Consider the following 111,261-nt stretch of genomic DNA (forward strand, 5'->3'; position numbering starts at 1 on the left):
AAAATAGAAAGGCGGCCGGCAAATGCCGACCGCCATGAATATCTGCAAGCTGCTGTCGATTAGGCGGCGAGCGCCAGCTCGGCTGCGCGGGCCTGAGCAGCACCGATTGCCTTCTCGACTGCTTCCGGACCGAAAGCAATGCCTTCGATATAGACGGTCTCGACTTCAGTAATGCCGATGAAAGCGAGAACCGACTTCAGGTAGGGAACGGCGTGGTTCAGCGGAGCGGCCGGGCCTTCGGAATAAACGCCGCCGGATGCCAGCACGATATAGGCCTTCTTGCCGGTCGCCAGACCCTTCGGGCCGGTTTCCGTGTAGGTGAAGGTGCGGCCGGCGCGGGCGATGTTGTCGATCCAGGTCTTCAGCGAGGAATAGATGTTGAAGTTGATGAGGCCGGTGCCGATGACCAGCGTGTCGGCGGCAAGCAATTCGTCGACCAACGCGTCGGAAACTTTGACGGCCTCGGCCTGTTCAGCCGTGCGGGCTTCGGCTGGCGTGCGGATGGCGCCGGTGAAAAGCTCATCGATATGCGGCAGGGGAGCGGACGACAGATCGCGGTGAACGATCGTCTTGCCCGGGTTCTGGGCCTTGATCTTGTCGGCAAGCTCGGTCGCGATCTTGGTGGAGAGGGAATCGGACCGCGGGCTGGATGTCAGAAGCAGAATGGAGGACATGTTAGTGTTCCTTGTCAATGGGTTGCGATAGCCGGGTGGGAAGTTCGGCCATGTTTCGCGTCCATAGATAAGTCTTCAGTGCTATCGAGAAAAACTGTGATAATATGGATTGGAATGATCGATAAAATGGATAGCCCATGCTTCCCAATCCAACGCTTGACCAATTGCAGGTTTTTCTGACCGTTGCCGAATCCGGCAGTTTCTCCGCGGCTTCGCGCGTGCTCAATCGCGCGCAGTCGGTGATCAGCTATACGATCGCCAATCTCGAGGCGCAGCTTGAAATGCCGCTGTTCGAGCGCTCTGGCTCACGCCAGCCGAAGCTGACCGATGCGGGCAGGGTGATGCTCGAGGATGCGCGCCGCATTCTCTCCGATCTCCAGGTGATGCGCGCCAGGGTCAAGGGCCTGAAGACCGGGCTCGAGGCGGAGGTCGCCGTCGCCATCAGCGTCATGGTGCCGACCAATGCCACGGTCGACGTCCTGAGAGAGTTCCGTGATCGCTTCCCGTCCGTCTCGCTGCGGCTTGATGCCGGCGAGCTCGGCACGATGATGGAGCTGGTCGCCAGCGGCAAATCGACGATCGGAATCGGCGGCGCGGTCATAAAGCAGGACGATTCCATGGTGATCGAGCGCCTCGGCCACTCCTTCATGATGCCGGTCGCCTCACCTGGCCATCCACTTGCTCAGATCAGACGGCCGCTGACCCTCGCCGACGTGCGAGAAGAGGTGCAACTGGTCGTCACCGATGCTTCGAACCTCACCAAGGGCCGGGATTTCAATGTCCTGTCCTACAAGATCTGGCACCTCAGCGATATCGCGACCAAGCATCAGCTAATCCGCGGCGGCCTCGGCTGGGGCGGGCTGCCGGCGTCGCTGATCTATGAAGACCTGCAAAAGGGCCGGCTCGTGCATCTCGACCTCGACGCCTATGAGCAGGGCGAATATCCGATCTATGCAGTTCGCAAGCTCTCCAATCCCCCGGGTCCTGCGGCGGCCTGGATGATTGAGGCCTTCCGCGACCGCCTGTCGCAATGCCCGGACCGGGTGGATTTCAAGGCTGCCATAGACGTGTTCCGTCCTGACGAAAACCAGCTGGCGGCGGAATGAAAATGGGCGCCCTCTGAGGCGCCCATTTTCATGTGTGGAATGGTGTAACCGATTAAAGAACCAGCCGGAAATTATTGAACCCGTCCGTACTTTCGCCGGCGTCCTCGATCTTCACGCTCTTTACCTCGGCAAGGAAGTCCTTAGCCTTGGGTGAGCTTGGGAATAGGACGGTGGTGCCCGGGAGTGGCTTGAAGGTCCAGTTGCCGTCGGCGGTCGGGTTGATCGTGCCCTGTTCGTGGACATAGCGGACGATGACGTCGCGGTTGGTGTCCGGGGCCTTGTAGATGACCTTGTCGGCTCCGATTTCCGGGAAATTGCCGCCGCCGCCGGCGCGGTAGTTGTTGCTGACTACCACGAATTTCTGGGCGGGATCGATCGGCTTGCCATCAAATTGCAGGTTCTGGATGCGGTTTGCATCGGCGTTGAGGAGCTTGCCGTCATCGCTGAAGCGGCGCGGCTGCGACACGTCGATCTGATAGGTGACGCCGTCGATGACGTCGAAGTTGTAGGACGGAAAGCTGTCGTTGAGCAGAGCGACATCCTTGGCGCCCGATTGCACCTGGTTGAACATCGCCGCCGACATTTCCAGCCAGTTCTTCACCTGCGCGCCGTTGATGACGACCGCCTGCACCGTATTCGGATAGAGATAGAGATCGGCAACGTTCTTGATGGCGATATTGCCGGCAGGAACGTCTGTGTAGTAGTCGACGCCGTTGCGGCCGCCGCACTTGAAGGGAGCCGCCGCCGAAAGCACCGGCAGGTCCTTGTACTGCGTCTCCTTCAGCATTTGCTTGATGTACCAGACCTGTGCCTGGCTGACGATCTGCACAGACGGATCGTCGGCAACGAGCGCAAAATAGGAGTAGAGCGGCGCCGAAGTCTTGCCGACCGGCGTGCGGACATAAGCGAGCGTCGCTTCATGCTCGGCCTTGGCTGCTTCCACCACTTCCTTCTTGTCGGCGACGTCGGCGATGACCTTCTTCTTGTCGTCGCGATGGTAGATCGGCCGGGCCTCGGAGGTGAAGTCGACGATCTTCCAGCTGTTGCCGTCCTTTTCGAGAAGCAGGTCGATCAGGCCGAGGTGTGAGCCCCAAAAGCCGGCCATGACGGCGGGCTTGCCGTGTAGCGTGCCCTTGACCGGATCGGCGTCCTTGATGCCGTCCCAGGTCTTCGGACCGGGGAAGACGAGATGCTGGTGGCCGGTGAAGACGGCGTCGATGCCGGGGACGGCGGCGACGTAGAGCGAGGCGTTTTCCATCTTGTCGGACGGGGCGCTGCCATCGATGCCGGAATGCGAGAGAGCGATGACGATGTCGGCACCTTCGGCCTTCATGACAGGCACCCAGGCCTTGGCAGCTTCGACGATATCGCGCGTCTGCGCCTTGCCCTCAAGGTTCTTGATGTCCCAAAGCATGATCTGCGGCGGCACGAAGCCGATGAAGCCGATCTTGACCGGGCTTTCGTTGCCGGCGCCGTCCTTGATCTTCTTTTCAATGATCCGGTAGGGCTTGAAGAACAGATCGTCCTTTGTCGGGTCGGAAGCGAGTTGGCCCTTGGTCAGGTTGGCGCAGACGAAGGGGAAGTTCGCGCCGGCCAGCACCTTGAACATGAAGTCGAGGCCGTAGTTGAATTCGTGGTTGCCGAGCGTGCCGACTTCGTAGCCGAGTGTGTTCATCGCCTTGATGACCGGATGGACGTCGCCGTCCTTCATGCCGTGCTGATAGGCCATGTAATCACCCATCGGATTGCCCTGCAGCACGTCGCCATTGTCGATCAGCAGCGAATTGGTGGCTTCCGCGCGAATGTTGTCGATGATCGTCGCGGTGCGCGTCAGGCCCATCGTGTCATTCGGCTTGTCGGCATAGTAGTCGTAAGGGAAGACGTTGACGTGAATATCCGTCGTTTCCATGAGACGCAGATGCGCCTGATTGCCGGCTGCGCGAGCAGCAAAGGGATGCAGCACGATCAGCGCCGCAGTGGCGCTGAGGCCTTGCAGCAGGGTACGGCGCGACATACTGGGCAAATCCAGAATGGAAGACATGGATGACTCCTTCTACGATGGGGCTATGGTCCCTCGATCATCTCTCGGGCGAGGGAGATTAGGACGATTTTCGAAGGTGTGCACCAGGAATGTGACAGGCTTATTGTGACCGCGCTTCAGAGAGCGTCCGCATGCGGTCAGCGTTTCAGAACCGGCTTTATGTCCTTGTGGAAAAAGCGGAAATAGGAAGCGACCTTTGCCGACGCGTTGGACGAGCGATCGAACTCGATGCCGATGCGGCCATTATGGGCCCAGCGCACGAAACCGTCCAGCAAACCGATATCGTCGCATTCGACGCGAACCTTGCTGCCTGCGGCCGCATAGAGCGGCGACTGCAGATCGAGAGCGATTCCTCTGGCGGAAATGTTGACGACTCGTCCTGCAGCAAGCTTGGTGAAATATCGGACTTGACCCGTCAGCCGGGCATAATGGCGCGGCGAACCTCGCGACTTGATCTTCAGGTTGCCTTGAACGAGAGATTTGGAAAAGGGCTGCATGGTGTTATTCCGGTTCGCATATCTTTTTCAGTCTTTGCATAGCATGCAAGCATTGAAAGATTCTGAGGGTAACCGCTAAAATTGTAGCCGAGCGTCCCGAATCGGTACCACGCGATCAGGGGATTGCCTTGGAGGCTCCCGAAAGGCCTGGCAGATTTTCCGATGTTGGTCAGCCTGCGCGCGACCGGCGATTTGGATACAGCTATTGGAGAGGGAAGGATATTGCGCATCGTTTCCTTGAATGCATGGGGCGGCCGGCTGCATGAGCCGTTGATGCCCTACCTCGTCGATATCGATGCGGATGTGTTGTGCCTGCAGGAAGTGGTTCGGACACTCGATGCCGAATCCGAATGGCTTGTTTATCGCGACCACGGCGTCGAGCTCCTGCAGCGGGCCAATCTCTTCGAGGAGCTGAAGGCCGCTTTGCCGGCCCATGATGCGTTCTTCTCGCCCGTTGCGCGCGGCGATCTCTTCGACGGCGATCGGCGGCTGCAGTCCGAATTCGGGCTGGCGACCTTTGTGCGCAGGACCTATCCGATCATCGGCCAAGCCGTGGGTTTCATCCATGGCGAATTCTCGGCCGATGGGTGGGGACCGCATCCGCGGTCGCGCAACGCGCATTGCATTCGTCTCTTCGACTACGAGCACGGCTACCCGATCACGATCGCCCAGATGCATGGCCTGCGAGACATCGAAGGCAAGGGCGATAAGCCAGCGCGCCGCCATCAGGCGGACGCACTGGTCGAGCTTATCCGCCAGGTCCGGCAGGATGGCGAGCGACTGGTCGTCTGCGGCGATTTCAACGTGCTGCCGGGCAGCGTTACATTCGAAATCCTCGGCAGCCTGGGGCTTGTCGATCTCGTCACCTCGCGGGGACATGGCGACACCCGCACCTCCCACTATCGCAAGGAGCCGCGCTTTGCCGACTACATGCTGGTAACGCCGGATATCGAGGTGATCAATTTCGACCCCGTGGCCGAACCTGAAGTTTCCGATCACCGCGCATTGCTGCTGGACCTGCGCTGACTGGGATCAGAGACCGACATTCGGCCGGTCGATGATTTCGCGCAGGGCAAAGCTGGAATTGATCTTAACGACATGCGGCAGCGCAGAGAGCCAATCGCGATGGATGCGCTCATAGTCCTCGAGGTCCCGCGCGGCGACGCGCAATATGTAGTCGTATTCGCCCGACATGAGATAGCAGGCGAGCACATTCGGACAGCGCTTCACCGCCGTTTCGAATTCCGAAAGCGTCTTGGCGAACTGGCCGGATAGCGAGATGTGCACGATGGCGATCATCTTATAGTCCAGCGCCTTGTGCGACAGGTGCGCGTGATAGCCGTCGATGACGCCGTTCTTTTCGAGAATATCGAGCCTGCGCGAGCAGGCTGATGGCGAAAGGCCGACCTTTTCGGCCAGTTCCGCATTGGTGATCCGCGCGTTCTGCTGCAGCATCCGCAGAATCGAATGATCGATGGCGTCGAGGTCAGACATTCGAAGATCTTTCGAAAAAACTCTTATCCGCGCAATAAATCACGAAAAATGACCGTAACGCAAATCGTCTTTGCAAGGACATTTCAGGGCGGAGGTGGTCTGATTTCCCTTGGAGAAATTGCATACGCAAAAGCATTCGAGGAGGAATGAAATGCGCGTTGGTTGCCCGAAGGAAATCAAGAACCACGAATATCGCGTCGGCCTGACGCCGGCATCCGTTCGTGAATATGTCGCCCACGGCCACGAGGTCTGGGTCGAGACGAAGGCCGGTGCCGGCATCGGCGCCGATGACCATGCCTATGCCGCCGCCGGCGCCAAGATCGCTGCAAGCGCCAAGGATATTTTCGAGAAGTGCGACATGATCGTCAAGGTCAAGGAGCCGCAGCCCTCCGAATGGGCGCAGCTTCGCGACGGCCAGCTTCTCTACACATATCTGCATCTGGCACCCGATCCTGAGCAGACCAAGGGCCTGCTCGCCTCCGGCGTAACCGCCATCGCCTATGAGACCGTCACCGATGAGCGCGGCGGCCTGCCGTTGCTGGCGCCGATGTCCGAGGTCGCCGGCCGTCTATCGATCCAGGCGGGCGCGACGGCGTTGCAGAAGGCCAATGGCGGTCTCGGCATCCTGCTCGGGGGCGTGCCGGGTGTGCTGCCGGCCAAGGTCGCCATCATCGGCGGCGGTGTGGTCGGTCTGCATGCCGCCAAGATGGCGGCCGGTCTCGGCGCCGATGTCAGCATCCTCGATCGTTCCCTGCCACGGCTGCGCCAGCTGGACGATATCTTCAACGGTCGCGTCCACACGCGCTATTCCAGCATCCAGGCGCTGGAAGAGGAGGTCTTCACCGCCGATCTCGTGATCGGCGCCGTCTTGATCCCCGGTGCCGCCGCGCCGAAGCTCGTCACGCGTGAGATGCTGTCGGGCATGAAGAGCAGCTCCGTCATCGTCGATGTCGCCATCGATCAGGGCGGCTGCTTCGAAACCTCGCATGCCACAACCCATTCGGACCCGACCTACGTGGTCGAAGGCGTTGTGCATTACTGTGTCGCCAACATGCCGGGCGCGGTTCCGGTCACCTCGGCGCATGCCTTGAACAACGCCACCATCTATCACGGCCTCGCATTGGCTGATCGCGGTCTGCGCGCCATCGCCGAAGACAAGCACCTCCGCAATGGCCTCAACGTGCACAAGGGCCGCATTACCAACAAGCCGGTGGCCGAAGCGCTTGGCTATGAAGCCGTCGCGCCCGAAAGCATCCTGAACGTGGCGTAAAGCCCATCGCGCTCACGTCAGATGGAGGCGCCGGCATCAGCATATGCCGGCGCTTCTTTCTACTGCGCCGCGCGCCCTTTTGGCGCGCAAAGGACGCAGTAGCATTTAAATAGCGCATAACCGCTGGGTTATACGCGGTCTATCCGGCACTGATAGCAATTGTTGCGCGCCGAGCGGACATGGACATAGGCGATGTCCGCGCGCTCGAGCAGCGACGTGGCATAGGCGGGAATATCGCCGATTGGCGTCACGGCACCTGTTCCGTAGACGATGCGGTTGTTCTTGCCGTAGCCGCGCACGATGAAATCCCGGCTGGTTGCCAGCACCGGCGGCAGGACTTCTTCCGCCTCGTAGCGTTTGCAGGGCGTCTTGTGCAGGAAGATCGGGCCGGTCTCCGCATAGGGTTGCAATTCAGGGAAGGGCCGATAGGCGAAGACGAAAAGCTCCTCGCCGGCATCGATATTGCGCAGGCAATGGCGGCAGGGATGGCCGGGGCCGTCGGAGATCATGGTCTCCGGCTGGTGACCATAGGCGTCCGTACCTCCGTTCCAGAGCATTTCGGCGTCGGATGTCGGCATGGCGGAAAAGGCGATGGTGGACATGGAAATCTCCTTGTGGGGTTTACCATGTGATGCCTTAGGCCATCGCGCGAAGCCACCCGATTCCTGCCGCTAGTTGTTCTTGGCGAACTCCAGCAGTTCTTTATCGCTCAACGGCCTGACAATGCCTTGGCCGGTGGAAATCGGCGAAAAGCCGAACATCTGGTAGAGCTGAAGCGCTCGCGGATGATCGAGATCGTTTGTGGTCGTTATGATCCGTTGCGGGTTCAGCGTCCATATGGCGTACAGCGACTGGAGCAGGAACCATTTGCCGATGCCGAGGCCGAGCGCATGCTCCATGAGGCCGAAATGGCTGAGTTCGATGGTTTCCTCGTCCTGGCGGAAATATTCGAAGAAGCCGGCCGGAGCGCCGTTGACATAAAGCACGCTGATATCGTTGCGCTGATCGTGAAGGATCGCCGTCAGCTCCTCGTCAGACATGCGCAGCCGGTCGACCCAATGCCAGCGAGCCCCGACCTGACGGTAGAGATAGCGATAGAAGGGCAGCGGAATGCCCGGCGCACGCATTATAGCCGTCTGAATATTGACCGGCATCGCCAGGCTCGTCTTGGGCGGCGCGGTCATTTCCAGACGGGTGATGTGGACTTTGATCGACGAAGGCGTTTTCACGGATGCCATGCTCAATCTTGACCGGTAGCGATCGGTGTGTCCGCGCGGCTGCCCCACTCAGACCATGAGCCATCGTAGAGCTTGTTGCCGCTGTGGCCGAGCGATTCGAGCGCCAATGTGATGATGGCGGCGGTAATGCCGGAGCCGCAGGTGGTCACGACGGGCTTGTCGAGATCGATGCCGGCCTTTTCTATGGTCTCACGCAGCTCGGGCAGCGACTTGAACTTGCCGTTGGTGGCGAAGACGCCCGATGGCAGGCTCTTGGCGCCCGGCATGTGGCCGGAGCGCATGCCTTCGCGCGGTTCCGGTTCCACAGCAGCAAAGCGGCCGGCGCTGCGGGCATCGGCGATCTGCAGGGAACGGCTGTCGACGATATCTCGCATCTCGTCGAGCGCAACGACGCGGCTGCCATTGAAATTCGGCTTGAAGGTTGCGGGTTCGAATGTCGGAAGTGCCGTTTCCAGCGGCCGACCTTCGGCCTTCCAGCCGTCGAGCCCTCCATCGAGCACGAAGACGTTCGGCGCGCCCATGACGATGTGGAACAGCCACCAGACGCGCGGCGAGGCAAACAGGCCGGGGCCGTCATAGACGACGATGCGATCGGTCTCGCTGATGCCGAGCTTGCCGACCTCTGCCGCAAAGAGCTCGGGCGAGGGCACCATATGCGGCAGGTTGGTCGAGTGATCGGCGATCTTGTCCTGATCGAAGCGGATCGCGCCCGGAATATGGCCGCCGGCATATTCGGCATCGGCATTGCGCTTCTGCGCCGGCAGATAGAAGGAGGCGTCGAGGATGCGCAGGTCCTTGGCACCCAGCTCGCTCTGCAGCCAGTCCGCGGATACGACGAAACGGCTTTTGTCCGCTGCCATGATGATCTCTCCCTGCTATGGTTTCTTGATCTCGGTGTCGGGATATCGACGCTTGCCGGCGTCAGTTTTCGTCGGTCGGGGCGCCGAAACGGATGCGGAAACGGCGGTTTTCCTTGCCCTTCTTCTCGATCTTGGCGATGTGAATCGCTCCGACCTCCTGCGTCTCCGACACATGTGTGCCGCCACAGGGCTGGCTGTCAACGGCGGAGTCATCTCCGATGCAGACAAGGCTGACGCGGCCGAGGCCGATCGGCGGGCGCACATTCTTGGATTTGACGATACCCGGATTGGCGGCCAGCTCCTCGTCGGTGATCCACCGGAGGAAAACGGGATGGTTTTCGTTGACCAGCGCCATCATCCTGGCGGTCACCTCGTCCTTGTCGATCGTCTCGCTCATGTCGAAATCGACCCGACTTTCATCCTCGCCGACCGCAGCACCCGTAATCGGATAGGGGCAGACGACCGAGAGCAAGTGACAGGCCGTATGCATGCGCATCAGCTTGTAGCGACGCGGCCAGTCGACGTGCAACACCAGCTTTTCGCCGAGGATGGGCTGCGCCTCGCCCTCGAGCGGCACATGAATGATGATGTCCTTGATCGGCCCGTGCCTGGTCTGGCCGAGCATGATCTTGGAGCCATCGGCGCGCTCGAAGAAACCGGTATCGCCCGGCTGGCCGCCGGAGGTGGCGTAAAAGCAGGTCTGATCGAGCTCGATGCCCCCATCCTCGTGGATCGCGGTCACGACCGCTTCGGCGGTCGAGAGGTAGAAATCGTCACGGTAGAGGGCATTCACGGCCATGGGATCACGCTACTGTTTCGTATGGGACGGAAATATCCGCCCGTTTTTCAAGATAGGCCGGCAGCGGCAGGCCCTTCGACTTCAGGAAGTCCGGATTGAAGAGCTTGGACTGATAGCGATTGCCGTAATCGCACAGAACAGTCACGATCGTATGTCCTGGGCCTAGATCCCTGGCAAGACGCACGGCGCCGGCAATGTTGATGGCCGTCGAGCCGCCAAGGCACAGGCCTTCGTATTCGACGAGGTCGAAGAGGTAGGGCAGGGCTTCGGCATCGGTGATCTGGTAGGCGAAGTCGGGAGTAAAGCCCTCCAGATTGGCCGTCACGCGGCCCTGACCGATGCCCTCGGTGATCGAGGAGCCGGAGGACTTCAACTCGCCGTTCTTGTAGAACTCATAGAGCGCAGCGCCTTCCGGGTCGGCGATGCCGATCTTGATGTCCTTGTTGAAGGCATGCAGGCCCATGGCGACGCCGGCCAGTGTGCCGCCGGAGCCGACCGAGCAGATGAAGCCATCGACCTTGCCTGACGTGTCGGCCCAGATTTCCTTGGCGGTTGTCTCTATATGCGCCTGCCGGTTGGCGACGTTGTCGAACTGGTTCGCCCAGATCGCGCCGTTCGGCTCCGTCTTCGCCAATTGCTCGGCAAGCCGGCCGGACAGCTTCACATAATTGTTCGGGTTCTTGTAGGGAACCGCTGGGACCTCGACCAGTTCCGCGCCGAGCAGCTTCAGCGCATCCTTCTTTTCCTGGCTCTGGGTCTCCGGAATGACGATCACCGTGCGATAGCCGAGCGCCTTGGCGACCAGCGTGAGGCCGATACCCGTATTACCCGCCGTGCCCTCGACGATGACGCCGCCGGGCCTGAGCAGCCCCTTCTTCTCGGCATCGCGAATGATGTAGAGCGCGGCGCGATCCTTGACCGACTGACCGGGGTTCAGGAACTCGGCCTTGCCGAGAATGGTCGAGCCCGTCGCCTCGGAGGCGCCCTTGAGCTTGATCAGCGGCGTATTGCCAATTGCTTCGAGGACGGAGGGGTGGACGGTCATGGAATCTGCCTTCTGTTCACGACTACTGTAAGAACGGTCTTTTCCCTTCACAAGGCGGCATAGGCAAGAAATTCTGTTCCTCGCTCTTCGTTCGGCCTGCAAAATTCAACTTGGGCGACACTAATCGCCTACGCGTCGCGGCCCTTCACTTGTCCCTGATTGGTGACATAGATTTCCGCATCGAAGGCAACAGACTGGCCGAAAGCGGCCACAATGATACGTTATTTCTAAAATGCTACGGGCGGCCGCGGTTGAGTGTTTGATGTAGGCGGCCGTCAGCCAAGGAGAAGAGCCATGAGCCCGTTCATTGCGCGTCCTGAACACGGAGTCGTCTGGATCACCGGCGCCAGTTCCGGCATGGGCCGAGCGCTGGCACTGAAACTGGCGGGCGAAGGGTATAAAGTGGCCGTAACGGCCCGCAGCCACGACAAGCTTTTGGCATTGCAGGCGGAGGCGAGCGAACTTCCCGGCAGCATCGTCGTGCTCGATGGCGACGTGACCCAGGCCGAAGACATGGAGCACACCGTCGCCGCGATCGAATATCAGCACGGCGCTGTTGCCTTGGCGGTTCTCAATGCCGGCATCTATCTGCCGGCGCGCGGCGAGGACTTGAACCACGAGGTTTTCGACCGCAGTTTTGCCGTCAATCTCCATGGTGTCGTCAACTGTCTCGTTCCGGCGGTGCGGCATATGCGGGCCAGAGGATATGGCCAGATCGCCATCGTCTCTTCCGTTGCGGGTTATGCCGGTCTTCCCGGCTGTGCCGCTTACGGCGCCACCAAGGCTGCCTTGATCAACATGGCGGAAAGCCTGAACTTCGAGCTCGATCGTATGGGCATCCATATCCAGCTTGTGACCCCCGGCTATGTTGAAGCGCCGCTGACGGCGAAGAACAAATTCGCCATGCCGGGCATTCTGTCCGCCAACGAGGCGGCCGATGCGATCGCTGCCGGATTGAAATCCCCGGCTTTCGATATCTGCTTCCCGAAGAGTCTGGTCTACCGGGCAAAGCTGTTGAAGCTGCTGCCCTATAGCCTCTATTTCCGTGTAGTCAGATATTTTCTGGGGAGCGGCGCTAAACGGCGGTCGGTCGACACGCGAGCAACGCCGCATCCGGCGGAATAGCGTCTACTCATCATTCTTCAGCGACGCGAGCGCATCGAGCGCGCGTCGCCGTGCCAGAGCGTGATCGACGATCGGCCGCGGATAGTGTTGGCCAAGCGTCACGCCTGCGCGTCTCAGCACATCGTCAGGCGCTTCAAATGGCCGATGGATATACTTGTTGTCGAGATCGGCCAGTTCCGGCACGAAGGTTCTGATATAGCCGCCATCCGAATCGAATTTTTCACCCTGCAGCACCGGATTGAAGATACGGAAGAAGGGCGACGCATCCGCACCTGAGCCCGCCACCCATTGCCAGTTTGCGGCGTTAGCGGCCGGGTCGGCATCGACAAGCGTGTCGCGGAACCAGGCTTCCCCCTCGCGCCAGTCGATCAGCAGATCCTTGATCAGGAAGGAGGCGACGATCATGCGGACGCGATTGTGCATCCAGCCATGGCGCCAGAGCTGCCGCATGCCGGCATCGACGATCGGATATCCTGTTTGCCCACGTCGCCAACTGTCGAAAAGCTGCGCATCCGAGCGCCATGGAAAGTCGTCATATCGATCGTTCCAATTGGCAGAGTTGAGGTTGGGGAAGTGGAAGAGCTGATGGTAGCAGAATTCCCGCCAGGCGACTTCCTTGCGAAAGCGCACGATATTGTCCGTCGGGATGTTTTTGGGAAGACCTCGCGTAGCGTGCCATATCCGGGCCGGGGAAATCTCGCCGAGCGCCAGGTGCGGCGACAGCATGGATGTTGCCGGCTTGTCGGGAAAATCGCGCTCGACCGCATAGCTGTCGAGCGCGGTCTCGATGAAGTCGCCCAGCTTCCCGCGTGCCGCAGCCTCGCCAGGCACCCACATATCCGGGAAATTCGAGGCCCAGTTCGGCTTGGTGGGCAGCAGCGACCATGAGTCGAGCGCATCCGATAGCGGCCAGTGGCCGGGCGCGCAGAGCTTTGCAGGTGCGTCGATCGGAAAGGGCGGCTCGCCGAACTGCTCCAGCGCCCGCCAGAACGGCGTGTAGGTCTTGTACGGGTTGCCGGTGCCGGTGCGCACGCGTGACGGCTCATGCAGTAGCTGACCGGCAAAGCTGTTTGCCTTCATGCCGGCATCGCGCAAGGTCTTCTTGACGCCCACATCCACCGCCATGCCGGCGGGGTCATACCGTCGGTTCCAGACGATGGCCTCTGCACCCGTCTCCTCAAGAAGCCTTTCAATGACCGACAGCGCATCGCCCGTTCGCAGAACAAGCTTGCTGCCGAGGCCGTGGAGGCTTTTATCTAAGGCGGCGAGGGAATGATGGAGCCACCACCGCTGTGCTGCCCCGAGCGGCCCGCAGCCCTTCGCTTCCGGCTCCCTGATATAGATGGGGACAACGGGTCGGCCCGATGCTGCGGCAGCCTGCAGGGCGTGATTGTCGTCAAGGCGGAGATCCTTGCGGAACCACAGGAGAATGGGATTCGGCTCATCGGTGGAGGATGTCATGGTTCTCGCCGGTCGTCTGTGCCGCATTCTTCATATGCTTCATTGCCTTCGCAGCCATATACGGCGCGGGTGGCGAAATGGTTCCACCAACGCACGTATCGCCATGGAATCGCCAGCGCAACTCTCGTGAGGAAATCGGGATGCCTCTTGTGATATAAGGATCCTTGTCACTGTTCTGTAATGCAAATTCGCTAGCAGTCCAAGCAATTGGCGGCCCAGAATTGACAGGTGGGAAAGAACAACATGGCGGAAATCCGGATCGAACAAGTTCACAAGGCCTACGGACGCAACCAGGTGGTCCACGGCGTCGACCTGAACTTTCGTTCGGGCGAGTTTGTCGTCATTCTTGGCCCTTCCGGCTGCGGCAAGTCCACCCTGCTGCGCATGATTGCCGGCCTTGAGGATATTTCGTCGGGCGAGATCGTCATCGACGGCAAGGTTGTCAATCAGCTCGAGCCGCGCGAGCGCGGGTGCGCCATGGTCTTCCAGAATTATGCGCTCTATCCGCATATGGATGTCGCCGCCAACATGGGCTACGCGCTGAAGGTTGCAGGCGTGCCGCGCGAGGAGCGTGACCGCCGCATCAAGGAAACCGCCAAGATCGTCGGCCTGGAAGACTTCCTCGCCCGCAAGCCGGCCGAGCTTTCCGGCGGCCAGCGTCAGCGCGTCGCCATGGGCCGCGCCATCATCCGCGAGCCGAAGGTCTTCCTTTTCGACGAACCACTCTCCAACCTCGATGCCAAGCTGCGCGTGCAGATGCGCGTCGAGATCCGGCGCCTGCACAAGCGCCTTTCGGCCACGTCGGTTTTCGTGACCCACGATCAGGTCGAGGCCATGACGCTCGCCGACAAGCTGGTGGTCATGTACAAGGGCAATGTCGAACAGGTCGGCACTCCCCTTGAAATCTACAACACGCCGCGCACCCGCTTCGTCGGTTCGTTCATCGGCTCGCCGGCGATGAATTTCCTGGAAGGCACGTTCTCGGCGAACGGCGAACAGTTCATCTTCGATGGCCTGCCGATCGGCATTGATGCCAATATCGGCAAGCGTCATGCAGGCCAGCCGGTTGCTCTCGGCATCCGCCCTGAACAGGCGCGTCTCGTGCCGGCAGGCACACCCGGCGCCATTCCGGCGACGGTCGACTTCGTCGAGGAGCTCGGCGCCGGCCGCGTCATCCATTGCGATATCAACGGATCGAGCTTCGCCATCGCTGTGGCCGATCACACGACCGGGCAGACCGGTCAGTCCGTTGGTCTGGAACTGCCGCAACAGCACACGCACCTCTTCGCCCAAGATACCGGTTTGCGGCTCGACGCCGTTGCTTCCGTCACGCCCTTGAAGGTGATGGCACACTAATTTCAGACATCAATTTTCAGCAAGAGCGCCCGGAAATCATGATCGATTTCCGGGCTTTTTGCTTGAATGAGGAGAAGAGGGGTGGCGGCCTTAGGGTCGAATCTGCCCGGGATCGGCACGGCACATTTCGTCGCCGCTGCGATGCTTGCGTCAACTTCCAGCTCGCAGCCGATACCCTGATGGGTCTAGCCATATTGTCTACGCGCCAGCCCGATCAGCCGGCCACGGCCAAGCTCATGTCTCTGAGAAGAATGTTCTTGTCCGCCACGACTAATCCGCCCCCCACAAAGGAGTGGGTGTGAATTGCCTGCCGCTCAAGGAAGGGCGGCAGGCAATCCGATCACTTCTCGGTGGAGATCAGGCCGCGAACGAACCAGCGCTGCATCAGGACCACGACGAGGAGCGGCGGCAGCATGACGATCAGCGTGCCGGCCATGGCAATGTGCCACTCGGGAAGGCCGCCCACGTTCGGGATGAGCTGCTTGAGTTCGGTGACCGCGGTTGCATGCGCAGGATCGGTGGTGACCAGCAGCGGCCAGAGATACTGGTTCCAGGCCCAGAGGAACATGATGGTGCCGAGTGCTGCCATATTGGTGCGCGACAGCGGCATCAGGATGTCGATGAAGAAGCGCAGCGATCCTGCGCCGTCCATGCGGGCGGCCTCGGTCAGCTCGTCCGGTATGGTCAGGAAGAACTGGCGATAGAGGAAGGTGCCGGTCGCTGTGGCGACCAGCGGCAGAATGAGGCCTGGGAAGGAGTTAAGCAAACCCAGGTTCAGCGCAACCTGAACGCCTGTAACCTTCTCGATGAGCCAGGTGATGCCGGTGATGTCGAGAAGCCCCTGGTAGGGCGACAGGACGTTGGCGGCAACAGCATAGGTCGGCACGATACGGACTTCGAGCGGCAGCATCAGCGTTATGAAGATAAGCCAGAAGATGAAGTGGCGGCCTGGATAGCGGAAATAGACCAGCGAAAAGGCAGTGATCGCCGAAATAAATACCTTTCCCACCGCAACACCGGTGGCGAAGATCAGGCTGTTCAGCAGCTTGGGGCCGAGTTTGGCGGTCGTCCAGGCCGTCTTCATGTTGACCCAGAAATCAGCGCCGGGGATCAGCGACATCGGCACCTTGTTGACATCGGCCAGATTATGGGATGCGGCGATAGCGACGATGACCAAAGGTCCCACTGCCATCAGGAAGCCGATGAGCAGGATCAGATGGGTGAAGAAATTAAGGATGGGTGTGCGCTCGACCATGTCAACCTCAACGATAATGCACGCGCCGCTCGATGAAGCGGAACTGGAAGATGGTAAGCACGATGATCAGCAGCATCAGAACGATGCTCTGCGCCGCCGCACCGGAAAAATCGAGGCCCTTGAAGCCATCGGAATAGATCTTGTAGACCATGAGATTGGTCGAGTTGTGCGGGCCGCCGGATGTCATGATGTCGACGATGCCGAACGAATCCTGGAAGCTCTCGGTGATGTTGATGACCAGCAGGAAGAAGATCGTCGGTGTGATCAACGGAAATTGGATATCCCAGAAGCGTCGAAGCACGCTTGAGCCGTCCATGGCGGCCGCCTCGATCAACGAGCGTGGAATGGCCTGAAAGGCAGCAAGGAAGAAGATGAAGCTATAGCCGATATATTTCCACGAGAAGGCGGCGATGATGCAAGCCATGGCTGCGTTGCCGTCGAGGCCCGGATCCCATATGCCCGGCCACCACTGATTGACCACGGCGATGAGGCCGGCTTCCGGCGCCAGAATGAAGCGGAAGGCCATCGCCGCTGCGGGAGCCGCGATGCCATAGGGCCAGATCAGGACTACGCGGTAGATTTTCGAACCGCGCAGCTGTCGATCGGTCAGGGCTGCGAATATGAGACCGCCGCCCATGGCAATACCGGTGCTGATACCGGCGAAAATGATGCTGATCGTGACCGAGTTCCAGTAATCGGAACTGGCGAGGATGGCTTTGAAATTGTCGAGCCCGACCCAGATGTTGCCGCCGCCCCAGGGCTGCTGCAGCGTCAATGACCAGAAGACCGCTTGACCGGCCGGCCAATAGAAAAAGGTGAAGATGAGGAGCAACTGCGGCACTGCGAACAGGATGCCAACGCTCCATTTGTTGAAAGTTATGCGCTTTTCCATGGTCTCTTCCGGCTTAGGGTCCCGATGCCACTCTCGCTCTCATAACGAACGTCCGCCGGGAGGCCCCGGCGGACGCTGTCTGTTATGAGGTTTGCTGCTTACGGCAGCTGCTTGCCCTTGTAGGTGGCTTCGAAGCGCTCAAGGACGGCGTCACCATTCTTGACCAAGTTGTCGATGCCTTCCTGGACGCCGACCTTATTGGCGAAGATCGCCTGCATCTGGTTGCCGAATTCGGCGCGGATCTGCGTGAAGTTGCCGAGACGGATGCCGCGGGTGATCGGGGTCGGCTCGGAGGCGGTCAGGCTGGCGATCGCGACTTCGCGGCCCTTGTAGGGAGCCTTGCTATAGAAGCCGGAGGACTTCATGAATTCGAAGCCGGAATTCGTGACCGGGATGTAGCCGGTGTTGGTCGACCAGAAGAGAGCGGTCTTGGGGTCGTGGATGAAGTTCAGGAACGCGGCGGCGCCCTTGTATTCATCGGAGGACTTGCCGGAGAGAACCCAGAGCGAAGCACCGCCGACCAGCGAGTTCTTGCGTTCGGTGCCGGCGTAGACCGGAAGCTCGGCGACATCCCAGTTCATGCCTGCCTTCTGCGTCTTGCCGACCGTACCGTGGTCGCCGACCGAGGTCATGATCATCTGGCAATCGCCCGATGCGAAGGCCTGAACCATGTCCTGGCCGAGATCCTTCGACTTGATCTTGATGAGGCCCTGATCGTACCAGCTCTTGAGGTCGGTAACGTACTTGACGAATTTGGTCTTGTTAACAGTCAGACGGGCGTCGAGACCGTCATAGCCGTTATTCTTGGTGGCGATCGGCTGGTTGTGGAGCGCGGAGAACTGCTCCATCAGCTGCCAGCTTTCGTTGCCGGAGATGTTGATCGCCATCGGGCATTCATAGCCGGCACCCTTGAGCGCCTTCATGTCGTCTGCGGCTTCTTCCCAGGTCTTCGGAGCTTCAGTCTTGCCGATCTTGGCAAAAGCGTCCTTGTTCCAATAGAGCAGGGCGGTCGAAGAGTTGAACGGGAAGGAGAGCAGCTCGCCCTTCGACGTTGCGTAATAGCGCGCAATGCCGGGGAAGTAGTCGTTCCAGTCGATCTTGTAGCCATTTTCGGACATCAGCTTGCCGGCAGGGTAATAGGCGCCGGAGAGCATCATCGTTGCGGTGCCGGCGTCATAGACCTGGACGACTGCAGGCTGCTTGCCAGCGCGGAAGGCGGCAATGGTGTTCTGCAAAGTGGCGTCGTAATTGCCCTGGCTGGTGCAGACGACTTCATAGTCCTTCTGCGACTCGTTGAAGTTCTTGCACATCGTCTGAACGACGCGCTCGAGGTCGCCCGACAGGCCGAACCAGAAATCGAACTTGGTCGGAGCAGCAGCAGCAGGCAGGGCCAGCGCTAAGCTCATGACGCCGGCGGCGGCAGCCGAAATGTAGTTTTTAAGTTTCGACATAATCCCTATTTCCTTTTTGAAAGCTCGGAACCGGTGGTCTTGCGCAAGTCCGCGGTAGCGGCGTTATAGACAAGCTGTGTGACAGTTTGTTGAGGGCAAAAATCCCGTATCGACAGCCATTTTCAGTCGATGCGAGGGTTTTCGGGCGGCCGAACTTTGAATGATCAAGTATTTGAGATGGCGCTGATCAAGACGTGTAATCTAGGACGGTTCGTGCGGGGATTGTTGCTTGCCTCGAAAGGGCTGCATCTTCCTTGCTGGCGGCCTGAATGGTGATGCATGATCTCGCCGGACGAATCCATGAAGCAGCGGAGGGGCGCATCGATGGGCATCACCGAAAGGCAGAGGATGGCGGCGGCTGAATGGTATTGCTGCTTCGATCCCGAACTCGATGCGTTACGGTGGCGGGCGCGCGAGGCCGTGCATGAGCATAACACGATGCCGCCAGCGCAGCGCGGCAATCTCGGGCCGGCTTTGGCTGCGCTCTTCGCTCGCGCTGCGGAGAATGTTTTCATCGAAGCGCCGTTTCACTGCTCCTATGGGATGAACATCTCGCTTGGTCGGCGGGTCTATCTCAATGCAGGCTGCACCATTCTCGACAGTGGCAGCGTGCGCATCGGCGAAGGCAGCATGCTGGGGCCGGGCGTTCATATATATTGTGCGGAACACCACAGGGACCCGGAGAAGCGGCGCGCCGGCATGGAGATTGCGCGACCGGTTACGATCGGCAGGGATGTGTGGATCGGGGGCGGAGCCATTATTCTAGGTGGCGCGACGATCGGCGACGGGGCGATCGTGGGGGCCGGCTCGGTCGTGACAAGAGATGTCGCAGCGGGTGCTACCGTGGTCGGCAATCCCGCCCGGCCTGTCGGCGGGAGCTAGAAAGAGGATCAGTTCGCCGGGCGGCGGCGTTTTGTCCACCACACCGCAAAACGCCGGCGCCAGCGACGGACGACCGGCATATCATGTGACAGCACGATGAAGCCAAGCGGCAGCATCCAGAAGCCGAGCACCGGCATGAAGCCAAGCAGTCCGCCGAAGATGAGGGCAATGCCGACGCCGACGCGCGCAAGCCGCGATCGGGGCAGGGGAATTCTCACAGAGCCGAAAACAAGCTCGCGAGTTGAGGGATCAATGCCGAAACGGCGGGTTTTCCGGCCATTTCGATCGGCATTTGTTGTCGTTTCGCTTTGATCAGTCATCCACAGGAAATGGTGAGGCGGCGAAATAATGCAAGAGAATTCGATTTTTTTGAAAAAACCGCTTGGCAAATCGGGCAAGCGTTTGTATTAGCCCACTCACACCGCGCCAAGCGCATTCCCTGGTAGCTCAGCGGTAGAGCATTCGACTGTTAATCGACAGGTCGCCGGTTCGAATCCGGCCCGGGGAGCCACTCTTTCTGAGAAGAGTTCGTTTTTTCTGTATTATAAAGAATACAGATTTTCTTCCTCGCCACCTCTGAAGTCATCATCGTCGATGATATCCACGCCGCGGTCAAGCCGCCGGCATCCCCTTCCTCGATGGTGGTTATTCTGGAGACGGCGTCGCCTGGGCGCGCCTGCGCGATCAGCAGGGAAGCCACGACGGTCTTTTCGGTTGCGCAGCCCGGCTATTTGCGCTTGGGTCGGGCGAAAAGCTTGACTCTAAGGAACAATAAAAATGATGCGCCAATGGATGGTTTTGGCTTTGTGTGTATCGATCAGCGCCGGACACGCTTTGGCTGATACCGATTCCGTCTCGAATGCGAAAACGCTTTGCCGAGCAGTGGACACGACCATTTCGTTATCGCCGTGCACCTATTCCGAAGAAACGAAAACGGTCACGGTCTCTGTCGCGACGAGAGGTGGGGACGCTCAAGAACTCTGCCGAACCATTGAGAGCTCTCTCATAGAAAAGCAGATATATTTCGGTGCCGATCCCTGGAAGCTGAATCTGAAATCGCCGGCCAGCGGCGACGACACGATCGCATCTTGTGATTTGCCGCAAACTCCCCGTTGAAGGGGACGCCGGCCCGGGGAGTGGTGGGTGAAACGAGAACGGGTGAGATGTCGAAAATCAACGATCTGATAGCGTCGGCAAAGACCGTTTGCGACCGATACGAAAAAGGGCGCATGGAGAGAGAAACAGTCCGAGAATGGGTCCTGCGTCTGGGTGCTTATCCACCGCCGCATGGCGATCGTGTGCGGGAAGCGGCGGAGTGGTTCAGGGCTCACTCTGCAACCGAAGTGCCGGCCGATGTGCGAGATGTCGATCTGGACAGATTAAGAGCAATCTTTTCGCAGTAAGCCGATCGCACTTGATTGTCATCACGGATACTGTAGACACCCAAGAAGAACGCGACTGCCGTTAATTTAGAACGGGGTCGGGCGGCCGATTGACGTCACGTTGCTGCTGCGAGATCACGCAGCCGTTCTTTTTTCCCAAGTCTGAGAGAGTGAACGAGCTGCATCAGCGGAGTGTGCAATTTTATTGCACGCGCCTTCGGGCGCCGATTTTTTCGGCCCTAGTCTGGATGGAATGTCTGTGAATGCAAACTCTCGCAGAGCCTCGTGGGTCGAGTGTGTGTTCAGCGCAATCTCGGCCTGATCGTCCTCGTTTGCACGATTCTTTATGCTATTCCACGCACCGCAATTCTTGGCGTAATCCTGACGACGGCTTCCGGGCGGTGCTATCTGCGTCCATTTTCGTCTCGGAGAGGCAGGTCTCCGCCACAACTTATCAGTTTGCTTTTGGGCATCTTGGCCTGGGAAGGTCTTTGTCTTCGCGACGAGCGGCTTCGAAGCCTCCTGCCCATCCGTTCCCCAATCGGCTGAGAATAGAAAATCCGCTTTGCCAGGGCTTTTTTGTACTGCAACAACAGAGTCTTGCATTCCTGCCGATGAAAGGGTTGCCGGTGCGATACAATGGCGGTTTTCGAGCCGCTATCGGCAAATTTCATGCAGATGTGTGTGGTATTTTGACGAAATTTGGTTCAAGGTATGGTTGCTCTCGCGAATGTGAGAAAATGTTCATGTGTCGTTAATCTGAACCAGCGCATGAACATAAGGGCGCGATCCGCGCAGCATAGTCCCCCAATGCTTTAGAGGTTCAACATGAAAAACCTGATTCTTGCTTCTGCACTTGCACTGGCATCGGTCGTTGCCGTCAGCGCACCGTCCGAGGCGGCTCCGATGCATCATCGTCACCATCACCATTGCTATATGAAGAAGGTGAAGCACAGAGTTCATGGCCACTGGGTCATTCGCAAGGAACGCGTCTGCCGTTAATCGGTAGAAGCTTCGAACTGGCGCAAAATCCCCTCTGATTGCAAGTCGGCCGCTACCGATATCCTCGGCAGCGGCCGTTTCGTTTCTGGAACTCTATGAAGAGGGACCTGCGGGACTTTCGTCCCGATGCATTAAGGACGAATTTCGAATATTACGCCGCTTTGATGCCGGCGATGATAGCGGCGGTCGTCGCGCCAGCCACTGTCCCCGCGCCAGCCACCGTCCCGCTGGCGGCCACGGTCCCATCCGCGATCCTCGTGCCAATGACGGCGATCATGACCGCGCCAGCGGCGGCGATTGTCATATGAATCCGGGTGCCAGCGCGTTCCCTGCTCTTGAACCAGAACAATATCTGAAGCCGTCGCGGGTGAAGCGCGGGGCGGCGCTGCCATCGTCGGCATGGTGACCGACAGCAGCGAGCCTACGGCAAGCGCGGCGGTCAAAGCGATCGAAGCGAGGTTTTTCAAAATGATAACTCCTTTATTCAGTCATATGCCCTTGAGCAGTAAACGCTATCGCCGCGACAAGGTTCCCCCTTCTGGTTGATCGGGGATGGTCGCAACACGTTTTGCTCGCAGGGGCTTGACTTCAGGAGCCGCTGGTCAAGAAAAAAGGGGGCCGGCAGGGAAAGCCGGACCCCTTCCTTCTCTGATCGGAGGTCAAGTCAGATCAGGTTAGAAGTTGCGTTCGAAGCGGAGAATGCCGGAGACGGTATCGTCCTTGGCATAGTCATAATGAACGTAGGTCAATTCCGGCTCGACCAGGAGGTTCTTGACCGGGTTGAACTTGAGGTTCGTGGTTGCTTCGAAGATCTTCGAGTCGGTATAGGCGAGCTGGAGGTTCCACTTCAGCTTTTCGTTGATCGGAACGCCGACGCCGCCCCAAACTGCCCAATCGCCCCAGCCGCACTTCGAGCCATTGACGGTGCCGTTCGGCGCCGTGCAAGCAGAGATGTCCTGGTTCGAGCCGGCATACTGGTTCAGCTTCTTGCCGTCCGTGTTGTAGCCGCCCATCAGGAAGGCCGTGAGGAAGCCGAAGTCGGCATCGATACGAGCCTTGACAGCACCTTCTTCGACGATGGAGTCATAACCGCCGACGACCTTGAAGCCCCACGCGCCAGACTTGAAGCCGAGACCGCCAACGACGTTCGGGGCGTAGTGGTTGGACCTCGACTGTTCCCAAGCACCGTCGTAAGTCGTCGAATCGGAAGCGGAGTTGCTATCTTCGAGCGAGATAACAGCCGAGAAGCCGTTGCCGGCGTCATATTCATAGGTCAACTGGTTGAGTTCGTATGGACCGTCATAGATCACGTCGTCGTTGATGACGTCACCGGCGTAACCCATGTACAGGTTGTACTGGGAGTCCTTCTTACCAACGGTGAAGCCGCCGAGGCTGATGTAGGACCACAGCAGGTTCGTGCTGGTGGAGCCGCCGTCGTTCCAGTCCCAACGGACGATGGTCTCGGTCTTCAGCGGACCGTATTCGGTGTCCGTCGCGGTGTCGACATTCAGCTCTGCACGGGTGTGCCACAGCGTACCCTGCCTGCTGACGCGATTATAGGCGTTGTACCACTCGCCTTCCGTGCGGACCTTGCCGCCGATCTTGAGGCAGGTTTCGGTGCCTGGGATGAAGAAGTAGCCAGCGCCGTAAGCGTCGCAGATGCGAACGTATTCGAGCGGCTCCGGCTCAGCGGCAACGATCGCGTCGGCCGCATGAGCGCCGGATACTGCTGCCAGCGCAGCAGCGGAGCCGAGAAGAAGGCTCTTGATGTTCATAATAACTCCAATCTTTCTTGATTGGGTATGAGATAACCCGTCGAAAAGACGACGTGCCCAACCCCATCCCGTTCATGTTCCCTATCAGTAGCTGCGAAGTAATAAGCTTCACGAACTATTACCTGAACCTGCTTTGCTGATTTGGCAAGATACTAAGGTTTCCGAACTATGTGCGTGCTATTCGAAAAAAAGCTTTGTTGCAAAAATGACGCAATTCGCCGGGTAAGCTGATTATACAGGCCCTTTAGCCGCCTTCGTGGAAGTTGTAGCCAGGGGGAGTGCGGCAAGCGATCAAGCGCCTTTGCGTTGCAGGCATTCGCTTGAATGGTGACGCTTGTGACGCGGGATGGGCTAACGCGGGACGAAATAAGACGATCGATGCAGCGGTCACCGGCGCATGGTCTCTCTACCGACGCAGAAGTCCGACACCGCCGCTGGCTCGATATTAAGCCAGGGATCGACGACCCATCGGCAAACCAAACGCATGTAACGTCATGAAATTCGATTTGTATTCCCCACGTGTGCGGTTGGCGATTATCTATTCCCATACCGTCGGCAGATAATGCGGCAGAGATCCGGCATGGTGGACCACACGAAGGCCATGGGCCGGATCTCGCTCCGAAAGTGAAGCAATGGGATTTGTAAATTGGCGACTCGTCGGCATTCTCAGATCACTTGGTCGGCATCGCGCTGAAAACTTTCAGCGGCACTATGAGCCATGGGCTGTTTTCTCCATGGAGCTCTTCGAGCGAGAAATCGAGGCCTTCTACAGGCGCTCGCGATTTACCATCGTGATCTCGGCGCGGCGTGATTACGCTGCACGTCTTGTTTGAATTTCGCGAATCCATTTGGTCGTGATTTGAAAAAAGCCGGAGCGTTCGCCCCGGCTTTGTGTGTTCGTCTCCCTTTCATGGTCGACGTCCAGTTGAATGGCACGTTCCACGAGAAGTTTCGGTCCTGACAGTTTAATTATTCAACGCGCCACCGATAATGGCACCAAGCGCGAAGGCTGCTGCCGGATACCAAAGGCCGTCGCTATGGCGACGGTAGCCGGGTCGACGGTCGCGGTAGCCCCGATATCCGTGATAGTAGCCACGCTCGTCCCGGCCATGGTGCGGCCCCCATCCAGGACGGTCTTGTCCTCTCTGAGGCATATTCCGGTGAACCTCTCCAGACCGATCGCGATGGTGACGCGGCCATTCCTGCGCATTGGCGAGGGGTGCTGCGAGCATTGTGGCAGCCATGGCGACGATGAATATCTTCTTCATTGGTTGTTTCCTTGTTATTCGCAAGGGAACCTTAGTAACTGTGAGGTGAACAGGAAGTGAACTTTAAACCCAAAAATGTAGTCGGGGGGCGATTGCCACGCCCCGTTTCGCTGCGGCGAATGACTCCTGCCAAAATTGCCGCGCCCCAAAAAAATCCAATGATTTCTCAAGTGCTTATGATGGAAAAAGGGGAAGGATGGAGGCCTCGCCCGGAATCGAACCGGGATGCAAGGATTTGCAGTCCTCTGCGTAACCACTCCGCCACGAGGCCATCCGATATATAAAGGCGAGTGATGGCGGGCGTTTAGAACGAATCTTGAATGGGCGCAAGGGCCTCGCTCTGAATATCGCTCTTTTTTCGCTGCGAGTAACAGCTTGCTGGCCGCCTGCAGCGGGTAGGGATGCTCGATGCTTTGCCGTCTACTCTTCCAGGCATGGAAAAGCGAATTTGTAGGAGCGCGCGATTAACGCACTGGCGGGGCGCTCGAGCTGCCATGAATGCTCCGCCATCCACTTGCACGCGATCGCGGTCGCTTTGGCGTTGCTGAGATCGGAGGGGAGGCAAAAGGCGCCGACAAACTGTTGAAGATAATGCTCATAGCGCGATGAGTTCTTCGGCGTTTGCTTGGTGGCCCGAATCGTCAGATTTTTTGTGCGCTGAGCTTCGTCGAGGATTCCCTGGATATAGACGGAGGCAAGCGCCCGATTCTCTTCGCACCATTCGTCAAGCTGTTTGCCGGTGACGAGATGTCCGATAATCGGTGCCGCCGCTTGCGGTGCTTCGTCGCTGAGGGCGGCCTGGGGTGCAAGAAGGATAAGCAAGGCTGCGGTGGAGGGCGAAAGCCTCATTCTGTGACCTACATCATCGAAGAAAGACTGGCGGCCAGGAAAACGACCAGTGGCAGGGAGGTTGCGACGAAAAGAACAAGAGAAATGGACATTCAGCCAGCCTTCTTTTGAAATTTGATCTTAACCCGGATGGCTTCGGGTAGTTGAGCGTGGTCCTGCGGCGTTAAGATTTGCTTAACGGGCGTCCCGCTATGGAGCGCCTTTCTCTCTTGTTCACGACAAGATAGGCGCCGCCGCAAGCCATGCGCTCAATTGCATCCTCCGTCCAGGAAATTCCATCGCCGCAACGGATAAGGGCAATGGAGACGGCTCGATCGGCATTTGAACACCGCGGCTGTTGTTCGTTGGAGACGCATGGCGATGAATCTCCACCCCGGTTGCCACGATGCCTTGAAAGCTTGGCCGCACGCGATTAAGACACGCTTAGCACTGAAGCAAAGCCGGCCTATCTGGGGCGTAAAGGGCGCAAGAGGATATGATGGATTTCGAAGCAGCACGCGTGAAGATGGTCGAGAACCAGATCCGCACGACGGATGTCACCTCCCATTCCGTGTTGAATGCATTTTTCGCGGTGCCGCGCGAAAATTTCGTGCCGGAGAAATCGAAGCTCCTGGCTTATGTAGATTGCGATATCGAGATTGCCCCGGCCGCCGCCGGCAAGGCCGCACGCTTCCTCATGGAAGCCTCGCCGCTGGCAAAGCTCCTGCAGCTCGGCGTCATCACCAAAGAGGACAAGGTCCTCGATGTCGGTTGCGGCACGGGATATGTCTCGGCCATCCTGTCGCTTATTGCGGATAAGGTCGTGGCTCTGGAAGCCGACGAGGATCTTGCGGCTCAGGCCAAGGCCAATCTTGCCGCGCTCGGCTACGACAACGTGACTGTCGTGACCGGCGATCTTGAAAAGGGCCACGCCGGCAGCGCGCCCTTCAATGTCATTTTTGTCGATGGTTCGGTCGAGCAGGTGCCGCAGGCGCTTCTTGATCAACTCGGTGAAGACGGCCGCCTCATCGCGGTATTGGGCTATGGCCATGCCGCACGCGCCACAGTTTTCATGCGTGAACGCGGCGCCTTTTCGGAAAACGTCTTTTTCAACGCGTCGATCAAGCCGCTGCCGGGCTTTGCCAAGGCCAAGGAATTCGTATTCTGATCGTTTGAGCGATCGACGATGCGTTCGCAACAGGCGCCTCCGGGCGCCTGTTTTTTATTGCGCCGACATGTGGCAGAATCGCAAATGCAGTGCGATTCGCAGCGATCGTAACAAAACTGTGCATCACCGGGTTTAGTGCTTTCACGGTGATTTTTTTCCCGAGGACACTCATCTAGGGTGACCCTGATTCGGGTGCTTCTTTCTGCGAGTTTCCGATCGTTGAATATGGGAATACGGGGATGAATATGGCTCAGCCAAATGTAGTGCGTGAACCGTCCATGGAAGAGATTCTGGCTTCGATCCGCAGAATCATCGAAAGCAACGAGCCCGGGGGCGCCAAGCCCATTTCCTCTACGAATTTTACCAACTCCGGCGCCCGCGATGACGATATTCGCCTGACTGTCGATGAGGAGTTCGCCGCGGCGGATCGAGCACTGGCCGCAGAAGCCGAGCCGCGTTTTGTTGCCGCAAATTCGCAGATGCCTGTCGCCGAGCCGCAAAGCGCGGACCGTGGCCTGTCGCTTGCCGATGTCGCAGCACGCGTTCGCGCCGCTTCGGAGCGCAATGCCGCGCTGCTGAGCGCTGGACGCGAGCTGCCGCAACCGCGCGAACTGCCGCCGGCCATGGCTGCGCGTCTTGCCGAAGCTCGTGGCGAGCGCGTTGCGGACTTCCCGCTGCGAAACGCCGTTACCGACTCGGCGCCGTCAGCCATTCTTCCAATGCCCGAAGTTGCGTCGGCCTCCACGATGGAACCGGAACTGGAGGAGCGGAAAGTGCCTGAGGCTCCCGCTGCCCCACAGGTGGCCGCTCCCGTGGAGATGCCGATTTTCGACGCGCCGGAACTGCGCGCATCCGTCGCCGCTGAAACCGAAGATTTCTCTGAGCAGGTGCAACATACGTCGCCGTTGATGTCGGAAACCGCCGGCGCGCAGGTCGCCCGCTCGTTTGACGAGCTCGCTGCCGTTGTTGAAGGTGGCCCGCGTCGCTCCCTCGATGAATTGGCCCAGGAAATGCTGCGGCCCATGCTGCAGGAATGGCTTGACGACAATCTGCCGACGCTGGTTGAGCGTCTCGTGCGCGAAGAGATCGAGCGAGTGGCCCGCGGCCCGCGCCGCTGACAGCCTGGGCTTCGGCTAGACGATCCGCCGCTCCGGCCTCCGGGGCGGCTTTTTTATTGACTTGCTCACAGCCATCCTATTTACAACCCGCATCATCCAGTCCTCTAGATCCGGTCCCAAAATGCTCGACAAAACATATGATTCCGCCACCGTCGAACCGAAGATCGCCCAAAAATGGGATGAGGCCGACGCATTTCGCGCCGGTGCGAACGCCAAGCCAGGCGCGGAAACCTTCACGATCGTCATCCCGCCGCCGAACGTTACCGGCTCACTGCACATGGGTCATGCGTTGAATAACACGCTGCAGGACATCATGGTGCGGTTCGAGCGTATGCGCGGCAAGGACGTGCTGTGGCAGCCCGGCATGGACCACGCCGGCATCGCCACGCAGATGGTCGTCGAGCGCCGCCTGGCCGAGAGACAGCAGCCGGATCGTCACAAGATCGGTCGCGAGGCGTTCATCGAAAAGGTCTGGGAATGGAAGGAAGAGTCCGGCGGCTTGATCTTCAACCAGTTGAAGCGTCTTGGCGCCTCCTGCGACTGGTCGCGCGAACGCTTCACCATGGACGAGGGCTTGTCGAAGGCCGTTCTCGAAGTCTTCGTCACGCTTTACAAGGAAGGTCTGATCTATCGCGACAAGCGGCTGGTCAACTGGGACCCGAAGATGCTGACCGCGATTTCGGACATCGAGGTCGAACAGCATGAGATCAACGGCAATCTCTGGCATCTGCGCTATCCGCTGGAGGAGGGCGTCACCTACCAGCATCCGATTGCTTTCGACGAGAACGGCAAGCCGACGGAATGGGAAACGCGCGACTATCTCGTCGTTGCCACCACCCGACCCGAAACCATGCTCGGCGATACCGGCGTTGCCGTCAACCCGGACGACGAGCGCTACAAGGCGATCGTCGGCAAGCATGTCATTCTGCCGATCGTCGGCCGCCGCATCCCGATCGTCGCCGACGAATATCCGGACCCCACGGCGGGAACGGGCGCGGTCAAGATGACGCCGGCGCATGATTTCAACGACTTCGACGTCGGCAAGCGCCGGGGTCTGCGTGTCGTCAACATTCTGACGCCGGAAGCGACCATCACCATCAAGGACAACGAAGACTTCCTCGAGGGCCTGGATCATCCCGCCGCGCTGCATGGCGCCTGGGATGAGCTGGAAGGCAAGGACCGTTTCGAGGCGCGCAAGATCATTGTCCGCATCTTCGAGGAGGCTGGCCTGCTCGACAAGGTCGAGCCGCACAAGCACACGGTTCCGCATGGCGACCGCGGCGGCGTGCCGATCGAACCGCGCTTGACCGAGCAGTGGTATGTCGACGCCAAGACCCTCGCCGAACCGGCAATCGCTTCCGTCCGCGAAGGCCGTACCAAGCTTGTTCCGAAGAGCTGGGACAAGACCTATTACGACTGGATGGAGAATATTCAGCCATGGTGCGTTTCGCGCCAGCTCTGGTGGGGTCATCAGATCCCGGCCTGGTACGGACCGGATGGACAGGTCTTCGTCGAAAAGACTGAGGAAGAGGCGCTGCAGGCGGCAATCCAGCATTACCTGTCCCATGAAGGGCCGATGAAGGCCTATGTCGAGGACCTGCTGGAAAACTTCAAGCCGGGCGAAATCCTGACGCGTGACGAAGACGTTCTCGACACATGGTTCTCGTCGGCGCTTTGGCCTTTCTCGACGCTCGGCTGGCCGGATGAGACGCCGGAACTGGCGCGTTACTATCCCACCAATGTGCTCGTCACCGGTTTCGACATCATCTTTTTCTGGGTCGCCCGCATGATGATGATGGGTCTTCATTTCATGAAGGACGAGAATGGTGAGCCCGTCGAGCCGTTCAGCACCGTCTATGTGCACGCCCTGGTGCGCGACAAGAACGGGCAGAAGATGTCGAAGTCCAAGGGCAACGTAATTGATCCGCTCGAACTGATCGACCAGTACGGCGCAGATTCGCTGCGTTTCACGCTGGCGATCATGGCGGCGCAGGGCCGCGACGTGAAGCTCGATCCGGCCCGCATTGCCGGCTACCGCAATTTCGGCACCAAGCTGTGGAATGCCACGCGCTTTGCCGAGATGAACGGTGCCAAGAGCGATCCGCATTTCGTGCCGGAAGCGGCCGAGCTCACCATCAATCGCTGGATCCTGACCGAGCTTGCGCGCACGGAGCTAGACGTGACCGAGGCGCTGGAATCCTATCGCTTCAACGATGCCGCGAGCGTGCTCTATCGCTTCATCTGGAATCAGTTCTGCGACTGGTATCTCGAACTGTTGAAGCCGATCTTCGGTGGTAACGACGACAACGCCAAGGCCGAGGCGCAGTCCTGCGCGGCCTATGTTCTCGAAGAGACCTACAAGCTGCTGCATCCCTTCATGCCCTTCATGACCGAAGAACTCTGGGCGCATACGGCAGGCGAGGGGCAGGAGCGTGACGGCCTGATCTGCCATGCCGACTGGCCGGCTCCCTCCTATGCGGACGATGTCGCGGCCGACGAGATCAACTGGCTGATCGATCTTGTTTCCGGCCTGCGCTCCGTACGTTCGGAAATGAATGTGCCGCCGGCGGCCACCGCGCCATTGGTCGTCGTCGGCTCCAACGGCTTGACGCGCGAGCGCCTGTTCCGTCACGACGCCGCCATCAAGCGACTGGCGCGCGTCGAGGCGATTTCGCTCGCCGATACCGCGCCGAAGGGGGCTGCCCAGATCATTGTCGGCGAGGCGACGGTCTGCCTGCCGCTCGGCAACCTTATCGACCTTTCCGCAGAAAAAGGCCGTCTCGAAAAGGCGATTGCCAAGAACGAGCAGGAGATCGCTCGTATCGTCGGCAAGCTCTCGAACGAGAAGTTCGTCGCCAACGCGAACCCGGACATCGTCGCCGCCGAGCGTGAACGTCTCGGCGAGCTCGAAGGGCAGCTTGCCAGTCTGAAGGTGGCGCTTGCCCGGGTCAGCGAAGCCGCCTGAAAACCAAGGCTTTTATCCAACAAAAGGGCACGCCGACGAAAGTCGCGTGCCCTTTTGTTTGTCCGTCGATTCGACTTGGATTGACTGGAGAAAATATGTCTTTGGCCCGCCACCAGTTTCGCACAGGTGAAATGGTTTACCCTCAAATATGGTGGGTATTGTCGAAAAGCGGAACTGTTGTCAGATTGTAACAGATTTGTTGCCGTGAAGAATGAGAATCTACGTGGGGATGAAAATGATATTTCAGAAGCAAAAATTGCCTAAAATTGTAGATATTCTGGCATGGAGTTCGTTTTCTTACGTAAATCAATTGTTACCTAAAGTCGTTGTCGCTCCCAAAGGCCGCATTGCCAATTCAAACGATCGTCGCAACAATCGAATGAATGAATGCATAGGTGGGGGAGACACAATGGCATTTTCTGTTGCGTTGAGGGGGGCATTTGCGCTCATCATCGGTTCATCATTCGCAAGCGCCGCTTTTGCGGGCGGTCTTGATCGTTCCGGCTATGATATCGATCTGCTGTTCGACAAGGGACGGTATGTTTTCGAGTCCGGCGTTACCTACGTCATGCCCGACCGTAAACTGAAGAATGCGAAGGATACCGATCCGAGCGATGGCAACCTCAACGGTCGTAGTCACTCGACCGATGCCTCGGAAAATTATGCGATGCCCTATGTCGCTTTCAAGATCGGCATCACCGACGACCTCGATTGCATGGCTGATTACTCTCAGCCGTTCGGTGGGCATCTTAACGAAGGCCTGAACTGGGCCGGTGCCAACAATGAGAGCGAGGTCAAGGTCAGCACGAACAATTATGCGGCCACCTGCTCGTACAAGTTCGATGCGGGTCCGGGCGACTTGCGTCTGATCGGCGGTGGCTTCTATCAGGAAGTCAGTGGCTTCAAGTCCCGTCTTGTCTCGGTCATTCCGGCTCCGCTTTCCTCCGTCTACGATGGTGTCGGTTCGCTTGATGTGGACGGTCACGGCTGGGGCTGGCGCGCCGGTCTCGCCTATGAAATACCGGAATATGCCTTCCGCACGAGTCTCGTCTATAACAGCCGGGTCAAGTACGACAACCTCAAGGGCAGTGTCGATCTGACGGAACTGCCGCCGATCCGCCCGTTCTTTGGCAAGCTCACGTCCGTCTTCGGATCGGCCGATGCTCCCGACTCGCTGGAATGGAAGGTGCAAAGCGGCATAGCGCCGGACTGGCTCGCTTTCGGCTCGGTGAAGTGGACGAATTGGAGCATTCTGCAAAGCATCGCTCTTTGCCCGACATCGACGCGCGGCACGTCGTGCAAGGTCGGTGGTGCCACGGAGCTCACCTCGCTTGATCTGCTGTACCGCGACGGCTGGACCATTAGTGGCGGCATCGGGCACAAGTTCAATGACAAGTGGAGCGGCGCCGTCAGCCTGGGCTGGGATCGCGGCACGAGTGACGGCTACGGCATGAATTCGGATACCTGGACGCTTGGTGCGGGTGTTGCCTACAAACCGACGGAGCATGTCCAGTTCAACTTCGGCGGTGCGCTCGGCTTGATGACATCAGGCAAATCCGGGCCGGTCACACGCGGCGGCATAGTCTACGGCAACGATGCCAGCTATAGCTTCGGCAATGATTTGGTCGCGGCTCTCCAGACGTCGATGAAGGTGAGCTTCTAACGATAAGCCTTTGGATTAAAGACTATATTTTATTTAAGTGATCTGTACGCCGCGAGCCTTCCTGGTCTCGCGGCGTTTCATTGTGAAGCCGTGGGGAAACACGCTCGAAAATGATCTACCTGGGCACGTTATGGTTAATGAAGCCTCAAGGCCGGTCAAATTTTTGTGACGAATTAGCAACAGTCTATTTCAAGAGATTACGGCCACGTGATCAGATTACAATTTGTCCATTTCCCGCCACAAATGGGGAGCAGCGATTACGTGGGCACAGGGGTAAGCCTTGTAGAGGGTGCGTAAGCGGTTGATGGGTGAACTTCCACTTTGGCATGAACAACAATCCGGGATCGGGGCGGCGGCGCTTCCGAAGCAGCCGGGAATTCGTTGTCTGCCAGGGAATGCCGCACACCGAACGATGTTTACCATCATCCGCGGGAAGATGAGTGGGAACGCCGTTCCGGCCGCCGGATACGATAATGACCGCCGAAATGCTGGTTTGGACATAATTGCAGGCTATGGTCGCAAATGTGGCAAACGGCATCGTTTTAATGCCGCAGGAATCTTCCTCGCGGGGGATTTTGCAGTCTCGTGCATGGTCAGGGAAAACATTCGCAGATCTGACGATGTATATGGAATCGCCGTGGCAGATGCGGATGGAGCGAAAGAAATCGACTGTTATGTTTAAGTCTGAGTTCATATCAGCGAGAGTCATGATGCTCAGCCTGTCCCTTGCCGCTTCCGTGGCGCTGGCGGGCCAAGCCCGGGCATTCGATATCAATGCCGGGGTCACTAAGGAATCGGGGCCGTTCGATCTCTTCAAATTCGGCTTCAGGGCCTATAAGAACGGTCAGAAGGAAGAGGCGGTCGAAGCCTACAAATATGCCGCTGAAAAGGGGCATACCGGTTCGCGTTGGGCTCTCGCCAACATGTATGCCGATGGCGACGGTGTCGCGCAGAACGATTTCGAAGCCTTCAAGATTTATAGCGAGATTGCCCAGCAGGGCGTCGAGCCGGGCTCTGAAGATACAGGCTTCTTCATCAACGCGCTGCTCGCCCTTGCCAGCTACTACAAGACCGGCATTGCCAACAGCCCGGTCAAGATCGATCTCAATCAGGCGCGCCAGCTCTATTTCCAGGTCGCATCGACTTTCGGTGTTCCCGAGGCACAGTTCCAGCTGGCTCAGATGCTGTTGTCCGGAGAGGGCGGGGCCACCAACGTGCAGCAGGCGAAGAAGTGGCTGAACCAGGCGCGCAAGAGCGGCCATCCGGGTGCCATGGCCGTTTTTGGCAATCTCCTGTTCCAGGAAGGTCAATCCGTCCGCGGCCTGGCGTTCTTGACCGCGGCGCTCGACAAGTGCAAACCGCAGGATTGCAGCTGGATGGAAGACATGCAGGAGCAGGCTTTCTCGCTGGCTAATGAGAATGACCGCCGTGTCGCAGTCTCCATGGCGCACCAGCTGGATGTCGCCGGTTCCGATTGATCCGGCGCCTTAAGACGACACTCAGCTGATTGGTTTGAAATCGAAGCTTAGCTGCTGAAATCGAGATGCGCGATGACCGGGACGTGGTCAGAGGGTTTTTCCCAAGCGCGCACGTGTTTCTCGATCGCGGTCGCCGCAAGGCGATCGGCCGCTTCCGGCGACAGCATCAGATGGTCGATCCGGATGCCGTTGTTCTTCGGCCAGGCACCGGCCTGGTAATCCCAGAATGAATAGAGTTTGACCGCATCGGTGGTGGCGCGGACTGCGTCGGTGAAGCCGAGATGTTCGAGCTGGCGGAAAGCCCGGCGGGTCTGGGGCAGGAACAGCGCATCGTTTTCCCATACCTTCGGGTCGAAGCAATCATGCGGCTCCGGGATAACATTGTAGTCGCCGGCAAGAATGATCGGTTCTTCCAGCGCCAGGCGATCCCCAGCGAATTTTCGCAGACGTTCCATCCAAGCGAGTTTGTAGGGATATTTTTCCGTATCGATCGGGTTGCCGTTCGGCAAATATAGGCAGCAGACACGCAATGCGCCGTGTCCTTCGATGGAAAACACCGCTTCCATGAAGCGGGCTTGCTCATCGCCATCGTCACCGGGCAGGCCGCGCGTCACTTCGTCAGGCTTGACCTTGGAGAGAATCGCAACGCCGTTGAAACCCTTTTGCCCGTGCGTCTCGACATGATAGCCGAGCGCCTCGATCTCCAGGCGCGGAAAACCTTCGTCGACCGTCTTGATCTCCTGCAGGCAGGCGATGTCCGGGCTCGAATCCTTCAGCCATTGGCACAGGTTCTCGATACGCGCTTTGACGCCGTTGATGTTCCAGGTGGCGATTTTCATGGGCGGCTCGTTCCTTTGCTTCGCCTTGTTGTATCCGCAGCAAGTGGACTTGACTACCGCCCATGTGAAAGCCGGCCGGGAGCAAAGGCCTCCGGCCGGCGATCAAGCTGTGGAAAAAGCTGACGTGTCAGATCGAAAAACTGGTGCCGCAGCCACAGCTTGCGACAGCATTCGGATTCTTGATCTGAAAGGATTGCCCGAGCAGATTGTCGACGAAATCGATCTCGGAACCGGCCATGTAGACCAGCGATAACTGGTCGATCAGCACGGTGGCATCACCCTTTTCGACAATGATATCATCGTCTTCGGGGCCTTCGGCAAGATCGAATTTATAGGAAAAGCCGGAACAGCCGCCGCCTTCGACGGCGACGCGAAGCGCCCGTTTGCCAGCCTCTGCGCCGACGATATCAGCGATTCGCTTTGCCGCGGCGTCCGATAGGGTTACGTTTGTCTCAGTCATGCATTCCTCCTGCCGGGGTCAAGATCCGGAGAGAACCATTACGCCGTCGAACTTTCAAACGGCTGATATCCATAGCCTTTATCATGAAAGTCAGGCCGGTGACAGCTATGGTTTCGTGGTTGAGCCACACACCATTTTGCTGTTTTCTTGTCTATAGGTATGAAGGCTGCAAAGCGACGTCAATGGGCTGGGCTGCTCCATGTTTGGAGGAATACCATTGGCCGACTGAAATGAAACGCCCTTCGCGCGTTTGAGCGCGCAGGGTACTAATGCCGGAATGGATAGGTAATGACGATCGACAGGCATGCATTGGGTTTCGGTTATGGAGAAAAGGCCGCCTACGCGACGGACCCTTGGGCATCGCGAGGCCGGCTCTATGAAGAGGGGGCGAGCCCGACGCGCTCCGAATTCCAGCGTGACCGCGACAGGATCGTCCACACGACGGCCTTCCGGCGACTGAAGCACAAGACGCAGGTGTTCATTGCTCAGGACGGCGATCACTACCGCACGCGCCTGACGCATACGATCGAAGTTGCGCAGGTTGCTCGCGCCCTGGCGCGCGCGCTGAAGCTGGATGAGGATCTGGCCGAAGGCGTGGCGCTGGTTCACGATTTCGGCCACACGCCCTTCGGGCACACCGGCGAAGACGCGCTGCACGAGATGCTGCTGCCCTATGGCGGCTTCGACCACAATGCGCAATCCCTGCGCATCGTGACGAAGCTCGAGCGGCGTTATGCCGAATTCGACGGGCTCAATCTTACCTGGGAGACGCTCGAAGGCCTGGTCAAACACAACGGTCCGCTGATGACGCCCGACGGCAAGGGCACCCATGGCCCGGTGCCGCAGCCCATCCTGGACTATTGCGAAATCCATGATCTCGAAATTGCCACCTATGCCAGTCTGGAGGCGCAGGTTGCGGCGATCGCCGACGACATCGCTTACAACACGCATGATATCGATGACGGCCTTCGTTCCGGCTATCTGACCTTCGACATGCTGGAGGAGGTGCCGTTTCTCTCCGGGCTCATGGCGGAGGTGAGGGCGCGCTATCCGCATCTGGAGCCGAGCCGGTTCACGCATGAGATCATGCGCCGGCAGATCACCCGCATGGTCGAGGATGTGATTGCGGTATCACAGCAAGCGCTCGCCGAGATCAAGCCTGACAGCGTTGCCGATATCCGCGGCGCCGGCCGCATCATCTCGACTTTCTCGCCCGAGATGGCCGAAACCGATAAGCAGATCAAGCAGATGCTGTTCAAGCGCATTTATCGCCACCCGGATATCATGCGTATCCGTGCCGGCGCGGCACAGATCGTTACGGATCTGTTCCGTGCCTATATGGACAATCCCAAGGAGATGCAGAGCCATTATTGGGTCGACCATATCGCCGGCCTCGCCGTCGCCGCCAAGGCTCGACATGTCGGCGACTATCTGGCTGGCATGACCGACACCTATGCCATCAGTGCTCACAAGCGGCTGTTTGACCAGACTCCCGATTTGCGATAGGCAGCGGCGGCGTTGGGCCGACAGCGGCCCGCCCAAGCTATGCGTGGACCATATCATGAACCTTTTCACCGACTTCGAAGCAAGAATTAAGAACGCTCTCGAGCAAATTGATATTGTAAGAGAAAAGCGATCTGAACTCGACTTCGGGCGTATCGGCGTTGAGCCGCCGCGAGACGCCAGCCATGGCGATGTCGCCACCAATGCGGCCATGGTACTGTCCAAGGCGCTCGGCACCAATCCGCGCGCGCTCGCCGAGATTATCGTCGCCAAGCTGAAGGAAGACGCAGACGTCGCCGAGGTTTCGGTCGCCGGTCCTGGCTTCATCAATATCCGCCTCTCGGTCGGCTACTGGCAGCGTCTCTTGTCGACCATGATCTCCGAGGGAGAGCGGTTCGGTCGCTCGACCCTCGGCTTGGGCCAAAAGGTCAACGTCGAGTACGTCTCCGCCAACCCGACGGGCCCGATGCATGTCGGCCATTGCCGTGGTGCCGTGGTTGGCGACGCGCTGGCGAACCTGCTCGGTTTTGCCGGCTATGAGGTCACCAAGGAATATTACATCAATGATGCTGGCTCGCAGATCGACGTGCTGGCTCGGTCCGTGTTCATTCGGTATCGCGAGGCGCTCGGCGAGCCGGTCGGCGAAATCCCGGCCGGCCTTTATCCCGGCGACTATTTGGTTCCGGTCGGCGAAGCGCTCGCCAAGGAATTCGGCACGAAGCTGCGCGGCATGCCGGAAGATCAATGGCTTCCCATCGTCAAGGATCGGGCCATCGACGCGATGATGGCGATGATCCGCCAGGATCTCGAAGCCTTGAACGTTCACCATGACGTCTTCTTCTCCGAGCGCACGCTGCACGCCAATGGCGCGGCCCTGATTCGCACTGCGATCAACGACCTGACCTTCAAGGGCTATGTCTACAAGGGCGCATTGCCGCCGCCGAAGGGACAATTGCCTGAAGATTGGGAAGATCGCGAGCAGACGCTCTTCCGCTCGACGGAAGTGGGCGATGATATCGATCGTCCGCTGATCAAGTCGGACGGTTCCTATACCTATTTTGCCGCCGACGTCGCCTACTTCAAGAATAAGTTCGATCGCGGCTTCAACGAGATGATCTATATTCTCGGCGCCGACCATGGCGGCTACGTCAAGCGGCTCGAAGCTGTGGCGCGTGGGGTATCGGAGGGAAAGGCGAAGCTGACGGTGCTTCTATGCCAGCTGGTCAAGCTGTTCCGCGATGGCGAGCCCGTGAAGATGTCGAAGCGGTCGGGCGATTTCGTCACGCTGCGCGAAGTCGTCGACGAAGTCGGCCGCGATTCGGTGCGGTTCATGATGCTCTATCGGAAGAATTCCGAGCCCTTGGACTTCGACTTTGCAAAGGTCACGGAACAGTCCAAGGACAATCCGGTCTTCTACGTGCAGTATGCGCATGCTCGCTGCATGTCGATCTTCCGGCAGGCCAAGGAAGCCTTCCCCGACCTCGATATTGCATCGCTCGACCTGGCCAAGGCGGTCGCCGGCGTGATCTCCGATCCGGCTGAACTACAGCTGGTCGCCAAGATTGCGGAATTCCCGCGAATCGTTGAAGCTGCGGCACAGTCGCAGGAGCCTCATCGCATCGCCTTTTACCTTTACGATCTAGCAAGTTCCTTCCATGGACACTGGAATAAAGGTAAAGATTTACCTGAATTACGATTTGTTAACGATAAGAACCGAGAATTGAGCATTGCCAGACTTGGGCTGGTGTACGCTGTCGCGTCGGTTTTGAAGTCAGGTCTTGGTATAACTGGGACCGCAGCACCGGACGAAATGCGATAAACGTCACCATTTACCCACATTGCGCTGGCATTTAACTGTAGCGTTTTCGAGTGGAACGGTGATGGCAGAAAAACAGTTGGCGTATCGCGCAAGCGGAAACGACGAGTTCTTTGCGGATGATGATCCGCTCGCAGAACTCGCGCGTATCGTAGGTTTTGAGCCGCGCCCTGCTGCTCAGGCAGCTCCCGCGGCTCAGCGGCAGGAGCCCGCCTTCAATCTCGAGGACGAGCTTCTTCGCGAATTCGAGCGTTACGATACGCCTCGTATGAGTCCGGCAAATGACATTTCTGTTCCGCCGGAGCAGCCGGTGCTTTCCAATCAGGCTCCGGTTTCGCCTCCTGCCGAACCGGTGCGAGCCGAACCCAAGTTCGAAGAGCCGCCGCAGCCTGTGGCCCCGGTCAAGCCTACAATGGGTGCGCGCGATCTGATCGACGAGCTGGAAATGTCGATCGCGCCGGCTTTGCAGGCGGTCATGGCCTCGCCTCCGCCACGACTCGATCCGCCGCCGGCGCCTCCGGTCGTCAAGCCGACGCCGCAGTCCGCTGCCGCGACCGTGCGGTTGCCGCTTGCGAACTTTACGCTTGCATCCCCATCCGTGCCGCGCGAGCAGCCCGCCCCGGTGGCTCCTGTGCTGCCCGAAACAAGCCAGGTCGACACGGCATTCGATTTCGAGCCGGCCAAAACTGCTGCTGCGTATCAAACTTACAAGCCGCAGCCCGTTGTCGCTGATCAGCCGACCCCGGCGGTCGATGTGCCTGCATCGCCCAAGGTGCGGACCGTTGACGCGGCCGCCCTTTCGGCGGAGATCGATGCTCTATTGGCCGACGTGGATCGCTATCCCGTTCCGCCGAGAAGCAATGATCCGGTAGCGAAGGCGGAACCCAGCTTCGGTGATTTCGGTTCTTCGTTCACAGAACACGCCGCTGCGCCGGCGGTTGCCGCGACTGCGCCGCAGCCTGAGGCGCCGCAACCGATCACCTTTGATATCGAGGATCCGTTTGCCGGTCAGGATTTCGAGTTCGATCTCGCGGATATCGAGATGGAACTTGCCGGTCTCGATTTTGCCGAGGCCGATAAATCCGCTCCTGCAAGACAACCGGTTCCGGCTGCGCCGGCAATTGAACCCATCGTCTCACGCGCCACGCCGGTTGCGCCGGCGCCTGTCGCTCCTTTAGCCGCCGCGGTTGCGCCGCAGCCGGTGCAGGCCGCACCGATCCCCGTCGTGCCCGCCGCAAGCATGACTGCTCCGGCGTTCGACGCCGATCAGATGCTGCCCTTCGATCCGACCGAGATTTCCGATACGGAAGAGCGCGTCGAAAACTTCGAGGGATCGCATGTTCCGCATCTGCCGGCGATCGAGCCGGAAGAGCCGGTCGTCGTTCCGCCGGAATATGATTTCGACATCGATTCCGAGATGGCGAGCCTCCTGGGCACGCCGGCCAAGGAAGCAGCATCGGAGCCGTTCAAGCCCGCCGCTGGTGCCGCGTTCGGCGGCGCTGCCGCCGCAGCATCTTGGTCGAAGAGCACGGCGGCCCAGCCCGCTGCGGCCGTTGCCAAACAGCCGATCGAGGAATTCGATGAATTCGAGCGTGCGCTGGAGGAGGATTTCCGCCGCAGCTATCGCGAAGCCGCCACTCCGGTCGAGAATGTTGCCCGGATGACGCTGAACCCGGCGGCGGCCAACCGTCGTCCGGCGCGTCCGGTGCGCAACCTGGCGACAGCCGCGGCCGTCATCGCCGTTCTCGGTCTTGGCGCTTACGGCGTCTACGGCTGGGTCCGTCACGGATCGCCGATCTCCAACTTCTCCGGCGAGCCGCGCGTGATTACCGCCGATGCCAATCCGGTGAAGGTGGCTCCGGAAAATCCAGGCGGCACCGTTGTCCCCAATCAGGACAAGGCCGTTTATGACCGCGTCGCCGGCGACGGCACCGCAGCGCCGAAGCAGAAGGAGCTGGTCTCCTCCAACGAGCAGCCGGTCGATGTGGTGCAGAAGACCCTCATTCCGGAATCCGTATCTCCGGATGACGATAGTGGCGATCAGGTGACGTCGACCCCCGTCGGTGAAACCCAAGATCCGCGCCTGCTTCCAAATCAGGACGGCGGCAACGCGAATGTCGCGGCCAATGATGACGGTCAGGTGCCGGCGGTATCGCCGCGCAAGGTCCGGACGATGATCGTCAAGCCTGACGGTTCTCTGGTTGCTCGTGACGAGCCTGCCGTCGACACCACGACAACAGCTGCGGCAAAGCCGGCAGCAAACAACCAGGTTGCATCGGCCGATCTTCGTCCGGCCACCACGAATACGCCGCCGACCTCCGCCAATACGCCGCCGGCCGCCGCCGATGGCGACGCTGCCAGCGCCGAAAGCACGCCGATCCGTGTCGTCAAGACGACCCCGCTTCCGACCGCTCGTCCAGAACCGGCCAAGGCAACCGCTACCGCTGCCGCCGCACCTGCGCCCGCCGCCGTTGCGCCTCGCCAGACGCAGCCCAAGCCTCAGCCGCAGCAGGTCGCTTCGGCAAGCCCGGCGCCAACTCGCCAGGCCGCTCCGGCTGCCGCGACCGTCGGCGCTGGTGGTTATGGTGTGCAGATTGCTTCCCTGCCGTCCGAGGCCGATGCGCAGAAGTCGCAGGCGAACCTGAAGGTGAAGTTCGCCAGTGTCATCGGCAACCATCCGCTGGAAATCCGCAAGGCCGATATCGCCGGCAAGGGCACCTACTATCGCGTCCGCGTCGTCGCCGGTTCCAAGGACGAGGCCGCAGCCATCTGCGAGCGCTACCGCACCGCTGGCGGCACCTGCCTGATTTCGAAATAAGGGATCTGGCTTCAGTCTCTCGGCAAAGCGGCGGGTTCATCCCGCCGTTTTCGTTTGCGCCGTTCGGTTTTTGTGAATGCCGGCTTGACGCCGCTCGCGTTTCGCGGCGCCAGTCTCTATGATTCGAGCATGACCGAATCGAAATCCATGATCCTTGGCTGCAGCGGCCATGCCATCACGCCCGAAGAGCGCTCCTTCTATCAGGGAGAACAGCCATGGGGCTTCATCCTGTTTGGACGCAATATCTCCGAGCCGGCCCAGATCGCCGATCTGGTTGCGTCCCTGCGTGACAGTGTCGGGCGTGACGCGCCGGTTTTCATCGACCAGGAGGGGGGCAGGGTGCAGCGCATCCGCCCGCCGATCCTGCCGCATTATCCTTCCGGCCAGGCCCTAGGCGATATCTATCGTCAGGATCGTGAGCGCGGCCTGCGGGCAGCCTGGCTGATGTCCAGGCTGCATGCCTTCGATCTTTTGAAGTTCGGTATTAATGTCGATTGTCTGCCCGTGCTTGATGTCCCGGTCGAGGGTTCCAGCAATGTCATCGGCAATCGCGCCTATGGCGGCGATCCCGTAACGGTGATGGAGATGGGGCGTGCGGCGGCCGAAGGTCTCAAGGCCGGCGGCGTCCTGCCCGTGATGAAGCACATGCCCGGCCATGGCCGTGGCTTTGCCGATTCGCATCACGAATTGCCCGTCGTCTCTGTTCCGCGCGCTGAGCTCGAGGCGCATGATTTCATGCCTTTCGTCGCACTAAAGGACGAATTGATGGCGATGACGTGCCATGTCGTCTTCACCGATATCGATCCGACGAACCCAGCGACGACGTCGCGCAAGGTAATCGAGGAGATCATCCGTGGCCATATCGGCTTTGAGGGCCTGTTGTTGTCGGACGACACTTCGATGAATGCACTGAAGGGTACGATCGGCGAGCGCGCTGCAAATATTGTTGCGGGCGGATGCGATATCGTGCTGCATTGCAATGGCGTTATGGACGAGATGCAGCAGGTCGTGCGCAACGTTCCGCCACTGACCGGCGCGGCGCTGGCGCGGACCAAGGCGGTGGAAGCCGCTTTCGGTCAAGATGATGGCGCCGACGAGACGTCGATTCGCGCCGAATTCGACGCTATGTTTGCAGTGGCCTAGACCGAACTCCGAGGATCTGACGGGTGAACAAGGTGAGCGGCACGGAGAAGTTTCAGCAGACGGCAATGCCGATGGACAAGCTGTGGCAGGAAAGCGACGCGCAACGCGGCTCGCATGATCCGGCCCTCGTCATCGATATCGCCGGCTTTGAAGGACCGCTGGATCTGCTGCTGCATCTGGCCCGCACCCAGAAGGTCGATCTGTCGCGCATCTCCGTGCTGGCGCTTGCCGAGCAATATCTTCTGTTCATCGACAGCGCCCGGCGCATTCGCATAGAGCTTGCAGCCGACTATCTGGTCATGGCCGCGTGGCTTGCCTATCTCAAATCCAAGTTGCTCATTCCGCAACAGAGCAAGGAAGACGGACCGACGGGTGAGGAGATGGCGGCGACGCTCGCCTTCCGCCTGAAGCGCCTTGAAGCGATGCGCGATGCGGCGACGGATCTCGTCAATCGCAATCGCCTCGGTCGCGATATATTTGCCCGCGGAGCGCCGGAGCACATCCCGGATCGGCGCCAATCGGCCTTTGATGCCAGTCTCTACGATCTTCTGAGTGCCTATGCCGGACTACGCCAGCGACAGGCTGTCACCCAGGTGACGATCGAGAAGCGCCGCGTCTGGTCTCTAGCGGATGCTCGCGTGATCCTGGACCGGATGATTGGTGAAATCACCGATTGGACCGCGTTGGAACATTATCTGGTAGGTTACATGACGAGCGCCAGCGAGCGTGCGACGGCCATCGCCAGCGCCTTTGCGGCTTCGCTCGAGCTGGTGCGCGAAGGGCAGCTGGAAATCCGGCAGGAGGGCGCATTTCAGCCGCTCTACATGCGGCGCGGGCCGAAGCACGCCTCACTTGAAGCCGCGGAATAGGGCAGGGAGCGAGCGTGACCGATCCTGACGAAGACCAGCCGCGGATGGAATACGAGACAGCGGCGCCCGAGGTAGATGAGCGCCGTCTGGGCGACGCCGAGCGCGTTGCCGAAGCGCTGGTCTTCGCTTCGGCTCAGCCGGTTTCCGAGGCGTTCATTGCCGAGCGTGTCGCGCCTGGCGTCGATGTTCCCGCCCTGATGCAGAAGCTCAAGTCCGATTACGCCATGCGTGGCGTCAATCTCATTCAGATTGAAGGAGCCTGGGCCTTCCGGACGGCAGCCGATCTCTCTTTCATGATCCGGCGCGATGAGAACGAAGTGCGGAAACTGTCCCGCGCCGCCCTCGAAGTACTGGCCATCATCGCCTATCATCAGCCGGTGACGCGCGCCGAAATCGAGGATATCAGGGGCGTGCAGACCTCCAGGGGCACGCTCGATGTCCTGATGGAAGCCGGCTGGGTTCGTTTCCGCGGCCGTCGCCGTACGCCGGGCCGACCGGTGACTCTGGGCACGACGCGCGACTTCCTCGATCACTTCGGCCTGGAAGAGCTGCGCGATTTGCCGGGTCTCGAAGAGCTGAAGGGAGCGGGCTTGTTGTCCGGACGCATCCCCGCCAATTTCAATATCCCGTCGCCATTGATGAGCGACGAGCTCACCGAAGACGAGGATCCCATCACGCAGATGGACCTGGAAGAGCTCGGTCTTCTGCCGCCGAGCGGCGCAAACTCCGGCGATTGAGCCAGAAGCAATGGCATTTCAACGGGCGATCGCGGCAAGGCCGGCTTTTTTTCGAAACTGATGGCGCGTCTCTCTTTTGCCATTAGCCGGTGCGAATATGAAAATCATTCTCTCGGGTTGGAGACGTTCGGTCGCCGCAACGGCGTTCGGCATATCGATATGCGTGGATGCAGTACATTTTGGTGTTTGAAAAACATCCGCAAACGTCTTACATCGAGAAGACGCAAAAATTGGGAGTTATCGCAATGGGTTCTCTAAGCATATGGCACTGGCTCATCGTCCTGGCCATCGCGCTGTTGTTGTTCGGCCGTGGAAAGATCCCGGAGCTGATGGGTGACGTCGCAAAGGGTATCAAGAGCTTCAAAAAAGGCATGAACGACGACGAGGATACTTCGGCGCAGCCGACCCCGGCGGCGACGACGACGTCCCGCACGGTCGAGCACAAGGCTGACGAAACGAAGTAATCAAGTCGGGCGGGCGCGGGCTGAAAGGCTTGCCGTTGGCCCAGGAGCCTTTGCATGTTCGATATAGGCTGGTCGGAGCTCGTGATTATTGCCATCGTGGCACTTGTGGTCATTGGCCCGAAGGAGCTGCCGGCAACATTGCGGACAATCGGCAAGATGACCGCGCGCGCCCGAAAAGTGGCGGGAGACTTCCGTGCACAGTTCGATGAGGCGATGCGCGAGGCAGAGTTGGACGATGTGCGCCAGACGATCTCGGATGCCCAGAAGCTCAATCCCGTCAATTCGTTGCGGGAAGCCATGAACCCGTTGCGGCAGATGGGCAACGAGATAAAAGCCGATCTGCAGCGTTCGACGACGATGGACAAACCCGCGACCGCAACGTCTGTTACGGACGAACCGGTGCCCGGTGTCGCGGCTGGATTGCCGGAAGCGCTTTCGACGATCCCAGCGTCGAACGAGCCGGCGCCCGTGGTTGCTCCCCCTCCACAATCGGTTGCCGCTGCAAGCGAAACAACCGCCAAGCCGAAGGCTGCGCGCAAACCGCGGGCCAAGGCGGATGATGTCGCTGCCGCCGCCGTGCAGACCTCCGTCGTTGCGGAAAAGCCGAAACGTGCGCCACGCAAGGTGGCGGTAGCCGCTGCTGCTGAGGAAACGCCCGCCACTGCCCCCAGGAAGCGCGCTACAGCCAGTAAGACAACGCCGAAGAAGAAGGACCAGGCATGACGGGTGATATCGACGATAAGCCGCAGCCGCTTATCGAACACCTCATGGAACTGCGTTCGCGGCTGATCTGGTCGCTGGTGGCGTTCTTCATTGCCTTCATCGGCTGCTTCGCCGTGGCGAAACACCTCTTCAACTATCTGGTCTACCCCTATAAATGGGCTGTCGTCTGGGCCGGTCTCGATCTTAGCAAGGCCGAGCTGATCTATACGGCGCCGCAGGAATTCTTCTTCACCCAGGTGAAGGTCGCCATGTTCGGCGCGCTGGTCATCGCTTTCCCGATCATCGCCGCGCAGATCTACAAGTTCGTGGCGCCCGGCCTTTACAAGAACGAGCGCTCTGCCTTCCTTCCGTTCCTGATCGCGTCGCCCGTTCTATTTCTGATGGGTGCGGCGCTCGTCTATTTCTTCTTCTGCCCCATGGTCATGTGGTTCTTCCTGAAGATGCAGCAGGCGCCAGCCGACGGTCAGATCGGCATTGCGCTGCTGCCGAAGGTCTCGGAATATCTGAGCCTGATCATGACGCTGGTCTTCTCCTTCGGCCTTGTCTTCCAGTTGCCTGTCATCACCACGCTGCTGGCGCGCGTCGGACTGTTGACATCGGAGTGGCTGGCGCAAAAGCGCAAGTTTGCGATCGTCTTCGCGTTCATCATAGCCGCCGTGCTGACGCCGCCGGATCCGATGTCCCAGATCGGCCTTGCAGTGCCGACGATCCTTCTCTACGAGATTTCCATCTACGCGGCGCGACTCGTGGAACGCCAGCGTGCACGGCAGACGCTTGAGGAGAATGACGAGACGTCCGATGTCACCAAGACGGATAATGTCTGAGCGACGGGCGAGGATCGTTCTCCCCTGAGGGTTTGCCGGATCGATCTCCGACCGATATTTCGGTTGGAGCCGCAGTCATGTGTAACGATCTGGAACGACGATGCTTGATATCAAATGGATTCGTGAGAACGCCGAGGCTCTGGATGCAGCGCTTGCCAAGCGCGGCGCGGAGCCTCTGTCGCAAGGCCTCATTGCGCTCGACGAGAAGCGCCGCTCCGTCATTCAATCAGTCCAGGATATGCAGTCCCGGCGCAACGCCGCCTCGAAGGAGATCGGCGCGGCCATGGCGCAGAAGAACGCCGAGCTTGCCGAGAAGCTGAAGGCCGAGGTCGCCGACATCAAGACTTCGCTTCCGGCTGCGGAGGAGGAGGAGCGCACGCTGACGGCCGAGCTCAACGACGCCCTGTCGCGCATTCCGAATATCCCGCTTGAGGATGTGCCTGTCGGCAAGGACGAGCATGACAATGTCGTCAAGCATTCCTGGGGCGCCAGGCCGACCTGGAACCACATGCCGAAGGAGCATTTCGAGATCGGCGAAGAGCTCGGCTATATGGATTTCGAGCGCGCGACCAAGCTTTCTGGTTCGCGCTTCACCGTGTTGACGTCGCAGCTTGCGCGCCTCGAGCGTGCGCTTGGCCAGTTCATGCTTGATCTCCATACGAGCGAGCACGGCTACACTGAAGTCAGCTCGCCGCTGATGGTGCGCGACGAGGCCATGTTCGGCACCGGCCAATTGCCGAAATTCGCCGAGGACCTGTTCAGGACCACGGACGGCCGCTGGCTGATCCCGACTGCCGAAGTGACGCTCACCAATCTGGTCTCCGGCGAAATTCTGGATCAGGAAAAGCTGCCGCTGCGCTTCACGGCGCTGACGCCGTCCTTCCGTTCGGAAGCCGGTTCCGCCGGCCGCGATACGCGCGGCATGCTGCGTCAGCACCAGTTCTGGAAGTGCGAGCTGGTGTCGATCACCGATGCCGAAAGCTCGATTGCCGAGCACGAGCGCATGACGGCTTGCGCCGAAGAAGTGCTGAAACGCCTCGGCCTGCACTATCGCGTCATGACGCTATCGACGGGCGACATGGGCTTCGGCGCGCGCAAGACCTACGACCTGGAAGTCTGGCTGCCGGGACAGGATACCTATCGCGAGATCTCGTCATGCTCGGTCTGCGGCGATTTCCAGGCCCGGCGCATGAATGCACGCTACCGTGGCAAGGATGACAAGGGCACGAAGTTCGTTCACACGCTGAACGGCTCCGGCACCGCCGTCGGCCGCTGCCTGATCGCCGTCCTCGAGAATTATCTGAACGCCGATGGTTCCGTCACTGTACCGGACGCACTGCTGCCATATATGGGTGGTGTGACAAGGATCGAGAAAGCAGCATAAATCAGGCGGTGGGGCGATGCGCATACTTCTGACCAATGATGACGGTATTCACGCCGAAGGCTTGGCTGTGTTGGAGCGTATCGCCCGTGCCCTGTCGGACGATGTCTGGATCGTCGCACCCGAGACCGATCAGAGTGGCCTTGCTCATTCGCTGAGCCTTTCCGAGCCCTTGCGGATGCGCAAGGTCTCCGACAAGCACTATGCGCTGCGGGGAACGCCGACGGATTGCATTATCATGGGCATCCGGCAGGTGCTGGACATCAAGCCGGATCTGGTGCTTTCGGGCGTCAATTCCGGCTCGAATGTCGCAGACGACGTCACCTATTCCGGAACGATCGCCGGGGCGATCGAGGGGACGCTGCAGGGTGTGCGTTCTTTCGCCCTCAGCCAAGCCTATGTCCATCAGAACGGCGGGCGCGTCGTGCCTTGGGAAGTAGCCGAGGCGCATGCTCCGGCCTTGCTTGGCAAGCTCATCGATATCGATTTGCCCGACGGTACTTTCCTGAACCTGAATTTCCCGAATTGCCGCCCCGACGAGGTCGCAGGGACGGAAGTGACGGCGCAGGGCAATCTCGCCTTCAACATACAAGTGGAGGAGCGTGCGGATGGCCGCGGCTTCCCATATTATTGGCTGAGATTCGGCGAACGCAGCGGCGTGTTCCGTCCGGGTACCGATATTCAGGCGTTGAAACAAAATCGTATTTCGGTAACTCCTTTGAAACTCGATTTGACGGATTATTCGGCGCAGGACCGCGTGGCGCGGGCGCTCGGTATGGAGTAGCGGATTGACACCTCGTTTGGTCGAGAAGGAAGGCTTTGCAGCCGTTGTTCTGCGGCTGCGGGCAGAAGGCATATTGGATATCGATCTGATGACGGCGGTCGAGCAGACGCCGCGCCTGCCTTTCGTGCCGCCGCAATTTGTCGATGATGCCTATTCCAGCCGGACGATCCCGATCGAATGCGGGGCCTTCATGGAAGGCATGGATCTTGTCGTCCGGATTCTTCACGGCCTCAAGATCAAGCCGGGCCACCGCGTTCTCGAGATCGGAACTGGCAGCGGCTTCACCGCCGCCGTCATGGGGCGGATTGTGGAGCGGGTCCTCACGGTCGATCGTTACAAGACGCTGACGACGGCGGCGCAGCAGCGCATGGATGCGCTCGGGCTCCGCAACGTCATCATTCGGCAGGCCGACGGCAGCGCCGGGCTGCAGGGCGAGGGCACCTTCGACCGAATCCTGGTGACCGCCGCGTTCACGGCCATGCCGCGCTTCTATGCCGAGCAGCTGGTGTCGGGCGGATCCATGATCGCGCCGCTGATCGTGTCCGATGGTCTCTGCCGCCTGGTACGCCTGACCAAGACCGGCAGCCGCTTTGAGCGCGAAGAACTCTTCGACGTTCCCTATCAGCCCATCGTGCCGATGCTCGCCTCCTATCTTTGAGGCCCAATTTTGATCGATGAGGATGGAGAGCGGGCCGCCGGCCCGCTGTTTCATTTTCTATGGTTAGCAATTCCTCAAAAAAACACATGCCGCACCAGTGCTTTAACCGCATGGTAAGATTAACGCGCTTTAATCGACCCATAATCGGTTGCGTCTTAAGTGGGTTGAGTCATGGGTTTCAGTCTTTCTTCAAACTTCGGTAAATCGGCAGGGAAAGTCCTGGTGGCCATCCTCCTGGCGAGTACTGCAACGGCTTGTAGTTCAGACACGACCCGCTTCAGCGGGCTCTTCTCCAAGAACACGGATAATGTGACGACGGGTTCCATCAACCGTCGCAGCCTGAATGGTCCGAATGGCGATCCGGTGCCGCGAGCCGATGTCGCGCAGGCCGGCGGCTATGGCCAGCAGGATTATTCGCAGTCGAGCGCACCGGCAACGCAACCCTACCCGAATTCGCCGGCTCGCTATAACCCATCCTATTCCAGTGCTCGTGTGTCCACGGCGCCCGTCGCGATCCAGCGTTCCGATCTGGCGCCTCCCGGTGCGTCTGCCGACATGACTCGCCCGCATGCGGCACCCAGAGCAGAAAACGAAGCGCTCACCCAGCCGTTCCCGTCGTCGCGCAGGAATGATGGCTCGCGCGCCAGGCCGGCTCTTGCTCCGGACACATTGTCGACAGGCACGATCAAGACCGCTTCGGCCCCTCAGCCGTCCTCGGGTTGGACCACCGTCAATGCTCCGAGCGTGACGTTGCATCCGGGCGAGAATATCGCGCTGCTGTCCCGCCGTTATGGTGTTCCGGAGAAGGAAATCCTGCGCGCCAATGGCTTGCGCAACGGCGCCGGCGCTCAGCCCGGCCAGCAGATCATTATACCGACCATGAACGGTGCAGGCGCTGCCAGCCCGGCCAAGATGGCATCGGAGGCGACCGATCTTTCCAAGGGCGGCAAAATGCCGGGCCCGGCCAAGGCGCCGCAACAGGAAGTCCTTGCGCTGCCGTCCAACGGCCAGATGCGCGGCAAGTCTCAGGCAGGCCTTGCCGATCCCAACAAGCTCGCTGCCGGCAACGGCAAGGGACCGACGCCGAAGGGCACCTATGTTGTCAAGCCAGGTGATTCGCTGGCCAGGATTGCCAAGGAAAGCGGCGTAACCGTCGCCGAGCTCAAGCGGGCAAATGGCATGCAGGCCGGCGATGGCGTTCGCATAGGCCAGACTTTGACGCTGCCGCATGGAGCGCTTGCGGCCGACCCCGTCAAGACCGCTTCGATCGAGCCGCAGAAGGTTTCCGCCAAGCCGGTTGCAGAGCCGAAGCAGGCGGCAGCGGAGCCGGTGGCAAAGCAGGCGCCGAAGGCCGTCGCCCACGCGGATACGGCACCCGATGCCGCTGCCGCCAAGCCGCAGGTGGTCGCCTCCGCTTCTCCGAGCCAGGCTGTCAACGACGCCGCAAAGTCCGATGCACAGGCCGACGCGCCGGAAGCAACCGGCATCGGCAAGTATCGCTGGCCGGTTCGCGGCGCGGTCATTGCCGGCTACGGCGCCAACGTCAACGGCAGCCGTAACGACGGTATCGATATCTCCGTTCCTGAGGGAACGCCGATCAAGGCGGCCGAGAACGGCGTTGTCATCTATGCAGGCAATGGCCTGAAGGAGCTCGGCAACACGGTTCTGATCCGTCACGACGATGGCACGGTGACTGTCTATGGTCACGCCGACGCGCTCAGCGTCACACGCGGGCAGAAGGTTCAGCGCGGCCAGACGCTCGCAACGTCGGGCATGAGCGGCAACGTCACCCAGCCGCAAATGCACTTCGAAGTCCGCAAGAATTCGGCTCCGGTCAACCCAATGACGTTCCTTGAATAGGTAGTGCGTCTCAAGGAGTCTGCAAAAAGCCCGGCTATCACCGGGCTTTTTGTCGTTCGGGGGCCTTAATGTCTCGGATCAGTCCCGTTCCAGCATGATGCGCAATCGTCCAGCCAGATCCTGGATATATTGCCAGGCGACGCGGCCGGACCGCGCACCACGCGTCGTCGCCCATTCCAAAGCCTCGTGGTGCATCTGGGTGCGATCCAGCTTGAGCTTGAAGTGATCGGCATAGGCGTCGATCATCTGCAGATAATCTTCCTGGCTGCACTTGTGGAAGCCGAGCCAGAGACCGAAGCGATCGGAAAGCGAAACCTTTTCCTCCACGGCTTCGGACGGATTGATCGCCGTCGACTGCTCATTCTCCATCATGTGACGCGGCAGCAGATGTCGGCGGTTGGATGTGGCGTAGAACAGCACGTTGTCGGGCCGTCCTTCGACACCGCCGTCAAGTGCGGCCTTCAGCGACTTGTATGCGGTATCGTCGTGATCGAAGGACAGGTCGTCGCAGAAGAGGATGATGCGATGCGGCGTCGCCTTCAGAATGTCGAGCAGCACCGGCAGCGAGGAAATATCCTCGCGGTGCACTTCGATCAGTTTCAGCGAGATGCCGGTGGCGCGGCGCACATCCTCGTGCACCGCCTTGACGAGAGAGGACTTGCCCATGCCGCGCGCGCCCCAGAGCAGGACGTTGTTGGCGGCAAAGCCGTCCGCGAAGCGCAATGTGTTCTCGTGAAGAATATCGCGCACGTGATCGACGCCGCGAATGAGGCTAAGCGCCACGCGGTTCGGCCGCGCAACGGGTTGCAGATGGAGCCGGGCAGGGGTCCAGACGAAACAGTCGGCCGCATTCCAGTCGTTGATTGCCGGAGCCGGCCCGGCCAGACGTTCGAGCGCGTCGGCAAGGCGGCGGACTTCCGCAAGGATCAGGGCGTTTTGGTCTTCACTCACCGTTTTCCTCCTGAATATTGTTCAAGAAAGTCGTAAAATGCGCGCGCTGTATTGCCGCGTATCATGCTCCTTCCGGGGCTGAAAGGCTAAGAGGCCGGGAAAACGGTACGGTTCATGGCTGTTTGTGTTGCAATCGCCATGCGCCTAACTATATTCCGGCCACCTGACGCGGGCACCGTCCCCGCAAGGAGTTCAAGGGAGTTTTTGATGTTTATCACCAACGCATATGCGCAAAGCGCGACAGATTCGGTCGCGGGCGCCTTCGGCGGTTCCGGCTTTGAAATGATCATCCTGTTTGTGCCGCTGATGGTCGTTTGGTATTTCCTCCTTATTCGTCCGCAGCGTGCGCAGGCAAAGAAGCGCGACGAAATCCTGAAGAACATTCGCCGCGGCGATCAGATCGTCACCAGCGGCATTGTCGGCAAGGTCACCAAGGTCATCGACGACAAGGAACTCGAAGTCGAGATTGCCGAAGGCGTGCGCATCCGCGTCGTCCGTAGCGCCATTTCGGAAGTTCGCGTCAAGGGTGAGCCCGTCAAGGCCGACGCGGCGTAAGCTTCTCGTGTGCAGGCAGCTCGGCTGGCTGGTGCGCGTCCTCGAAAATCGGGATCGACTTTCTTGAAGGACTGTGCACAAATTCAAGGTGTTACTGCGCCCTTCGCAATCCCTATGGAAAGCGGGGCGCAGTAGGGAAGCCCAAACTCGAGAGAGCGATGCTGCACGTCTCCTGGTGGAAGACCACCCTGATCTGGTTCGCCGTCCTCGCGAGCGTTCTTCTTGCTGCGCCGAACCTGCTCGGTGAGCGTGCGCTTTCCTCTCTTCCGGCCTGGCTGGCGCATAGAAAGATCGAGCTCGGGCTCGATCTTCGCGGCGGTTCCCATCTCCTGCTGAAAATCGAGCGGGACGATGTCGAAAAGGACCGCCTGGAAACGATCGTCGGAGACATTGCCACCCGGCTCCGCACGATGAACATCGCTTATTCCGGCCTCGCCGGAACCGGCCGCAAGATCGAGCTCCGCATCAACGATCCCGCGCAGGTTCAGCCTGCGGTCAATGCATTGAAGCCGCTCACCTCGGGTTCGGACAAGCCGGCTGTTGCGCTTTCCCAGGGCGACAACGGCGCGATGACGCTTAATATCACCGATGCCGATATCAATAATCATGTGTCTTCCGCGGTAGCGCGGGCGCTCAGGATCATTCGCAGCCGTATCGCGCAGCTCGGCGTGGGCGAACCCCTGATCCGCAGACAGGGTGCCGATCGTATTCTCGTGCAGGTGCCTGATCTTGCCGATCCGCAACGGTTGAAGAACCTTCTGAGTCAGCCTGCCAAGCTCAGTTTCCGTCTTATCGATCAATCGATGTCGGTTCAGGACGCCATGAACGGTCGCCCGCCCGCCGGGTCGGACGTGCTGTTTTCCGAAGACGATCCGCCGGTTGGCTATCTCGTGCAAAGGCAGCCTTTGCTGTCCAACGTCGACTTCGCCGACGCCTTGGCCGCCGTCAACGGCCAGAGCAATGACGGTAAGATCTCGGTCAAGCTGACGCAGGAAGCGACCAGCCGCTTCGCGCAATCGACCGCAAGTAATCTCGGCAAAATTGTCGTCGTCGTGTTCGACGATCAGGTCATCTCCGCTGCCACCTTGAAGACGGTGATCGCCACCGGGGAAATCGACATCCCCGGGGATTTCACCGCTCAGGGCGCGCGGGACCTGGCGGTCATGCTCAAGAGCGGGCCACTGCCGGCAACAATGACGCCGGTCGAGGAGCGGACCATCCAGCCCGGCCTCGGCGGTGAGATGACGCGCTACAGCGTCCTTGCCTGCATCGCGGCGGCAATTTTCGTCGCCGTGCTCATGATCGGCTTCTATCGTATCCTCGGTATCGTGGCGACGATCGCGCTTGTCATCAACATCATCATGGTGGTGGCGATCATGGGATTGTTCGGCATCACGCTGACATTGCCGGGCGTTGCCGCCATCGTGCTCACCATTGGTATCGGATTGGATGCGGTGGTGCTGATCTATGAGCGGGTTCGCGAGGAGGAAAAGAATACGCATCTTCTCGTCGATGCGCTGCGCCATGGCTTCAACAGGGCTGCCGCCACCGTGGCCGACGCCAACCTGACCGTGCTCATCGTCGCGGCCATTCTTTTCTATGCGAGCAGCGGCGCCGTACGCGGCTTTGCCGCGACCCTGATTGTCGGCGTTTTCACCACCTTCTTCACCTCCTGCTTCGTGACGCGTTCGCTCATCACCATGTGGATATCGCGCCGCAAGCCGCGCACCTTGCTGGTCGGCGTGCGAAGCGGCATTTTCGATAATGCCAATATCCGTTTCATGGGCATTCGCCGCTACACCTTCACGGTATCGGCGGCTTTGTCGGTGGTCACGCTTCTTGCCTTTGCGACGGTCGGCATGCATCTCGGCGTCGATTTTGCCGGCGGCTCGATCATCGAGGTTCGCGCCAAGCAGGGTGTCGCGGATCTGGCGAATATTCAATCGCGCCTGCAGGACGCGATTCCAGGCGACGTGCGGGTCGAACGGCTCGACGATCGGCTGAGCGCGCTGATCCGCGTGCATGCCCAGGAAGGCGGCGAGAATGCCGAGCAATCGGCCGTGACCCTCGTGCGCGAGGAGTTGAACAAGGATTACGATTTCTCCCGCGTCGAGGTGGTCGGCCCCGCCGTCTCCGGGGAGATCACGACGACCGCTTCGCTTGCCGTACTGGCGGCGCTGATTGCCATTCTCGTCTATATATGGCTGCGCTTCGAGTGGCAGTTTGCAGTCGGCGCGATCATCGCGACCTTGCATGACGTCATCCTGACGCTCGGCCTGTTCGTCCTCACCGGCATGGAATTCAACATGACGGGGATCGCCGCCATTCTGACCATTGTCGGCTATTCATTGAACGATACCGTGGTCGTCTACGACCGCATGCGCGAGAATCTCAGGCGCTATCCGCAAATGCCTTTGCCGATCCTGATCGATGCCTCCATCAATCAGACATTATCGCGGACCATTCTGACATCGGCGACGACGCTTGTGGCGCTGTTGGCCCTTTATATATTCGGCGGGGAGGTGATCCGTGCCTTCACCTTCGTGCTGCTTTTCGGCGTCGCAGTCGGAACTTTCTCGTCGATTTATATTGCGGCGCCCGTGCTGATCCTGTTCAAGCTGCGTCCGGACAAGTTCCAGACCGGCAGCCAAAGCAATGGGCCTGCGGCCGGCGACATCCAGTCAGGCAAACCAGCGGTGTGATACATTGGCAAAAGGTATAGAAATCCGTAGCGCGCATTTTCCGGGGCGCGCGCCGATCGACGCTTACGGCAACGGCGGTTTCCGCTTTGCCGACATGTCGCATCGCGGCTCGCTGCTCTGCCTGCCCTCGGGCATCTATGGCTGGGACATGATGCTGGGGGACGCGTTGACGCCGGACCGTTTCCAGAAGGTGCTCGACGAGGCAGCACAGATCGAAGTCCTGCTTGTCGGCACCGGCATGGAATTGCGGCCATTGCCGGCTGATCTGAAAGCAGCCCTGCGCGCCAGACAGATTTCTTCCGACCCGATGAGCACCGGGGCGGCGGTTCGCACCTTCAATATCATGCTGTCCGAGTCGCGTGCGGTGGCCGCGGCGCTGATCGCCGTTTGACCTCCGGATCGTGAGCATGACGACATCAGCTGCGCCTCGTGGCAATCGGGATATCTGCCTCGCGACGCTTCGCGATACCGACCGCGATCGCTACCTTGCCTGCCTGTTGGCACCGGAGGAGAAACGTCCAGCACTTGCCGCGCTCTATGCCTTCAATGCCGAGCTGGCACGCGTGCGCGATCTCGTGCACGAGCCGCTGCCCGGCGAAGTGCGCATGCAGTATTGGCGCGATCTTCTCGAAGGGCAGGCCCACGGATCGAGCGAAGCCAATCCGATCGCCTCAGAGCTTTTGATTGCGATCGAGCAGCACCGGCTACCGCGTCAGACGCTGATCGACATGATCGATGCGCGCATCTTCGATCTCTATGACGATCCGATGGAGACGCGCGTCACTTTGGAAGGCTATGCCGGCGAGACCGCCTCGGCCCTCATTCAGCTTGCAAGCCTGGTTCTGTCGCCGGAGGAGGCTAGACGTTCGGCTGATGCGGCCGGTCATGCGGGCGTCGCGCAGGCGATTGCCGGCCTGCTGTTGCTGATGCCGCTGCACCGCCATCGCGGTCAGCTTTACCTGCCGCTCGAAATCCTGACCGCGACGGGCCTTGATCGCAGCACCTTCCTCGCAGGCGAGGACAAGGCGCGTATTTCGGCCGCGATCGAAGCATTTGCCGGCCTTGGTCGCGAGCATCTGGCCAAGGCGAGGGCGGCGGGCACCATACCGCCGGCGGTGTTTCCGGCCTTTCTGCCGGCAACCCTCGCGGAGCCGGTCTTGAAGAAGGCGCAGAGGCTCGGATCCGGCCTGTTTGATCGCTCCCTGCTGCTGCCGCAATGGCGCCGGCAGATGCGCATGGCGCTGGCATCAATCACAAAGCAAATCTAAAATACGTCAAGCTCGCGCAAGTCTCGGCGTGTATGGAGATGGTCGAGCACTTGATTTGCATATCAGGGGGAGTTGCCGTGGGTATTGTCGTCTGGTGCATACTGTTTGCGATCGTCGTCTTTTTCGCCTTCTTCGCCACGCGCATGGCATCGCAGAACAAGGAAGACGGCCTGCACGACACCGGCCTTGCCATCCTCGAATTCGGTCGTGCCTTTCCGACCGAAGCCATCCGACAATTGCAGATCACAGCGAATGGTCAGGCGGTGTTCGTCCGCCTGCATGACGATAAGGCCGGCTTCATGCGCAGCCTGCACAATCATTTCAGCGTCCACCTGATCGAGCCCGGTCGCGCGCACGCCAAGGATTCGGGCACCGGCCGCGGACTGACGATCGATTTCCTCGATGCTCCCCATCATAACGGGACATTCGAGTTCGCAACGCCAGCGGAAGCGGCGGAAGTCTCTCTGTGGCTGCTTGGCAACTATGTTGTCAACGACGACACTAAACCAATACATTTGATGCCGCCGGCGAAGGCCTGAGACATCTCAGGCACTTTCGGCGAGCATCTGCGTCTGCACGCCCAGCCATTCCGCGCAATCGGCAAGCGCGCGTTTGGCGATGAGCTGGCGCTTCATGATGGTCTTGTCCTTGCCGCGAAAGCGCTTGATGCCCTCCGGCTTGACGATCGAACCCGGCTCCAGTTCCGGGAAGAGCCCGAAATTGATGTTCATCGGCTGGAACGACCGCTTGCCCGGCTCTTCGTCGGATACGATGTGCCCGCCCGTGATGTGGCTGAGCAGCGAGCCGAGAGCCGTCGTAGCCGGTGGCAGGGACGGTGCTTCCCCCTTGCGTTCCGCGGCGGCGAAACGGCCGGCGAGCAACCCGATGCTGGCGCTTTCGACATAGCCTTCGCAGCCGGTAATCTGGCCGGCGAAGCGCAGGCCCGGCCGCGACTTCAGCGTCAGTGAGCGGTCGAGCAGGGTCGGAGAATTGATATAGGTATTGCGGTGCAGGCCGCCGAGCCTTGCAAATTCGGCATTCTCCAGGCCCGGAATCAGGCGGAAGATCTCCGCCTGTGCGCCGTATTTCAGCTTCGTCTGGAAGCCGACCATATTGTAGAGCGTGCCGAGCGCATTGTCCTGGCGCAGCTGCACCACCGCATAGGCTTTGACGGTTGGGTTATGGGCGTTGGTCAGGCCCATCGGCTTCATCGGCCCGTGACGCAGCGTCTCACGCCCGCGTTCAGCCATGACCTCGATCGGCAGGCAGCCGTCGAAATAGGGGGTGCCTTCCCACTCCTTGAAGCCGACGGCGTCGCCGGCGATCAGTGCATCGAGGAAGGCATTATATTGGGCTTGATCCATCGGGCAGTTGATGTAATCCTTGCCCGTGCCGCCCGGTCCAACTTTGTCGTAGCGCGACTGATACCAGCAGATATCCATATCGATGCTGTCGCGATAGACGATCGGGGCGATGGCGTCGAAAAAGGCGAGAGCATCCGCGCCCGTCTCGGCCTGGATGGCGCTGGCAAGCCCCGGCGCTGTCAGCGGGCCGGTGGCGATGATCGCCTGATCCCATTCCTTCGGCGGCAAGCCTTGGATTTCCTCGCGAACGACCGTGATCAAGGGATGGCTTTGGACTGCCTGTGTGACTGCTGCCGAAAATCCGTCGCGGTCCACCGCCAGCGCGCCGCCGGCCGGAACCTGATGCTTGTCGGCGCAGGCCATGATCAACGAACCGGCCAGACGCATTTCCGCATGGATGACACCGACAGCATTGCTGGTCGCGTCGTCGGAGCGGAAGGAGTTGGAACAGACGAGTTCGGCCAGATCATCGGTCTTGTGCGCTTCGGTGCCGCGCACGCCACGCATCTCGTGCAGGATGACGGGCACGCCGGCATTGGCGATCTGCCATGCGGCTTCCGAGCCGGCGAGGCCGCCGCCGATAACGTGGATAGGGGAGTGGGAATTGGTCTGTGTCATGCGCGCGTCATTATCACGGGGCGGGCGGCGATCCAATTGCTTTGCGCAAATGCCGAGATCAAAAACAGTGCGGGAATCAAAAACGGCGCCGAAGGCGCCGTCTTGAAGCAGTCTACTCAGTCCGTATCGATTAACGGAAGGAGCGGGAAGCGATATCGCGGATCTCGTAGCGGCTGACGCCGATGTCCGACAGGGTCTGGCTGGAAAGGTTGCCGAGTTCGTTCAGAGTGCGGCGGTAGCTAATCCAGTTCTTGGCAATGCGAAGCGGGTTCATGATCTTGTCCTCAGTGTCTTTGTTGCGAGCGGTACGATTACCGCCTCAGCGCTTGCACTCTATATAGGCGCGAAGACGTGCTTTGTGCAGTGCAAATTAAAGGCGTCTGCCATGCATTTGTGCAGTGTGACGCCCAAAAAGCCATCAATGCCTAAATTTTATATGCTGTGCACAGGGCGAATAGCTTCAGGAGGACGGGCCGATGCTGCGTTGCGAAGCGGGCACAAAAAGAACGCCCGTCGCGGTGGTCCGCAACGGGCGTTGAGAAGGCTCTCGCTGTTGGGCGAAGCCTATCCGGCGACTAGCGGCCGGTGGCTTCGCGAGCAACGCGGTGAATGTCTGCGCGGTCGATGCCGAGGTCGTGCAGTTCACGCGAGCTCATGCGGCCGAGTTCGGTAACGGTCTGACGATACTTGCGCCAGTTGTTGAAAGAGCGGGTCAGGTTCATTTTAAGTCCCTTTCGAGGATTTGAAGATCTCGCGGCTCCGCAATCGGTTCCGTCCTTGATCTGATGCTTCTCAATATATGCTGCACCGCAAGAACTAAAAGAGCGAATGCTTCATGCCACCTATGCGGTTTGCGCAAGTCTTGCAGGCGATTTACCTGGAGGTATGGCTGCTTTATGTGCATATCGCGGCAAAGTGGAGAATGGCTGGGAAGTCGGATTTCGAATAAAGCCGAGGTTTCCGAGAGGAATTCTTCCGGCTGCCCGCGTTTCCGCCAGCCCTGCGCGTTTGGAGGTGGTCAGGAGGGACCTTGCGGGATAGCGAAAAGCGATCTTCATGCCGGCGATTGCCGTGTTTCCGGCGCGCAGCTATTCGGTGGCCGATAGCTCCTCAAGGGCCGCGAACGCCGCTTTAGCGGTAGCTAAACGGTTGAATTGGGAAGAAAAAATAACGCCCACCGCGGGAGGAGGTGCGGTGGGCGTCATTTGTGATGATTGACGACTGGGAGGAGGAGTGTCGTCAATCTATCGGAGCGCACTGGGAGGAGGAGTGTGCGGCTCCGAATTCCGTGTCAGGATCTAAACCCTCAGGCTGTTCCGATTTGCATCGGCCCGGCGCGCCATCGCCGTGTTTGTTGCTTTACAAATAGTATGATTTTTCGATTTTGTGCAGCGCAATAATTTCATGGGAGGTATGTATTCGACGCATGCCTCTCATGGGTATCAAGATACCGCGCCACATCATACTAAAGGATCGCTTAATGCTGTATTAACGAGGGACATATTCGAGTGGAGAGTGCCAATCGCAAATGCGTGCGGGCCGGCATCGATTGCATGCCGATTTGTGCTAACTCTTCATTATACGGGAGTCGCAGGGGGCAGGGATGTACAGAGGCAGGCTGGAGCGGGATCTGAAGATCTGGGTCGACAAAGGTCTTGTCGATACGGCGGCGGCAGAGGCTGTGCTGCGCGAATATGACGGCCGTCAGACGAGTTTCAGCGCGGGGCGGGTGCTGACCATCATAGCAGCCGTGCTTCTTGGCTTGGCCATACTGCTTTTCGTTTCTGCGAATTGGGAAGCGATTCCGAGGATCGTACGTCTCGCGGCGCTCGTGGCAATGATATGGGGCTTCTATCTCGGCGCCGCCTATCTGTTGGCCCTGAAGCGTTCGATACTGGCCTCGGGGTTGCTGATCCTCGGTACGCTGAGTTTCGGCGGCGCCATGGCGCTCGTCGGCCAGATGTACAATATGTCCGGCGATGAACTGACGATGATGATCGTCTGGTTCGCCGCGGCCTGCATCGTGGCGGCGTTGTTTCGATCCAGCGCGCAGGTCGCGCTTGCCGGCTTCCTCGCCTGGGCTTTTTGCGGCGTCTATCTATGGGACAATTTCGATCAATGGCACGGCGTCATGCCATGGGTGCCGCCTCTGATGGCCGCTGTTCTGATTGCGCTCGTCAGGTATGTTGATGCGCCGAGCGCGCGGCACTTCGCCTATCTCGTGCTTGTTGGGTGGTTGACCTGGCTTTTTGGCCTGCATGAGAGCCTGAATGCGGCAATCCTTTTCGCTGCCCTCGGAATGGCGGCCTTTCTTGTCGTCAGTATCCCGGCCTCGCCGCTCATGCCTCTCGTGCGAACGGCAGGGGCAGCGCCGGCCTTCTATGCCTTTCTTGTCGCCGCGATCGGCTTCTTTTTGATCCATGCAGAAATCAGCAACGGATCCTTCGACGATAATGTCTGGGTGGAAGACAAGCTTCCGCTCATCATTGTGGCTGCCGCGACGCTGGCGAGCTCGGTGATCGCGATCGCCCTTGGCGGCCGGGATAGCGGCCGGGATAATGGCGCGGTGCGCTATCTCGCCTATTTCGTCTTCGCCTGCGAGATTCTCTATCTCGCCAGCGAGACGATCGGCTCGATCATCGGTACGGCGGGCTTCTTTCTAGTTGCCGGCTTGCTGGCGGCATTTGCCGCCTGGCTGGTCATCCGGCTGGAGCGACGATTTTCCGATCATGGCGGGCAGGGGACGCGGGCATGACTTATCTGGCTGACAAGAGCGCTGCTATAAGTAACCCTCGTCGCTTGTGGATCGCCGCTATCATCGTTGCAGCCCTGCAGACGGCCGTTCTGGGTTATATGGTCGGCGAGCGGGCCTGGGGACTGCGAAGCGGCGTCGAGGTTATCCTGAAGACGGCGCCGGTCGATCCGCGCGATCTTCTGCGTGGCGACTACGTCACGTTGAACTACGATATTTCGCGGGTTCCCGTCTCGACGCTGGTCGGTGGGCCGCCGAAGGAAAGCCTGAACAATCAGGTCCTGTCCGTCCGCCTGAAGAAGCAGGATGACGGCTATTGGGGCATTGTCGAATCGTCTTTCGCAACGCTGGACGCCAAGACTGATACGGTCGTGCTGAAAAGCCTGCCCTTCGATTATGTGTCCTATGGCGATTTGGCCGACACGTCTCAGGCGACGATCGCAGTTACATACGGCATCGAGCGCTATTACGTGCCGGAAGGCCAGGGGCACGACATCGAGAATGCGCGCAACGACAGTCGCGTCGCGATCGCGGCCCGCGTCTCGTCCGATGGCGCCGCCCATATCAGAAGCCTGCTTCTCGACGGCAAATCCGTTTACGAAGAGCCGCTTTATTGATGAAGTTTATCTGTGGAAGCCGGATAAGCTTGCGCATGGTCGTGGAACCGTCATTTTTCCTTTGCGTGGTTTGAAACGGGTGATATAGAGACGCCGCGCTCCGGAAGGCCCCATGGGCAGGCATCGCCGTGCGGTTTTGGGAACGCGGGTATGGTGAAATTGGTAGACACGCCAGATTTAGGTTCTGGTGCCGCAAGGCGTGGGAGTTCAAGTCTCTCTACCCGCACCAGGACTGTCTTGTGGACAGGGGGAGGCTGAACAGGTCTGTCTTCCGATATGCCGCAGGACGCGCCATTTTGCCCAGAGCATCCCGCTTTCGGATAGGGAGTGGATAAGGTGCTTTGGCTCGTAACGGGATAGGGCTGCCTTTTGCGCGTTCATTCGAAGGCGCGGCGCTCTTGGCAAAGTGATAGGGAATTGCATCCAAGCCACGCTCGGGATTTTCCGGCGTCGTGCTCACTGAAACGAACGGCTGTCTGGGCACGGCCGCCATGAATGAAGGTAGGACAATGCAGGTTATCGAAACGCTCGCTGAAGGGCTGAAGCGCGAAATCAAGGTGGTCATCCCCGCCAAGGACATGGAAGTTCGCATGAACGAACGCCTGGCCGAGGTCAAGGACAAGGTCCGCATCAACGGCTTCCGTCCGGGCAAGGTGCCGGTCGCGCATCTGAAGAAGGTCTACGGCAAGTCGATCATGGCCGATCTCGTCAACGAGATCGTTCGCGACCAGCCGCCGGCGATCCTGACCGAGCGCGGCGAAAAGTCGGCAACCCAGCCGGAAGTCGCCATGACCGAGGACAAGGACGAAGCCGAGAAGATCCTCGCTGCCGAGGCCGATTTCGAATTCACGCTGTCCTACGAAGTCATCCCGGCAATCGAACTGAAGTCCGTCAAGGGCATCAAGATCACGCGCGAAGTTGCTGAGATCGGCGAAGACGAAGTCACCGAGCAGATCCTCAAGATCGCCGAAAGCGCTCGCAGCTACGAAGCCAAGAAGGGCAAGGCCGCCGATGGCGACCGCGTCACTATCGATTACCTCGGCAAGGTCGACGGCGTAGCCTTCGATGGCGGCAAGGACGAAGACGCACAGCTCGTCCTCGGTTCCAACCGCTTCATCCCGGGCTTCGAAGAGCAGCTCGTCGGCGTCAAGGCTGGCGACGAGAAGACCATCACCGTGACCTTCCCGGCTGACTACCCGGCCAAGAACCTCGCGGGCAAGGAAGCAACCTTCGACATCAACGTCAAGGAAGTGGCCGCTGCCGGCGAAATCGAAATCAACGACGAACTCGCCTCCAAGCTCGGCCTCGAATCGGCCGATCGTCTGAAGGAAATCGTCCGCGGCCAGATCGAAAGCCAGTACGGCTCGGTTACCCGTCAGAAGGTCAAGCGTCAGATCCTCGACCAGCTCGACGAAATGTATCAGTTCGACACCCCGCAGAAGCTGGTCGAAGCCGAATTCGCCAGCATCTGGCGCCAGATCCAGACCGACCTCGCTGAATCGGGCAAGACCTTCGAAGACGAAGACACGACCGAGGAGAAGGCTCGCGAAGAATATCGCAAGCTCGCCGAGCGTCGCGTCCGTCTCGGCCTCGTTCTCTCCGAAATCGGCGAGAAGGCCGGCGTCGAAGTCAGCGAAGACGAGCTGCAGCGTGCACTTTACTCGCAGCTCCAGCAGTTCCCGGGCCAGGAAAAGGAAATCCTGGAATTCTTCCGCAACACGCCCGGCGCCTCCGCCAACCTGCGCGCGCCGATCTTCGAAGAGAAGGTCATCGATCACCTGCTGACCGAAGTCGACGTAACGGACAAGACCGTCTCCAAGGAAGCGCTGCTGGCCGACGACGAAGCCGAAGACAAGCCTGCTGCCAAGAAGGCCGCTCCGAAGAAGAAGGCTGCCGCAAAAGCTGAAGCGACCGAAGCTGCCGCCGAGGGCGAAGAAGCTGCTGCTCCGAAGAAGAAGGCAGCTCCGAAGAAGAAGGCTGCTGAAGACAGCGCCGAATAATCGGATTTTCTTCTGGACTGAAATTGAGCCCTGCCGTTCGCGGCGGGGCTTTTTTGTTACTAAGGGGCGTGGGGGCCATCCTCGCCCTTCGAGGCTCCAGCCTTCGGCTTCCACACCTCAGGGTGGGGATGGAGAGCGCGTCGCGACATAAAGTCAGCTCAACGTGGCAGTCTTGGGCTGAAGGTTAGCCCTCATGGTGAGGTGCGCAGGCTGTAAGGCCGAAGCCCCGAACCACGAGGGCGGGCGGTGAACTATCACAACCCACTCAAATCTCCGATTTGATATCGCCCATGCGATTCTAGGCATCACCCCGCGGCACCGGGTCTCTATCGATTGCGCTGGATATTTCTTAGCGGCGTCACGCACATTGTCTAGAAAAGCGGCGCGATGAGATGACGAAGGATACCTGACTTGATTGAAGTGGTGATGTTTGACCTCGATGAAACCCTCATCGACCGGCGTACGGCGCTAAAGGCGTTCCTGCCGGATCAATTCAAGCGGTTCGGGGATCAACTGCAGGGCGTAACGTTTCAGACTTTCGAGGCAACGTTCTTTGCGTTGGAGAAAGAAGGTCTCGTCGACAAACAAAAACTCTACCCGAGATTGGCGACGATGCTCGGTGTGGGCAGTCGTTGTCGAGATCGTTTGCTTTCCGATTTTCAAACGCGATATCCGCATTTTGCAAGGCTATCAATTGGTGCCATCGAAATGCTCAGTGCGCTACGGGCGCGTGGTTTAAAGACAGCCATCATCAGCAACGGCCACACCGGGGTTCAATCGGCAAAAATTGAGATCACCGGACTCAAAGATGCCGTCGATCTTGTTGTCATTTCGGAGGATGTCGGGCTGCGGAAGCCAGATCCACGAATTTTTCAGCTCGCCGCTGAACGGCTGGGCGCAACTCCGGCGCGCTGCATCTTCGTCGGTGATAACCCGGAGGCAGATGTCCTGGGTGCGGAAACATCCGGAATGACAGGCATATTTTACAGCGCCGGGTGTTCGTGGCCGGACACATTGCCATCCCCGAAATACAGCGTCGAAACTCTCGTCGAAGTCCTACCTCTTATCGAAGCTCTTGCGTGAACTCTGGCATCTGCACCTGACGCCAGCCTATAGCCGCTCAAAGCTCCGACTTGATATCACCCATACGGTTCCAGGCGTCGAGGCCGGCGATCTTGTAGGCTTCGGCAAGCGTTGGATAATTGAAGGTATTTTCGACGAAATATTCCACCGTGCCCTTCAGGTTCAGCACCGCCTGGCCGATATGGACGAGTTCGGTTGCGCCTTCACCGACGATGTGAACGCCGAGCAGCCGGCGCGTCTTCAGCGAGAAGATCATTTTCAGCAGGCCGGTGTCGAGGCCCATGATGTGGCCGCGTGAGGTCTCGCGGAAGCGTGCGATGCCGCATTCGTAGGGAATGTGCCGCTCCTTGACCTCTTCCTCCGTGAGGCCGCAGGTGGAGATTTCCGGCACGGCGTAGATGCCGTAGGGGAAATACTTCGGCGGCTCTTTGGCGATCGCGCCGACGGCGACGCGGGCGGCGATGCGGCCTTGTTCCATGGAGGTGGAGGCAAGGCTCGGGAAGCCGACGACGTCGCCGGCGGCAAAGATATGCGGAACCTTGGTGGCAAAGGTTTCCGGATTGACGCTCAGGCGGCCGCGGGCGTCGGCTTCGAGCCCTGCTGCAGGAAGATTGAGCGTGTCTGTCGCCCCCATGCGACCGGCGGCGAACAGCACCATGTCAGTCATGAGGCGGCGGCCATTGTCGAGCGTCAGTTCCACCTTGCCATTCTGCCGGATGACCTTTTCCGCCTTCTGGCCGAGGAGCAGCTTCATGTTGCGATCCCGAAGCTGGTAGATGAAATCCTCGACGATCTCCTTGTCGATGAAGTCGAGCATGGTGGACTTCGGATCGATCAGCGTCACCTGCGTATCGAGCGCGCTGAAGATGGTCGCATATTCGATGCCGATAACGCCTGCGCCGATGACGACCATCGACCGCGGCAGCTCCGCGATCTCCAGCAGCTCGTCGCTATCGAGAACCGTCTTGTTGTCGAAGGGCATGTAATCGGGACGAAACGGCTTGGTGCCGACCGCCAGCAGGATGCTGGCTGCGGAAACGGTGACGACCTCGCCGTCATCCTTGACGACCTGCATGGTCTGCGGATCGACGAAACTCGCCTTGCCGCGAATGTGCTGCACGCGATTGCGCGCAAACTGATGTTCCAGCACCTCGACCTCATGATCGAGGGTGATCAGCAGGCGGCGGCGCAGGTCCTCCGCGCTGATTTCCTGCTTGACGCGATAGGCGCGCCCATAGAAGCCGCGTTCGCGCCAGCCAGAGAGATTGAGCGCGGTCTCCCGCAATGTCTTGGAAGGAATGGTGCCGGTGTGAACCGAAACGCCGCCGACGCGTTTGCCCTGTTCGATCACCAGCACCTTCTTGCCGAGTTTGGCGGCCTGAATGGCGCCTCTGCGGCCGGCAGGGCCGCTACCCACGACTAGGAGATCGAATTGGTCCATTGGGAAGCCTCGGATGATTGGATTGGGAATCAATGTCGCAACGCAACATGCTGTCCGTCAACCGGTAGCGGCTCAATGTTACAGATTATCTAACAGGAAACGCCGGTCCTCAGGAGGATGCGAGGCCAAGCCAGGGTTCCAGCTTTTGGAACGTCCGGTCCATGGCATAGGCGCGCGTGAAGGGCAGCGGCAAATGCCCGTATATGATCGACATCTGGCCGGCCGCTGTTGCCTCGTTGGTCTTGGCAATGGCCGCGAGGTAAAGTGCCGCCGCAAGCCCGGTGCGGTCTGCGCCGGCCTGACAGTGAATGAGAAGCGGTTTCGGCGCGTCGCGCATGATCTCGACGAGCTGCGCGGCTTGCGCCTGCGTCAGTTCCCGGTTTGAGGACATGCGGAAATCGATATGATTGATATGGAGCTGCGTTGCCTCGGCGACTTCCTGGTCGTACCAATGATGACCGCCGTTGTTGCCGCGCAGGTTGATGATGGTCTTGATGCCGAATTGCTTCTGGAGCTCCGCGATCGTTGCGGCCGACGGCTGGGAGGAGCGATAGAGTTCGCCTGCGATGACCGGATGGAAATTCGTTGTCCAAAGCATATGGGCATAGAAACCGCCTGCGACTGCTCCGAAAGCACCCAAAGCGACGAGCGCGCCGCGACCGACACGGAGAAGGCGTTGGGTAAGCATTGACGGCATCTCCTGCATATGATCTCCGGACAGGCCGAACGCTCAAGCGGATCGGCCAAATCAAAACAACAGCTTCCGACGGCAGATTCGCCGATTTGGATGCGGCGATTCTTCTGCCAGATCATCCTGATGCAGAACTGAAAGCGGAAATCACGGTTGCAAAGACGCAACGGAGCGATTGTGGAGAGGTCCACAATGAGGAACGGTTAAAATATATATTTGAAATTAAAGTGATATGATCTTTATCTAAACTAATACTTCATCGCGTGTGCGACAGTTTTAAATCAAGCGCAATGCTCTGAAGCTGACATGACCGTTCTTGCCGATGATAACATGATCGTGAACAGTGATGCCAAGAGGCTTGGCCGTGTCGATGATCGTCTTGGTCATGTCGATATCGGCGCGGGAAGGCGTCGGATCTCCTGACGGATGGTTGTGGACGAGAATCACCGCCGTGGCGGAAAGTTCCAGCGCACGCTTGACGACTTCGCGCGGATAGACCGGCGTGTGATCGACCGTGCCGAGGCCCTGCACTTCGTCCGCGATCAAGGCATTGCGCTTGTCGAGAAACAGCAGGCGGAACTGTTCCCGCGCCTCGTGCGCCATGGCGGTATGACAATAATCGATCAGCGATTTCCAGGAGGAAAGCACCGGCTTGCCCGTCAGCTCGCTTTTCAGCATGCGCTGCGCAACGCTTGCGACGAGCTTCAGCTCGAGAGCCACAGCGTCGCCGACGCCCTTGACCTCTTTCAGCAGGCTAACCGGCGCGCCGAAGACGCCGCCGAGTGTCCCGAAACGGGTAAGCAGGGCCTTGGCGATCGGTTTGGTGTCGCGCCGCGGGATCAGCCGGAAGAGCAGCAGTTCGAGGATTTCATAGTCGGCCAGCGCCGCATCTCCACCGTCGCGATAGCGGTTTCGCAGCCGCTCGCGGTGGCCATGATAATCGGCTTCGGCGTTAGCTGGGGCTGATTTGGCCGCAGTTGGTGCTGATTTGGCGGCTTGCGTCGGGAAGAACAGCCGCTCGTCGAAAACAGGCGCTTCTTCCAAAGCATCCGCCGCTCCGCCGCCGTCGAGGGGCATGTCGCCATGTCCGGTGAAGGAAGCGGGACGTTTCGCCATGAATTACCCCTGCAGCGGCGGCAGGCCCGGGCGGTCGAGACCACCGGGAGACAGGGTGAATATCTCGCAGCCTGTCGCGGTAACCCCGACGGTATGCTCGTATTGCGCCGACAGCGAGCGGTCGCGGGTGACAGCCGTCCAGCCGTCGCCAAGCACTTTCACGTGCGGCTTGCCGAGATTGATCATCGGCTCGATGGTGAAGATCATGCCCTCGCGCAATTCCGGTCCATCGCTGGCGCGGCCATAATGCAGAATATTGGGCGAGTCATGGAAGAGGCTGCCGACGCCGTGGCCGCAGAAGTCGCGCACGACGGAGCAGCGTTCTGCCTCGGCATAGGTCTGGATCGCTTCGCCGATGGCACCTGTCCGGGAGCCGGGGTGCACGGCGGCGATGCCTCGCATCAGGGATTCGTAGGTGACTTCCAGAAGCCGCTCCGCCGAGCGCTTGATTTCACCGACCGGATACATGCGGCTGGAATCGCCATGCCAGCCGCCCAGCACGTAGGTCACGTCGATATTGACGATATCGCCTTCGCGCAGCGGCTTGTCATTGGGAATGCCGTGGCAGACGACATGGTTGATCGACGTGCAGGAGGATTTCATGTAGCCGCGATAGTTCAGCGTCGCCGGAAAGGCGCCGTGATCCATGCCGAATTCGAACACGAAACGGTCGATGACATCGGTCGGCACGCCGGGCTCGACGATCGCCGCCAGCTCATCGAGGCAACGTGCGGTCAACTGGCATGCCTTGCGCATTCCAGCAAAGGCATCCTGCCCATAGAGGCGAATCGCGCCTGTATTTTTCGCCGGCGCCGTTGCCGCTTCGATGTAATTCACCATGGTTAGCCTTCAGCAGAAATCTTTATACTGGTATCTAATGCAGCTATGCCGGGTTCGTCTATCGGGATCAACCCGGCAGGCGTTATTTCCGTCGCCGAAACCCTGCATTTCAGAGCGTATACTTCGACGCCGCGTCCCAACGCCTGCTCGAAAGCCTTGAGATAGACGGGGTCGAGATCGCCGCAAATCCGGAATCGATGGCAATCAAGCCGCTGGATCACGAACAGCATGACCGCGCGGTAGCCAGCTTGCGCCATGTCACCCAACTCTTCCAGATGCTTGGCGCCGCGCGCCGTTGCCGTATCGGGAAACTCCGCAAGGCCTGGCTGCCGCATGAAATGGACGTTCTTCACCTCGACATAGGTGGTTGTCCTCAAGGGATCGGTCAAGAGCAGATCGATGCGGGAATTGCGGCCGTAATTCTGCTCGCGCCTGACCGTCGTGTAATCGCCGAGATCGGCGATCTGACCGAGGGCGATCGCCTCCGCCGCGATGCGGTTGGGCATAGTGGTATTGACGCCGACCGTCGTGCCATCGGCTTCGATCAGCTCGAATACATGGCGATATTTGCGCTTTGCGCCTTCATGCTCCGAGAGCCAGATGCGCGAATCGGGTGTCGTCAGCCCCAGCATCGAGCCGGTATTCGGGCAGGAGCCGGTGATGAACGTGCCGTCTTCCAGCTCGGCATCGAAAAGGAAGCGTTTGTAGCGTGCGATCAGCCGGGCAGGGACGAGAGGCGGATTGAAGAGCATGAGTGATTGATCGCCTAGGCACGTTCCATGACGAAGCTGCCCGGTGCCTCCTCAAGCGCGTTGAGAGCTTTGCCGCCGGGTTGGCGGGCGGCTGCCATACGATGGTCCTGGGATAGGATCCATGCATGCCAGTGCGTCCACCAGGAACCCGGCGTCTCATTCGCTTCTTTCAGCCACTGCTCGTAATCGCCCTTCACCGTGCCGCCGGTCCAGAACTGGTATTTGTGCTTATCCGGTGGGTTGACGACGCCGGCGATGTGGCCGGACCCTGTGAGGACGAATTCCACCGGTCCGCCAAAGCACTGGCTGCCGACGAAGACGGACTTGGCAGGGGCGATATGATCTTCGCGCGTCGCCAGATTGTAGACCGGGATGCGGACATCCTTCAGCGACAATGTCTTGCCGTCGAGCACCATCTTGCCTTGGCTCAGTGTATTGTTGAGATAGCAATTGCGCAGATAGAACGAGTGGTTGGCGGCCGCCATTCGCGTGGAATCGGCATTCCAGAACAGAAGATCGAAGGGCATGGGTTCCTGGCCCTTCAGGTAGCTGTTGATGAAATAGGGCCAGATGAGCTCGGAGGCGCGAAGCATGTTGAAGGCGGCGGCCATCTTCGAGCCTTCCAGATAGCCGACCGCACTCATCTGCTGTTCGAGCGACGCGATCTGCTCCTCGTCCACGAAAACCTTGAGATCGCCGGCAAAGGTGAAATCGACCTGCGTCGTCAGGAAGGTCGCGGTGCGGATGCGTTTGTTCTTTTCCTTGGCATGGAGGGCAAGCGTCGCGGCCAGCAGCGTGCCGCCGACGCAATAGCCGACGGCATTGACTTCCTGTTCGCCTGTCGCCTTCTCGATCGTATCAAGCGCAAAATCGATACCCTCTCGCGCATAGGAGGTCCAGTCTTTCGCCGCATGGCGCTGATCGGGGTTCACCCAGGAGATGACGAAGACGGTGTGCCCCTGTTCCACACACCATTTTATGAAGGATTTCTGCGGGTTGAGATCGAGAATGTAGAATTTGTTGATCCAGGGCGGGCAGATCAGCAAAGGCCGCTTCAGCACTTTTTCCGTTGCCGGCTCGTATTGGATGACCTGGCAGACGTCGCTTTGCGCGATCACCTTGCCGGGTGTCAGCGCCATGTCCCGGCCAACGGCGAACTTCGTCATATCCGTCTGCCGCAGCCGCAGTTCGCCGTGGCCGAGGCTGATATCCTCGGCGAGCATCTTCATGCCGCGCACCAGGTTCTCGCCGTTGGAGGCGACCGTTTCGCGATAGAGCTGCGGATTGGTCGCGATGAAATTGCTCGGCGAAAAGGCTGCCGTGATCTGCTTCGTATAGAACGTCGCCTTGTGGCGGGTGTGCTCGTCCAATCCTTCGGCCTCGCCGACCAGCTTCTCGGCCCAGCCGGCCGTCAGAAGATAGGTCTGCTTCAGAAAGTCGAAGAAGGGGTTCTTCTGCCAGTCTTCGTCGGCGAAGCGCTTGTCCTTGACCGGCTCTGGCGCGGCGGGCGAATCGCCGCTGAGGCGTTGCAGGGTTTGCGTCCACAGGCCGAAATAGCCCGTCAGCAGATGGGTCTGCGCCTCCAGCGTACGGCGCGGATCGGAAAGCCAATATTCGCCGACCTTGGAAAGCGTCTTGACCATGTCGGTCATCGGATCGGCGACGGTGTCGACCTTCTCGCCGCGCTCGCGCGGCGCAAGCCAGGCGGATGCAGCCTTGCCGAGATTTTCCAGCGCGCGGGCGAAGTTGACGGCCATCGCCTCGGGATCCCTGACAATGTAAGGCTCGACCGACTTCGGGTCGAAGCCCGGAAAGCCGTTGTTTCCTTCACTGTTATCCCGCTTGCTGTCGGTCACGCATCATCCTCCCGGCGGCAGCTGTGTTCTGTTTTCCATTTGTACATCTTGCGGGAAAAGGAATACAAGTCGAATGAAACGCAAGCCTGCTCTTGCTTTGCTGCTGCGACAAATTTAACAGTCGCAACCCAAGGCAAGGAATTGGGCAGGAAGACAATTATGGGCGGCGGCATGGTGGCAAGACTGAACCGGTATTCCGTACTCTGCGGCGCGATGTGCGGCATTTTCGCATTGACCCTCGCAGGCTGCTCGACCCCTGAGGAAAAAGCGGCCTTCGCCAAGCGCAAGCAGCCGCCACAGGCGGTCATCGTCAAATCCGCCAACGGCAGCCCGGTCGATGAAGGCAGCACGCAGCAGCACTACAAGGACGGCTATCCGTCCTTCAACGCGCCGCCGACAGCCGCAAATGTGCAGATCAACGATCAGCAGGCGGGTGATTTGGTCAAGCAGCTGACCGCGCTCGGATCGCAGCGCAAGGCAGGCACGATATCGGAAGCCGAATATCAGAAGCGCGTGGCCGAGATGCGCAAGCTCGCCGCCGAACATGGCCAGGATACGCTGCAGGAAATCAAGCAGCAGGGCGATCAGCCGAGCCAGACGCAGAATTAGCCTTGCGTTTCAGGCGATTTGGACGCAAAGCGTTCGGATGGGCCGAATTTGGATGTGTCTTTATCGGCTAAGTGTGCTTTCTGCGCGCAGCCGCCCAAGATTCACCTTATCCTTCGTGTCAGCATAGTTGCGGTGCCGCGATTCCGGAGTTCGTATCGCGGCTCACCGGGAGATCGACGAACTTCATTGCGGTTGCAAGGGCCGCTGTCCCATGGGGAAAGAAATGGAAGAGTTTCATAAAGTCCGGCGTTTGCCGCCCTACGTTTTCGAACAGGTCAACCGTTTGAAGGCGAGCGCGCGAGCGGGCGGGGCGGACATTATCGATCTCGGCATGGGCAATCCGGACCTTCCGACCCCGAAGGCGATCGTCGACAAGCTGTGCGAAGTGGTGCAGGACCCGCGCACGCATCGCTATTCCTCCTCCAAGGGCATTCCTGGCCTGCGCCGGGCGCAGGCCGCCTATTATGCCCGTCGCTTCGGCGTCAAGCTCAATCCGGATACGCAGGTGGTCGCCACCCTCGGCTCCAAGGAAGGCTTCGCCAACATGGCGCAGGCGATCACGGCGCCGGGCGACGTTATCCTGTGCCCGAACCCGACCTATCCGATCCATGCCTTCGGCTTCCTGATGGCCGGCGGCGTCATCCGCTCGATGTCGGTCGAGCCGGACGACAGCTTCTTTCCGCCGCTGGAGCGGGCCGTGCGCCATTCGATCCCGAAGCCGCTGGCCCTGATTCTCAACTATCCGTCGAACCCGACGGCCTATGTGGCGACGCTGGATTTCTACAAGGAAGTCATCGCCTTCGCCAAGAAGCACGACATCATAGTGCTGTCGGACCTCGCCTATTCGGAAATCTACTTCAACGACGCGCCGCCGCCGTCGGTGCTCGAAGTTCCCGGCGCGATGGACGTGACGGTCGAGTTCACCTCGATGTCGAAGACCTTCTCCATGCCCGGCTGGCGCATGGGTTTCGCCGTCGGCAACGAGCGGCTGATCGCAGCATTGACGCGCGTGAAGTCCTATCTCGACTACGGCGCCTTCACGCCGATCCAGGTCGCGGCGACGCATGCGCTCAACGGCGACGGTTCCGACATCGCCGAAGTGCGCAGCATTTACAAGCGTCGTCGTGACGTTCTGGTCGACAGCTTCGGCAAGGCGGGCTTCGAGATACCGCCGCCGGAAGCGACCATGTTCGCCTGGGCGAAGATCCCGGAAAAATTCCGTCATCTCGGCTCGCTGGAGTTTTCCAAGCTTCTGGTCGAGAAGGCCGACATCGCGGTTGCGCCGGGCATCGGCTTCGGCGAGCAGGGTGACGATTATGTCCGCATCGCTCTCGTCGAAAACGAGCATCGCATCCGCCAGGCAGCGCGCAATCTGAAGCGCTTCCTCTCCACGGCGGATGAGACGATGCACAATGTGATTTCGCTGAACGCCCATCGTTAGTAATGTTACTACACGGCAGCCGTTCCCGCGGCTGCCGTCCCAAGATACTGATCAGGAATTTTCCATGGCAGATGCCCTCAAAATCGGCATTGCGGGCTTGGGTACCGTTGGTGCCTCGCTCGTCCGCATCATCCAGAGCCGCGCCAACGAGCTTGCCGTCACCTGCGGCCGTCCCGTCAAGATCGTTGCCGTCACGGCGCGCGACCGCACGAAGGATCGCGGCATCGACCTGACTGATGTCGAATGGTTCGGCGGTCCGGTCGATCTGGCTCAGAAGGCCGATATCGATGTATTTGTCGAGCTGATCGGTGGTTCCGAGGGCGCCGCCAATGCGGCCGTGCGGGCTGCTCTTGCTCGCGGAGTGCACGTCGTTACCGCCAACAAGGCGCTGCTTGCCTATCACGGCGTCGAACTCGCTGAGATCGCGGAGGAGAAGGGCGTCCTGCTCAACTTCGAAGCGGCCGTCGCCGGTGGTATTCCGGTCATCAAGGCCCTGCGGGAATCCCTGACGGGGAATACGATCTCGCGCGTCTACGGCATCATGAACGGCACCTGCAACTACATTCTGACCCGGATGGAGAAGGAGGGCCTGTCCTTTGCCGATTGCCTCAAGGAAGCCCAGCGTCTCGGCTATGCCGAGGCCGATCCGGCCTTCGACATCGAGGGCAACGACACCGCCCACAAGCTCGCCATCCTGACGACGCTTGCTTTCGGCAACCGCATCGCGGCCGATGACATCTATCTTGAGGGGATCACCAACGTCTCCATCGAGGACATCCGCGCCGCCGCTGATCTCGGCTATCGCATCAAGCTGCTCGGCGTTGCCCAGCGCACTGACAGCGGTATCGAACAGCGCGTGCATCCGACCATGGTGCCGCTCGATTCGGTCATCGCCCAAGTCGATGGCGTCACCAATGCCGTCGCGATCGAATCCGATATTCTGGGTGAATTGCTGATGGTCGGCCCCGGCGCCGGCGGCAACGCCACGGCCTCCTCCGTACTGGGCGACATCGCCGATATCGCCAAGAGCCGGCCGGGCGAACAGCGCGTGCCGGTGCTCGGTCATCCGGCCAAGGCGCTCGAGCCCTATCGCAAGGCGCAGATGCGGAGCCACGAAGGCGGCTATTTCATCCGCCTGACGGTTCTCGACCGCACCGGCGTCTTTGCAAGCGTCGCGACCCGCATGGCGGAGAACCATATTTCGCTCGAATCGATCGTGCAGCGGTCGACGCAGCACCTGTCGCCCTCGGCACACCAGACGATCGTCCTCGTCACCCATGCGACAACAGAGGATTCGGTGCGCAAGGCGGTTGCGGCGATCAAGACCGAAGGCTACCTCGTCGGCGAACCGCAGGTCATCCGTATCGAACGGCCGAAGGAATAGGCTGACCACGGCACCGCGCTTCGAAGGAGCGCTGCCGCTGCAAATTTTGGGAGAGATGGTGGAGCAACCGGTCGATCCAGTTCAACGGGCCTTTCTGGGCGTGGAGCGCTCGGTTTCCGGCAATCGCTGGGTTTCCCGGCTCGACCAGGCCGGTCAGAACAGGGCGCTGGCCATCGCGCAGGTGCACGGCCTGCCGGAGCTGATCGCCCGCGTGCTTGCAGGCCGTGGCGTCGGTATCGACGAGGCCATGGCCTTCCTCGACCCGACGATCCGCAGCCTGATGCCGGATCCTTATCTGCTGACTGATTGCGAGAAGGCGGCTCAGCGCCTCCTGCGCGCGATTAAGGCGGGCGAGACCGTCGCGATCTTCGGTGACTATGATGTCGACGGTGCCGCCTCGTCAGCGCTGCTCTATCGCTTCCTGACCCATTTCGGCGTTTCGGCCAGCATCTACATCCCCGATCGCATCTTCGAAGGCTACGGCCCCAATCCCAACGCCATCAACCAGCTCATCGACAATGGTGCAACTCTGATCGCAACAGTCGATTGCGGCTCCACCAGTTTCGAAGCGCTGGAGGCGGCAAGCGCGCGCAATATCGACGTCGTCGTTATCGATCACCACCAGGTCGCGCATGAATTGCCGCCATGCCATGCGCTGGTCAATCCGAACCGCGAGGATGATCTGTCCGGGCAGGGGCATCTCTGCGCTGCCGGCGTCGTCTTCCTGGTTCTGGTTGCTGCCCTGCGTCAGCTGCGTGAAGCGGGCGATTCCCGGGCACGCTCGGTGGATCTGCTCGCATGGCTGGATATCGTCGCGCTGGCGACTGTCTGCGATGTGGTGCCGCTGAAGGGCCTCAACCGCGCCTACGTCGTCAAGGGCCTGATTGCTGCCCGTCATCAAGGCAATCCCGGGCTTGCCGCTCTGTTTCGCAAGGCAGGGCTCGGCGGCCCGGTGACGCCCTATCATTTCGGCTTTCTGATCGGCCCGCGCATCAATGCCGGCGGCCGCATCGGCGATGCGGCACTCGGCGCGCGCTTGCTGACGCTCGACGATACCGCCGAAGCCGAGACGATCGCCGCCAAGCTTGACGAGCTCAACCGCGAAAGGCAGGCCATGGAGGCCGCCATGCTGCAGGAGGCAGAAGGCGAAGCGCTGGCGGAATATGGCAATGGTGACGGCGCTTCGGTCATCATCACGGCGCGGGAGAATTGGCACCCGGGCATCGTCGGCCTGATCGCGTCGCGCCTGAAGGACAAGTTTCGCCGGCCGGCTTTCGCGATTGCCTTCGATTCGTCGGGCAAGGGCACCGGCTCCGGCCGCTCGATCAACGGCTTCGACATGGGCCGCATGGTCCGCGCCGCCGTCGATGCCGGCCTGCTGGTCAAGGGCGGCGGGCACGCGATGGCGGCCGGCTTGACGGTGGAGCGCAGCAATCTGGGAAAACTGCGCGCCTTCTTCACCGAGAAGGCGGAAAAGCAGGTTGCCGGGCTGGTGGCCAACGAGACGCTGAAGATCGACGGTGCGCTCGGCGCAAGCGGTGCGACCGTGGAACTGATAGACAGGCTCGAAACCGCCGGTCCTTACGGCTCAGGCCATCCGCAGCCCGTCTTTGCCCTGCCGAGCCACCGGTTGCGGGATTCGCGCCTTGTCGGCCAATCGCATATCAAGGTAACGCTGGAAGCGCAGGATGGCGGCCGGGTGGAGGGCATAGCCTTTCGCGCGGCAGAGACGCCTCTGGGTGAATTGCTATTGTCTTCCCGCGGTGCGCAGATCCACGTTGCCGGCACGCTCGGCGCCGATCATTGGCAGGGAAGCCGACGCGTGCAGCTTCGCGTCACGGACGCGGCCAAGGCACCCTGATCATAGACGAGATCGCATGGGCGGGGAACGCCAGCGAAAATAACGGCATAAATTCAAAGATTTCAGGGGAAAGACAGTGGCACGCCCTAGGGGAGTCGAACCCCTCTTTACAGAATGAAAATCTGTCGTCCTAACCGATAGACGAAGGGCGCGTGCTGTGGCGCCCTTATAGTCAGCACCTTTTGTTCCCGCAAGCGGAAAATCGAGAAAAATCCACGACTAGACGCAGATTTTTCGATGCATTTGTGGAAAACGTCGGGACATCGCAATCTGGTACGCCCTAGGGGAGTCGAACCCCTCTTTACAGAATGAGAATCTGTCGTCCTAACCGATAGACGAAGGGCGCAGGCCGTGTGAGCTACATAGGAATAGCGTATTGCGACCGCAAGCGGAAGCTTGATTAACTCATAGATGGCCGGGAGAACAACAGTGGCACGCCCTAGGGGAGTCGAACCCCTCTTTACAGAATGAAAATCTGTCGTCCTAACCGATAGACGAAGGGCGCGTGCTGTTGTGTGGCGCGCTTATAGCGGGGTGATTTCATTCCCGCAAGCGGCAATTTTGCTTTTTTGTGGAAAAAATGACAGATGAGTGAAACCGCCGCCGTGCTCGAATAAGCGAGACTTAACAGGATGTTATCGGAGGTGGCCGAGGTGCCTGGAAACGTCCGCCTTTACTGGCCGCTTCCGTTTTGTATTGGCTGCACCAGCAGTTTGCCGTCCTTACCCTGGTTCTTCGATGCAATGAAGTTCGCCAGCATCGCTGCTTCCTTGCTGTCCAGCTTGCGAACGTTGGAGCCGGGCAAGGGCATGATTTTCGAAGGCGTCGCATCGGCCGTCGGCTTCGTGGGGTTCGTGGAAGTGGATGCGGCGGCATTGCGGATGACGGGCGGCGGCAGAATGGCCTCCGAGGTCCGGTCGGGGGACAAGCCGGGATTGCCGGATTGCGGCGCAACGTCCTGCACAGCGCTCGGCGGCATGCTGTAGACGCTGCGCATCATCGGCGTGATTCCTTGGCCGCCCGCGCCAGGCTGGGTGGTTGCCAAGGTCCCGTCCGGATTGACGGCGATCGGCGGTGGGCTCGAATAGATGCTGCTCCTGTTCGCATTGACGGCGGTCGGTTGCGTGACCAGGCCGGCAATGCTTGCGGACCCATCCGAAGGCGCGGCCGTTGGTGCGGCGGGGTAGAGGGCTTGGTTCTGTTCGGCGATCACCTGCTGCCGCGTGCCGCTGACGCTGTGGACCAGCGGGTCACGATAGGCGACATCGCCCTTCTGCCGTCGCGCTTCAGCCTTGTTGTTCAAGCTGGCCGCGAGCTGTTCGGCTGTTGTCTGCTGCGGAGCAGCCTCCGATGTCTCTTTCGGCTTCGTTCCGGTGGTCGCGCAGCCGGCGATCATCACAAATGACATGACGACCGCAATAGTGCTTGCTAGCTTCTTCCTGCCGTATAAAATCTGTTGATCGCACAAAGGATGTTCCCCGCAAAAAAGGTTTGCATCGGAACGGCCTCCTGCGAGGGACGATGATATCGCGTGCGCCGACTGGGAACGATGACGGCGCGATATCCGATGCATGATGCTTCGAGTCGTCCAAGCATGCCGAGGATGGGCATGGGCGGCAAGCGCGAAACGGATGGCTCCGCGCGTGCCGTAAGCCTCGCGAAAGCTTGCGCCTTACCAGGAGCCGGTGTTGGGCAACGAAGCCCAGGGCTCGGACGAGGGAAGATTGGCGCCCTTCTGCAGGATCTCGATGGATATGCCGTCCGGAGAACGCACGAACGCCATGTGACCGTCACGCGGCGGTCGGTTGATCGTGATGCCATTGTCCATGAGCTTCTGGCAGGTCGCGTAGATATCGTCGACCTCATAGGCAAGGTGGCCGAAGTTGCGTCCTCCGGTGTATTCCTCCGGATCCCAGTTGTAGGTCAGTTCCAGGCTGGGGGCGCCGTTGCTCCGGGATGATTCGGCATCCTCGCCGGCTGCAAGGAATACGAGTGTGTAGCGCCCCTTCTCGTTCTCATAACGGCGGGTTTCGGTGAGGCCGAACAGGGTGCTATAAAAATGCAACGAGGCGTCCAGATCGGTCACGCGGACCATTGTGTGGAGATAACGCATTCTATTTCCTCTCTTAATGTTGGGCTGGGCCGATCTTGGATCGCGACACCAGCTTCGCGCAAGTCTTTGCGGGATAATCTAAGGGTGGGAATAAAGAAAACTAGGACTTGCGCTTTTCCGTTACCAAGATGTTAATCTTGATATCAGGGAATCAGTTAACCGTAACAGTGTGACGCGTAATCGAGGGCTGGCTAGGATGGGTGACAGAATTTCATCGAAGGGAGTTGACGACTTCGAGGAGATGTCGGGCGATGCCGTCGAGCTCATCGAGATCTCGGGCGTCGTCAAGTGGTTCGATGTCGCCAAGGGGTTCGGTTTTATAGTGCCTGACAATGGCATGCAGGATGTGCTGCTGCACGTGACGTGCCTGCGGCGGGACGGTTATCAGACGATTCTCGAAGGAACACGCATCGTCGCGTTGATCCAGCGCAGGGAGCGGGGCTATCAGGCCTTCAAGATCCTCTCCATGGATCAATCGACTGCCGTGCATCCCTCGCAGATGCCGCCGGTGCGCACGCATGTGCAGGTAACGGCGACCAGTGGCCTGGAACGCGCCTTGGTCAAGTGGTTCAACCGCACTAAGGGCTTCGGCTTCCTGACGCGCGGCGAGGGCACCGAGGATATCTTCGTGCACATGGAGACGCTGCGTCGGTTCGGCCTGGCGGAGCTGCGGCCAGGGCAGGTGGTGCTTGTCCGCTTCGGACCCGGCGAGAAGGGTCTGATGGCGGCGGAAATTCACCCGGACGCACCGAGCCCGGCAACGCGGCCGCACTAATATGACCGGAGATTTGTTTCTCAGAGTTTTGAAAAGCGCCGTCGTGGCGCTTTTTCTCGTTGGAGCTGCCGCTCCTTCCTCCTCCGCAGCGCAGACGACAAGCCAGCAGTCGATGGCATTCGATTCGGAGCCGCTGACGATCACATCGGCTGGTGGCAAGACGCATAAGCTCACCGTGGAACTGGCCCTGACGCCGCCGCAGCTGGAATTCGGACTCATGTATCGTGACAGGATGCCCGCCGATCACGGCATGCTGTTCGATTTCGGCACGTCGCGGCCCGTCATGATGTGGATGAAGAACACCAAGCTGGCGCTGGACATGCTTTTCCTGGACAAGACCGGCGTCGTTACCCACATTCAGGAGGACGCCGTGCCTTATTCCGAGGCGATCATCGATTCCAATGGGCCGGTTGCCTACGTCATCGAGCTGAATGGTGGAATTGTCAAAAAGCTCGGCCTTGCCGTCGGCGACAAGGCGACGAGTGCCACCATTTCGGCAAAACTGAACAAATAGGTTTTCACCAGGAAGAACTGCCCGGCACGATTTTAGCTGTTGCAGCGTGCAGACGAACCGTGTATCTCCGCACTCGTTCCGCTGGACGAGTGTCAGGCGGTGCAACGTGATCCCTGCGGAAACGCAATATTCCAAGGGATCATGCTTGAGGTACGGAGTGTAGCGCAGTCTGGTAGCGCATCTGGTTTGGGACCAGAGGGTCGGGAGTTCGAATCTCTCCACTCCGACCACTTTAAAATCCCCATCTATATCGATGAATTCGCGCTGATACCGGCCGCCTTTTCGCTTGAAAACAAAGGGATTCGCGGCTAAGCAAAGGTCGTGTTCGCTAGATCTTTAAAGATCGAGCCAAGGCAAGAGAAGCAAAGAAGCGGGTTGCTCCCGCTTTATTCGGAGGCGCTGCAGCAATGCCTGCCAAGATTTATCGTCCCGCAAAGACCGCCATGCAGTCCGGCAAGGCCAAGACCAATGTTTGGGTTCTCGAATTCGATCAGGAGATCCCGCGCAAGATCGATCCGATCATGGGTTACACGTCTTCGGCCGACACGCGCCAGCAGCTCAAGCTGACCTTCGATACGCAGGAGTTGGCCGAGGCCTATGCCCAGCGCGAAGGCATAGAATACCGCGTCATCGCCCCCAAGGATCCCACGCGCCAGACAGTTTCCTATTCCGATAATTTCCGTTATTCGCGCATCCAGCCCTGGACACACTGAAACAGGCGCTTATTGAAACCGCTGCCCATTGAGTTTGACGGCGGTTTCAGGCATGTGTTGGCGGCCGCGAACAACTTGCGGCTCGGCTTAAGGCCCCTTAGCTCAGCTGGATAGAGCACCTGCCTTCTAAGCAGGTGGTCGCAGGTTCGAATCCTGCAGGGGTCGCCAATCCTTTCCGATTTTTTTCAGGACGCCTTTCACGCTGCGCTACCCTCATTTCGTCGCCGCCAGCCACCCGCCGGCATCTCTCGGCCTCGTCGCGTCGACTGCCATCTGGAAGAGGTCGTAGCCGGTCATTACTCCGGCCAGTTTGATGACGACGATGGCCGCGCTCAATAGCGCGAGCCCACCGACGATTTTGTCGCTTTTCTTCACGGCCCGCTTCCCCTGACGCCTCGTGAATGCCGCGTGTTTCGCGGTGGTAGGCAGTATATCGCGTTCTGCGTGAAGCGCTACTCGGCTTGTTCAAGTCGCCAGTCGCCCGGCGGCGATCAGCAGAAGGCCGCCGGCGATGCCTTCGCTCCATCTTCGACCGCGATCGGTGAAGCTTCCCTGGGAGCCAACGGCCGCAATGGCGAAGCTGAGGAGCGCATAGAAGACCCCGCACAGCCCGATGAAGATTGCGGATAGGAGGCTCGCCTGCAGGGCGATGCTCCCATCGTGCTTTATGAACTGCGGCAGGATGGCGAAATAGATCATCATGCCCTTGGGATTGAGAATAGCTGTCAGGAGGCCGCGCCGAAACGAGTTCGTTGCCGCAGCCGACGGCTGCGCGGCTTTCCCGTCTTTGAGCGAGGATGCGATCAGTCGAGACGCAAGGTAAGCCAGATATGCGATGCCGAGCCAACGCAGGAGCATGAACAGGGCGGGTGAGGTGGCGATGATGGCGGCCACGCCGAGGGCTGCAAGCGTCGAATGGACGACATAGCCGATGCAGATGCCGGCCGTCGAGCGCAGTCCGGCCACGGCGCCGCCGGACATGGCCTGCGATGCCACGAACAGCATGTCCGGCCCCGGTGTGCAGATGAGGGGCAGGACAGTGCCCGCGAAGAGAAGAAGCTCGATGTTTTCCATGAATGGCAGCCTAAAGGCCTGGCGAGGCAATCGGCTTGCGAAGATGTCAATTCTGATCGATTAATTGGCATTAAAATCCATGATTGCGTTCTTGTTGATAGAGGATGCCAATGCGGCTGGACGAGATCGATAAGCGTATTTTGCGCGCTCTGCAGCGCGACGGGCGAATTCAGAATGTGGAACTGGCGAGGGAGGTGGGGTTGTCTCCATCGCCCTGTCTACGGCGGGTGAAGCTTCTCGAGGATGCCGGCATGATCGACCGCTATGTGGCCGTCCTCAATCCGGCCAAGGTCGGGCTGCCGCTATCCATGTTTGCCCGCGTCTGGCTGACGGCCCAGGATGCAGAAACGATCGATCGCTTCATAGCGGCAATGAAGAAGCTGCCTGAGGTGATGGAGTGCTACATCATGCTTGGCGAAAGCGATGCGCTGTTGCGCGTCGCCGTATCCGATCTCGACGACTACAGACAGTTCCAGTCCACGCATCTGACGAAGGTCAACGGCATCCAGAACGTCAAGACCGATGTGCCGAGCCAGATCGTCAAGCAGACCTACGCCTTGCCCTTGCGCTGATCGCTTTGGCTCCGCTGGTGCGGAGTATCGACGAAAAACCCGCCGGCTACATCGCAGCCGGCGGGTTCCTTATTGTCCTATAATTTGCGCGAACTCAGTGCAGGATCTGGCTGAGGAAGAGCTTGGTGCGCTCATGCTGCGGATTGTCGAAGAATTCCTTCGGCGAATTCTGCTCGACGATCTGACCCTGGTCCATGAAGATGACGCGGTTGGCGACCTGGCGGGCAAAGCCCATTTCATGGGTGACGCACAGCATGGTCATGCCTTCCTCGGCAAGACCCACCATGGTGTCGAGCACTTCCTTGATCATTTCCGGATCGAGCGCCGAGGTCGGCTCGTCGAACAGCATGATCTTCGGGTTCATGCAGAGCGAACGGGCAATCGCCACGCGCTGCTGCTGGCCGCCCGAAAGCTGGCCGGGATATTTCTTCGCCTGCTCCGGGATCTTGACGCGGGTGAGAAAGTGCATGGCGATTTCTTCCGCCTGCTTCTTCGGCATCTTGCGCACCCAGATCGGCGCCAGCGTGCAGTTCTCCAGGATCGTCAGGTGCGGGAAGAGATTGAAGTGCTGGAACACCATGCCGACTTCGCGGCGGACTTCATCAATCTTCTTCAGATCGTTGGTGAGTTCCACGCCGTCAACGACGATGCTGCCCTTCTGGTGTTCTTCGAGGCGGTTGATGCAGCGAATCATCGTCGATTTGCCGGAGCCGGACGGACCGGCGATGACGATGCGCTCGCCGCGCATGACCTTGAGGTTGATGTCGCGCAGCACGTGGAAATCGCCGTACCACTTGTTCATGTTGATCATTTCAACCGCGACTTCCGTCTCGGAAATGGTCAGTTTTTTCGGTTGGGCGTCAGCCATATTATCTTCCCTCAGTTCTTATCGTTTGTGGCCAGTGTCGAGGTGGCGTTCCATGAAACCTGAATAGCGCGACATGCCGAAGCAGAAAAGCCAGAACATGAAGCCGGCGAAGACCAGGCCTGTCATCGGGATGACCGGGCTTGCCCAGTTCGCATCGGAGAAGTTCTGACGGACGATGCCGAGCAGGTCGAACATATTGATGATCGAGATCAGCGAGGTGTCCTTGAACATGCCGATGAAGGTGTTGACGATGCCGGGGATGACCAGCTTGATCGCCTGTGGCAGAACGATCAGCCGCATCTTCTGCCAATAGCCAAGGCCAAGCGAATCGGCACCTTCGAACTGGCCTTTCGGAACTGCCTGCAGGCCGCCGCGGATGACTTCGGCCATGTAAGCCGAGGTGAAGATCGAGACGCCGATCACGGCGCGCAGCAGCTTATCGATCGTCCAGCCCTGCGGCAGGAAGAGCGGCAGCATGACACTGGCCATGAACAGCACCGTGATTAGCGGAATGCCACGAATGACCTCGATGAAGAGGACGCACAGCATGCGGATGATGGGCATTTGGGAGCGGCGCCCCAGCGCGAGTACGATGCCGAACGGAACGGATACCGCGATCGCAACGAAAGAGACGATTAGCGTCACCATCAGGCCGCCCCATCTCGTGGTTTCCACGACATCGAGGCCGAACCCGCCGTAAAGCAGGATAAACGATGCGATCGGGAGCACGATGAACGCCAGGAGGACATTCAGCCCTTTTCTCGGAACCGATGGTATCAGCAATGGTGTAATGGTGAGGACGCTTAGAATGGCGACGAGTATTGGCCGCCAGCGTTCTTCCGGCGGATAGAGGCCGAACATGAAGATGCTGAATTTCGCGCGGACGAAAGCCCAGCATGCGCCGCTCCAGCCATCGGGCTGCATGCCACCCTGTACCGTCGTTGCACAGAAGGTGCGGTCGGAGCCGGTCCAGACGGCCTGGACGAACAGCCAGTTGATGATATGCGGTATTGCCCAGACCAGGAAGGCGATGGCGAGGATCGTCAACACCACGTCTTTCGGTGTTGCCAGCAGGTTCTTTTTGATCCAATGCCCGACGCCCTTTTCGTTCGCCGGAGCCTGCTGCGGCGGAAGGAGGGTCTTGCTGACAAAGCTATGGTTTGTATCCAGCATCTTATCTCTCCACCAAAGCCATCTTGGCGTTGAACCAGTTCATGAACAGCGAGGTGACGATGCTCAGTGTGAGGTAGACGATCATCCAGATGATGACGACCTCGATTGCACGGCCCGACTGATTGAGAATGACGCCGCCGACGGCAACGAGATCGGCATAGCCGATGGCGATCGCAAGCGACGAGTTCTTCGTCAGGTTCAGATATTGGCTGGTCAATGGTGGAATGATGATGCGCAGCGCCTGCGGAATGACGACAAGCCTGGTGATGGCGGAAGAACGCAAACCGAGTGCGGCGGCTGCTTCCGATTGTCCTTTCGCCACGCCACGAATGCCACCGCGCACGATTTCGGCAATAAAGGAGGCAGTGTAGAAGGACAGCGCAAGGAATAGGGAAATGAATTCCGGTCCGACAACCAAGCCGCCCGTCAGATTGAACTTTCCGGCAACGGGGTAATCGAAGGAGAGTGGTCTGCCGGAGGCGAGGAAGGCCAGAAGCGGTAAGCCGACGATCAGGGCGATCGACACCCAGATGGTGTGGAACTGCTGGCCGGTGGCTGCCTGGCGTCTGTGCGCCCAGCGCGCCAGGAAGAAGACGGCGACGATGGCGATGACGATAGCCGCGCCGACCCCCCACATTCCAGCGCCGAAGATTGGGCTCGGAAAGGCCAGGCCGCGATTGCTGAGATAGCTGGAGAACGGCAGGTGTAGGGCATCGCGGGCCTGAGGCAGCAATACCAGAACGCCGCTATACCAGAAGAAGATGACCAGCAACGGTGGGATGTTGCGGAAAAGCTCGACATAGGCCTGGCAAAGCTTGGCAATCAGCCAGTTCTTCGAAAGCCGTCCGATGCCGATGAGGAAACCGATGATCGTCGCGGCGATGATGCCGCATATCGAAATGAGGATCGTATTGAGCAGGCCGACAATCAGCGCTTGGGTGTTAGTGGAATCGCTCGAAAAGGGAAGCAGTGCTTGCCCGAGATTGAAACCGGCGCGTCCGGTGAGGAAGCTAAAGCCGAAGGACTGGTTCGATGCACGCAGATTATCGATGATGTTCTGGACGATGAACCAGGCCGCCGCTACCAGAATGATAAGGGTAAGGACCTGGTAGAACAGGCCTCGCACTTTGGGGTTGTATATCGCAGATGCGAAGGAGCGTTCGCCCTCGGGCGAATTCGTGGTTATTGCCATGCAGAGCTTTTCCCCGGTGTGCCCGTTCGGGCTTGTTATGTTAGATGAGGAAGGCGGATCCCGCCTTCCTCGAATAATCAGGTCGCTGGCTTAGCGAACCGGCGGTGCGTACTGGATGCCGCCCTTGTTCCACAGAGCATTGAGGCCGCGAGCGATCTTCAGCGGGCTGCCCGCACCGATGTTCCGGTCGAAGACTTCGCCGTAATTGCCGACGCCCTTGATGATATTGTAGGCCCAGTCATTGGTCAGGCCCATATCGGTGCCGATCGTCGTACCCTTTTCAACGCCCAGGAAGCGCTGAATGTCCGGGTTCGGCGAGTTCTTCATTTCGTCGACGTTCTTCTGGGTGATGCCGAATTCTTCGGCATTGATCAGAGCATAGGCGGACCAGCTGACGATATCGAACCACTGATCGTCACCCTGGCGTACGGCCGGGCCGAGCGGCTCCTTGGAGATGATCTCAGGCAGAACGACGTTGTCATCGGGGTTCTTCAGCGTCAGACGCAGCGAATAGAGGCCGGACTGGTCTGTGGTGTAGACGTCGCAACGACCGGAATCGTAGGCCGCGTTGACTTCTTCGAGCTTGTCGAAGACCACCGGATTGTACTGAAGATTATTCGACTTGAAGTAGTCGGCTAGGTTGAGTTCCGTCGTGGTTCCCGACTGCACGCAGACGGCGGCGCCGGAGAGTTCCAGAGCCGACTTCACGTTCAGTTCCTTGCGGACCATGAAGCCCTGACCGTCATAGTAGGTGACTGGGCGGAAGTTGAGGCCAAGCGCCGTATCGCGGTTGAGGGTCCATGTCGTGTTACGCGACAGCAGATCGATTTCGCCAGACTGGAGAGCGGTGAAACGGTCCTTGGAGCTGAGGGCAGTGTACTTGACCTTGGTCACGTCTCCGAAGACAGCCGCGGCGACAGCCTTGCACATGTCGACGTCAAAACCGGAATAGTTGCCAGAGGCGTCGGGCTGTGAGAAGCCAAGAAGGGCAGTATTTACGCCGCATTGTACGAAGCCCTTAGCCTTCACATCGCTCAGCGTCGAAGCCGAAGCACCGGACACGGTGTAAGCCAATGCCGCTGCTCCGAGGAATGCGGACAGAGCAATCTTTTTCATCTTTCCCTACCTTTGTGTATTGTTTTATAGTTAAAATGTATCGCTCCCGAAGCAGGTTCCCGGAGAACCACGTTCCCTCACTCTCCCGGTGCGAGTGGTCCTATCACAGTCGTAAATGGATTTGCGGTCAAGACATTGGCCCAATTATTGCGGATTTATTCGGCATTTTCGCCCGGGGCGTTCGAAAAATGAGCGTTTGGCGTGAAAATAAGCGGCATTTTGCCAAAAAACTACGCGAAAACGGAGGTTAATTCGCTATTTTCGTTATTTTAGCCTTCTAGTAATAAGAGGACTGAGACGGATCAGGGTTGACCCCACTGGACTTGCTCGCCACAAATCGAGGTTCCTACAGCGCCAAGGGCATATCCGGACATGAAAGACAAAGACACATTGCTGCAGAACGCCGGCATCAATACGCGTTTATCCCACATCGGCAATTCGCCCTCCGATTTCCACGGATTCGTCAATCCGCCCGTGGTTCATGCGTCCACAGTGCTGTTTCCGAATGCACGGACCATGGAAACGCACGACCAGAAATATACCTACGGCACGCGCGGCACGCCGACGACGGATGCGCTTTGCGAGGCGATCGACGCGCTGGAGGGATCGGCGGGAACGGTCATCGTGCCGTCCGGGCTTGCGGCTGTCACCATACCTTTTCTTGCGTTTTTATCCGCCGGTGACCATGCGCTGGTCGTCGATTCGGTCTACGGGCCGACGCGCCACTTCTGCGATACGATGCTGAAGCGGCTCGGTGTCGAGGTTGAATACTACGATCCGCTCATCGGCGCCGGCATCGAGCAGATGATCAGGCCGAACACCAAATTGGTGCATACAGAGGCGCCGGGTTCCAATACCTTCGAAATGCAGGATATATCAGCGATTTCGACGGCTGCTCACAGGCACGGCTGCGTCGTCACGATGGACAATACCTGGGCAACACCGCTCTATTTCAAGCCGCTTGATCACGGCGTTGACATCTCGATCCATGCGGTGACCAAGTATCCGGCCGGCCACTCCGATATTCTGATGGGGACCGTTTCCGCCAATGCGGCGCATTGGAAGCGCTTGCTGGACGCCCATGGTCAACTCGGCATCTGCGGCGCACCGGATGATGCTTACCAGGTGTTGAAGGGCTTGCGCACTATGGGTGTGCGGCTGGAGCGCCATCAGCAGAGCGCGCTTGCCATCGCCCAATGGCTGGAGGGACGGGAGGAGGTTGCGCGCGTACTGCATCCCGCGCTGCCGAGCTTCCCAGGCCATGCGATTTGGAAGCGCGACTTCAAGGGATCGAGCGGCATTTTCTCCTTCGTGCTGGCTGTCGACAGCCCTCAGAAATTCAAGGCCAAGGCGCATGCCTTCCTCGATGCGCTCCGGATTTTCGGTCTCGGCTATTCCTGGGGCGGCTTCGAAAGCCTCGCTTTGCACGTCAACCTCAACGACCGCCGCCTCGCCAAGGCGCCGACGGAGGGGCCGGTATTGCGCCTGCAGATCGGCCTGGAAGACGTGGCCGATATCAAGGCGGATATCGAAAAGGGGTTTGCGGCAGCCAAGGAGGCTTGATCAGCCGATGGCGCGATAGCCGTAGATCCAGTCCATGTCCGCCGCAAGACTTTGCGGCGGGCGCAGGGACAGAACGAGGTCGCGCGCCATCCGTATCGGCCCGCGGGCATGGTAGGCGAACTGATTGAAGGCGGCGCGCTGGCGCAGGCGGGCGATGCGCGGCGCACGATGCTTCTCATAAAGATCGAGTGCTTCAGAGACAGAGCGCGTTGCGAGCATGCCTGCCAATTCGAACGCATCCTCGATTGCCATGGCCGCGCCTTGGGCGGCGAATGGCATCATCGCATGAGCCGCATCGCCGATCAGGATCGTGTCGCTGCCATTGTGCCATCGGCCGACGCCCATTTCGTAAAGCGGCCAGAAGCTTGCCTGCTCCTGCGTTTCCAACATCCGCAGAATTGCGCTGTTCCAGCCGGAGAAGCCGCGCAGCATATTGTCTCTTTGGGCCTTGCTGCCGATAGCGCTCCAATCGTGGCTCGCGCTGCTGCCGGAAACGATGGCGACGATATTGAAGGCGGCAGTTTCACGGATCGGATAGCAGACGAGGTGGCTGGAGGGACCGAGAAACGCCGTGACGCTTGTCTTGTTCAGGATGGCCGGTGCGGAAGCCTCCGGAAGAGTGAAACGCCACGCGATGTTGCTGGAAAAGAGCGGCGAGGGGGCGCCGGGCACCAAGGCGCGTGCCTTTGACCAGACGCCGTCCGCGCCGATGACGAGATCCATGTCCCGGCCGGCGATCCCATCCAATCCCCGTCTGTCTTTGATATCGACGTGTCGGCCGAGATGCAGCGTGCAAAGCGCGTTGGCTGTCACCGCATCGAGAAGTGCTTTCTGCAGGGTCGCGCGATGCGCCGTGCCGTAGGGGGATCCCCATCGCTGCCTGGCGAAATCGCCGCATGGAACGGATGCGACCGGCCGCAGCGAATAGCCGGAAACCAGCCGCACGTCCTGCGGTTCGAGCCAGATGGGCAGAAGCGCGTCGAGCACGCCCAGCGCATTGAGAATGCGGGAGGCGTTTGGGGAAATCTGCAGGCCGGCGCCAACTTCGGTCAACACGTCCGCCTGTTCGAAAATCTCCGAGCGGATGCCATGCCTTGCCAGCGCCAGCGCCGCCGTCAACCCGGCTATTCCGGCGCCGATGATGGCAGCTGTTTTGATCGGCATTCGGCTATGTCCGATCGCGATCCAGGAGGGTCACGCGGCCTTGAAGTGGAAGACGCAGCCGGGCGGGTTGGTCTGGTCCGCCTTCAGCGACGGATTGTAGCGGTAGAGCGTCGAGCAGTAGGAGCAGACCTTCTCGCTATCGTCGCCCAGGTCGATGAAGATATGCGGATGGTCGTAGGGAACCGAGGCGCCGGTGCACATGAATTCCTTCACGCCGATTTCGATAACGCGGTGTCCGCCATCGTTCTGGAAATGGGGAATATTGTGGCCGGCCATGATGATCTCCAAATGCGTCTTGCCTTGAGCGGCATGAATGTTGCGCCAGACTTGGTAGCCCCTCTTTATAATCCTTCTCATCGATTGTGTAGTGCGAAAGTCCGGCTCGGCGCAGAGATTTTCGCGAAAGCGGGGTTCACCTGATATCGCCGATAAAATATGGTCCGGCGCCAATAAGCCCTGTTTGCGAAGATACAGCCATGAATTTGAATGTTCCTCCGATTTCCTATTTTGTCAGCGACGGATTGAAGCTCGCCTATTTCGACGAGGGCAATCCGAATGGTCAGCCGGTTTTGCTGATTCACGGATTTGCCTCGACCGCGGTTGCCAATTGGGTCAATCCGGGCTGGCTCAAGGTGCTTGATGAGGCGGGTTACCGCGTGATCGCCATCGACAATCGCGGTCACGGCATGAGCGACAAGCCCTATGATGCCGATGTCTATCATCCCTGGATCATGGCCGAAGACGCCGTCGCTCTGCTTGATCACCTCGGCATCCCCGAGGCGCATGTCATGGGCTATTCGATGGGCGCGCGCGTTTCGACCTTCATGGCGATCACGCATCCTGACCGTGTTCGTTCGCTGGTGCTCGGCGGCCTCGGCATCGGCATGGTCGAAGGAGTCGGCGATTGGGATCCGATCGCGGACGCCCTGCTGGCGCCATCGCTGGACGATGTCATGCATCTGCGCGGCCGCATGTTCCGCGTTTTTGCCGAGCAGACCAGGAGCGACCGGCAGGCGCTTGCCGCCTGCATCCAGGGGTCGCGCGATCTGGCCGCAAAGGAGGATGTGGCGAGGATCGAGGCGCCGACCCTGATTGCCGTCGGCACCAAGGACGATATTGCCGGCTCGGCGCAGGAGCTTGCTGATCTGATGCCGCATGCCGAAGTCGTCGACATCCCCAACCGCGATCATATGCTCGCCGTCGGCGACAAGGTCTTTAAGACGGCGGTTCTTGAATTCTATAAGCGGCTGGAGAACTGACGGGCTGGATCGGTCAAGTCACCTGCCGGTGAAATGCGGTTTCCGTCGCGCGGCAAAGGCGGCCCGCCCTTCGGCATAGTCGGCGCTGTCGAAAGTCTCGGCGCCGATCACTTCAGCTTCGCGCAGCAGATCGCCATCCTGTTCGATGACGGCGCGGATTGCGAGTTTCGAGGAATGCAGCGCGATCGGCGCATTGGCGGCGATCGCATGGGCGAGGGCGGAAACCTCAGCCTCGAACACGTCGGCTTCCATCTCTTCCAGCAGAAATCCGGCCGCAGCCATCTTCTCGCTCGACATGGGAGCGCCCGTAAAAAGCGCGACCTTGGCCATCTGCGGCCCAAGCGCATTGACGATGTCCTGCACGGCGTCAGAGGGATAGGCGATGCCGAGGCGGACGGCGGGTATGGAGAAGCGCGCACCTTGCTCCGCGATCCTTAGATCGCAGGCAGCGGCGAGCCCGAAGCCGCCGCCGTAACAGACGCCGCGGATCGCCGCGATCGTCGGCACGCGGCAATGACGAATGGCCGTGAAGGCCTGACTGTTCAAAGCCTCGTAGGCGACGGCCGTTTCGGCGTCTTTACGCACGCTATCGAATTCGCGGATGTCGGCGCCTGCGGAAAAATCCGCGCCGGCGCCGCGAAGAATGATCACATGAGCGTGCGCCTCGTCGGTCAAAATGCGCACGGCCTGAGGAAGTGCCCGCCACATGGCGGCCGTCACGGCATTCTTGCTGCCGGGGTTGTTGATGGCGATCGTGCCTATGGCATCGCTGCTGGTTGCACGAAGCAGACCGCCGGCAAAATCATGCTCGAAATTCATGCGCGTCCGACCCATTTGTCTTGTGTGGCATTTATTCTATATAATGCACCACTGGCAGCAAATCGGGAGACCGCCAATGGTCGCAGTAACGGACATTCGCCCTCTGGAGGGCCTAGGCGCGGTTAAGGTCGTGGATCCCATCTGGGATAGCATGCGCGAGGAGGCTCGCTCGGCCGCTGACCGGGACCCGCTTCTGGCCGCCTTCCTATATTCGACGATCATCAATCACCGTTCGCTGGAGGAATGCGTCATCTATCGCATTTGCGAGCGCCTCGACCATCCGGATATGCAGGCCGTTCTCCTGCGGCAGACTTTCGAGGAAATGCTGAGCGATTGGTCGGAATGGGGATCGATTCTGCGTGTCGATATTCAGGCCGTCTACGATCGCGATCCCGCCTGTCTCCGTTTCCTCGAGCCGGTTCTCTATTTCAAGGGTTTTCATGCCTTGCAGACCCATCGTCTCGCGCACTGGCTGTACAATCGCGGCCGCCGTGATTTTGCGCTTTATCTGCAAAGCCGATCCTCGAGCGTCTTCCAGACCGACATCAACCCGGCTGCGCGGATCGGCAAGGGTATCTTCCTCGATCACGCGACCGGCCTGGTCGTGGGCGAAACGGCCGTTATCGGCGACAACGTATCGATCCTGCATGGCGTCACCCTCGGTGGCACCGGCAAGGAAGGCAGCGACCGCCATCCGAAAATCGCCCATGGCGTATTGATCGGCGCCGGAGCGAAGATCCTCGGCAATATCCAGATCGGCCATTGCTCGCGTATCGCCGCCGGCTCGGTCGTTCTGAAGGAAGTGCCGCCGAAGACGACGGTCGCCGGCGTTCCAGCCAAGGTTGTCGGCGAGGCAGGCTGCTCGGAGCCATCCCGCTCCATGGATCAGCTGCTGGCCGAACGCATGGTTGTCGACCAGATCATGGGCGCCGGAATCTAGGCAAAGTCCAACCTAAACTTCGGGATTTAGCGCCATTGCTGAAGGTATTTGGCGCGGTTCCGGTCTTTACACCGCCGCTTTTCCCATGCAAGAAGCGGCCAAACAGAGATCCTCACGGAGATGCATTGTGAAGCCTGACGAAATCAAGAAACTCGACGCCTACTTCAAGCGCATGTTCAATCCGCAGATGGTGGTGAAGGCCCGGCCGCGCAAGAATGATTCGGCAGAAGTCTATCTCGGCGAAGAGTTCCTGGGTGTTGTCTATATCGATGATGAAGACGGCGACCGTTCCTACAATTTCTCGATGGCTATCCTGGACGTCGATCTCTAAGTCGCTGTAAGTGTCCAATATTCCAGTCCGATTTCGGAGCCGCATTTCATCGAAATGCGGCTCTTTTCTTGGATGCCGACTGAAAATGATCCGATTCGTCGTTCTGAACGGGTGGTTGAACCTTCCATCCACCCAGATAGGATTTTCCGTCAAATCGCAATATTTCTGCCAAAGCCTGTAGTTGCACAGACATTGATATATATTAGAAAAAACAAACGGATGCGTCTGCGCTCTCGTCGATGACATTGTGCCGTCATCGGAAATGCAATCTCCGGGTGATATTGCGATGCACAAGACTACTTGACTAATTGTGCATCGCATTTAAGTCTTGTCTGTGTAAACCGGCCGTCGGCCGGCCAACAAGGGACGGAGAAACATGTTCAATTTCGATGAAGCGAACAAAAAGGGCAAGGAAGCCATGGACACGGCGCTGAAGAGCTACTCCGATGTCAGCAAGGGTTTCCAGGCTATTGCCGCCGAAACTGCTGAATATTCGAAGAAGTCGTTCCAGGATGGTGTTACGCACTTTGAAACGCTCGCCGGCGTCAAGAGCTTCGAAGCTGCTTTCGAACTCCAGAGCAGCTACGTGAAGTCGGCCTACGAAAATTTCGTCGCCGAAGCCACCAAGCTCGGCGAAATGTATGCAGATCTCGCCAAGAACGCTTACAAGCCTTACGAAGCGCCTGTCGCTGCAGCGACGAAGGCTGCTAGCAAGGCGGCAGCGACTGCCACCGCCGCTTAAGAACTCGCCCAAGGCGACAATTCCGGAAGGACCGACTGCGCGATGCGCAGTCGGTCCTTTGCGTTTCCGATAGTCGTGCCTGGTTCGACAATAGCTGCAACTTTTTTGGCCGCAGCCCGCTTTGTCAGCGAATTGTGATTGCAGTGTCCCGCAAGGGGCTTAAAATCACGCCGATATGAACTAAGTTATAGGTTCGGATATTCGGCCCGACCGAGTCAATAAACCAACCCAGTTGCCAAGTCGGAATGCGATAGCTTCTGCCGGATGATTTGAGGAAAGAACGAAATGATCGCTGAGCCGATCCGGATGCAAAACAATGGCGAAAGGAACGGGGACAACGGAAATCGCGGGACCTCGGTGATTACACGCACCAAGCCCAAAACCAAGAAGCCCAATCTATACCGCGTGCTGCTTCTGAATGACGACTATACGCCCATGGATTTTGTGATCCACATCCTGGAGCGTTTCTTTCAAAAGGATCTTGAGAGTGCCACTCGCATCATGCTTCACGTCCACAACCATGGCGTGGGTGAATGCGGGATATATACATATGAAGTAGCCGAAACGAAGGTGAGCCAGGTGATGGATTTTGCCCGGCAGCACCAGCATCCGCTGCAATGTGTTATGGAAAAGAAGTGAGGATCTGAACGTGCCAACATTTTCGCCTAGTCTTGAGAAGGCGCTGCACCAGGCACTGACTTACGCGAACGAGCGGCATCACGAGTATGCCACGCTGGAACATCTGCTTTTGGCGCTGGTAGACGACGCCGACGCCGCAGCTGTCATGGGCGCGTGCAATGTTGATCTCGACGCGCTCCGTAAGACTCTGACTGAATACGTCGATAATGAACTTTCAAACCTGATTACGGGCTATGATGAGGACTCGAAGCCGACCTCCGGCTTCCAGCGTGTCATCCAGCGCGCCGTGATCCATGTACAATCGTCCGGTCGCGAGGAAGTGACGGGCGCCAACGTTCTCGTCGCGATTTTTGCGGAACGGGAAAGCCATGCTGCATTCTTCCTGCAGGAGCAGGAAATGACCCGCTACGACGCGGTCAACTATATATCTCACGGTATCGGCAAGCGTCCGGGTTCCTCCCAAACCCGCACGCCGCGCGGCGCCGAGGAAAGCGAATCCGAGAGCAAGCCGACCGCCCGCGGTGAGCAGGAGGAAGGCAACGGCAAGAAGCAGCAGGATGCGCTGAAGGCCTATTGCGTCAACCTCAACGAGAAGGCCAAGAACGGCAAGATCGATCCGCTGATCGGCCGTCATTCCGAGGTCAATCGCACGATCCAGGTGCTTTGCCGCCGGTCGAAGAACAACCCGCTTTATGTTGGCGACCCCGGGGTTGGCAAGACGGCGATTGCCGAAGGTCTTGCCAAGCGCATCGTCGAAGGCAAGGTTCCAGAAGCGCTTGCCGACGCCACGATCTTTTCGCTCGATATGGGCACGCTGCTTGCCGGCACCCGCTATCGCGGCGATTTCGAAGAGCGCCTGAAGCAGGTCGTCAAGGAGCTCGAGGAATATCCGGGCGCCGTGCTGTTCATCGATGAGATCCACACCGTCATCGGCGCTGGCGCCACTTCCGGCGGTGCGATGGATGCCTCGAACCTGCTGAAGCCGGCTCTCTCCTCGGGTGCGATCCGTTGCATCGGTTCGACCACCTACAAGGAATACCGTCAGTTCTTTGAGAAGGACCGGGCACTCGTCCGCCGTTTCCAGAAGATAGACGTCAACGAGCCGAGCATCGAGGATGCCATCGAAATCATGAAGGGCCTGAAGCCCTATTTCGAAGAGTATCATCACCTGCGCTATTCGAACGACGCCATCAAGTCGGCTGTCGAGCTGTCGGCTCGCTACATTTCCGACCGCAAGCTGCCGGACAAGGCGATCGACGTCATCGACGAAACGGGTGCTGCGCAAATGCTGCTGCCGCCGTCCAAGCGTCGCAAGCTGATCACCGAGAAGGAGATCGAGGTCACGATCGCCACCATGGCCCGTATTCCCCCAAAGACGGTGTCCAAGGATGACGAGATGGTTCTCGCCAATCTCGAGCAGGAGCTGCGTTCGGTCGTCTATGGCCAGGACACGGCGATCGAGGCTCTGTCGACGGCGATCAAGCTGGCTCGTGCGGGCCTGCGCGAACCGAACAAGCCGATCGGCTGCTACATCTTCTCCGGCCCCACAGGCGTCGGCAAGACGGAAGTCGCCAAGCAGCTTGCTTCGTCGCTCGGCGTCGAACTGCTGCGCTTCGACATGTCGGAATATATGGAGCGTCACACGGTTTCCCGCCTGCTCGGCGCACCTCCCGGCTATGTCGGCTTCGATCAGGGCGGCCTGCTGACCGACGGTGTCGACCAGCATCCGCACAGCGTTGTCCTGCTCGACGAAATCGAGAAGGCGCATCCGGATATCTTCAATATCCTGCTGCAGGTCATGGACCATGGCGCGCTGACCGACCACAACGGCAAGAAGATCGACTTCCGCAACGTCATCCTGATCATGACGACCAATGCGGGCGCATCGGAAATGGCCAAGGCCGCGATCGGCTTCGGCTCGGCCAAGCGTACGGGCGAGGATGAAGAGGCTCTGAACCGCCTGTTCACCCCGGAATTCCGCAACCGTCTGGATGCGACCATTCCGTTCGCGCCGCTGCCGACCGTTGTCATCCACAAGGTCGTGCAGAAGTTCATCATGCAGCTGGAGGCTCAGCTTTCCGAACGGAATGTTACCTTCGATCTGCACGAAGACGCGATCGCCTGGCTGTCCGAAAAGGGCTACGACGAAAAGATGGGCGCCCGTCCGCTGGCGCGCGTCATCCAGGAAAATATCAAGAAGCCGCTGGCGAACGAAATCCTCTTCGGCAAGCTGAAGAAGGGTGGCGTCGTCACCGTCACGGTCGGCACGAAGGAAGACGGCACCACCGGCATCGTGCTCGAAGCAACCGCTGATACGGCACCGATCCGGCCGAAGCCGGAAGCCGAGGTCGGCGATGCGCCGCTCGAGGTGGAGCAGGATGACGGTGACACCACCGTCAAGGCCAGAAGCCGCGTGGGCAAGGCCGGTGCAGCCGCGGATGCCCGCCGTTCGGCCAAGGCCGCGGCGGCCAGCGAAAACGACGAGCCGGAAGGCAAGTCGCCGCGCAAGGGCGGCACGGTGCCGAAGGTTCCGCGCAAGTAACTGCCGATTGGCTGCTTGAGAAAAATGAAAAGGCTGCATTGGAAACAATGCAGCCTTTTCATATGCTTATTTTGATATAATAATTAAGTGCTACAGGTTCGTATTGTCGATTTCGAGGAAGGACTCGACTTCGGGCCCCCAGCGATCGCGCACGAAAGCGACGTGGTCGGGGTCGATGTTATAGGCGTCGTAGCCTGATCGACTATCGAACTCCGTTGAGAACCCGAAAGTAAAATCATTCTTTGGACTGGTCTGCCGAAGCTGCTTGAAGTTTCGGACGCTCAATATCTCTTTGAGAACGAGGGCGTCTTTGAGGAAACTGGTCTCCTCAACCGAACCGGCTTTATGTTTCAGGCGAAAGGCGACAGATGGCGAATCATGTGTCTCCAGGTCAAGCCAGGGCTTCGATGATCTTCTTGGCATTATCAGCCAGCACCGCACCGTCTTCCATCTTGCCCGAATGCGGTTTCAGCGCCACGCCTTCGTGACGCGGAATGACGTGGAAATGGAGATGGAACACGGTCTGCCCTGCGGCAGGCTCGTTGAACTGGGCGATGTAGACACCGTCGGCATCGAAGGCTTCCTGGACGGCGATGGCGACCTTCTGGACGATGGTGATCGCGTGCTGAAGTGCGGCAGGATCGGCATCGAAGATGTTGCGGGACGGAGATTTCGGCAGAACCAGCGTATGGCCCGGCGATTGCGGCATGACATCCATGAAGGCGACCGTGTGCTCGTCCTCGTAGACACGATAGGAAGGGATCTCGCCTTTCAGGATCTTCGCGAAGATATTGTTGGTGTCGTAGGCCGAGCTGGTCATCCGGGATCTCCTCGTCTTCCGTTTATGATTGTCCAGAACGGCTAGATATCTTGCCGTTCGCCTTTGCGGAAGGGGCTGTGTTCGGTAAGGACTTCGCTCATTTCCTCCACCTGCTCCCGCTCGTGCTGCAGATAGTCGGCAACGGCGCGTCGCAAGCCCTGGTGGCCGATATAATGCGCCGAATGCGTGATGACAGGAAGATAGCCGCGCGCGAGCTTGTGCTCGCCCTGCGCGCCGGCCTCCACGCGCTTCAACCCCTTGCTGAGCGCGAAATCGATCGCCTGATGATAGCAGACCTCGAAATGCAGGAAGGGATGATCCTCGATGCAGCCCCAATGACGGCCGTAGAGCGTTTCTCCGCCGATGAAGTTGATGGCGCCGGCGATATAGCGTCCCTCGCGTTTCGCCATGACGAGCAGGACATCCTCAGGCATGCGCTCGCCGATCAGCGAATAGAATTTTCGCGTCAGGTAGGGGCGGCCCCATTTGCGGCTGCCCGTATCCATGTAGAAGGCGAAGAACTGATCCCATATGCCTTCTGTGAGATCGCTGCCGGTCAGCCAATCGATGCTGATGCCGTGCTCGAGTGCCGCGCGGCGCTCCTTCTTCAGTGCCTTGCGCTTGCGCGACGCGAGGGTTTCCAGGAAGGCATCGTGGTCGGCATAGCCCTCGTTGATGAAATGGAACTGTTGGTCGGTCCGATGCAGATAGCCATCTGTTTCGAAGACCGAGACCTCGTCTTTAGGCAGGAAGGTGATGTGCGCGGAGGAAACGCCGAGCTGGCGTGTCACCTCCTTCAGGCTCTCGGCGAGCGCCGGCTGGATCGCCTTCCGGTCCTGGCCTTCGGCGACGAGCAGCCGCGGCCCTGTGGCCGGCGTGAAGGGCACGGAGCATTGCAGCTTGGGATAATAGCGGCCGCCGGCACGCTCGAAGGCGTCGGCCCAGCCATGATCGAAGACATATTCGCCCTGGCTGTGGCTCTTCAGATAGCCCGCGACGGCGCCGATCAAGTCGCCGCCATCGGTTTCGAGCAGCAAATGGTTGCCAAGCCATCCCGTCTTGTCGCTTGCTGAGCCCGACTCCTCAAGCGAGGACAGAAAGGCATGCGAGACAAACGGGTTATATGGCAGCAGCTTGCTTGCCTTGGACGCTCCGGCGAGCTTGGACCAGCTTTCCGGGGCGATGTTCTTGAAGGATCGTTCGACTCGAATGGATAATTCGTCTGTCATCAAATTCTTGCGCTTGGAAGGAAGGATGGGGCTCTCAACCGCTGCGCCACGCGTCCAATCGGATATGCAAAGGACGCAGCGGAATTTCAAGTTTGCGCATAAGTCCCTCCTTCAATCGATCCCGATTTATGAGGCTATGCGCGGGTCAAAACCTTCGAAGGTCATCTGGTCAGCATTGGCAAATGTATGTTTGCGGGCCGCTTCGTCGCGCACGGTCCAGGTTATGACCGGAATGCCGCGCTGGCGCTGCGCCGTGATGAAGGGGTTCGGCAGATGGCCGTAGAAGTACGAGATGAAGTCTAGCCCAAGCTGCATGGCTTCGTCATGCTTAAAAAACGCCTCGGGCTCATTTCCGTCGGCCGTGAGACCGATCGGGTAGGGTGCTTCCAGCGCCTTGAGGTCCTTGAGCAGCCAATGGTCGAAGCTCATCAGGGCCACATGTCCCTTGTAGCCTTCCAGCACTTCGAGCACGGCTTCCGCAAAGCCCTCGTCGTCGCCTTCGCGGCCCTTCAGCTCCAGCACCAGCGGTACCTTGCCGTCGCAAAGCCGCAGCAGCTGCTTCAATGTCGGGATCTTGTCCTTGGTGCCGCCGACCGAAAGCAGGCCGAGTTCGGCTGATGTGCGATCGCGCAGCTGAGCGGGCAGATTGCAGACGCGCTGCAGATCGTCGTCGTGGAAGACGACCGGGACGGCGTCCGAGGCATAATGCAGGTCGCATTCGATGGCAAAACCTGCCTCGATGGCCCGGGCAAACGCAGAGAGCGTATTCTCCCAGACCTCCTTGTTCATGTCATGATAGCCCCGATGGGCGACGGGACGTTCGGTCAACCAGGCATGCTTGCTCATCAGGCGATTTCCAGAATGGCATCGATTTCAACGGCGGCATTGAATGGCAGGGCTGCCATGCCGACGGCGGCGCGGGCGTGCTTGCCGGCGTCTCCCAACACGTTTGCCAGAAGATTGGAGGCGCCGTTGATCACAAGGTGTTGTTCGACGAAATCAGGCGTCGAGGCGACGAAGCCGTTCAGCTTGATGAGGCGCTTGATGCGGCCGAGATCGCCGCCGAGCGCTGCCTTTGCCTGCGCAAGAATATTGATGGCGCAGAGTTCGGCGGCGCGCTGGCCGCCGGCAACGTCGACATCCCTGCCGAGATGGCCTGTCACGCCGACCTTGCCGTTTTCCATCGGCAGTTGCCCGGACAGATAGAGAAGATTGCCGCTGACGACATAGGGAACGTAATTCGCGGCCGGTGCGGCGGCCTGCGGCAGAACGATGCCAAGTTCCTTCAGACGACCCTCTATAGCGTCGGACATTTTCATCTCCCGTTTTGTTGTAAAAACTTCAAAAATCCGGCATCAAGACTAAATTCCGTCAATTAGGACCGGCAGCCTCGTTTAAGCCGAAAGCGTTCTTATAACATCGCGTGCGAGTCCAACAGGAGATAATGAATGATCCGCTCGAGTCTTGCTGCAGCTGTCGTTTCGGGTCTGGGCGTTCTATCTCTGGGAAATCCGGCAGCCCATGCGGCCGTTCCGAGTGGCCTCATTGCACATCGCGCCGTCTATGATCTCGAACTGAAGGACGCTTCCGATCGTTCCGGCATCGCCGGCATGTTCGGTCGCATGGTCTATGAATTCGAAGGCTCCGATTGCACAGGGTTCACCACCAATTTCCGCTTCGTCACGCAGATCGACACGGGCGATTCCACACGGGTCAGCGACCAGCAGACGACGACGTTCGAGGATCTGGCCAAGCGGGTGTTCCGCTTCGAAACCAAGTCCTATACCGACAGCCAGCTCGACAAGGACGTGCGCGGCGCCGCGACCGACGACCAGAAGGGCATCAAGGTCGATCTGACTCAGCCGCACAGCAAGCAGATCGAACTCATCCAGAGCCGTTTCCCGACCGAGCATATGCTTGACATCATCCGCAACGCCAAACTCGGCAAGAATTTCTTCGAGGCCCAGGTCTTCGACGGTTCCGACGACGGCGACAAGCCATTGATCGCGACCACCGTCGTCGGCAAGCAGGAGACGCCCGCCACGGATGATCCCGACGCCGACAAGGCCGGCGCCTTTGCCAAGACCGCCTTCTGGCCGGTGTCCGTCGCCTATTTCAACGAGAAGTCCACGGGCGACGCCATACCGGTCTACCGCATGTCGTTCAAGCTTTACGAGAACGGCATAACGCGCGATCTCACCATGGATTACGGCGACTTCGTCCTCACCGGCAAGCTCACCAAGCTCGAGGTTCTCGATACGAAGGCCTGCCAATAGCTCTCGCCGGGCCGCGGCGCAAAGGGCAAAATTTTCGTCATAAAACTGTGATCCAAGTTTCACTATTGTGTGAAACGATCGGCGCGCTTGGGTGAGTCTGACTTTTGCCCGTGCCGATCTGGAATTGTATTGGCGCGCGCGGGGGGATTGATCGTCTTGGGGCGGTCGACAATGTTTTGCGGTCGGCTCTGTGTTTTATGTACGAGAAAGCACAATCTATGAGCAATACCGATATCTCCGCCGGTTCCAACGAGACTCTGCCTGTGGTCGCCGCTGATCCGGGTGAGATCGCCCGCATCGGCGATAGCATCGACATCACCGACCGCGCAGGGATTTCCGTCTACGGCGACCGCGCCCAGCAGTCGGTCTCCGATTATTCCGACCGGATTCTCCGGGAGGTCCGCAATCGGGATCTCGGCGAGGTGGGCAGGCTGCTGACCGAAATCATCATCAAGTCGAAGAAGCTCGATCCGGCTTCCTTGAAGGACGAAAGCTTCCTGTCGCGCGTGTTTTCCTCATTCAGGGCCAGGGTGCAGCGCTTCAAGGAAGAGTTCGAGGATGTGGCGGGCCAGATCGACCGCATCGGGCTCGAGCTTGATCGTCACAAGGATATCCTGCGCCGGGACATCGCCCTTCTCGATGATCTGCACGAAGAGACGAAGCAGTCCATCCTGCAGCTCGATACCTATGTGCAGGCCGGCAAGAATTTCGTTGAGCGCTTTCGCGCCACCGAACTTCCGCGGCTGAAGGGTACGGCCGATGCGGCCTCCACCGGTCCGGGCGGGGGCATGCTGGAGGCGCAGGTCTATCAGGACAGCCTGCAAGCTCTCGATCGTCTCGAGAAGCGGGTTTTCTATCTGCAGCAGGCGCGCCAGCTCGGCATTCAGCAATTGCCGCAGATCCGCATCGTGCAGTCCGGCGACGAAACGCTGATCGAGAACCTGCAGGCAAGCTCGGCGCTGACGGTGCCGGCCTGGAAGCAGAAGATGGTCATCCTGCTCGGCCTGAGCCAGCAGAAATCGGCGCTTGAATTGCAAAAGACGGTGACGGACGCCACCAACGACATGATCCGCGAGGCATCGAAGATGATGAAGGATCAGGCGATTGCCATCGAGCAGCAATCGCAGCGCGGCATCGTCGATATCGATACGCTCGCCGCCGCCAATCGCGACCTGATCGACACAATCAGCGGCGTGCTGAAGGTGCAGGAAGATGGTCGCGCCAAGCGGGCCGAGGCCGAGCAGCGGATGCAGAAAATGACCATAGAGCTCAAGAAGGCGATGATCGAGGCGCGGTGAACTGCATGAAGATCCGCACATTCGTTACCGGCCTGACGCTCGCCGCAGTTCTTGCGCTGAGCGGCTGCAATGTCGGCGGTGATGGCCCGAAGTTCTCGATCGTTTCCGGCTCGGAAAACACCGTCATTCAGCCGATCGTCGAAGAGTTCTGCAAGGAAAAGAAAGCGACTTGCAGCTTCACCTATGAAGGCACGCTGGATATCGGGCTCGCTCTCCAGAGCGAACAAGGCGTCGAACAGGATGCTGTCTGGCCGGCATCGAGCGTTTGGGTCGATATGTTCGACGTCAAGCGCCGGGTGAAGTCGCTGACGTCGGTGGCGCAGATGCCGGTCATTTTCGGCGTGCGCAAATCCAAGGCCGAGGCGCTCGGCTGGATCGGCAAGCCTGTCTACATGAAGGACATATTGGCGGCGGTGAAGAACGGCTCGCTGAAGTTCTTGATGACATCCGCGACGCAATCCAACTCGGGCGCCAGCGCCTATCTCGCAATGCTGTCGAGCGCGCTCGGCAACAAACCCGTCATCGAGCCGGGCGATCTCGACAAGCCGGATGTCCAGGGTGCTGTCCGGTCCCTGCTTGCCGGCGTTGAGCGCTCTTCTGGTTCCTCTGGCTGGCTCGCGGATCTCTATACGGACCAGGCTGCAAAGGGCGTGCTTTACGACGCCATGTGGAATTACGAAGCCGTGCTGAAGGAGACCAATGACAAGCTGGCCGGCATGGGCAAGGAGCCGCTTTATGCCATCTATCCGGCCGATGGCGTCGTGGTTGCCGATTCGCCGATCGGTTTCGTCGATCATGGGCGCGGGCAGGAGGTTGAGGCCTTCTTCAACCAACTCCTTGACTACTTGCGTTCTGCACCGGTGCAGAAGCGCATCGCCGATACCGGCCGCCGCATTCCGCTCGCGGATGTCACCGCCAAGCCGGACCCGTCTTGGAATTTCGATCCGACGCGTCTCGTGACGGCAATTCGCATGCCCGAGCCCGCGGTGATCCGCCAGGCGCTCGATCTCTATCAAGTGGCATTGCGTAAGCCGTCGCTGACCGCCCTCTGCCTCGATTTTTCGGGTTCGATGGAAGGTAAGGGCGAGAACCAGCTGCAGGCGGCCATGCAGTTCCTGTTCAATCCGGATGAGACCGGCAAGGTATTGGCGCAGTGGACGCCGGCGGACCGCATCATGGTCATCCCCTTCGACGCCGATGTGCGCACGACCTTCGAGGCGACGGGAAATCCGGCGCAGCAGAAGAGCTTGGTCGATAAGGTCTCGCTGCAGCATGCCGGCGGCGGTACGGATATGTACGCCTGCGCGGGCAGGGCGCTTGACTGGATGAAGAGTACGCGGGACCTGTCCTCCTATCTGCCGGCGATCGTCATCATGACCGACGGCAAGTCCGACGATGCCAACGGCGATTTCATGAGCCGGTGGAGATCGGTCAACCCGCATGTGCCTGTCTTCGGCATCACCTTTGGCGATGCGGACAAGCGGCAATTGGATGCCTTGGCGCAGGAGACCTCGGCGCGGGTGTTCGATGGCCGCGGCGATCTCGTCAGCGCATTCCGGGCAGTGCGCGGCTATAACTAGGACGATAATGCGCAATTGGTTCGGCAATGACTGGAATTGGATCGTGGCGGGGCTTGTCGCCGCGATTGTCGTTCCTGTGCTGAGCTTTTATGCCGGCATGCCGATATGGATCGCGGCCGTCATCGGCCTGCTCGTCTTCGTGGGTCTTATCTTTGTGCTGGCACCACGCGGCCTCTTCGAAGGGCTGGACGCGAAGGCCATCGGCAGGGGCCGGCTCGAATTCGCCCGCGATCTGCTGAATTCGGCGACACCCGCCGCGCGAAGGCTGGAGGCTTCTGCGACCCAGATCGCCAGCAAGGAGACGGCAAAGCGGGTGCGGCATCTGGCGGAGATCGCCGCCGACGTCTTCGCCAAGGTCGAGGCCAATCCGGAGAGTGCCGGCACGGTGAGGCGGTTCCTCAGCTACTATCTGCCGCGAGCCGCCGAGGTGGCGGAGGGTTTTGCCGTGATCGAGGCGAAGCGCCAGCCGGATGCGACGCGCCTTCAGGAGGTCGATCTGGTTCTGACCAAGCTCGAAGATGCCTTCGTCCACTATTCGGACAGCCTGGTCGACGACAGGCTCGATACGCTTGATACGGAGCTGCGCCTGATACAGGCCTCGCTCAAAGAGGATATAGGACGCTGATGGCCATTTCCCGCCGCGCTTTTGGAGTAGGGCTTCTTGCTGCCGGGGTCGCAGGCACCGGTGGCTATTTCGCCGTCAAGGACAGGCCGGAGCTTCAGGGGTTGCTTGGCAACCGCACGAAGCTTTTCGGCTTCATCGGCGGCGAGAAGGAAGCATTTCTAGCCGACAGCGATGTGATCGGCGCCCTCCACAGCCATGGGCTGGAGATCAACAGTCGCGTCGCTGGCTCCGTCGAGATGGTGCGGGAGCAGGCGCTCCTCTCGCAGAACCCCGCGTTCCTCTGGCCTTCTTCCTCGATCATGGTCGATATAGCCCGGCAGAGCGGCATCAAGATCCGCAACGATCGCGTCATCCTCAACACACCCGTCGTCGTTTATTCCTGGCAGCCTGTCGTCGATGGATTGACCAAGGCCGGGCTTGTCACCACGACATCGGAAGGACAGCATCAGCTCGATCTGAAGGCGCTGCTGGATGCCGTCCTTGCCGGAACAACCTGGTCGAAGCTCGGCGTCAACGCGCTCTATGGACAGTCCCGGATCGTTTCCACGGATCCCAATCGTTCCAATTCAGGCTTCATGTTTTCCGGCCTCGCGCTCAGCCTCCTGAGCGGCAACGTGGCCAGCGCCGACAATCTCGCGCAATTCGGCGACAAGACGCAGTCCATCTTCCGCAATATGGGTTTCAAGTCGTCGTCATCAGGCAAGCTTTTCGAACAGTATCTCGCCGGCGGCATCGGCGGCGAACCGATGATCGTCGGCTACGAGAATCAGTTGGTGGAATGGATCATCGCCGATCCGCAGCGGTGGCACCGGGTCCAGGCCAGCAATGGCGCAAAGCCCGTGGTGCTCTATCCGCATCCGACCGTCTATTCCGCCCATCCGCTCATCGCCATAGACGAACAGGTCGACCGCATGATCGAGGCGTTGATCAGCCCGCGATTGCAGGAGCTTGCCTGGGCCAAGCATGGTTTCCGCGGGCCGCTCGGAACGGCGACCGGAGATGCCGACAGCGCCATTGCCGGCTTGCTTCCGGCGGAGATCGACGCCGTCCTGCCGATGCCGGACGCCAATGTCATGCTGGCATTGCTCGATAAACTGGCGGCTTGAGGGCAGGGCGCGCAGCTATTTTTCGTCCCAAGCCTTGCATTCCCGGCAAATCGAATGTATGGCCAGCCGCATTCCACACGTAAGGCATGGGATTGTCCGGGAGAAATCCGGATCGTTCCGCCCGGTGGCATTCTCGAAGAGAGTGCTGTTCGCCTTGCGGAGGTTCAACCGGAAAAGGAGTCAAAGGCATGGCATTGCCTGATTTTTCTATGCGCCAGCTTCTGGAAGCTGGTGTTCACTTCGGCCACCAGACACATCGCTGGAACCCGAAGATGAAGCCGTACATTTTCGGCGATCGTAACAACATCCACATCATCGACCTCGCTCAGACGGTTCCGATGCTGAGCCGCGCCCTGCAGGTCGTCAGCGACACCGTTGCCCGTGGCGGCCGCGTTCTGTTCGTCGGCACCAAGCGTCAGGCGTCCGAACTGATCGCCGACAGCGCCAAGCGTTCGGCCCAGTACTACGTCAACGCCCGCTGGCTCGGCGGCATGATGACCAACTGGAAGACGATCTCCAACTCGATTCAGCGTCTGCGCAAGCTCGACGAAATCCTCTCCGGCGACGCCCAGGGCTTCACCAAGAAGGAGCGTCTGAACCTCGAGCGCGAGCGCGAAAAGCTTGACAAGGCCCTCGGTGGTATCAAGGACATGGGCGGCACGCCGGACCTGATGTTCATCATCGACACCAACAAGGAAAAGATCGCGATCGACGAAGCCAAGCGCCTCGGCATCCCGGTCGTCGCCATTATCGACTCGAACTGCGATCCGGACCTGATCGACTATCCGATCCCGGGCAACGACGACGCTTCGCGCGCCATCGCTCTTTACTGCGACCTGATCTCGCGCGCTGCCATCGACGGCATCGCTCGCCAGCAGAGCGCATCGGGCCGTGACCTCGGTGCTTCCGAGGAAACTCCGGTCGAGCCGACCCTGGCGGACGGCGCCGAAGCCTGATCGCGCCTCGAGGCGGGCAGGAGACTGTCCGCCCAAGCGCATTGACATCCGGGATAGGGCCGTTTGCGACTTCAAGAAGTTCGAGCGGCCTTATCGCGTTTTGGGTAACGCTTTGCCTGGGCGGTAAATCCAGGCATGTTCCAATCAAGAATTCCAGAGTGTGACGCGGCTTCATAACGCTGTCATACTTACGGGTACATTTCGTCCCTCAAATCGGTGCCGCCTCGGTTCAAAGCCGCTTGCCGCACCGTATGAACCGACAAAGAGGAAGCTTATGACCGAGATTACGGCTGCACTGGTGAAGGAACTGCGCGAAAAGTCTGGCGCAGGCATGATGGACTGCAAGAAGGCGCTGATCGAAACCAACGGCGATATCGAAGCCGCGATTGACTGGCTGCGCGCCAAGGGCATCTCCAAGGCCGACAAGAAGTCCGGCCGTACCGCCGCTGAAGGCTTGATCGCCATTGCCGGCGCCGGTCACAAGGCCGTTGTCGTCGAGCTCAATTCTGAAACCGACTTCGTTGCCCGTAACGATGCCTTCCAGGAACTCGCTCGCGGCATCGCCGAAGTTGCACTGTCCACCGACGGCACGGTCGAAGCCATTTCGGCTGCGACCTATCCCGCATCCGGCAAGCCGGTCGCCGACACCATCAAGGACGCAATCGCAACCATCGGCGAGAACATGACGCTTCGTCGTGCGGCCAAGCTGGAAGTCGAGCACGGCGTCGTGGCGACCTACATCCACAACGCTGCCGGCGACGGTATCGGCAAGCTCGGCGTTCTGGTCGCCCTGAAGTCGGTCGGTGACAAGGCCGTTCTGACGTCGATCGGCCGCCAGGTTGCCATGCACATTGCTGCCACCAACCCGCTGGCTATCCGCGCCGAAGAAGTCGATGCCGCAGTCGCCGAGCGCGAACGCAACGTCTTCATCGAGCAGTCCCGCGAATCCGGCAAGCCGGAAGCCATCATCGAAAAGATGGTGGAAGGCCGCATGCGCAAGTTCTTCGAGGAAGTCGCTCTTCTCTCGCAGGCCTTCGTCATCAACCCGGACCTGACGGTCGCTGCTGCCATCAAGGAAGCTGAAAAGACCGCTGGCGCCGCGATCGAAGTCGTCGGCATGGCCCGTCTGCTCCTCGGCGAAGGCGTCGAGAAGGAAGAAACCGACTTCGCTGCCGAAGTTGCGGCTGTCGCCAAGGGCTGATTGGCAAAAAGAAGCCATCTCCCGGATTGGTGAAACCATATCAGGGAAAACCTCAGGGCATCGCGTGACAACGCGGTGCCCTTCGTGTATCCGGCTTTCACAATCATCCCCCGCGATCACTTCAAGGAGCCACGATGTCTCAGCCGATCTACAAGCGCGTACTGCTCAAGGCCTCCGGCGAAGCCCTCATGGGTAGCCAGGGGTTCGGTATCGATGTTACCGTCTCCGACCGGATTGCATCCGATATCGCCGAAGCGCGCGCAATGGGCGTCGAAGTCGGCGTGGTCGTCGGCGGCGGCAATATATTCCGCGGTGTCGCCGTGGCCTCCAAGGGCGGCGATCGCGTGACCGGCGACCATATGGGCATGCTCGGAACCGTCATCAATGCGCTGGCGCTGGCAACCTCGCTGCGCAAGCTCGACATCGAGACCGTCGTGCTCTCGGCCATTTCCATGCCGGAGATCTGCGAGAGTTTCTCGCAGCGCGCCACGCTCTATCATCTCTCGCTGGGCCGTGTGGTGATCTTTGCTGGTGGCACCGGAAATCCGTTCTTCACCACTGATTCCGCAGCCGCATTGCGCGCCGCCGAAATGGGCGCGCAGGCCATCTTCAAGGGCACGCAGGTCGACGGCATCTATTCCGCCGATCCGAAGAAGTTTCCGGATGCCGAGCGTTTCGATCATCTGACCCACAGCCAGGTGCTGGAAAAGGGGTTGGCGGTCATGGACGTAGCCGCCGTGGCGCTTGCGCGGGAAAATTCAATTCCGATCATCGTTTTCTCTATCCACGAGAAGGGCGGCTTCGCGGAAATCTTGACCGGCGGCGGCCGCAAGACCATCGTATCAGACAACTGACGTTCCTGTGGCGCCGGGCATGCCCGGCGTCGCCTTATTACAGGGGAGTATAGACATGAGTGAAGGCACTGACCTCAAGGAATTGAAGCGCCGCATGGACGGCGCCATCGCGGCATTCAAGAGCGATATCGCCTCGCTGCGCACCGGCCGCGCATCCGCTAACATTCTGGATCCGGTTACGATCGAAGCCTATGGTTCGCGCATGCCGCTGAACCAGGTGTCCAACATCACCGTGCCGGAAGCGCGCATGTTGACCGTATCGGTATGGGACAAGGCGATGGTCGGTGCCGTCGAGCGCGCGATCCGCGAATCCAATCTCGGCCTCAATCCCATCATCGACGGCCAGAATCTGCGCATCCCGCTGCCGGAGCTCAACGAGGAGCGCCGCCGCTCGCTGGTCAAGGTCGCGCACGAATACGCCGAGAAGGCCAAGGTCGCGATTCGCCATGTTCGCCGTGACGGCATGGATGGCCTCAAAAAGGCCGAAAAGGATGGTGTAATCGGTCAGGATGAGAGCCGCTCCCTCTCCGAGCGTGTGCAGAAGATGACGGATGAGACGATTTCGGATGTCGACCGCTTGCTAGCCGACAAAGAAAAGGAAATCATGCAGGTCTAATCGTACGCTGGGGTGTCGTGCTTTCGATTTGGAAACATTGAAAGCGGTGACGGCGCCCTAGATTACGAGATCAGAGCATTCTTCCCGCCGAACGAAACCGGACCCATATGTCAGATCCTACGTTTTCTGCCGTACCCGAACACGTTGCCATCATCATGGACGGCAATGGGCGCTGGGCCAACGCGCGTGGCCTGCCGCGCACCATGGGCCACCGCAAGGGCGTGGAGGCAGTTCGGGAAACTGTTCGAGCGGCTGGTGATATCGGCGTGAAGTATCTCACGCTTTTCGCCTTTTCCTCCGAGAACTGGCGTCGCCCCGAGACCGAGGTGAGCGACCTGCTGGGGCTCCTCAAGGCGTTCATCCGGCGGGATCTTGCCGAGCTTCATCGTCAGAATGTGCGGATCCGCGTCATTGGCGACCGCAGCAATCTGCGCGGCGACATTCTGCCGTTGCTGATCGAGGCTGAGGAGACCACCCGGGACAATACGGCCCTGACGCTGGTCATCGCCTTCAACTACGGCTCTCGCGACGAGATTGCCCGCGCCGTCGTCAGCCTGGCGAAGGATGTCGAAGCCGGGCGGCTGCGTCCGCAGGATATCAGCCCGGAGCTTTTGGACGCCCGCCTGGATACCGCGGGAATTCCCGATCCAGACCTCATTATCCGCACGAGCGGCGAGGAGCGGCTATCGAACTTCCTTTTGTGGCAGGCCGCCTATTCGGAATTCATGTTCATGCCGGAATACTGGCCCGATTTCAGCCGTGACCTGTTCTTCGCCGCGCTGGAGAAATATGCCGCGCGCGACCGGCGCTTTGGCGGCCTCTCCGGCAAGCAGGCGGCGGCCGTGGGGTCCTGATGAGCCGTGAACTCAGGCTGCGCGTCATCTCCGGCATCGTCCTTGCCGTCATTGTTCTTGCGGCTACCTGGTATGGCGGCCTGAGTTTTCGCCTTCTGGCGGCGGCAATCGGCCTGCTCGTCTATTATGAATGGTCGACGATAGCTGACTTGCATGGACGCGATCCCCAGGGAAATGCGCTCGGCTGGCTCGGTCTTGTGCTGATTGCCGGCGCAACGCTGATGAGCGAATCGGTCTATTCCATCGAGGTTCTGGTTGCCTTTGTCGCGGCGACGACGATTATGGTTGCCGTTCGGCGGACGACCTGGTGGCTGCCGGGCGGCATATTCTATTCCGGATTGACAGCGATCGCCCTTGCCGAAATTCGCGACGATGATCTGCGCGGCTTCGTGTTGATGCTGTTCGTCTTCGCGACGGTATGGGCTACCGATATATTTGCCTATTTCGTCGGCCGGGCGATCGGCGGTCCGAAGCTTGCGCCCCGCATATCGCCGGGCAAGACCTGGTCGGGCGCAATCGGCGGTGCCGTTGCCGCCATCATTGCGGGAACCGCTGTTGTCTGGAGCTTCTTTTCCGCCGATGATTTGAGGATCCCGGTGCTTGCGCTGGTGCTGTCGGTTTGCAGCCAGATCGGCGACTTGTTTGAGTCTTTCATCAAGCGCCGTTTCGGTGTGAAGGATTCCAGCCATCTGATTCCAGGCCATGGCGGCGTCATGGATCGAGTCGATGGACTAATTTTTGCTTGTTTTGCAGCGTTTTTGTTGGCTATCGTAATATCGCTGACAATGAGCGGCGAGACCTTGTCATTGGGCGGCGTTCTGCTCGGGGTCTGAAATTAACGCGAACAGGATCGTTGCATGGGTG

110 protein-coding genes, 8 tRNA genes and 1 pseudogene (2 of these 119 cut by a window edge) are annotated in these 111,261 nt (G+C 59.5%); 69 read left to right on the forward strand and 50 right to left on the reverse strand.

Going from position 1 to position 111,261, the window contains the following annotated elements; genetic code table 11:
* On the forward strand, positions 1 to 7 hold the final stretch of the coding sequence (locus tag GA0061101_RS12425; RefSeq protein WP_092573656.1) for a TetR/AcrR family transcriptional regulator. 581 nt of this gene lie to the left of the window's left edge; only the last 7 of its 588 coding nucleotides appear in the window; its start codon lies off the left edge, out of view; the stop codon is at positions 5 to 7.
* Between the two features lie 52 nt (positions 8 to 59).
* On the opposite strand, the gene GA0061101_RS12430 is transcribed toward GA0061101_RS12425, so the two are convergent.
* Positions 60 to 674, reverse strand: coding sequence for an FMN-dependent NADH-azoreductase (locus GA0061101_RS12430; RefSeq protein ID WP_037199907.1), 615 nt, complete (start codon positions 672 to 674; stop codon positions 60 to 62).
* A gap of 137 nt (positions 675 to 811) precedes the next feature.
* On the opposite strand from GA0061101_RS12430, the gene GA0061101_RS12435 reads away from it, so the two are divergent.
* Positions 812 to 1,780: a LysR family transcriptional regulator gene (locus GA0061101_RS12435; protein ID WP_092573657.1), complete on the forward strand. Its 969-nt coding sequence runs from the start codon at positions 812 to 814 to the stop codon at positions 1,778 to 1,780.
* Positions 1,781 to 1,832: 52 nt separating this feature from the next.
* Here GA0061101_RS12435 and GA0061101_RS12440 read toward each other — a convergent pair whose 3' ends face one another.
* Both GA0061101_RS12440 and GA0061101_RS12445 read right to left on the reverse strand, forming a co-directional pair.
* A complete protein-coding gene (locus GA0061101_RS12440; RefSeq protein WP_092573658.1) occupies positions 1,833 to 3,821 on the reverse strand; it encodes a bifunctional 2',3'-cyclic-nucleotide 2'-phosphodiesterase/3'-nucleotidase in 1,989 nt (662 codons plus the stop codon).
* Between the two features lie 137 nt (positions 3,822 to 3,958).
* Complete coding sequence (locus GA0061101_RS12445; protein WP_037199900.1) at positions 3,959 to 4,318, reverse strand: PilZ domain-containing protein; 360 nt, start codon at positions 4,316 to 4,318, stop codon at positions 3,959 to 3,961.
* A gap of 222 nt (positions 4,319 to 4,540) precedes the next feature.
* Between GA0061101_RS12445 and GA0061101_RS12450 the strand changes: the two genes are divergently transcribed.
* Positions 4,541 to 5,344, forward strand: coding sequence for an endonuclease/exonuclease/phosphatase family protein (locus GA0061101_RS12450; RefSeq protein WP_092573852.1), 804 nt, complete (start codon positions 4,541 to 4,543; stop codon positions 5,342 to 5,344).
* 6 nt (positions 5,345 to 5,350) lie between these two features.
* Here GA0061101_RS12450 and GA0061101_RS12455 read toward each other — a convergent pair whose 3' ends face one another.
* Positions 5,351 to 5,812, reverse strand: coding sequence for an Lrp/AsnC family transcriptional regulator (locus tag GA0061101_RS12455; protein WP_037199897.1), 462 nt, complete (start codon positions 5,810 to 5,812; stop codon positions 5,351 to 5,353).
* 151 nt (positions 5,813 to 5,963) lie between these two features.
* Here GA0061101_RS12455 and ald point away from each other — a divergent pair, with 151 nt between their 5' ends.
* Positions 5,964 to 7,082 (forward strand): alanine dehydrogenase, encoded by a 1,119-nt coding sequence (gene ald / locus GA0061101_RS12460; RefSeq protein ID WP_092573659.1) that lies wholly within the window; start codon positions 5,964 to 5,966, stop codon positions 7,080 to 7,082.
* Positions 7,083 to 7,210: 128 nt separating this feature from the next.
* Here ald and GA0061101_RS12465 read toward each other — a convergent pair whose 3' ends face one another.
* The 5 genes from GA0061101_RS12465 to GA0061101_RS12485 form a co-directional block, all read right to left on the reverse strand.
* Positions 7,211 to 7,684 carry a DUF1203 domain-containing protein gene (locus tag GA0061101_RS12465; RefSeq protein ID WP_092573660.1) on the reverse strand — a complete coding sequence of 158 codons (474 nt, stop codon included), beginning with the start codon at positions 7,682 to 7,684 and terminating at the stop codon, positions 7,211 to 7,213.
* A 69-nt stretch (positions 7,685 to 7,753) separates the two neighbouring features.
* Positions 7,754 to 8,320, reverse strand: a complete 567-nt coding sequence (locus tag GA0061101_RS12470) for a GNAT family N-acetyltransferase (RefSeq protein WP_037199892.1) — start codon at positions 8,318 to 8,320, stop codon at positions 7,754 to 7,756.
* A gap of 2 nt (positions 8,321 to 8,322) precedes the next feature.
* Positions 8,323 to 9,180, reverse strand: coding sequence for a 3-mercaptopyruvate sulfurtransferase (gene sseA, locus GA0061101_RS12475; protein WP_037199890.1), 858 nt, complete (start codon positions 9,178 to 9,180; stop codon positions 8,323 to 8,325).
* A 61-nt stretch (positions 9,181 to 9,241) separates the two neighbouring features.
* Complete coding sequence (locus GA0061101_RS12480; protein WP_092573661.1) at positions 9,242 to 9,979, reverse strand: alanyl-tRNA editing protein; 738 nt, start codon at positions 9,977 to 9,979, stop codon at positions 9,242 to 9,244.
* A gap of 4 nt (positions 9,980 to 9,983) precedes the next feature.
* Positions 9,984 to 11,024: a cysteine synthase A gene (locus tag GA0061101_RS12485; RefSeq protein ID WP_047638013.1), complete on the reverse strand. Its 1,041-nt coding sequence runs from the start codon at positions 11,022 to 11,024 to the stop codon at positions 9,984 to 9,986.
* A gap of 294 nt (positions 11,025 to 11,318) precedes the next feature.
* On the opposite strand from GA0061101_RS12485, the gene GA0061101_RS12490 reads away from it, so the two are divergent.
* Positions 11,319 to 12,149, forward strand: a complete 831-nt coding sequence (locus tag GA0061101_RS12490) for an SDR family NAD(P)-dependent oxidoreductase (RefSeq protein WP_047557854.1) — start codon at positions 11,319 to 11,321, stop codon at positions 12,147 to 12,149.
* Between the two features lie 3 nt (positions 12,150 to 12,152).
* Here the strand turns inward: GA0061101_RS12490 and GA0061101_RS12495 are convergent, their stop codons facing one another.
* Positions 12,153 to 13,610: a cryptochrome/photolyase family protein gene (locus GA0061101_RS12495; RefSeq protein WP_092573662.1), complete on the reverse strand. Its 1,458-nt coding sequence runs from the start codon at positions 13,608 to 13,610 to the stop codon at positions 12,153 to 12,155.
* A gap of 243 nt (positions 13,611 to 13,853) precedes the next feature.
* On the opposite strand from GA0061101_RS12495, the gene GA0061101_RS12500 reads away from it, so the two are divergent.
* Positions 13,854 to 14,966 (forward strand): sn-glycerol-3-phosphate import ATP-binding protein UgpC, encoded by a 1,113-nt coding sequence (locus GA0061101_RS12500; protein WP_092573663.1) that lies wholly within the window; start codon positions 13,854 to 13,856, stop codon positions 14,964 to 14,966.
* A 340-nt stretch (positions 14,967 to 15,306) separates the two neighbouring features.
* Here the strand turns inward: GA0061101_RS12500 and GA0061101_RS12510 are convergent, their stop codons facing one another.
* The 3 genes from GA0061101_RS12510 to GA0061101_RS12520 form a co-directional block, all read right to left on the reverse strand.
* Positions 15,307 to 16,221 carry an ABC transporter permease subunit gene (locus GA0061101_RS12510; protein ID WP_092573665.1) on the reverse strand — a complete coding sequence of 305 codons (915 nt, stop codon included), beginning with the start codon at positions 16,219 to 16,221 and terminating at the stop codon, positions 15,307 to 15,309.
* Positions 16,222 to 16,228: 7 nt separating this feature from the next.
* Complete coding sequence (locus GA0061101_RS12515; RefSeq protein WP_092573666.1) at positions 16,229 to 17,113, reverse strand: ABC transporter permease subunit; 885 nt, start codon at positions 17,111 to 17,113, stop codon at positions 16,229 to 16,231.
* A gap of 98 nt (positions 17,114 to 17,211) precedes the next feature.
* Positions 17,212 to 18,564: an extracellular solute-binding protein gene (locus GA0061101_RS12520; RefSeq protein ID WP_092573667.1), complete on the reverse strand. Its 1,353-nt coding sequence runs from the start codon at positions 18,562 to 18,564 to the stop codon at positions 17,212 to 17,214.
* Between the two features lie 324 nt (positions 18,565 to 18,888).
* On the opposite strand from GA0061101_RS12520, the gene GA0061101_RS12525 reads away from it, so the two are divergent.
* Entirely contained in the window at positions 18,889 to 19,446 is a 558-nt protein-coding gene (locus GA0061101_RS12525) for a sugar O-acetyltransferase (RefSeq protein ID WP_092573853.1), read from the forward strand.
* A gap of 8 nt (positions 19,447 to 19,454) precedes the next feature.
* Here GA0061101_RS12525 and GA0061101_RS12530 read toward each other — a convergent pair whose 3' ends face one another.
* A complete protein-coding gene (locus tag GA0061101_RS12530; protein ID WP_037199979.1) occupies positions 19,455 to 19,766 on the reverse strand; it encodes a membrane protein in 312 nt (103 codons plus the stop codon).
* 116 nt (positions 19,767 to 19,882) lie between these two features.
* Between GA0061101_RS12530 and GA0061101_RS12535 the strand changes: the two genes are divergently transcribed.
* From GA0061101_RS12535 to GA0061101_RS39350, 4 genes are all read left to right on the forward strand, one after another.
* A tRNA-Asn gene (locus GA0061101_RS12535) sits at positions 19,883 to 19,957 on the forward strand.
* Between the two features lie 266 nt (positions 19,958 to 20,223).
* Entirely contained in the window at positions 20,224 to 20,562 is a 339-nt protein-coding gene (locus GA0061101_RS12540; protein ID WP_092573668.1) for a hypothetical protein, read from the forward strand.
* 47 nt (positions 20,563 to 20,609) lie between these two features.
* Positions 20,610 to 20,849: a hypothetical protein gene (locus GA0061101_RS40885; RefSeq protein ID WP_037201750.1), complete on the forward strand. Its 240-nt coding sequence runs from the start codon at positions 20,610 to 20,612 to the stop codon at positions 20,847 to 20,849.
* Positions 20,850 to 21,656: 807 nt separating this feature from the next.
* A complete protein-coding gene (locus GA0061101_RS39350; RefSeq protein WP_167669543.1) occupies positions 21,657 to 21,830 on the forward strand; it encodes a hypothetical protein in 174 nt (57 codons plus the stop codon).
* Between the two features lie 151 nt (positions 21,831 to 21,981).
* Here GA0061101_RS39350 and GA0061101_RS39355 read toward each other — a convergent pair whose 3' ends face one another.
* The 5 genes from GA0061101_RS39355 to GA0061101_RS12580 form a co-directional block, all read right to left on the reverse strand.
* Positions 21,982 to 22,134, reverse strand: a complete 153-nt coding sequence (locus GA0061101_RS39355) for a hypothetical protein (protein WP_167669544.1) — start codon at positions 22,132 to 22,134, stop codon at positions 21,982 to 21,984.
* A 370-nt stretch (positions 22,135 to 22,504) separates the two neighbouring features.
* The gene (locus GA0061101_RS12560; RefSeq protein WP_037201757.1) at positions 22,505 to 23,605 is read right to left on the reverse strand and encodes a porin; all 1,101 of its coding nucleotides are present in this window, start codon (positions 23,603 to 23,605) and stop codon (positions 22,505 to 22,507) included.
* A 965-nt stretch (positions 23,606 to 24,570) separates the two neighbouring features.
* Positions 24,571 to 24,873 carry a hypothetical protein gene (locus tag GA0061101_RS39835; RefSeq protein WP_092573671.1) on the reverse strand — a complete coding sequence of 101 codons (303 nt, stop codon included), beginning with the start codon at positions 24,871 to 24,873 and terminating at the stop codon, positions 24,571 to 24,573.
* Positions 24,874 to 25,070: 197 nt separating this feature from the next.
* Positions 25,071 to 25,144, reverse strand: a tRNA-Cys gene (locus GA0061101_RS12575).
* Between the two features lie 149 nt (positions 25,145 to 25,293).
* A complete protein-coding gene (locus tag GA0061101_RS12580) occupies positions 25,294 to 25,722 on the reverse strand; it encodes a Rap1a/Tai family immunity protein (RefSeq protein ID WP_037201764.1) in 429 nt (142 codons plus the stop codon).
* 475 nt (positions 25,723 to 26,197) lie between these two features.
* Between GA0061101_RS12580 and GA0061101_RS12585 the strand changes: the two genes are divergently transcribed.
* From GA0061101_RS12585 to exoR, 6 genes are all read left to right on the forward strand, one after another.
* Complete coding sequence (locus GA0061101_RS12585) at positions 26,198 to 26,869, forward strand: protein-L-isoaspartate O-methyltransferase family protein (protein WP_173410756.1); 672 nt, start codon at positions 26,198 to 26,200, stop codon at positions 26,867 to 26,869.
* A 245-nt stretch (positions 26,870 to 27,114) separates the two neighbouring features.
* Positions 27,115 to 27,987, forward strand: a complete 873-nt coding sequence (locus GA0061101_RS12590; RefSeq protein WP_037202800.1) for a PopZ family protein — start codon at positions 27,115 to 27,117, stop codon at positions 27,985 to 27,987.
* A gap of 121 nt (positions 27,988 to 28,108) precedes the next feature.
* Positions 28,109 to 30,952, forward strand: a complete 2,844-nt coding sequence (locus GA0061101_RS12595) for a valine--tRNA ligase (RefSeq protein WP_037201768.1) — start codon at positions 28,109 to 28,111, stop codon at positions 30,950 to 30,952.
* Between the two features lie 409 nt (positions 30,953 to 31,361).
* Positions 31,362 to 32,615, forward strand: coding sequence for an OmpP1/FadL family transporter (locus GA0061101_RS12600; protein WP_047638021.1), 1,254 nt, complete (start codon positions 31,362 to 31,364; stop codon positions 32,613 to 32,615).
* A gap of 304 nt (positions 32,616 to 32,919) precedes the next feature.
* Positions 32,920 to 33,297, forward strand: a complete 378-nt coding sequence (locus GA0061101_RS38610) for a hypothetical protein (RefSeq protein ID WP_131512068.1) — start codon at positions 32,920 to 32,922, stop codon at positions 33,295 to 33,297.
* Positions 33,290 to 34,093 carry an exopolysaccharide production regulator ExoR gene (exoR, locus tag GA0061101_RS12605; RefSeq protein ID WP_037202801.1) on the forward strand — a complete coding sequence of 268 codons (804 nt, stop codon included), beginning with the start codon at positions 33,290 to 33,292 and terminating at the stop codon, positions 34,091 to 34,093. The genes GA0061101_RS38610 and exoR overlap by 8 nt, the downstream gene beginning before the upstream one ends.
* A gap of 47 nt (positions 34,094 to 34,140) precedes the next feature.
* On the opposite strand, the gene xth is transcribed toward exoR, so the two are convergent.
* On the reverse strand, positions 34,141 to 34,932 hold the full coding sequence (gene xth / locus GA0061101_RS12610; RefSeq protein ID WP_037201772.1) for an exodeoxyribonuclease III: 792 nt from the start codon (positions 34,930 to 34,932) through the stop codon (positions 34,141 to 34,143).
* A 127-nt stretch (positions 34,933 to 35,059) separates the two neighbouring features.
* Complete coding sequence (erpA, locus tag GA0061101_RS12615) at positions 35,060 to 35,392, reverse strand: iron-sulfur cluster insertion protein ErpA (protein WP_034505246.1); 333 nt, start codon at positions 35,390 to 35,392, stop codon at positions 35,060 to 35,062.
* A 288-nt stretch (positions 35,393 to 35,680) separates the two neighbouring features.
* Here erpA and GA0061101_RS12620 point away from each other — a divergent pair, with 288 nt between their 5' ends.
* From GA0061101_RS12620 to GA0061101_RS12680, 13 genes are all read left to right on the forward strand, one after another.
* On the forward strand, positions 35,681 to 36,898 hold the full coding sequence (locus GA0061101_RS12620; RefSeq protein ID WP_037201776.1) for a deoxyguanosinetriphosphate triphosphohydrolase: 1,218 nt from the start codon (positions 35,681 to 35,683) through the stop codon (positions 36,896 to 36,898).
* 55 nt (positions 36,899 to 36,953) lie between these two features.
* Positions 36,954 to 38,714 (forward strand): arginine--tRNA ligase, encoded by a 1,761-nt coding sequence (gene argS / locus GA0061101_RS12625; protein ID WP_037201778.1) that lies wholly within the window; start codon positions 36,954 to 36,956, stop codon positions 38,712 to 38,714.
* 61 nt (positions 38,715 to 38,775) lie between these two features.
* Positions 38,776 to 41,529 (forward strand): SPOR domain-containing protein, encoded by a 2,754-nt coding sequence (locus GA0061101_RS12630; protein ID WP_092573672.1) that lies wholly within the window; start codon positions 38,776 to 38,778, stop codon positions 41,527 to 41,529.
* A gap of 129 nt (positions 41,530 to 41,658) precedes the next feature.
* Positions 41,659 to 42,672, forward strand: a complete 1,014-nt coding sequence (gene nagZ, locus GA0061101_RS12635; protein ID WP_037202802.1) for a beta-N-acetylhexosaminidase — start codon at positions 41,659 to 41,661, stop codon at positions 42,670 to 42,672.
* A 23-nt stretch (positions 42,673 to 42,695) separates the two neighbouring features.
* The gene (locus GA0061101_RS12640; RefSeq protein WP_037201782.1) at positions 42,696 to 43,541 is read left to right on the forward strand and encodes a segregation and condensation protein A; all 846 of its coding nucleotides are present in this window, start codon (positions 42,696 to 42,698) and stop codon (positions 43,539 to 43,541) included.
* A 44-nt stretch (positions 43,542 to 43,585) separates the two neighbouring features.
* On the forward strand, positions 43,586 to 44,278 hold the full coding sequence (scpB, locus tag GA0061101_RS12645) for an SMC-Scp complex subunit ScpB (protein WP_037201783.1): 693 nt from the start codon (positions 43,586 to 43,588) through the stop codon (positions 44,276 to 44,278).
* 245 nt (positions 44,279 to 44,523) lie between these two features.
* A complete protein-coding gene (locus tag GA0061101_RS12650) occupies positions 44,524 to 44,742 on the forward strand; it encodes a twin-arginine translocase TatA/TatE family subunit (RefSeq protein WP_037202803.1) in 219 nt (72 codons plus the stop codon).
* A 54-nt stretch (positions 44,743 to 44,796) separates the two neighbouring features.
* Positions 44,797 to 45,465, forward strand: coding sequence for a Sec-independent protein translocase protein TatB (tatB, locus tag GA0061101_RS12655; protein ID WP_047638024.1), 669 nt, complete (start codon positions 44,797 to 44,799; stop codon positions 45,463 to 45,465).
* Positions 45,462 to 46,289 (forward strand): twin-arginine translocase subunit TatC, encoded by an 828-nt coding sequence (gene tatC, locus GA0061101_RS12660; protein ID WP_037201788.1) that lies wholly within the window; start codon positions 45,462 to 45,464, stop codon positions 46,287 to 46,289. Before tatB ends, tatC begins: the two co-directional genes overlap by 4 nt.
* Before the next feature lie 100 nt (positions 46,290 to 46,389).
* Positions 46,390 to 47,673 carry a serine--tRNA ligase gene (gene serS, locus GA0061101_RS12665; RefSeq protein ID WP_092573673.1) on the forward strand — a complete coding sequence of 428 codons (1,284 nt, stop codon included), beginning with the start codon at positions 46,390 to 46,392 and terminating at the stop codon, positions 47,671 to 47,673.
* Positions 47,674 to 47,689: 16 nt separating this feature from the next.
* On the forward strand, positions 47,690 to 48,454 hold the full coding sequence (surE, locus tag GA0061101_RS12670; protein WP_092573674.1) for a 5'/3'-nucleotidase SurE: 765 nt from the start codon (positions 47,690 to 47,692) through the stop codon (positions 48,452 to 48,454).
* 4 nt (positions 48,455 to 48,458) lie between these two features.
* Entirely contained in the window at positions 48,459 to 49,112 is a 654-nt protein-coding gene (locus tag GA0061101_RS12675; RefSeq protein WP_037201794.1) for a protein-L-isoaspartate(D-aspartate) O-methyltransferase, read from the forward strand.
* A gap of 171 nt (positions 49,113 to 49,283) precedes the next feature.
* Positions 49,284 to 50,972, forward strand: a complete 1,689-nt coding sequence (locus GA0061101_RS12680; protein WP_092573675.1) for a LysM peptidoglycan-binding domain-containing M23 family metallopeptidase — start codon at positions 49,284 to 49,286, stop codon at positions 50,970 to 50,972.
* Between the two features lie 78 nt (positions 50,973 to 51,050).
* Here GA0061101_RS12680 and GA0061101_RS12685 read toward each other — a convergent pair whose 3' ends face one another.
* Positions 51,051 to 51,923 (reverse strand): ATP-binding protein, encoded by an 873-nt coding sequence (locus tag GA0061101_RS12685; protein WP_092573676.1) that lies wholly within the window; start codon positions 51,921 to 51,923, stop codon positions 51,051 to 51,053.
* Between the two features lie 207 nt (positions 51,924 to 52,130).
* On the opposite strand from GA0061101_RS12685, the gene yajC reads away from it, so the two are divergent.
* From yajC to GA0061101_RS12710, 5 genes are all read left to right on the forward strand, one after another.
* On the forward strand, positions 52,131 to 52,478 hold the full coding sequence (gene yajC, locus GA0061101_RS12690; RefSeq protein ID WP_037201801.1) for a preprotein translocase subunit YajC: 348 nt from the start codon (positions 52,131 to 52,133) through the stop codon (positions 52,476 to 52,478).
* 158 nt (positions 52,479 to 52,636) lie between these two features.
* Complete coding sequence (gene secDF / locus GA0061101_RS12695; RefSeq protein ID WP_092573677.1) at positions 52,637 to 55,180, forward strand: protein translocase subunit SecDF; 2,544 nt, start codon at positions 52,637 to 52,639, stop codon at positions 55,178 to 55,180.
* Positions 55,181 to 55,184: 4 nt separating this feature from the next.
* Entirely contained in the window at positions 55,185 to 55,571 is a 387-nt protein-coding gene (locus GA0061101_RS12700; protein ID WP_037201806.1) for an Mth938-like domain-containing protein, read from the forward strand.
* A 16-nt stretch (positions 55,572 to 55,587) separates the two neighbouring features.
* Complete coding sequence (locus tag GA0061101_RS12705) at positions 55,588 to 56,448, forward strand: phytoene/squalene synthase family protein (protein WP_047557818.1); 861 nt, start codon at positions 55,588 to 55,590, stop codon at positions 56,446 to 56,448.
* A 77-nt stretch (positions 56,449 to 56,525) separates the two neighbouring features.
* Positions 56,526 to 56,987, forward strand: coding sequence for a hypothetical protein (locus tag GA0061101_RS12710; protein WP_092573678.1), 462 nt, complete (start codon positions 56,526 to 56,528; stop codon positions 56,985 to 56,987).
* Between the two features lie 6 nt (positions 56,988 to 56,993).
* Here GA0061101_RS12710 and trmFO read toward each other — a convergent pair whose 3' ends face one another.
* The 3 genes from trmFO to GA0061101_RS12725 form a co-directional block, all read right to left on the reverse strand.
* Positions 56,994 to 58,430 carry a methylenetetrahydrofolate--tRNA-(uracil(54)-C(5))-methyltransferase (FADH(2)-oxidizing) TrmFO gene (trmFO, locus tag GA0061101_RS12715; RefSeq protein ID WP_047557812.1) on the reverse strand — a complete coding sequence of 479 codons (1,437 nt, stop codon included), beginning with the start codon at positions 58,428 to 58,430 and terminating at the stop codon, positions 56,994 to 56,996.
* A 130-nt stretch (positions 58,431 to 58,560) separates the two neighbouring features.
* Positions 58,561 to 58,704 carry a DUF1127 domain-containing protein gene (locus tag GA0061101_RS41045; protein WP_080739470.1) on the reverse strand — a complete coding sequence of 48 codons (144 nt, stop codon included), beginning with the start codon at positions 58,702 to 58,704 and terminating at the stop codon, positions 58,561 to 58,563.
* A gap of 301 nt (positions 58,705 to 59,005) precedes the next feature.
* Positions 59,006 to 59,152: a DUF1127 domain-containing protein gene (locus GA0061101_RS12725; RefSeq protein ID WP_080739469.1), complete on the reverse strand. Its 147-nt coding sequence runs from the start codon at positions 59,150 to 59,152 to the stop codon at positions 59,006 to 59,008.
* A gap of 881 nt (positions 59,153 to 60,033) precedes the next feature.
* Between GA0061101_RS12725 and GA0061101_RS12730 the strand changes: the two genes are divergently transcribed.
* The 5 genes from GA0061101_RS12730 to GA0061101_RS12750 all read left to right on the forward strand — a co-directional run bounded on the left by GA0061101_RS12730 (position 60,034) and on the right by GA0061101_RS12750 (position 64,882).
* Complete coding sequence (locus tag GA0061101_RS12730; RefSeq protein ID WP_092573679.1) at positions 60,034 to 61,185, forward strand: DUF2157 domain-containing protein; 1,152 nt, start codon at positions 60,034 to 60,036, stop codon at positions 61,183 to 61,185.
* Entirely contained in the window at positions 61,182 to 61,799 is a 618-nt protein-coding gene (locus GA0061101_RS12735; protein WP_092573680.1) for a GDYXXLXY domain-containing protein, read from the forward strand. Before GA0061101_RS12730 ends, GA0061101_RS12735 begins: the two co-directional genes overlap by 4 nt.
* Before the next feature lie 144 nt (positions 61,800 to 61,943).
* Positions 61,944 to 62,028, forward strand: a tRNA-Leu gene (locus tag GA0061101_RS12740).
* 280 nt (positions 62,029 to 62,308) lie between these two features.
* Positions 62,309 to 63,799 (forward strand): trigger factor, encoded by a 1,491-nt coding sequence (gene tig, locus GA0061101_RS12745; RefSeq protein WP_037201821.1) that lies wholly within the window; start codon positions 62,309 to 62,311, stop codon positions 63,797 to 63,799.
* Between the two features lie 420 nt (positions 63,800 to 64,219).
* Positions 64,220 to 64,882, forward strand: a complete 663-nt coding sequence (locus GA0061101_RS12750; RefSeq protein WP_245297479.1) for an HAD family hydrolase — start codon at positions 64,220 to 64,222, stop codon at positions 64,880 to 64,882.
* A 37-nt stretch (positions 64,883 to 64,919) separates the two neighbouring features.
* Here GA0061101_RS12750 and sthA read toward each other — a convergent pair whose 3' ends face one another.
* The 6 genes from sthA to phaC form a co-directional block, all read right to left on the reverse strand.
* Positions 64,920 to 66,323 (reverse strand): Si-specific NAD(P)(+) transhydrogenase, encoded by a 1,404-nt coding sequence (gene sthA / locus GA0061101_RS12755; protein WP_037201823.1) that lies wholly within the window; start codon positions 66,321 to 66,323, stop codon positions 64,920 to 64,922.
* Between the two features lie 109 nt (positions 66,324 to 66,432).
* Positions 66,433 to 67,011: a tyrosine-protein phosphatase gene (locus GA0061101_RS12760; protein ID WP_245297472.1), complete on the reverse strand. Its 579-nt coding sequence runs from the start codon at positions 67,009 to 67,011 to the stop codon at positions 66,433 to 66,435.
* Between the two features lie 279 nt (positions 67,012 to 67,290).
* Positions 67,291 to 68,091, reverse strand: coding sequence for a RadC family protein (radC, locus tag GA0061101_RS12765; protein WP_425349996.1), 801 nt, complete (start codon positions 68,089 to 68,091; stop codon positions 67,291 to 67,293).
* A 42-nt stretch (positions 68,092 to 68,133) separates the two neighbouring features.
* Positions 68,134 to 68,970, reverse strand: a complete 837-nt coding sequence (map, locus tag GA0061101_RS12770; RefSeq protein ID WP_092573683.1) for a type I methionyl aminopeptidase — start codon at positions 68,968 to 68,970, stop codon at positions 68,134 to 68,136.
* 2 nt (positions 68,971 to 68,972) lie between these two features.
* The gene (gene sfsA, locus GA0061101_RS12775; protein ID WP_092573684.1) at positions 68,973 to 69,722 is read right to left on the reverse strand and encodes a DNA/RNA nuclease SfsA; all 750 of its coding nucleotides are present in this window, start codon (positions 69,720 to 69,722) and stop codon (positions 68,973 to 68,975) included.
* Positions 69,723 to 69,736: 14 nt separating this feature from the next.
* Positions 69,737 to 71,578 carry a class I poly(R)-hydroxyalkanoic acid synthase gene (gene phaC / locus GA0061101_RS12780; RefSeq protein WP_092573685.1) on the reverse strand — a complete coding sequence of 614 codons (1,842 nt, stop codon included), beginning with the start codon at positions 71,576 to 71,578 and terminating at the stop codon, positions 69,737 to 69,739.
* A gap of 159 nt (positions 71,579 to 71,737) precedes the next feature.
* Here phaC and GA0061101_RS12785 point away from each other — a divergent pair, with 159 nt between their 5' ends.
* The 4 genes from GA0061101_RS12785 to recJ all read left to right on the forward strand — a co-directional run bounded on the left by GA0061101_RS12785 (position 71,738) and on the right by recJ (position 76,873).
* The gene (locus GA0061101_RS12785; RefSeq protein ID WP_037201838.1) at positions 71,738 to 72,187 is read left to right on the forward strand and encodes a hypothetical protein; all 450 of its coding nucleotides are present in this window, start codon (positions 71,738 to 71,740) and stop codon (positions 72,185 to 72,187) included.
* Between the two features lie 223 nt (positions 72,188 to 72,410).
* Positions 72,411 to 73,628, forward strand: coding sequence for an LL-diaminopimelate aminotransferase (locus GA0061101_RS12790; protein WP_034505203.1), 1,218 nt, complete (start codon positions 72,411 to 72,413; stop codon positions 73,626 to 73,628).
* 64 nt (positions 73,629 to 73,692) lie between these two features.
* Positions 73,693 to 75,012, forward strand: coding sequence for a homoserine dehydrogenase (locus tag GA0061101_RS12795; protein WP_037201840.1), 1,320 nt, complete (start codon positions 73,693 to 73,695; stop codon positions 75,010 to 75,012).
* Positions 75,013 to 75,067: 55 nt separating this feature from the next.
* Positions 75,068 to 76,873 (forward strand): single-stranded-DNA-specific exonuclease RecJ, encoded by a 1,806-nt coding sequence (recJ, locus tag GA0061101_RS12800; RefSeq protein ID WP_425349995.1) that lies wholly within the window; start codon positions 75,068 to 75,070, stop codon positions 76,871 to 76,873.
* Positions 76,874 to 76,950: 77 nt separating this feature from the next.
* Here the strand turns inward: recJ and GA0061101_RS12805 are convergent.
* The 5 genes from GA0061101_RS12805 to GA0061101_RS12825 all read right to left on the reverse strand — a co-directional run bounded on the left by GA0061101_RS12805 (position 76,951) and on the right by GA0061101_RS12825 (position 78,986).
* Positions 76,951 to 77,025, reverse strand: a tRNA-Glu gene (locus tag GA0061101_RS12805).
* Positions 77,026 to 77,144: 119 nt separating this feature from the next.
* A tRNA-Glu gene (locus tag GA0061101_RS12810) sits at positions 77,145 to 77,219 on the reverse strand.
* 84 nt (positions 77,220 to 77,303) lie between these two features.
* Positions 77,304 to 77,378: transfer RNA gene (locus GA0061101_RS12815), tRNA-Glu, on the reverse strand.
* 168 nt (positions 77,379 to 77,546) lie between these two features.
* Complete coding sequence (locus tag GA0061101_RS12820) at positions 77,547 to 78,281, reverse strand: hypothetical protein (RefSeq protein WP_245297473.1); 735 nt, start codon at positions 78,279 to 78,281, stop codon at positions 77,547 to 77,549.
* Between the two features lie 264 nt (positions 78,282 to 78,545).
* Positions 78,546 to 78,986 (reverse strand): VOC family protein, encoded by a 441-nt coding sequence (locus GA0061101_RS12825; RefSeq protein WP_047638040.1) that lies wholly within the window; start codon positions 78,984 to 78,986, stop codon positions 78,546 to 78,548.
* A 196-nt stretch (positions 78,987 to 79,182) separates the two neighbouring features.
* On the opposite strand from GA0061101_RS12825, the gene GA0061101_RS12830 reads away from it, so the two are divergent.
* From GA0061101_RS12830 to GA0061101_RS12850, 5 genes are all read left to right on the forward strand, one after another.
* Positions 79,183 to 79,761 (forward strand): cold-shock protein, encoded by a 579-nt coding sequence (locus tag GA0061101_RS12830; RefSeq protein WP_037201851.1) that lies wholly within the window; start codon positions 79,183 to 79,185, stop codon positions 79,759 to 79,761.
* A 1-nt stretch (position 79,762) separates the two neighbouring features.
* Positions 79,763 to 80,275, forward strand: coding sequence for a DUF192 domain-containing protein (locus GA0061101_RS12835; RefSeq protein ID WP_047557768.1), 513 nt, complete (start codon positions 79,763 to 79,765; stop codon positions 80,273 to 80,275).
* Positions 80,276 to 80,428: 153 nt separating this feature from the next.
* Positions 80,429 to 80,505, forward strand: a tRNA-Pro gene (locus GA0061101_RS12840).
* A gap of 177 nt (positions 80,506 to 80,682) precedes the next feature.
* Positions 80,683 to 80,988, forward strand: a complete 306-nt coding sequence (locus GA0061101_RS12845) for an ETC complex I subunit (RefSeq protein WP_092573687.1) — start codon at positions 80,683 to 80,685, stop codon at positions 80,986 to 80,988.
* Between the two features lie 91 nt (positions 80,989 to 81,079).
* Positions 81,080 to 81,156 (forward strand) — tRNA-Arg (locus tag GA0061101_RS12850).
* 45 nt (positions 81,157 to 81,201) lie between these two features.
* Here GA0061101_RS12850 and GA0061101_RS39360 read toward each other — a convergent pair.
* Both GA0061101_RS39360 and GA0061101_RS12855 read right to left on the reverse strand, forming a co-directional pair.
* Positions 81,202 to 81,363, reverse strand: coding sequence for a hypothetical protein (locus tag GA0061101_RS39360; protein WP_167669545.1), 162 nt, complete (start codon positions 81,361 to 81,363; stop codon positions 81,202 to 81,204).
* A 90-nt stretch (positions 81,364 to 81,453) separates the two neighbouring features.
* Positions 81,454 to 82,062 (reverse strand): LysE family translocator, encoded by a 609-nt coding sequence (locus tag GA0061101_RS12855; protein WP_092573688.1) that lies wholly within the window; start codon positions 82,060 to 82,062, stop codon positions 81,454 to 81,456.
* 110 nt (positions 82,063 to 82,172) lie between these two features.
* Between GA0061101_RS12855 and GA0061101_RS12860 the strand changes: the two genes are divergently transcribed.
* Positions 82,173 to 82,634: an Lrp/AsnC family transcriptional regulator gene (locus GA0061101_RS12860; protein WP_092573689.1), complete on the forward strand. Its 462-nt coding sequence runs from the start codon at positions 82,173 to 82,175 to the stop codon at positions 82,632 to 82,634.
* A 94-nt stretch (positions 82,635 to 82,728) separates the two neighbouring features.
* Here the strand turns inward: GA0061101_RS12860 and GA0061101_RS12865 are convergent, their stop codons facing one another.
* The 4 genes from GA0061101_RS12865 to GA0061101_RS12880 form a co-directional block, all read right to left on the reverse strand.
* Positions 82,729 to 83,502, reverse strand: coding sequence for an amino acid ABC transporter ATP-binding protein (locus GA0061101_RS12865; RefSeq protein ID WP_037201864.1), 774 nt, complete (start codon positions 83,500 to 83,502; stop codon positions 82,729 to 82,731).
* Between the two features lie 18 nt (positions 83,503 to 83,520).
* Positions 83,521 to 84,675 carry an amino acid ABC transporter permease gene (locus GA0061101_RS12870; RefSeq protein WP_092573690.1) on the reverse strand — a complete coding sequence of 385 codons (1,155 nt, stop codon included), beginning with the start codon at positions 84,673 to 84,675 and terminating at the stop codon, positions 83,521 to 83,523.
* A gap of 1 nt (position 84,676) precedes the next feature.
* Positions 84,677 to 85,867 carry an amino acid ABC transporter permease gene (locus GA0061101_RS12875; protein WP_092573691.1) on the reverse strand — a complete coding sequence of 397 codons (1,191 nt, stop codon included), beginning with the start codon at positions 85,865 to 85,867 and terminating at the stop codon, positions 84,677 to 84,679.
* Between the two features lie 90 nt (positions 85,868 to 85,957).
* Complete coding sequence (locus GA0061101_RS12880) at positions 85,958 to 86,983, reverse strand: amino acid ABC transporter substrate-binding protein (protein WP_092573692.1); 1,026 nt, start codon at positions 86,981 to 86,983, stop codon at positions 85,958 to 85,960.
* A gap of 372 nt (positions 86,984 to 87,355) precedes the next feature.
* Between GA0061101_RS12880 and GA0061101_RS12885 the strand changes: the two genes are divergently transcribed.
* The gene (locus tag GA0061101_RS12885; RefSeq protein WP_047557751.1) at positions 87,356 to 88,546 is read left to right on the forward strand and encodes a cystathionine beta-lyase; all 1,191 of its coding nucleotides are present in this window, start codon (positions 87,356 to 87,358) and stop codon (positions 88,544 to 88,546) included.
* Here GA0061101_RS12885 and GA0061101_RS12890 read toward each other — a convergent pair whose 3' ends face one another.
* Both GA0061101_RS12890 and GA0061101_RS12895 read right to left on the reverse strand, forming a co-directional pair.
* The gene (locus GA0061101_RS12890; protein ID WP_092573693.1) at positions 88,547 to 89,710 is read right to left on the reverse strand and encodes an FAD-dependent monooxygenase; all 1,164 of its coding nucleotides are present in this window, start codon (positions 89,708 to 89,710) and stop codon (positions 88,547 to 88,549) included.
* A 30-nt stretch (positions 89,711 to 89,740) separates the two neighbouring features.
* Complete coding sequence (locus GA0061101_RS12895) at positions 89,741 to 89,986, reverse strand: zinc-finger domain-containing protein (protein WP_037201878.1); 246 nt, start codon at positions 89,984 to 89,986, stop codon at positions 89,741 to 89,743.
* A 200-nt stretch (positions 89,987 to 90,186) separates the two neighbouring features.
* On the opposite strand from GA0061101_RS12895, the gene GA0061101_RS12900 reads away from it, so the two are divergent.
* On the forward strand, positions 90,187 to 90,969 hold the full coding sequence (locus tag GA0061101_RS12900) for an alpha/beta fold hydrolase (protein WP_037201881.1): 783 nt from the start codon (positions 90,187 to 90,189) through the stop codon (positions 90,967 to 90,969).
* Positions 90,970 to 90,987: 18 nt separating this feature from the next.
* Here GA0061101_RS12900 and GA0061101_RS12905 read toward each other — a convergent pair whose 3' ends face one another.
* The gene (locus tag GA0061101_RS12905; RefSeq protein ID WP_092573857.1) at positions 90,988 to 91,788 is read right to left on the reverse strand and encodes an enoyl-CoA hydratase-related protein; all 801 of its coding nucleotides are present in this window, start codon (positions 91,786 to 91,788) and stop codon (positions 90,988 to 90,990) included.
* 76 nt (positions 91,789 to 91,864) lie between these two features.
* Here GA0061101_RS12905 and cysE point away from each other — a divergent pair, with 76 nt between their 5' ends.
* The 5 genes from cysE to clpA all read left to right on the forward strand — a co-directional run bounded on the left by cysE (position 91,865) and on the right by clpA (position 96,982).
* On the forward strand, positions 91,865 to 92,728 hold the full coding sequence (gene cysE / locus GA0061101_RS12910; RefSeq protein ID WP_037201883.1) for a serine O-acetyltransferase: 864 nt from the start codon (positions 91,865 to 91,867) through the stop codon (positions 92,726 to 92,728).
* Between the two features lie 127 nt (positions 92,729 to 92,855).
* Positions 92,856 to 93,059 (forward strand): DUF3126 family protein, encoded by a 204-nt coding sequence (locus GA0061101_RS12915; protein WP_034505173.1) that lies wholly within the window; start codon positions 92,856 to 92,858, stop codon positions 93,057 to 93,059.
* 376 nt (positions 93,060 to 93,435) lie between these two features.
* Positions 93,436 to 93,801, forward strand: coding sequence for a phasin family protein (locus GA0061101_RS12920; RefSeq protein WP_034505172.1), 366 nt, complete (start codon positions 93,436 to 93,438; stop codon positions 93,799 to 93,801).
* Between the two features lie 285 nt (positions 93,802 to 94,086).
* Complete coding sequence (gene clpS / locus GA0061101_RS12925) at positions 94,087 to 94,440, forward strand: ATP-dependent Clp protease adapter ClpS (protein ID WP_034505170.1); 354 nt, start codon at positions 94,087 to 94,089, stop codon at positions 94,438 to 94,440.
* Positions 94,441 to 94,450: 10 nt separating this feature from the next.
* Positions 94,451 to 96,982 carry an ATP-dependent Clp protease ATP-binding subunit ClpA gene (clpA, locus tag GA0061101_RS12930; RefSeq protein WP_037201887.1) on the forward strand — a complete coding sequence of 844 codons (2,532 nt, stop codon included), beginning with the start codon at positions 94,451 to 94,453 and terminating at the stop codon, positions 96,980 to 96,982.
* A gap of 90 nt (positions 96,983 to 97,072) precedes the next feature.
* Here the strand turns inward: clpA and GA0061101_RS12935 are convergent.
* The 5 genes and pseudogenes from GA0061101_RS12935 to GA0061101_RS12955 all read right to left on the reverse strand — a co-directional run bounded on the left by GA0061101_RS12935 (position 97,073) and on the right by GA0061101_RS12955 (position 100,344).
* Positions 97,073 to 97,362 (reverse strand): annotated as a pseudogene (locus GA0061101_RS12935) (Dabb family protein).
* A gap of 11 nt (positions 97,363 to 97,373) precedes the next feature.
* Positions 97,374 to 97,802: an HIT family protein gene (locus GA0061101_RS12940; protein WP_037201889.1), complete on the reverse strand. Its 429-nt coding sequence runs from the start codon at positions 97,800 to 97,802 to the stop codon at positions 97,374 to 97,376.
* 41 nt (positions 97,803 to 97,843) lie between these two features.
* Positions 97,844 to 99,031: a GNAT family N-acetyltransferase gene (locus tag GA0061101_RS12945; RefSeq protein ID WP_037201891.1), complete on the reverse strand. Its 1,188-nt coding sequence runs from the start codon at positions 99,029 to 99,031 to the stop codon at positions 97,844 to 97,846.
* Between the two features lie 126 nt (positions 99,032 to 99,157).
* Positions 99,158 to 99,877 (reverse strand): glycerophosphodiester phosphodiesterase, encoded by a 720-nt coding sequence (locus GA0061101_RS12950; protein ID WP_037201894.1) that lies wholly within the window; start codon positions 99,875 to 99,877, stop codon positions 99,158 to 99,160.
* Positions 99,877 to 100,344 carry a RidA family protein gene (locus tag GA0061101_RS12955; RefSeq protein WP_092573694.1) on the reverse strand — a complete coding sequence of 156 codons (468 nt, stop codon included), beginning with the start codon at positions 100,342 to 100,344 and terminating at the stop codon, positions 99,877 to 99,879. The genes GA0061101_RS12950 and GA0061101_RS12955 overlap by 1 nt, the downstream gene beginning before the upstream one ends.
* Positions 100,345 to 100,479: 135 nt before the next feature.
* On the opposite strand from GA0061101_RS12955, the gene GA0061101_RS12960 reads away from it, so the two are divergent.
* From GA0061101_RS12960 to rseP, 12 genes are all read left to right on the forward strand, one after another.
* On the forward strand, positions 100,480 to 101,307 hold the full coding sequence (locus GA0061101_RS12960; protein ID WP_092573695.1) for a cell envelope integrity EipB family protein: 828 nt from the start codon (positions 100,480 to 100,482) through the stop codon (positions 101,305 to 101,307).
* Positions 101,308 to 101,525: 218 nt separating this feature from the next.
* The gene (locus tag GA0061101_RS12965) at positions 101,526 to 102,605 is read left to right on the forward strand and encodes a toxic anion resistance protein (protein ID WP_092573696.1); all 1,080 of its coding nucleotides are present in this window, start codon (positions 101,526 to 101,528) and stop codon (positions 102,603 to 102,605) included.
* 5 nt (positions 102,606 to 102,610) lie between these two features.
* Positions 102,611 to 104,185, forward strand: a complete 1,575-nt coding sequence (locus GA0061101_RS12970; protein WP_047557737.1) for a substrate-binding domain-containing protein — start codon at positions 102,611 to 102,613, stop codon at positions 104,183 to 104,185.
* A 7-nt stretch (positions 104,186 to 104,192) separates the two neighbouring features.
* Positions 104,193 to 104,810, forward strand: a complete 618-nt coding sequence (locus GA0061101_RS12975; protein ID WP_092573697.1) for a 5-bromo-4-chloroindolyl phosphate hydrolysis family protein — start codon at positions 104,193 to 104,195, stop codon at positions 104,808 to 104,810.
* The gene (locus GA0061101_RS12980; RefSeq protein WP_047557730.1) at positions 104,810 to 105,916 is read left to right on the forward strand and encodes a hypothetical protein; all 1,107 of its coding nucleotides are present in this window, start codon (positions 104,810 to 104,812) and stop codon (positions 105,914 to 105,916) included. The genes GA0061101_RS12975 and GA0061101_RS12980 overlap by 1 nt, the downstream gene beginning before the upstream one ends.
* A 188-nt stretch (positions 105,917 to 106,104) precedes the next feature.
* A complete protein-coding gene (gene rpsB / locus GA0061101_RS12985) occupies positions 106,105 to 106,872 on the forward strand; it encodes a 30S ribosomal protein S2 (protein ID WP_037201912.1) in 768 nt (255 codons plus the stop codon).
* Between the two features lie 274 nt (positions 106,873 to 107,146).
* Positions 107,147 to 108,073 (forward strand): translation elongation factor Ts, encoded by a 927-nt coding sequence (tsf, locus tag GA0061101_RS12990; protein ID WP_037201915.1) that lies wholly within the window; start codon positions 107,147 to 107,149, stop codon positions 108,071 to 108,073.
* 134 nt (positions 108,074 to 108,207) lie between these two features.
* Complete coding sequence (pyrH, locus tag GA0061101_RS12995) at positions 108,208 to 108,927, forward strand: UMP kinase (protein ID WP_034505151.1); 720 nt, start codon at positions 108,208 to 108,210, stop codon at positions 108,925 to 108,927.
* A gap of 55 nt (positions 108,928 to 108,982) precedes the next feature.
* Positions 108,983 to 109,543: a ribosome recycling factor gene (gene frr, locus GA0061101_RS13000; RefSeq protein WP_034505150.1), complete on the forward strand. Its 561-nt coding sequence runs from the start codon at positions 108,983 to 108,985 to the stop codon at positions 109,541 to 109,543.
* A 107-nt stretch (positions 109,544 to 109,650) separates the two neighbouring features.
* Positions 109,651 to 110,397: an isoprenyl transferase gene (locus tag GA0061101_RS13005; protein ID WP_037201917.1), complete on the forward strand. Its 747-nt coding sequence runs from the start codon at positions 109,651 to 109,653 to the stop codon at positions 110,395 to 110,397.
* The gene (locus GA0061101_RS13010; RefSeq protein ID WP_047557726.1) at positions 110,397 to 111,230 is read left to right on the forward strand and encodes a phosphatidate cytidylyltransferase; all 834 of its coding nucleotides are present in this window, start codon (positions 110,397 to 110,399) and stop codon (positions 111,228 to 111,230) included. The genes GA0061101_RS13005 and GA0061101_RS13010 overlap by 1 nt, the downstream gene beginning before the upstream one ends.
* Positions 111,231 to 111,254: 24 nt before the next feature.
* On the forward strand, positions 111,255 to 111,261 hold the 5' portion of the coding sequence (gene rseP, locus GA0061101_RS13015; protein ID WP_092573698.1) for an RIP metalloprotease RseP. The gene runs 1,667 nt beyond the window's last position; 7 of the gene's 1,674 nt are visible here — the first part of the coding sequence; the start codon lies at positions 111,255 to 111,257; its stop codon lies off the right edge, out of view.

Origin of the sequence: Martinezella lusitana (genome assembly GCF_900094565.1) — a bacterium.
In the GTDB taxonomy this organism is placed as follows: domain Bacteria; phylum Pseudomonadota; class Alphaproteobacteria; order Rhizobiales; family Rhizobiaceae; genus Rhizobium; species Rhizobium lusitanum.

Excerpts from the sequence above, each read along its gene's own strand:
- GA0061101_RS12430 (WP_037199907.1), bottom strand. The coding sequence starts at position 674 with ATGTCCTCCATTCTGCTTCTGACATCCAGCCCGCGGTCCGATTCCCTC.
- GA0061101_RS12435 (WP_092573657.1), top strand. The coding sequence starts at position 812 with ATGCTTCCCAATCCAACGCTTGACCAATTGCAGGTTTTTCTGACCGTT.
- GA0061101_RS12440 (WP_092573658.1), bottom strand. The coding sequence starts at position 3,821 with ATGTCTTCCATTCTGGATTTGCCCAGTATGTCGCGCCGTACCCTGCTG.
- GA0061101_RS12445 (WP_037199900.1), bottom strand. The coding sequence starts at position 4,318 with ATGCAGCCCTTTTCCAAATCTCTCGTTCAAGGCAACCTGAAGATCAAG.
- GA0061101_RS12455 (WP_037199897.1), bottom strand. The coding sequence starts at position 5,812 with ATGTCTGACCTCGACGCCATCGATCATTCGATTCTGCGGATGCTGCAG.
- ald (WP_092573659.1), top strand. The coding sequence starts at position 5,964 with ATGCGCGTTGGTTGCCCGAAGGAAATCAAGAACCACGAATATCGCGTC.
- GA0061101_RS12465 (WP_092573660.1), bottom strand. The coding sequence starts at position 7,684 with ATGTCCACCATCGCCTTTTCCGCCATGCCGACATCCGACGCCGAAATG.
- GA0061101_RS12470 (WP_037199892.1), bottom strand. The coding sequence starts at position 8,320 with ATGGCATCCGTGAAAACGCCTTCGTCGATCAAAGTCCACATCACCCGT.
- sseA (WP_037199890.1), bottom strand. The coding sequence starts at position 9,180 with ATGGCAGCGGACAAAAGCCGTTTCGTCGTATCCGCGGACTGGCTGCAG.
- GA0061101_RS12480 (WP_092573661.1), bottom strand. The coding sequence starts at position 9,979 with ATGGCCGTGAATGCCCTCTACCGTGACGATTTCTACCTCTCGACCGCC.
- GA0061101_RS12485 (WP_047638013.1), bottom strand. The coding sequence starts at position 11,024 with ATGACCGTCCACCCCTCCGTCCTCGAAGCAATTGGCAATACGCCGCTG.
- GA0061101_RS12490 (WP_047557854.1), top strand. The coding sequence starts at position 11,319 with ATGAGCCCGTTCATTGCGCGTCCTGAACACGGAGTCGTCTGGATCACC.
- GA0061101_RS12495 (WP_092573662.1), bottom strand. The coding sequence starts at position 13,610 with ATGACATCCTCCACCGATGAGCCGAATCCCATTCTCCTGTGGTTCCGC.
- GA0061101_RS12500 (WP_092573663.1), top strand. The coding sequence starts at position 13,854 with ATGGCGGAAATCCGGATCGAACAAGTTCACAAGGCCTACGGACGCAAC.
- GA0061101_RS12510 (WP_092573665.1), bottom strand. The coding sequence starts at position 16,221 with ATGGTCGAGCGCACACCCATCCTTAATTTCTTCACCCATCTGATCCTG.
- GA0061101_RS12515 (WP_092573666.1), bottom strand. The coding sequence starts at position 17,113 with ATGGAAAAGCGCATAACTTTCAACAAATGGAGCGTTGGCATCCTGTTC.
- GA0061101_RS12520 (WP_092573667.1), bottom strand. The coding sequence starts at position 18,564 with ATGTCGAAACTTAAAAACTACATTTCGGCTGCCGCCGCCGGCGTCATG.
- GA0061101_RS12525 (WP_092573853.1), top strand. The coding sequence starts at position 18,889 with ATGGGCATCACCGAAAGGCAGAGGATGGCGGCGGCTGAATGGTATTGC.
- GA0061101_RS12530 (WP_037199979.1), bottom strand. The coding sequence starts at position 19,766 with ATGACTGATCAAAGCGAAACGACAACAAATGCCGATCGAAATGGCCGG.
- GA0061101_RS12540 (WP_092573668.1), top strand. The coding sequence starts at position 20,224 with ATGATGCGCCAATGGATGGTTTTGGCTTTGTGTGTATCGATCAGCGCC.
- GA0061101_RS40885 (WP_037201750.1), top strand. The coding sequence starts at position 20,610 with ATGTCGAAAATCAACGATCTGATAGCGTCGGCAAAGACCGTTTGCGAC.
- GA0061101_RS39350 (WP_167669543.1), top strand. The coding sequence starts at position 21,657 with ATGAAAAACCTGATTCTTGCTTCTGCACTTGCACTGGCATCGGTCGTT.
- GA0061101_RS39355 (WP_167669544.1), bottom strand. The coding sequence starts at position 22,134 with ATGACAATCGCCGCCGCTGGCGCGGTCATGATCGCCGTCATTGGCACG.
- GA0061101_RS12560 (WP_037201757.1), bottom strand. The coding sequence starts at position 23,605 with ATGAACATCAAGAGCCTTCTTCTCGGCTCCGCTGCTGCGCTGGCAGCA.
- GA0061101_RS39835 (WP_092573671.1), bottom strand. The coding sequence starts at position 24,873 with ATGAAGAAGATATTCATCGTCGCCATGGCTGCCACAATGCTCGCAGCA.
- GA0061101_RS12580 (WP_037201764.1), bottom strand. The coding sequence starts at position 25,722 with ATGAGGCTTTCGCCCTCCACCGCAGCCTTGCTTATCCTTCTTGCACCC.
- GA0061101_RS12585 (WP_173410756.1), top strand. The coding sequence starts at position 26,198 with ATGATGGATTTCGAAGCAGCACGCGTGAAGATGGTCGAGAACCAGATC.
- GA0061101_RS12590 (WP_037202800.1), top strand. The coding sequence starts at position 27,115 with ATGGCTCAGCCAAATGTAGTGCGTGAACCGTCCATGGAAGAGATTCTG.
- GA0061101_RS12595 (WP_037201768.1), top strand. The coding sequence starts at position 28,109 with ATGCTCGACAAAACATATGATTCCGCCACCGTCGAACCGAAGATCGCC.
- GA0061101_RS12600 (WP_047638021.1), top strand. The coding sequence starts at position 31,362 with ATGGCATTTTCTGTTGCGTTGAGGGGGGCATTTGCGCTCATCATCGGT.
- GA0061101_RS38610 (WP_131512068.1), top strand. The coding sequence starts at position 32,920 with ATGGGTGAACTTCCACTTTGGCATGAACAACAATCCGGGATCGGGGCG.
- exoR (WP_037202801.1), top strand. The coding sequence starts at position 33,290 with ATGTTTAAGTCTGAGTTCATATCAGCGAGAGTCATGATGCTCAGCCTG.
- xth (WP_037201772.1), bottom strand. The coding sequence starts at position 34,932 with ATGAAAATCGCCACCTGGAACATCAACGGCGTCAAAGCGCGTATCGAG.
- erpA (WP_034505246.1), bottom strand. The coding sequence starts at position 35,392 with ATGACTGAGACAAACGTAACCCTATCGGACGCCGCGGCAAAGCGAATC.
- GA0061101_RS12620 (WP_037201776.1), top strand. The coding sequence starts at position 35,681 with ATGACGATCGACAGGCATGCATTGGGTTTCGGTTATGGAGAAAAGGCC.
- argS (WP_037201778.1), top strand. The coding sequence starts at position 36,954 with ATGAACCTTTTCACCGACTTCGAAGCAAGAATTAAGAACGCTCTCGAG.
- GA0061101_RS12630 (WP_092573672.1), top strand. The coding sequence starts at position 38,776 with ATGGCAGAAAAACAGTTGGCGTATCGCGCAAGCGGAAACGACGAGTTC.
- nagZ (WP_037202802.1), top strand. The coding sequence starts at position 41,659 with ATGACCGAATCGAAATCCATGATCCTTGGCTGCAGCGGCCATGCCATC.
- scpB (WP_037201783.1), top strand. The coding sequence starts at position 43,586 with ATGGAATACGAGACAGCGGCGCCCGAGGTAGATGAGCGCCGTCTGGGC.
- GA0061101_RS12650 (WP_037202803.1), top strand. The coding sequence starts at position 44,524 with ATGGGTTCTCTAAGCATATGGCACTGGCTCATCGTCCTGGCCATCGCG.
- tatB (WP_047638024.1), top strand. The coding sequence starts at position 44,797 with ATGTTCGATATAGGCTGGTCGGAGCTCGTGATTATTGCCATCGTGGCA.
- tatC (WP_037201788.1), top strand. The coding sequence starts at position 45,462 with ATGACGGGTGATATCGACGATAAGCCGCAGCCGCTTATCGAACACCTC.
- serS (WP_092573673.1), top strand. The coding sequence starts at position 46,390 with ATGCTTGATATCAAATGGATTCGTGAGAACGCCGAGGCTCTGGATGCA.
- surE (WP_092573674.1), top strand. The coding sequence starts at position 47,690 with ATGCGCATACTTCTGACCAATGATGACGGTATTCACGCCGAAGGCTTG.
- GA0061101_RS12680 (WP_092573675.1), top strand. The coding sequence starts at position 49,284 with ATGGGTTTCAGTCTTTCTTCAAACTTCGGTAAATCGGCAGGGAAAGTC.
- yajC (WP_037201801.1), top strand. The coding sequence starts at position 52,131 with ATGTTTATCACCAACGCATATGCGCAAAGCGCGACAGATTCGGTCGCG.
- secDF (WP_092573677.1), top strand. The coding sequence starts at position 52,637 with ATGCTGCACGTCTCCTGGTGGAAGACCACCCTGATCTGGTTCGCCGTC.
- GA0061101_RS12705 (WP_047557818.1), top strand. The coding sequence starts at position 55,588 with ATGACGACATCAGCTGCGCCTCGTGGCAATCGGGATATCTGCCTCGCG.
- trmFO (WP_047557812.1), bottom strand. The coding sequence starts at position 58,430 with ATGACACAGACCAATTCCCACTCCCCTATCCACGTTATCGGCGGCGGC.
- GA0061101_RS41045 (WP_080739470.1), bottom strand. The coding sequence starts at position 58,704 with ATGAACCCGCTTCGCATTGCCAAGAACTGGATTAGCTACCGCCGCACT.
- GA0061101_RS12725 (WP_080739469.1), bottom strand. The coding sequence starts at position 59,152 with ATGAACCTGACCCGCTCTTTCAACAACTGGCGCAAGTATCGTCAGACC.
- GA0061101_RS12730 (WP_092573679.1), top strand. The coding sequence starts at position 60,034 with ATGTACAGAGGCAGGCTGGAGCGGGATCTGAAGATCTGGGTCGACAAA.
- GA0061101_RS12735 (WP_092573680.1), top strand. The coding sequence starts at position 61,182 with ATGACTTATCTGGCTGACAAGAGCGCTGCTATAAGTAACCCTCGTCGC.
- tig (WP_037201821.1), top strand. The coding sequence starts at position 62,309 with ATGCAGGTTATCGAAACGCTCGCTGAAGGGCTGAAGCGCGAAATCAAG.
- sthA (WP_037201823.1), bottom strand. The coding sequence starts at position 66,323 with ATGGACCAATTCGATCTCCTAGTCGTGGGTAGCGGCCCTGCCGGCCGC.
- GA0061101_RS12760 (WP_245297472.1), bottom strand. The coding sequence starts at position 67,011 with ATGCTTACCCAACGCCTTCTCCGTGTCGGTCGCGGCGCGCTCGTCGCT.
- radC (WP_425349996.1), bottom strand. The coding sequence starts at position 68,091 with ATGCCCCTCGACGGCGGCGGAGCGGCGGATGCTTTGGAAGAAGCGCCT.
- map (WP_092573683.1), bottom strand. The coding sequence starts at position 68,970 with ATGGTGAATTACATCGAAGCGGCAACGGCGCCGGCGAAAAATACAGGC.
- sfsA (WP_092573684.1), bottom strand. The coding sequence starts at position 69,722 with ATGCTCTTCAATCCGCCTCTCGTCCCTGCCCGGCTGATCGCACGCTAC.
- GA0061101_RS12785 (WP_037201838.1), top strand. The coding sequence starts at position 71,738 with ATGGGCGGCGGCATGGTGGCAAGACTGAACCGGTATTCCGTACTCTGC.
- GA0061101_RS12790 (WP_034505203.1), top strand. The coding sequence starts at position 72,411 with ATGGAAGAGTTTCATAAAGTCCGGCGTTTGCCGCCCTACGTTTTCGAA.
- GA0061101_RS12795 (WP_037201840.1), top strand. The coding sequence starts at position 73,693 with ATGGCAGATGCCCTCAAAATCGGCATTGCGGGCTTGGGTACCGTTGGT.
- recJ (WP_425349995.1), top strand. The coding sequence starts at position 75,068 with ATGGTGGAGCAACCGGTCGATCCAGTTCAACGGGCCTTTCTGGGCGTG.
- GA0061101_RS12820 (WP_245297473.1), bottom strand. The coding sequence starts at position 78,281 with ATGTCATTTGTGATGATCGCCGGCTGCGCGACCACCGGAACGAAGCCG.
- GA0061101_RS12825 (WP_047638040.1), bottom strand. The coding sequence starts at position 78,986 with ATGCGTTATCTCCACACAATGGTCCGCGTGACCGATCTGGACGCCTCG.
- GA0061101_RS12830 (WP_037201851.1), top strand. The coding sequence starts at position 79,183 with ATGGGTGACAGAATTTCATCGAAGGGAGTTGACGACTTCGAGGAGATG.
- GA0061101_RS12835 (WP_047557768.1), top strand. The coding sequence starts at position 79,763 with ATGACCGGAGATTTGTTTCTCAGAGTTTTGAAAAGCGCCGTCGTGGCG.
- GA0061101_RS12845 (WP_092573687.1), top strand. The coding sequence starts at position 80,683 with ATGCCTGCCAAGATTTATCGTCCCGCAAAGACCGCCATGCAGTCCGGC.
- GA0061101_RS12855 (WP_092573688.1), bottom strand. The coding sequence starts at position 82,062 with ATGGAAAACATCGAGCTTCTTCTCTTCGCGGGCACTGTCCTGCCCCTC.
- GA0061101_RS12860 (WP_092573689.1), top strand. The coding sequence starts at position 82,173 with ATGCGGCTGGACGAGATCGATAAGCGTATTTTGCGCGCTCTGCAGCGC.
- GA0061101_RS12865 (WP_037201864.1), bottom strand. The coding sequence starts at position 83,502 with ATGGCTGACGCCCAACCGAAAAAACTGACCATTTCCGAGACGGAAGTC.
- GA0061101_RS12870 (WP_092573690.1), bottom strand. The coding sequence starts at position 84,675 with ATGCTGGATACAAACCATAGCTTTGTCAGCAAGACCCTCCTTCCGCCG.
- GA0061101_RS12875 (WP_092573691.1), bottom strand. The coding sequence starts at position 85,867 with ATGGCAATAACCACGAATTCGCCCGAGGGCGAACGCTCCTTCGCATCT.
- GA0061101_RS12880 (WP_092573692.1), bottom strand. The coding sequence starts at position 86,983 with ATGAAAAAGATTGCTCTGTCCGCATTCCTCGGAGCAGCGGCATTGGCT.
- GA0061101_RS12885 (WP_047557751.1), top strand. The coding sequence starts at position 87,356 with ATGAAAGACAAAGACACATTGCTGCAGAACGCCGGCATCAATACGCGT.
- GA0061101_RS12890 (WP_092573693.1), bottom strand. The coding sequence starts at position 89,710 with ATGCCGATCAAAACAGCTGCCATCATCGGCGCCGGAATAGCCGGGTTG.
- GA0061101_RS12895 (WP_037201878.1), bottom strand. The coding sequence starts at position 89,986 with ATGGCCGGCCACAATATTCCCCATTTCCAGAACGATGGCGGACACCGC.
- GA0061101_RS12900 (WP_037201881.1), top strand. The coding sequence starts at position 90,187 with ATGAATTTGAATGTTCCTCCGATTTCCTATTTTGTCAGCGACGGATTG.
- GA0061101_RS12905 (WP_092573857.1), bottom strand. The coding sequence starts at position 91,788 with ATGAATTTCGAGCATGATTTTGCCGGCGGTCTGCTTCGTGCAACCAGC.
- cysE (WP_037201883.1), top strand. The coding sequence starts at position 91,865 with ATGGTCGCAGTAACGGACATTCGCCCTCTGGAGGGCCTAGGCGCGGTT.
- GA0061101_RS12920 (WP_034505172.1), top strand. The coding sequence starts at position 93,436 with ATGTTCAATTTCGATGAAGCGAACAAAAAGGGCAAGGAAGCCATGGAC.
- clpS (WP_034505170.1), top strand. The coding sequence starts at position 94,087 with ATGATCGCTGAGCCGATCCGGATGCAAAACAATGGCGAAAGGAACGGG.
- GA0061101_RS12940 (WP_037201889.1), bottom strand. The coding sequence starts at position 97,802 with ATGACCAGCTCGGCCTACGACACCAACAATATCTTCGCGAAGATCCTG.
- GA0061101_RS12945 (WP_037201891.1), bottom strand. The coding sequence starts at position 99,031 with ATGACAGACGAATTATCCATTCGAGTCGAACGATCCTTCAAGAACATC.
- GA0061101_RS12950 (WP_037201894.1), bottom strand. The coding sequence starts at position 99,877 with ATGAGCAAGCATGCCTGGTTGACCGAACGTCCCGTCGCCCATCGGGGC.
- GA0061101_RS12955 (WP_092573694.1), bottom strand. The coding sequence starts at position 100,344 with ATGTCCGACGCTATAGAGGGTCGTCTGAAGGAACTTGGCATCGTTCTG.
- GA0061101_RS12960 (WP_092573695.1), top strand. The coding sequence starts at position 100,480 with ATGATCCGCTCGAGTCTTGCTGCAGCTGTCGTTTCGGGTCTGGGCGTT.
- GA0061101_RS12965 (WP_092573696.1), top strand. The coding sequence starts at position 101,526 with ATGAGCAATACCGATATCTCCGCCGGTTCCAACGAGACTCTGCCTGTG.
- GA0061101_RS12970 (WP_047557737.1), top strand. The coding sequence starts at position 102,611 with ATGAAGATCCGCACATTCGTTACCGGCCTGACGCTCGCCGCAGTTCTT.
- GA0061101_RS12975 (WP_092573697.1), top strand. The coding sequence starts at position 104,193 with ATGCGCAATTGGTTCGGCAATGACTGGAATTGGATCGTGGCGGGGCTT.
- GA0061101_RS12980 (WP_047557730.1), top strand. The coding sequence starts at position 104,810 with ATGGCCATTTCCCGCCGCGCTTTTGGAGTAGGGCTTCTTGCTGCCGGG.
- rpsB (WP_037201912.1), top strand. The coding sequence starts at position 106,105 with ATGGCATTGCCTGATTTTTCTATGCGCCAGCTTCTGGAAGCTGGTGTT.
- tsf (WP_037201915.1), top strand. The coding sequence starts at position 107,147 with ATGACCGAGATTACGGCTGCACTGGTGAAGGAACTGCGCGAAAAGTCT.
- pyrH (WP_034505151.1), top strand. The coding sequence starts at position 108,208 with ATGTCTCAGCCGATCTACAAGCGCGTACTGCTCAAGGCCTCCGGCGAA.
- frr (WP_034505150.1), top strand. The coding sequence starts at position 108,983 with ATGAGTGAAGGCACTGACCTCAAGGAATTGAAGCGCCGCATGGACGGC.
- GA0061101_RS13005 (WP_037201917.1), top strand. The coding sequence starts at position 109,651 with ATGTCAGATCCTACGTTTTCTGCCGTACCCGAACACGTTGCCATCATC.
- GA0061101_RS13010 (WP_047557726.1), top strand. The coding sequence starts at position 110,397 with ATGAGCCGTGAACTCAGGCTGCGCGTCATCTCCGGCATCGTCCTTGCC.